The sequence below is a fragment of the Kribbella sp. NBC_01505 genome (assembly GCF_045040285.1).
Lineage (GTDB): Bacteria > Actinomycetota > Actinomycetes > Propionibacteriales > Kribbellaceae > Kribbella.
This window is the reverse complement of record NZ_CP109425.1, coordinates 6,365,457-6,476,192: the sequence shown is the minus strand read 5'-3', so window position 1 is coordinate 6,476,192 and position 110,736 is coordinate 6,365,457. Positions and strand designations below refer to the sequence as shown.

General features: G+C 64.5%; 139 protein-coding genes, 6 tRNA genes and 1 pseudogene (2 of these 146 running past the window's edge). 72 read left to right on the top strand and 74 right to left on the bottom strand.

Features of this window, described 5'->3' with window-relative positions; genetic code table 11:
* From OG474_RS30780 to ettA, 3 genes are all read right to left on the bottom strand, one after another.
* Window positions 1-3,252: the 5' portion of a DUF6603 domain-containing protein gene (locus OG474_RS30780; protein ID WP_405057099.1), read on the bottom strand. 1,443 nt of this gene lie to the left of the window's left edge; 3,252 of the gene's 4,695 nt are visible here — the first part of the coding sequence; it begins with the start codon at window positions 3,250-3,252; its stop codon lies beyond the left edge, outside the window.
* Window positions 3,245-5,851, bottom strand: coding sequence for a hypothetical protein (locus tag OG474_RS30775; protein WP_405057098.1), 2,607 nt, complete (start codon window positions 5,849-5,851; stop codon window positions 3,245-3,247). The genes OG474_RS30780 and OG474_RS30775 overlap by 8 nt, the downstream gene beginning before the upstream one ends.
* A 245-nt stretch (window positions 5,852-6,096) precedes the next feature.
* Window positions 6,097-7,779 carry an energy-dependent translational throttle protein EttA gene (ettA, locus tag OG474_RS30770; RefSeq protein WP_405057097.1) on the bottom strand — a complete coding sequence of 561 codons (1,683 nt, stop codon included), beginning with the start codon at window positions 7,777-7,779 and terminating at the stop codon, window positions 6,097-6,099.
* A gap of 133 nt (window positions 7,780-7,912) precedes the next feature.
* Here ettA and OG474_RS30765 point away from each other — a divergent pair, with 133 nt between their 5' ends.
* The 3 genes from OG474_RS30765 to OG474_RS30755 all read left to right on the top strand — a co-directional run bounded on the left by OG474_RS30765 (window position 7,913) and on the right by OG474_RS30755 (window position 9,901).
* Window positions 7,913-8,491 carry a single-stranded DNA-binding protein gene (locus OG474_RS30765; protein ID WP_405057096.1) on the top strand — a complete coding sequence of 193 codons (579 nt, stop codon included), beginning with the start codon at window positions 7,913-7,915 and terminating at the stop codon, window positions 8,489-8,491.
* A gap of 48 nt (window positions 8,492-8,539) precedes the next feature.
* On the top strand, window positions 8,540-9,157 hold the full coding sequence (locus OG474_RS30760) for an SRPBCC family protein (RefSeq protein ID WP_405057095.1): 618 nt from the start codon (window positions 8,540-8,542) through the stop codon (window positions 9,155-9,157).
* A gap of 126 nt (window positions 9,158-9,283) precedes the next feature.
* Entirely contained in the window at window positions 9,284-9,901 is a 618-nt protein-coding gene (locus OG474_RS30755) for an SRPBCC family protein (protein ID WP_405057094.1), read from the top strand.
* 20 nt (window positions 9,902-9,921) lie between these two features.
* On the opposite strand, the gene OG474_RS30750 is transcribed toward OG474_RS30755, so the two are convergent.
* From OG474_RS30750 to OG474_RS30740, 3 genes are all read right to left on the bottom strand, one after another.
* On the bottom strand, window positions 9,922-11,601 hold the full coding sequence (locus OG474_RS30750) for an ABC transporter (RefSeq protein ID WP_405057093.1): 1,680 nt from the start codon (window positions 11,599-11,601) through the stop codon (window positions 9,922-9,924).
* Complete coding sequence (locus OG474_RS30745) at window positions 11,598-15,023, bottom strand: AAA family ATPase (RefSeq protein WP_405057092.1); 3,426 nt, start codon at window positions 15,021-15,023, stop codon at window positions 11,598-11,600. The genes OG474_RS30750 and OG474_RS30745 overlap by 4 nt, the downstream gene beginning before the upstream one ends.
* A gap of 90 nt (window positions 15,024-15,113) precedes the next feature.
* The gene (locus tag OG474_RS30740; protein ID WP_405057091.1) at window positions 15,114-16,676 is read right to left on the bottom strand and encodes a PrsW family glutamic-type intramembrane protease; all 1,563 of its coding nucleotides are present in this window, start codon (window positions 16,674-16,676) and stop codon (window positions 15,114-15,116) included.
* 146 nt (window positions 16,677-16,822) lie between these two features.
* Between OG474_RS30740 and OG474_RS30735 the strand changes: the two genes are divergently transcribed.
* A tRNA-Arg gene (locus tag OG474_RS30735) sits at window positions 16,823-16,896 on the top strand.
* A gap of 150 nt (window positions 16,897-17,046) precedes the next feature.
* Here OG474_RS30735 and OG474_RS30730 read toward each other — a convergent pair.
* The 10 genes from OG474_RS30730 to OG474_RS30685 form a co-directional block, all read right to left on the bottom strand.
* Window positions 17,047-18,270: a tyrosine-type recombinase/integrase gene (locus OG474_RS30730; RefSeq protein WP_405057090.1), complete on the bottom strand. Its 1,224-nt coding sequence runs from the start codon at window positions 18,268-18,270 to the stop codon at window positions 17,047-17,049.
* A 276-nt stretch (window positions 18,271-18,546) separates the two neighbouring features.
* Window positions 18,547-18,720 carry a hypothetical protein gene (locus OG474_RS30725; protein ID WP_405057089.1) on the bottom strand — a complete coding sequence of 58 codons (174 nt, stop codon included), beginning with the start codon at window positions 18,718-18,720 and terminating at the stop codon, window positions 18,547-18,549.
* The gene (locus OG474_RS30720) at window positions 18,717-19,067 is read right to left on the bottom strand and encodes an HNH endonuclease (RefSeq protein ID WP_405057088.1); all 351 of its coding nucleotides are present in this window, start codon (window positions 19,065-19,067) and stop codon (window positions 18,717-18,719) included. Before OG474_RS30720 ends, OG474_RS30725 begins: the two co-directional genes overlap by 4 nt.
* The gene (locus tag OG474_RS30715) at window positions 19,064-19,486 is read right to left on the bottom strand and encodes a hypothetical protein (RefSeq protein ID WP_405057087.1); all 423 of its coding nucleotides are present in this window, start codon (window positions 19,484-19,486) and stop codon (window positions 19,064-19,066) included. The genes OG474_RS30720 and OG474_RS30715 overlap by 4 nt, the downstream gene beginning before the upstream one ends.
* 4 nt (window positions 19,487-19,490) lie before the next feature.
* The gene (locus OG474_RS30710; protein ID WP_405057086.1) at window positions 19,491-20,078 is read right to left on the bottom strand and encodes a hypothetical protein; all 588 of its coding nucleotides are present in this window, start codon (window positions 20,076-20,078) and stop codon (window positions 19,491-19,493) included.
* Complete coding sequence (locus OG474_RS30705; RefSeq protein ID WP_405057085.1) at window positions 20,075-20,362, bottom strand: hypothetical protein; 288 nt, start codon at window positions 20,360-20,362, stop codon at window positions 20,075-20,077. The genes OG474_RS30710 and OG474_RS30705 overlap by 4 nt, the downstream gene beginning before the upstream one ends.
* Window positions 20,359-20,571 carry a hypothetical protein gene (locus OG474_RS30700; protein ID WP_405057084.1) on the bottom strand — a complete coding sequence of 71 codons (213 nt, stop codon included), beginning with the start codon at window positions 20,569-20,571 and terminating at the stop codon, window positions 20,359-20,361. The genes OG474_RS30705 and OG474_RS30700 overlap by 4 nt, the downstream gene beginning before the upstream one ends.
* Window positions 20,568-21,062 carry a hypothetical protein gene (locus tag OG474_RS30695; protein WP_405057083.1) on the bottom strand — a complete coding sequence of 165 codons (495 nt, stop codon included), beginning with the start codon at window positions 21,060-21,062 and terminating at the stop codon, window positions 20,568-20,570. Before OG474_RS30695 ends, OG474_RS30700 begins: the two co-directional genes overlap by 4 nt.
* Window positions 21,062-21,544: a dATP/dGTP diphosphohydrolase domain-containing protein gene (locus OG474_RS30690; protein ID WP_405057082.1), complete on the bottom strand. Its 483-nt coding sequence runs from the start codon at window positions 21,542-21,544 to the stop codon at window positions 21,062-21,064. The genes OG474_RS30695 and OG474_RS30690 overlap by 1 nt, the downstream gene beginning before the upstream one ends.
* On the bottom strand, window positions 21,541-21,774 hold the full coding sequence (locus tag OG474_RS30685) for a hypothetical protein (protein WP_405057081.1): 234 nt from the start codon (window positions 21,772-21,774) through the stop codon (window positions 21,541-21,543). The genes OG474_RS30690 and OG474_RS30685 overlap by 4 nt, the downstream gene beginning before the upstream one ends.
* A gap of 75 nt (window positions 21,775-21,849) precedes the next feature.
* Between OG474_RS30685 and OG474_RS30680 the strand changes: the two genes are divergently transcribed.
* Window positions 21,850-22,140 (top strand): hypothetical protein, encoded by a 291-nt coding sequence (locus OG474_RS30680; RefSeq protein ID WP_405057080.1) that lies wholly within the window; start codon window positions 21,850-21,852, stop codon window positions 22,138-22,140.
* A gap of 52 nt (window positions 22,141-22,192) precedes the next feature.
* On the opposite strand, the gene OG474_RS30675 is transcribed toward OG474_RS30680, so the two are convergent.
* From OG474_RS30675 to OG474_RS30595, 17 genes are all read right to left on the bottom strand, one after another.
* Window positions 22,193-22,390 carry a hypothetical protein gene (locus OG474_RS30675; RefSeq protein WP_405057079.1) on the bottom strand — a complete coding sequence of 66 codons (198 nt, stop codon included), beginning with the start codon at window positions 22,388-22,390 and terminating at the stop codon, window positions 22,193-22,195.
* Window positions 22,391-22,425: 35 nt separating this feature from the next.
* Window positions 22,426-22,938, bottom strand: a complete 513-nt coding sequence (locus OG474_RS30670) for a hypothetical protein (protein ID WP_405057078.1) — start codon at window positions 22,936-22,938, stop codon at window positions 22,426-22,428.
* A gap of 19 nt (window positions 22,939-22,957) precedes the next feature.
* Window positions 22,958-23,266, bottom strand: a complete 309-nt coding sequence (locus OG474_RS30665) for a helix-turn-helix domain-containing protein (RefSeq protein ID WP_405057077.1) — start codon at window positions 23,264-23,266, stop codon at window positions 22,958-22,960.
* Window positions 23,248-23,670 carry a hypothetical protein gene (locus OG474_RS30660; RefSeq protein ID WP_405057076.1) on the bottom strand — a complete coding sequence of 141 codons (423 nt, stop codon included), beginning with the start codon at window positions 23,668-23,670 and terminating at the stop codon, window positions 23,248-23,250. Before OG474_RS30660 ends, OG474_RS30665 begins: the two co-directional genes overlap by 19 nt.
* Window positions 23,671-23,673: 3 nt before the next feature.
* Window positions 23,674-23,985 (bottom strand): hypothetical protein, encoded by a 312-nt coding sequence (locus tag OG474_RS30655; RefSeq protein WP_405057075.1) that lies wholly within the window; start codon window positions 23,983-23,985, stop codon window positions 23,674-23,676.
* Window positions 23,982-24,617 (bottom strand): hypothetical protein, encoded by a 636-nt coding sequence (locus OG474_RS30650; protein WP_405057074.1) that lies wholly within the window; start codon window positions 24,615-24,617, stop codon window positions 23,982-23,984. Before OG474_RS30650 ends, OG474_RS30655 begins: the two co-directional genes overlap by 4 nt.
* Window position 24,618: 1 nt before the next feature.
* Window positions 24,619-25,086, bottom strand: a complete 468-nt coding sequence (locus OG474_RS30645) for a hypothetical protein (protein ID WP_405057073.1) — start codon at window positions 25,084-25,086, stop codon at window positions 24,619-24,621.
* Window positions 25,087-25,260: 174 nt separating this feature from the next.
* Complete coding sequence (locus OG474_RS30640) at window positions 25,261-25,563, bottom strand: hypothetical protein (protein ID WP_405057072.1); 303 nt, start codon at window positions 25,561-25,563, stop codon at window positions 25,261-25,263.
* Window positions 25,564-25,641: 78 nt separating this feature from the next.
* On the bottom strand, window positions 25,642-25,794 hold the full coding sequence (locus tag OG474_RS30635) for a hypothetical protein (protein ID WP_405057071.1): 153 nt from the start codon (window positions 25,792-25,794) through the stop codon (window positions 25,642-25,644).
* Window positions 25,791-26,171, bottom strand: a complete 381-nt coding sequence (locus tag OG474_RS30630) for a hypothetical protein (protein WP_405057070.1) — start codon at window positions 26,169-26,171, stop codon at window positions 25,791-25,793. Before OG474_RS30630 ends, OG474_RS30635 begins: the two co-directional genes overlap by 4 nt.
* Window positions 26,168-26,536: a hypothetical protein gene (locus OG474_RS30625; RefSeq protein WP_405057069.1), complete on the bottom strand. Its 369-nt coding sequence runs from the start codon at window positions 26,534-26,536 to the stop codon at window positions 26,168-26,170. Before OG474_RS30625 ends, OG474_RS30630 begins: the two co-directional genes overlap by 4 nt.
* Before the next feature lie 81 nt (window positions 26,537-26,617).
* Window positions 26,618-26,815, bottom strand: coding sequence for a hypothetical protein (locus OG474_RS30620; protein WP_405057068.1), 198 nt, complete (start codon window positions 26,813-26,815; stop codon window positions 26,618-26,620).
* Window positions 26,816-26,849: 34 nt separating this feature from the next.
* Window positions 26,850-27,083, bottom strand: coding sequence for a hypothetical protein (locus OG474_RS30615; protein WP_405057067.1), 234 nt, complete (start codon window positions 27,081-27,083; stop codon window positions 26,850-26,852).
* 103 nt (window positions 27,084-27,186) lie between these two features.
* Window positions 27,187-27,780 (bottom strand): hypothetical protein, encoded by a 594-nt coding sequence (locus OG474_RS30610; RefSeq protein WP_405057066.1) that lies wholly within the window; start codon window positions 27,778-27,780, stop codon window positions 27,187-27,189.
* A gap of 96 nt (window positions 27,781-27,876) precedes the next feature.
* On the bottom strand, window positions 27,877-28,206 hold the full coding sequence (locus tag OG474_RS30605; protein ID WP_405057065.1) for a hypothetical protein: 330 nt from the start codon (window positions 28,204-28,206) through the stop codon (window positions 27,877-27,879).
* Complete coding sequence (locus OG474_RS30600; protein ID WP_405057064.1) at window positions 28,206-28,604, bottom strand: hypothetical protein; 399 nt, start codon at window positions 28,602-28,604, stop codon at window positions 28,206-28,208. Before OG474_RS30600 ends, OG474_RS30605 begins: the two co-directional genes overlap by 1 nt.
* A gap of 550 nt (window positions 28,605-29,154) precedes the next feature.
* Window positions 29,155-29,331: a hypothetical protein gene (locus tag OG474_RS30595; RefSeq protein WP_405057063.1), complete on the bottom strand. Its 177-nt coding sequence runs from the start codon at window positions 29,329-29,331 to the stop codon at window positions 29,155-29,157.
* Window positions 29,332-30,982: 1,651 nt separating this feature from the next.
* On the opposite strand from OG474_RS30595, the gene OG474_RS30590 reads away from it, so the two are divergent.
* Window positions 30,983-31,360 (top strand): HNH endonuclease, encoded by a 378-nt coding sequence (locus OG474_RS30590; RefSeq protein ID WP_405057062.1) that lies wholly within the window; start codon window positions 30,983-30,985, stop codon window positions 31,358-31,360.
* A 39-nt stretch (window positions 31,361-31,399) separates the two neighbouring features.
* Here the strand turns inward: OG474_RS30590 and OG474_RS30585 are convergent, their stop codons facing one another.
* Together OG474_RS30585 and OG474_RS30580 are read right to left on the bottom strand one after the other, a co-directional pair.
* Complete coding sequence (locus tag OG474_RS30585) at window positions 31,400-32,263, bottom strand: hypothetical protein (protein WP_405057061.1); 864 nt, start codon at window positions 32,261-32,263, stop codon at window positions 31,400-31,402.
* Window positions 32,264-32,481: 218 nt separating this feature from the next.
* Complete coding sequence (locus OG474_RS30580) at window positions 32,482-32,730, bottom strand: hypothetical protein (RefSeq protein ID WP_405057060.1); 249 nt, start codon at window positions 32,728-32,730, stop codon at window positions 32,482-32,484.
* Window positions 32,731-33,233: 503 nt separating this feature from the next.
* Here OG474_RS30580 and OG474_RS30575 point away from each other — a divergent pair.
* The 35 genes and pseudogenes from OG474_RS30575 (at window position 33,234) to OG474_RS30405 (ending at window position 61,322) form a co-directional block, all read left to right on the top strand.
* Window positions 33,234-33,674: a hypothetical protein gene (locus OG474_RS30575; RefSeq protein ID WP_405057059.1), complete on the top strand. Its 441-nt coding sequence runs from the start codon at window positions 33,234-33,236 to the stop codon at window positions 33,672-33,674.
* 66 nt (window positions 33,675-33,740) lie between these two features.
* Complete coding sequence (locus OG474_RS30570) at window positions 33,741-35,381, top strand: hypothetical protein (RefSeq protein WP_405057058.1); 1,641 nt, start codon at window positions 33,741-33,743, stop codon at window positions 35,379-35,381.
* A 12-nt stretch (window positions 35,382-35,393) separates the two neighbouring features.
* Window positions 35,394-36,860 carry a phage portal protein gene (locus tag OG474_RS30565; protein ID WP_405057057.1) on the top strand — a complete coding sequence of 489 codons (1,467 nt, stop codon included), beginning with the start codon at window positions 35,394-35,396 and terminating at the stop codon, window positions 36,858-36,860.
* Window positions 36,857-37,879, top strand: coding sequence for a hypothetical protein (locus OG474_RS30560; protein ID WP_405057056.1), 1,023 nt, complete (start codon window positions 36,857-36,859; stop codon window positions 37,877-37,879). Before OG474_RS30565 ends, OG474_RS30560 begins: the two co-directional genes overlap by 4 nt.
* Before the next feature lie 2 nt (window positions 37,880-37,881).
* Window positions 37,882-38,421 carry a hypothetical protein gene (locus OG474_RS30555; protein ID WP_405057055.1) on the top strand — a complete coding sequence of 180 codons (540 nt, stop codon included), beginning with the start codon at window positions 37,882-37,884 and terminating at the stop codon, window positions 38,419-38,421.
* 82 nt (window positions 38,422-38,503) lie between these two features.
* A complete protein-coding gene (locus tag OG474_RS30550) occupies window positions 38,504-39,682 on the top strand; it encodes a hypothetical protein (RefSeq protein WP_405057054.1) in 1,179 nt (392 codons plus the stop codon).
* Between the two features lie 62 nt (window positions 39,683-39,744).
* Window positions 39,745-40,236 carry a hypothetical protein gene (locus OG474_RS30545; protein ID WP_405057053.1) on the top strand — a complete coding sequence of 164 codons (492 nt, stop codon included), beginning with the start codon at window positions 39,745-39,747 and terminating at the stop codon, window positions 40,234-40,236.
* A complete protein-coding gene (locus OG474_RS30540; protein ID WP_405057052.1) occupies window positions 40,233-40,580 on the top strand; it encodes a hypothetical protein in 348 nt (115 codons plus the stop codon). The genes OG474_RS30545 and OG474_RS30540 overlap by 4 nt, the downstream gene beginning before the upstream one ends.
* A complete protein-coding gene (locus tag OG474_RS30535) occupies window positions 40,573-40,914 on the top strand; it encodes a DUF5403 family protein (RefSeq protein ID WP_405057051.1) in 342 nt (113 codons plus the stop codon). Before OG474_RS30540 ends, OG474_RS30535 begins: the two co-directional genes overlap by 8 nt.
* The gene (locus OG474_RS30530) at window positions 40,911-41,402 is read left to right on the top strand and encodes a hypothetical protein (protein ID WP_405057050.1); all 492 of its coding nucleotides are present in this window, start codon (window positions 40,911-40,913) and stop codon (window positions 41,400-41,402) included. Before OG474_RS30535 ends, OG474_RS30530 begins: the two co-directional genes overlap by 4 nt.
* Window positions 41,403-41,482: 80 nt before the next feature.
* Window positions 41,483-42,220 (top strand): hypothetical protein, encoded by a 738-nt coding sequence (locus tag OG474_RS30525; protein WP_405057049.1) that lies wholly within the window; start codon window positions 41,483-41,485, stop codon window positions 42,218-42,220.
* Window positions 42,221-42,358: 138 nt separating this feature from the next.
* Window positions 42,359-42,700, top strand: coding sequence for a phage tail assembly protein (locus OG474_RS30520; protein WP_405057048.1), 342 nt, complete (start codon window positions 42,359-42,361; stop codon window positions 42,698-42,700).
* Between the two features lie 98 nt (window positions 42,701-42,798).
* Window positions 42,799-43,062: a hypothetical protein gene (locus OG474_RS30515; RefSeq protein WP_405057047.1), complete on the top strand. Its 264-nt coding sequence runs from the start codon at window positions 42,799-42,801 to the stop codon at window positions 43,060-43,062.
* Between the two features lie 14 nt (window positions 43,063-43,076).
* A complete protein-coding gene (locus OG474_RS30510; RefSeq protein ID WP_405057046.1) occupies window positions 43,077-47,072 on the top strand; it encodes a hypothetical protein in 3,996 nt (1,331 codons plus the stop codon).
* Window positions 47,073-48,581, top strand: a complete 1,509-nt coding sequence (locus OG474_RS30505) for a carbohydrate binding domain-containing protein (RefSeq protein WP_405057045.1) — start codon at window positions 47,073-47,075, stop codon at window positions 48,579-48,581.
* Window positions 48,566-50,254 carry a siphovirus ReqiPepy6 Gp37-like family protein gene (locus OG474_RS30500; protein WP_405057044.1) on the top strand — a complete coding sequence of 563 codons (1,689 nt, stop codon included), beginning with the start codon at window positions 48,566-48,568 and terminating at the stop codon, window positions 50,252-50,254. Before OG474_RS30505 ends, OG474_RS30500 begins: the two co-directional genes overlap by 16 nt.
* A gap of 18 nt (window positions 50,255-50,272) precedes the next feature.
* The gene (locus OG474_RS30495) at window positions 50,273-51,313 is read left to right on the top strand and encodes a hypothetical protein (RefSeq protein ID WP_405057043.1); all 1,041 of its coding nucleotides are present in this window, start codon (window positions 50,273-50,275) and stop codon (window positions 51,311-51,313) included.
* Window positions 51,310-51,633, top strand: a complete 324-nt coding sequence (locus OG474_RS30490; RefSeq protein ID WP_405057042.1) for a hypothetical protein — start codon at window positions 51,310-51,312, stop codon at window positions 51,631-51,633. The genes OG474_RS30495 and OG474_RS30490 overlap by 4 nt, the downstream gene beginning before the upstream one ends.
* 85 nt (window positions 51,634-51,718) lie before the next feature.
* Window positions 51,719-52,558, top strand: coding sequence for a hypothetical protein (locus OG474_RS30485; protein WP_405057041.1), 840 nt, complete (start codon window positions 51,719-51,721; stop codon window positions 52,556-52,558).
* 47 nt (window positions 52,559-52,605) lie between these two features.
* Window positions 52,606-52,851 (top strand): hypothetical protein, encoded by a 246-nt coding sequence (locus OG474_RS30480; protein ID WP_405057040.1) that lies wholly within the window; start codon window positions 52,606-52,608, stop codon window positions 52,849-52,851.
* 262 nt (window positions 52,852-53,113) lie between these two features.
* Window positions 53,114-53,533, top strand: a complete 420-nt coding sequence (locus tag OG474_RS30475) for a hypothetical protein (protein ID WP_405057039.1) — start codon at window positions 53,114-53,116, stop codon at window positions 53,531-53,533.
* A 332-nt stretch (window positions 53,534-53,865) separates the two neighbouring features.
* The gene (locus OG474_RS30470) at window positions 53,866-54,123 is read left to right on the top strand and encodes a hypothetical protein (RefSeq protein WP_405057038.1); all 258 of its coding nucleotides are present in this window, start codon (window positions 53,866-53,868) and stop codon (window positions 54,121-54,123) included.
* 15 nt (window positions 54,124-54,138) lie between these two features.
* Window positions 54,139-55,227 carry a hypothetical protein gene (locus OG474_RS30465; protein WP_405057037.1) on the top strand — a complete coding sequence of 363 codons (1,089 nt, stop codon included), beginning with the start codon at window positions 54,139-54,141 and terminating at the stop codon, window positions 55,225-55,227.
* A gap of 67 nt (window positions 55,228-55,294) precedes the next feature.
* Window positions 55,295-55,810: a hypothetical protein gene (locus OG474_RS30460; protein ID WP_405057036.1), complete on the top strand. Its 516-nt coding sequence runs from the start codon at window positions 55,295-55,297 to the stop codon at window positions 55,808-55,810.
* Window positions 55,811-55,861: 51 nt separating this feature from the next.
* Window positions 55,862-56,206, top strand: a complete 345-nt coding sequence (locus tag OG474_RS30455) for a hypothetical protein (RefSeq protein ID WP_405057035.1) — start codon at window positions 55,862-55,864, stop codon at window positions 56,204-56,206.
* Window positions 56,207-56,406: 200 nt separating this feature from the next.
* Complete coding sequence (locus OG474_RS30450; RefSeq protein WP_405057034.1) at window positions 56,407-56,727, top strand: hypothetical protein; 321 nt, start codon at window positions 56,407-56,409, stop codon at window positions 56,725-56,727.
* Between the two features lie 13 nt (window positions 56,728-56,740).
* Entirely contained in the window at window positions 56,741-57,559 is an 819-nt protein-coding gene (locus OG474_RS30445) for an AAA family ATPase (protein WP_405057033.1), read from the top strand.
* Between the two features lie 36 nt (window positions 57,560-57,595).
* Window positions 57,596-58,156, top strand: a complete 561-nt coding sequence (locus OG474_RS30440) for a hypothetical protein (RefSeq protein ID WP_405057032.1) — start codon at window positions 57,596-57,598, stop codon at window positions 58,154-58,156.
* Window positions 58,144-58,338: a hypothetical protein gene (locus OG474_RS30435; RefSeq protein WP_405057031.1), complete on the top strand. Its 195-nt coding sequence runs from the start codon at window positions 58,144-58,146 to the stop codon at window positions 58,336-58,338. The genes OG474_RS30440 and OG474_RS30435 overlap by 13 nt, the downstream gene beginning before the upstream one ends.
* Window positions 58,335-58,535 (top strand): annotated as a pseudogene (locus OG474_RS30430) (CHC2 zinc finger domain-containing protein); the annotation flags it as partial. The gene OG474_RS30435 and the pseudogene OG474_RS30430, both read left to right, overlap by 4 nt.
* A 43-nt stretch (window positions 58,536-58,578) precedes the next feature.
* Window positions 58,579-59,250: a toprim domain-containing protein gene (locus OG474_RS30425; RefSeq protein WP_405064689.1), complete on the top strand. Its 672-nt coding sequence runs from the start codon at window positions 58,579-58,581 to the stop codon at window positions 59,248-59,250.
* The gene (locus tag OG474_RS30420) at window positions 59,247-59,462 is read left to right on the top strand and encodes a hypothetical protein (RefSeq protein WP_405057030.1); all 216 of its coding nucleotides are present in this window, start codon (window positions 59,247-59,249) and stop codon (window positions 59,460-59,462) included. The genes OG474_RS30425 and OG474_RS30420 overlap by 4 nt, the downstream gene beginning before the upstream one ends.
* 2 nt (window positions 59,463-59,464) lie before the next feature.
* On the top strand, window positions 59,465-60,649 hold the full coding sequence (locus OG474_RS30415) for a hypothetical protein (RefSeq protein WP_405057029.1): 1,185 nt from the start codon (window positions 59,465-59,467) through the stop codon (window positions 60,647-60,649).
* A complete protein-coding gene (locus tag OG474_RS30410; protein ID WP_405057028.1) occupies window positions 60,646-60,957 on the top strand; it encodes a hypothetical protein in 312 nt (103 codons plus the stop codon). Before OG474_RS30415 ends, OG474_RS30410 begins: the two co-directional genes overlap by 4 nt.
* Window positions 60,957-61,322, top strand: a complete 366-nt coding sequence (locus OG474_RS30405) for a hypothetical protein (protein ID WP_405057027.1) — start codon at window positions 60,957-60,959, stop codon at window positions 61,320-61,322. Before OG474_RS30410 ends, OG474_RS30405 begins: the two co-directional genes overlap by 1 nt.
* A 62-nt stretch (window positions 61,323-61,384) precedes the next feature.
* On the opposite strand, the gene OG474_RS30400 is transcribed toward OG474_RS30405, so the two are convergent.
* Genes OG474_RS30400 through OG474_RS30375 form a run of 6 tightly spaced genes read right to left on the bottom strand, consistent with a single transcriptional unit; the run spans window position 61,385 to window position 66,233 of the window.
* Window positions 61,385-62,236 (bottom strand): HNH endonuclease, encoded by an 852-nt coding sequence (locus OG474_RS30400; RefSeq protein ID WP_405057026.1) that lies wholly within the window; start codon window positions 62,234-62,236, stop codon window positions 61,385-61,387.
* A gap of 47 nt (window positions 62,237-62,283) precedes the next feature.
* The gene (locus OG474_RS30395; protein WP_405057025.1) at window positions 62,284-62,895 is read right to left on the bottom strand and encodes an AAA family ATPase; all 612 of its coding nucleotides are present in this window, start codon (window positions 62,893-62,895) and stop codon (window positions 62,284-62,286) included.
* Entirely contained in the window at window positions 62,892-63,494 is a 603-nt protein-coding gene (locus OG474_RS30390; RefSeq protein WP_405057024.1) for an exonuclease domain-containing protein, read from the bottom strand. Before OG474_RS30390 ends, OG474_RS30395 begins: the two co-directional genes overlap by 4 nt.
* Window positions 63,491-64,642, bottom strand: a complete 1,152-nt coding sequence (locus OG474_RS30385; protein WP_405057023.1) for a hypothetical protein — start codon at window positions 64,640-64,642, stop codon at window positions 63,491-63,493. The genes OG474_RS30390 and OG474_RS30385 overlap by 4 nt, the downstream gene beginning before the upstream one ends.
* A gap of 29 nt (window positions 64,643-64,671) precedes the next feature.
* Complete coding sequence (locus OG474_RS30380) at window positions 64,672-65,172, bottom strand: nucleoside-diphosphate kinase (protein WP_405064631.1); 501 nt, start codon at window positions 65,170-65,172, stop codon at window positions 64,672-64,674.
* A 38-nt stretch (window positions 65,173-65,210) separates the two neighbouring features.
* On the bottom strand, window positions 65,211-66,233 hold the full coding sequence (locus tag OG474_RS30375; protein ID WP_405057022.1) for a thymidylate synthase: 1,023 nt from the start codon (window positions 66,231-66,233) through the stop codon (window positions 65,211-65,213).
* Window positions 66,234-67,663: 1,430 nt separating this feature from the next.
* Here OG474_RS30375 and OG474_RS30370 point away from each other — a divergent pair.
* On the top strand, window positions 67,664-69,400 hold the full coding sequence (locus OG474_RS30370; protein WP_405057021.1) for a prolyl oligopeptidase family serine peptidase: 1,737 nt from the start codon (window positions 67,664-67,666) through the stop codon (window positions 69,398-69,400).
* On the opposite strand, the gene OG474_RS30365 is transcribed toward OG474_RS30370, so the two are convergent.
* On the bottom strand, window positions 69,373-70,614 hold the full coding sequence (locus tag OG474_RS30365; RefSeq protein WP_405057020.1) for a helix-turn-helix domain-containing protein: 1,242 nt from the start codon (window positions 70,612-70,614) through the stop codon (window positions 69,373-69,375). The genes OG474_RS30370 and OG474_RS30365 overlap by 28 nt on opposite strands.
* 374 nt (window positions 70,615-70,988) lie before the next feature.
* On the opposite strand from OG474_RS30365, the gene OG474_RS30360 reads away from it, so the two are divergent.
* Entirely contained in the window at window positions 70,989-71,738 is a 750-nt protein-coding gene (locus tag OG474_RS30360; protein WP_405057019.1) for an ETEC_3214 domain-containing protein, read from the top strand.
* A 293-nt stretch (window positions 71,739-72,031) separates the two neighbouring features.
* Here the strand turns inward: OG474_RS30360 and OG474_RS30355 are convergent, their stop codons facing one another.
* Window positions 72,032-72,556: an HNH endonuclease signature motif containing protein gene (locus OG474_RS30355; RefSeq protein ID WP_405057018.1), complete on the bottom strand. Its 525-nt coding sequence runs from the start codon at window positions 72,554-72,556 to the stop codon at window positions 72,032-72,034.
* 346 nt (window positions 72,557-72,902) lie between these two features.
* Here OG474_RS30355 and OG474_RS30350 point away from each other — a divergent pair.
* The 9 genes from OG474_RS30350 to OG474_RS30310 all read left to right on the top strand — a co-directional run bounded on the left by OG474_RS30350 (window position 72,903) and on the right by OG474_RS30310 (window position 79,364).
* A tRNA-Arg gene (locus tag OG474_RS30350) sits at window positions 72,903-72,976 on the top strand.
* A gap of 389 nt (window positions 72,977-73,365) precedes the next feature.
* A complete protein-coding gene (locus OG474_RS30345) occupies window positions 73,366-74,163 on the top strand; it encodes a GntR family transcriptional regulator (RefSeq protein ID WP_405057017.1) in 798 nt (265 codons plus the stop codon).
* Window positions 74,160-74,633: an HIT family protein gene (locus tag OG474_RS30340; RefSeq protein ID WP_405057016.1), complete on the top strand. Its 474-nt coding sequence runs from the start codon at window positions 74,160-74,162 to the stop codon at window positions 74,631-74,633. The genes OG474_RS30345 and OG474_RS30340 overlap by 4 nt, the downstream gene beginning before the upstream one ends.
* Before the next feature lie 373 nt (window positions 74,634-75,006).
* Window positions 75,007-75,207, top strand: a complete 201-nt coding sequence (locus OG474_RS30335; protein WP_405057015.1) for a hypothetical protein — start codon at window positions 75,007-75,009, stop codon at window positions 75,205-75,207.
* Between the two features lie 295 nt (window positions 75,208-75,502).
* Entirely contained in the window at window positions 75,503-75,820 is a 318-nt protein-coding gene (tgmA, locus tag OG474_RS30330; protein ID WP_405057014.1) for a putative ATP-grasp-modified RiPP, read from the top strand.
* Window positions 75,820-76,785, top strand: coding sequence for an ATP-grasp ribosomal peptide maturase (gene tgmB / locus OG474_RS30325; RefSeq protein ID WP_405057013.1), 966 nt, complete (start codon window positions 75,820-75,822; stop codon window positions 76,783-76,785). Before tgmA ends, tgmB begins: the two co-directional genes overlap by 1 nt.
* Window positions 76,782-77,993, top strand: a complete 1,212-nt coding sequence (gene tgmC / locus OG474_RS30320; protein WP_405057012.1) for an ATP-grasp peptide maturase system methyltransferase — start codon at window positions 76,782-76,784, stop codon at window positions 77,991-77,993. The genes tgmB and tgmC overlap by 4 nt, the downstream gene beginning before the upstream one ends.
* A gap of 321 nt (window positions 77,994-78,314) precedes the next feature.
* Window positions 78,315-78,986: a hypothetical protein gene (locus tag OG474_RS30315; RefSeq protein ID WP_405057011.1), complete on the top strand. Its 672-nt coding sequence runs from the start codon at window positions 78,315-78,317 to the stop codon at window positions 78,984-78,986.
* Between the two features lie 171 nt (window positions 78,987-79,157).
* Window positions 79,158-79,364 (top strand): hypothetical protein, encoded by a 207-nt coding sequence (locus OG474_RS30310; protein ID WP_405057010.1) that lies wholly within the window; start codon window positions 79,158-79,160, stop codon window positions 79,362-79,364.
* Window positions 79,365-79,369: 5 nt separating this feature from the next.
* Here OG474_RS30310 and OG474_RS30305 read toward each other — a convergent pair whose 3' ends face one another.
* The 3 genes from OG474_RS30305 to OG474_RS30295 all read right to left on the bottom strand — a co-directional run bounded on the left by OG474_RS30305 (window position 79,370) and on the right by OG474_RS30295 (window position 82,303).
* On the bottom strand, window positions 79,370-80,086 hold the full coding sequence (locus OG474_RS30305; RefSeq protein ID WP_405057009.1) for a DUF6338 family protein: 717 nt from the start codon (window positions 80,084-80,086) through the stop codon (window positions 79,370-79,372).
* A 313-nt stretch (window positions 80,087-80,399) separates the two neighbouring features.
* Window positions 80,400-80,825, bottom strand: coding sequence for a hypothetical protein (locus OG474_RS30300; protein ID WP_405057008.1), 426 nt, complete (start codon window positions 80,823-80,825; stop codon window positions 80,400-80,402).
* Between the two features lie 50 nt (window positions 80,826-80,875).
* Window positions 80,876-82,303 carry a hypothetical protein gene (locus tag OG474_RS30295; protein WP_405057007.1) on the bottom strand — a complete coding sequence of 476 codons (1,428 nt, stop codon included), beginning with the start codon at window positions 82,301-82,303 and terminating at the stop codon, window positions 80,876-80,878.
* A 1,207-nt stretch (window positions 82,304-83,510) separates the two neighbouring features.
* Between OG474_RS30295 and OG474_RS30290 the strand changes: the two genes are divergently transcribed.
* On the top strand, window positions 83,511-84,119 hold the full coding sequence (locus tag OG474_RS30290; protein ID WP_405057006.1) for a hypothetical protein: 609 nt from the start codon (window positions 83,511-83,513) through the stop codon (window positions 84,117-84,119).
* Window positions 84,120-84,144: 25 nt separating this feature from the next.
* On the opposite strand, the gene OG474_RS30285 is transcribed toward OG474_RS30290, so the two are convergent.
* The 28 genes from OG474_RS30285 to OG474_RS30150 all read right to left on the bottom strand — a co-directional run bounded on the left by OG474_RS30285 (window position 84,145) and on the right by OG474_RS30150 (window position 97,593).
* A complete protein-coding gene (locus OG474_RS30285; RefSeq protein ID WP_405057005.1) occupies window positions 84,145-85,350 on the bottom strand; it encodes a tyrosine-type recombinase/integrase in 1,206 nt (401 codons plus the stop codon).
* A gap of 56 nt (window positions 85,351-85,406) precedes the next feature.
* Window positions 85,407-85,631: a DNA-binding protein gene (locus OG474_RS30280; protein WP_405057004.1), complete on the bottom strand. Its 225-nt coding sequence runs from the start codon at window positions 85,629-85,631 to the stop codon at window positions 85,407-85,409.
* On the bottom strand, window positions 85,628-85,906 hold the full coding sequence (locus OG474_RS30275) for a hypothetical protein (protein ID WP_405057003.1): 279 nt from the start codon (window positions 85,904-85,906) through the stop codon (window positions 85,628-85,630). Before OG474_RS30275 ends, OG474_RS30280 begins: the two co-directional genes overlap by 4 nt.
* A 5-nt stretch (window positions 85,907-85,911) precedes the next feature.
* On the bottom strand, window positions 85,912-87,072 hold the full coding sequence (locus OG474_RS30270; protein ID WP_405057002.1) for an RtcB family protein: 1,161 nt from the start codon (window positions 87,070-87,072) through the stop codon (window positions 85,912-85,914).
* A complete protein-coding gene (locus OG474_RS30265) occupies window positions 87,062-87,502 on the bottom strand; it encodes a ribonuclease H (RefSeq protein ID WP_405057001.1) in 441 nt (146 codons plus the stop codon). The genes OG474_RS30270 and OG474_RS30265 overlap by 11 nt, the downstream gene beginning before the upstream one ends.
* Entirely contained in the window at window positions 87,484-87,801 is a 318-nt protein-coding gene (locus tag OG474_RS30260; RefSeq protein ID WP_405057000.1) for a hypothetical protein, read from the bottom strand. The genes OG474_RS30265 and OG474_RS30260 overlap by 19 nt, the downstream gene beginning before the upstream one ends.
* Before the next feature lie 2 nt (window positions 87,802-87,803).
* On the bottom strand, window positions 87,804-88,217 hold the full coding sequence (locus OG474_RS30255) for a hypothetical protein (RefSeq protein ID WP_405056999.1): 414 nt from the start codon (window positions 88,215-88,217) through the stop codon (window positions 87,804-87,806).
* Window positions 88,214-88,705 (bottom strand): hypothetical protein, encoded by a 492-nt coding sequence (locus OG474_RS30250; protein WP_405056998.1) that lies wholly within the window; start codon window positions 88,703-88,705, stop codon window positions 88,214-88,216. The genes OG474_RS30255 and OG474_RS30250 overlap by 4 nt, the downstream gene beginning before the upstream one ends.
* Entirely contained in the window at window positions 88,705-89,082 is a 378-nt protein-coding gene (locus OG474_RS30245) for a hypothetical protein (protein WP_405056997.1), read from the bottom strand. The genes OG474_RS30250 and OG474_RS30245 overlap by 1 nt, the downstream gene beginning before the upstream one ends.
* Window positions 89,083-89,266: 184 nt before the next feature.
* Window positions 89,267-89,503, bottom strand: a complete 237-nt coding sequence (locus OG474_RS30240; protein WP_405056996.1) for a hypothetical protein — start codon at window positions 89,501-89,503, stop codon at window positions 89,267-89,269.
* A gap of 3 nt (window positions 89,504-89,506) precedes the next feature.
* Entirely contained in the window at window positions 89,507-89,713 is a 207-nt protein-coding gene (locus tag OG474_RS30235) for a hypothetical protein (RefSeq protein WP_405056995.1), read from the bottom strand.
* A 1-nt stretch (window position 89,714) separates the two neighbouring features.
* Window positions 89,715-90,005, bottom strand: a complete 291-nt coding sequence (locus OG474_RS30230; protein ID WP_405056994.1) for a hypothetical protein — start codon at window positions 90,003-90,005, stop codon at window positions 89,715-89,717.
* Between the two features lie 146 nt (window positions 90,006-90,151).
* Window positions 90,152-90,412, bottom strand: coding sequence for a hypothetical protein (locus OG474_RS30225; protein ID WP_405056993.1), 261 nt, complete (start codon window positions 90,410-90,412; stop codon window positions 90,152-90,154).
* Window positions 90,409-90,783, bottom strand: coding sequence for a hypothetical protein (locus OG474_RS30220; RefSeq protein ID WP_405056992.1), 375 nt, complete (start codon window positions 90,781-90,783; stop codon window positions 90,409-90,411). Before OG474_RS30220 ends, OG474_RS30225 begins: the two co-directional genes overlap by 4 nt.
* Before the next feature lie 85 nt (window positions 90,784-90,868).
* Window positions 90,869-91,153: a hypothetical protein gene (locus OG474_RS30215; RefSeq protein WP_405056991.1), complete on the bottom strand. Its 285-nt coding sequence runs from the start codon at window positions 91,151-91,153 to the stop codon at window positions 90,869-90,871.
* Between the two features lie 221 nt (window positions 91,154-91,374).
* Entirely contained in the window at window positions 91,375-91,677 is a 303-nt protein-coding gene (locus OG474_RS30210) for a helix-turn-helix domain-containing protein (RefSeq protein ID WP_405056990.1), read from the bottom strand.
* 54 nt (window positions 91,678-91,731) lie between these two features.
* Window positions 91,732-92,364 (bottom strand): hypothetical protein, encoded by a 633-nt coding sequence (locus tag OG474_RS30205; protein WP_405056989.1) that lies wholly within the window; start codon window positions 92,362-92,364, stop codon window positions 91,732-91,734.
* 191 nt (window positions 92,365-92,555) lie between these two features.
* Window positions 92,556-92,891, bottom strand: coding sequence for a hypothetical protein (locus OG474_RS30200; RefSeq protein WP_405056988.1), 336 nt, complete (start codon window positions 92,889-92,891; stop codon window positions 92,556-92,558).
* A gap of 87 nt (window positions 92,892-92,978) precedes the next feature.
* Complete coding sequence (locus tag OG474_RS30195) at window positions 92,979-93,137, bottom strand: hypothetical protein (protein WP_405056987.1); 159 nt, start codon at window positions 93,135-93,137, stop codon at window positions 92,979-92,981.
* Window positions 93,137-93,511, bottom strand: a complete 375-nt coding sequence (locus OG474_RS30190) for a hypothetical protein (protein ID WP_405056986.1) — start codon at window positions 93,509-93,511, stop codon at window positions 93,137-93,139. The genes OG474_RS30195 and OG474_RS30190 overlap by 1 nt, the downstream gene beginning before the upstream one ends.
* On the bottom strand, window positions 93,508-93,741 hold the full coding sequence (locus tag OG474_RS30185; protein ID WP_405056985.1) for a hypothetical protein: 234 nt from the start codon (window positions 93,739-93,741) through the stop codon (window positions 93,508-93,510). The genes OG474_RS30190 and OG474_RS30185 overlap by 4 nt, the downstream gene beginning before the upstream one ends.
* Window positions 93,735-94,088 carry a hypothetical protein gene (locus OG474_RS30180; protein ID WP_405056984.1) on the bottom strand — a complete coding sequence of 118 codons (354 nt, stop codon included), beginning with the start codon at window positions 94,086-94,088 and terminating at the stop codon, window positions 93,735-93,737. Before OG474_RS30180 ends, OG474_RS30185 begins: the two co-directional genes overlap by 7 nt.
* Window positions 94,085-94,366: a hypothetical protein gene (locus tag OG474_RS30175; protein ID WP_405056983.1), complete on the bottom strand. Its 282-nt coding sequence runs from the start codon at window positions 94,364-94,366 to the stop codon at window positions 94,085-94,087. Before OG474_RS30175 ends, OG474_RS30180 begins: the two co-directional genes overlap by 4 nt.
* Before the next feature lie 87 nt (window positions 94,367-94,453).
* Complete coding sequence (locus OG474_RS30170; protein WP_405056982.1) at window positions 94,454-94,609, bottom strand: hypothetical protein; 156 nt, start codon at window positions 94,607-94,609, stop codon at window positions 94,454-94,456.
* Window positions 94,599-94,832 carry a hypothetical protein gene (locus tag OG474_RS30165; RefSeq protein WP_405056981.1) on the bottom strand — a complete coding sequence of 78 codons (234 nt, stop codon included), beginning with the start codon at window positions 94,830-94,832 and terminating at the stop codon, window positions 94,599-94,601. The genes OG474_RS30170 and OG474_RS30165 overlap by 11 nt, the downstream gene beginning before the upstream one ends.
* Window positions 94,833-94,939: 107 nt before the next feature.
* A complete protein-coding gene (locus tag OG474_RS30160; RefSeq protein WP_405056980.1) occupies window positions 94,940-95,497 on the bottom strand; it encodes an antirestriction protein ArdA in 558 nt (185 codons plus the stop codon).
* An 85-nt stretch (window positions 95,498-95,582) separates the two neighbouring features.
* Window positions 95,583-96,341 (bottom strand): hypothetical protein, encoded by a 759-nt coding sequence (locus tag OG474_RS30155; RefSeq protein WP_405056979.1) that lies wholly within the window; start codon window positions 96,339-96,341, stop codon window positions 95,583-95,585.
* 847 nt (window positions 96,342-97,188) lie between these two features.
* Entirely contained in the window at window positions 97,189-97,593 is a 405-nt protein-coding gene (locus OG474_RS30150; protein WP_405056978.1) for a hypothetical protein, read from the bottom strand.
* A gap of 1,491 nt (window positions 97,594-99,084) precedes the next feature.
* Between OG474_RS30150 and OG474_RS30145 the strand changes: the two genes are divergently transcribed.
* The 19 genes from OG474_RS30145 to OG474_RS30055 all read left to right on the top strand — a co-directional run.
* Window positions 99,085-99,408, top strand: coding sequence for a hypothetical protein (locus OG474_RS30145; protein WP_405056977.1), 324 nt, complete (start codon window positions 99,085-99,087; stop codon window positions 99,406-99,408).
* A gap of 102 nt (window positions 99,409-99,510) precedes the next feature.
* A tRNA-Asp gene (locus OG474_RS30140) sits at window positions 99,511-99,584 on the top strand.
* 2 nt (window positions 99,585-99,586) lie between these two features.
* Window positions 99,587-99,663, top strand: a tRNA-His gene (locus OG474_RS30135).
* A tRNA-Asn gene (locus tag OG474_RS30130) sits at window positions 99,664-99,736 on the top strand.
* Window positions 99,737-99,829: 93 nt separating this feature from the next.
* A tRNA-Lys gene (locus tag OG474_RS30125) sits at window positions 99,830-99,904 on the top strand.
* A 35-nt stretch (window positions 99,905-99,939) separates the two neighbouring features.
* Window positions 99,940-100,371, top strand: coding sequence for a hypothetical protein (locus tag OG474_RS30120; RefSeq protein ID WP_405056976.1), 432 nt, complete (start codon window positions 99,940-99,942; stop codon window positions 100,369-100,371).
* Window positions 100,372-100,380: 9 nt separating this feature from the next.
* Window positions 100,381-101,676: a polysaccharide deacetylase family protein gene (locus OG474_RS30115; protein ID WP_405056975.1), complete on the top strand. Its 1,296-nt coding sequence runs from the start codon at window positions 100,381-100,383 to the stop codon at window positions 101,674-101,676.
* A 24-nt stretch (window positions 101,677-101,700) separates the two neighbouring features.
* On the top strand, window positions 101,701-103,362 hold the full coding sequence (locus tag OG474_RS30110) for a hypothetical protein (RefSeq protein ID WP_405056974.1): 1,662 nt from the start codon (window positions 101,701-101,703) through the stop codon (window positions 103,360-103,362).
* 12 nt (window positions 103,363-103,374) lie between these two features.
* Entirely contained in the window at window positions 103,375-104,886 is a 1,512-nt protein-coding gene (locus OG474_RS30105) for a phage portal protein (RefSeq protein WP_405056973.1), read from the top strand.
* A complete protein-coding gene (locus OG474_RS30100) occupies window positions 104,883-105,977 on the top strand; it encodes a hypothetical protein (RefSeq protein ID WP_405056972.1) in 1,095 nt (364 codons plus the stop codon). Before OG474_RS30105 ends, OG474_RS30100 begins: the two co-directional genes overlap by 4 nt.
* A 2-nt stretch (window positions 105,978-105,979) precedes the next feature.
* The gene (locus OG474_RS30095; RefSeq protein ID WP_405056971.1) at window positions 105,980-106,525 is read left to right on the top strand and encodes a hypothetical protein; all 546 of its coding nucleotides are present in this window, start codon (window positions 105,980-105,982) and stop codon (window positions 106,523-106,525) included.
* A gap of 71 nt (window positions 106,526-106,596) precedes the next feature.
* Window positions 106,597-107,757, top strand: a complete 1,161-nt coding sequence (locus OG474_RS30090) for a hypothetical protein (protein ID WP_405056970.1) — start codon at window positions 106,597-106,599, stop codon at window positions 107,755-107,757.
* Between the two features lie 61 nt (window positions 107,758-107,818).
* Window positions 107,819-108,313, top strand: a complete 495-nt coding sequence (locus OG474_RS30085; RefSeq protein WP_405056969.1) for a hypothetical protein — start codon at window positions 107,819-107,821, stop codon at window positions 108,311-108,313.
* Window positions 108,310-108,648 carry a hypothetical protein gene (locus OG474_RS30080; RefSeq protein WP_405056968.1) on the top strand — a complete coding sequence of 113 codons (339 nt, stop codon included), beginning with the start codon at window positions 108,310-108,312 and terminating at the stop codon, window positions 108,646-108,648. The genes OG474_RS30085 and OG474_RS30080 overlap by 4 nt, the downstream gene beginning before the upstream one ends.
* Window positions 108,648-109,046: a DUF5403 family protein gene (locus OG474_RS30075; RefSeq protein WP_405056967.1), complete on the top strand. Its 399-nt coding sequence runs from the start codon at window positions 108,648-108,650 to the stop codon at window positions 109,044-109,046. The genes OG474_RS30080 and OG474_RS30075 overlap by 1 nt, the downstream gene beginning before the upstream one ends.
* A complete protein-coding gene (locus OG474_RS30070; RefSeq protein WP_405056966.1) occupies window positions 109,030-109,530 on the top strand; it encodes a hypothetical protein in 501 nt (166 codons plus the stop codon). Before OG474_RS30075 ends, OG474_RS30070 begins: the two co-directional genes overlap by 17 nt.
* Window positions 109,531-109,604: 74 nt before the next feature.
* Window positions 109,605-110,156 (top strand): hypothetical protein, encoded by a 552-nt coding sequence (locus OG474_RS30065; protein WP_405056965.1) that lies wholly within the window; start codon window positions 109,605-109,607, stop codon window positions 110,154-110,156.
* 109 nt (window positions 110,157-110,265) lie between these two features.
* Window positions 110,266-110,613 (top strand): phage tail assembly protein, encoded by a 348-nt coding sequence (locus tag OG474_RS30060; protein WP_405056964.1) that lies wholly within the window; start codon window positions 110,266-110,268, stop codon window positions 110,611-110,613.
* A 50-nt stretch (window positions 110,614-110,663) separates the two neighbouring features.
* Window positions 110,664-110,736: the 5' portion of a hypothetical protein gene (locus OG474_RS30055; protein WP_405056963.1), read on the top strand. The gene runs 248 nt beyond the window's last position; only the first 73 of its 321 coding nucleotides appear in the window; its start codon is at window positions 110,664-110,666; the stop codon falls past the right edge of the window.

Genomic DNA, 110,736 nt, shown 5'->3' with positions numbered 1-110,736 from the left:
GATCCCCGGGGACGCGGCGGCCGCCGTCATTCGGCGGAGCCCGGGCGCGGTCTCGAGCGGCGTGTTGTCGGTGATGATCAACTCGTAGCGGGCACTCCGCCGGGCCACGACCTTGGCCGTCGTCATCGCACCTTCGGCGGCGGCCAGCTCGAGACCCGCGTTCTGGTCCTCGTACGCCGGACGCGACAGCTTGGCCGCATCATCCATCGTCTGGAACTGAGCCATCGCGAACTTGTCGCCGGTGATCGACAACCGCTGGAAGCCACTACCGAGGGCAGGCTGAGCACTGAATCGCTTGCCGTCGTTGGGTTTCTGCGCCCCGAGCCGGTCCACGCCGATGTCGAGCGGAATCGCCCGCTGCCGCACGAACAGCGTGCCGAGCGGATGCAGCACCAGCGTGTCGGTCGCTGCCAGCGCTCGCAGGGTCACCAGCGGATTCGTACCGCCGGTGGGCAGGCGCGTCTCCCACCCCTCGACCTTGGAGAACTCCGCCTTCAGGATCGGCAGCACCGCGACCGGTGGCAGGGTGGTGTCGTTGTCCTCACCCCAGCTGAAGTCGAAGTCCGCCGAGATCTCGAAGAACAGCAGCGAGATCGACCCGCGCCCGTGCGCCCGCCACGGCGCCGGACCTTCCAGCGCGAAGTCCAGATCGATCCCGAACAGCCCGACCCCGAACGCCTTCAGCGAGACCGACGCGGAGATCGCGATCATGAACGCGAACGGCGAGAACCGGAACAGTGCGTCGAACGACAGATGCCCGGAGATCCCGAAGTCGCTGAACCCCAACTGCAACTCGGCCCGCGCCCCGAACTGCACGGTGTTGCTGGTGATCGCGAAGTACCCCTCGACCCGGATCCGGTACCCCGGCTTGTTGATGATGTCGACCGCCAGCCGCGGAATCGCCGGGAACGGCAGCGGCGGCGGCTTGAACGACGGATGGAACCCACCCACCGACAGCACCAGCTCGGCGTCGTCCCCCCACCCGATCAGCAGCCCCATGCCACCTTCGATGGTCATGGTCAGGATCCGCGAGTCGAACAGCACGGCGTAGAACCACAGCCGGTCCTTGTCGAACTCGATCGCGCCGATGAAGTTGACCTGGATCACGACCAGCGCGAGTTCCTTGGTCGGCAGGATGCACCGCAGCACCCCGACGATCGCGATGTTCCCCGGAATCTCGATGATCACCCCGAGCGACACACTGATCAGCGTCGGCGTCCCCCACCCGATCTTCGCCATCGGCCCGATCAGGAACTTCCCGTCCTCAGCCGGGAAGAACGTCCTCAAGTCACTGATGATCCGCGGCGCGTTGGCGACCACGTCCTGCGGGAACATCACCGACTCGATAGCCCCCGACTGCACCCCCTTGGCCAGCGCATCCAGATCCATCCGCCGGTTGAGCCCGATCAGCCCACCCACCGCCAGCAACGTGAACCCGAACCCCAACTGCAACCCACCCGGGAACTCCGCCGTAATGACAATCAGCAACGAGAACCCGTCGGACCCATCCGGCATCCGGGTACTGATCAGCCCAATCGCCTTGAGCTCCAGGAACCCCGCAAACTTCAACTCCAACGCCCCGGCGTACTCCCCCTTCTCGGAGTCGAACGACAGGTACCCCCCACCGCTCACCACCCCGATATCGATCGAGAGCCCAACCCCCTTCGGCGGCTTGAACCCGATCGACAGGTCCAGCGGCCCAAGATTCCCGTCATTGCCGGACCTGAACTCGAACGTCGCCGACATCCCGATCTGCTCGATCACCGCCTTGAACGGCCCCAGATCAGCCTTGATCGTCGTCCCCAGACCGATCGGCAACTTCCCGTCCGAAGGCGACGCCGAGATCGTCAGCCCATCGATCTCCACCGGCCCCAGCTTCAGATGCGCCGGAACCTGAATCTCCAGATTCGAAGTCCCCTTGAAGTAGAACCCCTGCACACTGGAGAACCCGACGGTGAGATCGGTCTTGAAGTCGAACCCGGCGCTGGGGAGCAGCTTGCCGATGAAGCCGTCCGCCCCGGACGGCTCGAACACGAACTCCAGCCCCTGCAGCTCGAACTCGGCGTAGACGTCGGCGTCGCCGTTCCCCGACAGCCGGAGGCCGCCACCGCCGCCCACCTTGCGATACTGCAACCGGGTGCCGCCCGGCGATCCAATGATCACCTTTGGCTCACCATCGGGATCAGAGCGCTCCAGGGCAACCTCGACGGAGCCCTTGGCGTGGACCGGTGTGTCGGACGACTCGAACCCCGTGACGATCTCGATCGGCTGGCCTGGCCGGACCTGGAGAGCCACGCCGCCTTGCAGATCGAGGCTGCTCTTGATCGTCAGCAGCAGCCCAGGCCCGAGCGGGAGCTTGGAGACCAGGTCGCCTTCGAGAGACGGCAACAGGGCCAGGCCCGGTGCGAGAGCGTCGCGACCGGGTAGGGGCATCAGCCGCAACTCGGCGGCCGTCCGGCCCGTCGCCGTGATCTGTCCGAGCAGCAGCGCACGCACCGCCCGGACCGGGAAGGTGTCAGGCGACTGCGGATCGCCCTGAACAGCTGCGACTGTCGACCTCGGCACCTCGTCGATGAAGACGGCCATCCCCAGCGACGAGAGGAGGTTGTCGACCTCGGAGGCCATCGCGGGATAGTCGAAGTCGGCCGTCCCCCACCCAAAGGCGTTCCGCAAGACTTGTGCGGGGTCCGAGAGCGTCCGAGGCAGGTCAGCCGGATCGAGGGACATGTGCATGTACGGCGGGCGATGGCCCTCCGCGGGAACATACCGGGTCTTGATCACGCCCAGCGTCGACAACCCGAACCCGATGGCCGGATGGAAGCGCAGCAAGTAGGTGACGACGAGGAACTCGATGAGCTGCCCGGGAAACTTGGCGGCGAATCCGTCCACCCGCAGCGACTCCGGGATGGCCGAGTCAGGCGCAGACGAAACGGCCCGGATGCTCTCGATGACGCCGGTCAGTGAGCTGAGCGCTCTGGCCACGTCAGCGGCCGAGGCAGCCGGCGTGTCGCCTGGCTCGGAGCTGCCGCCGGGAACGAACCCGCCGGCACCGATGAGGTTCACGAGGCTGTCGTACAGGCCGTCCACCCGGCTGCCTAGGTCGCGGAGCGCTCCCGGCAGCTCGGTCGTGGTCCATCCGAGCTCCTGCACGAACGTCGAAAAGTCAGCAGGCGATCGAAGCGCGTCGCGCAGCGGCAACAGCGCTCGCCCGATCTCTGCGACGAGCTTCTCGACCGTCCCCGGCTCAGCCATCGGTCGGCCGCTTCGGGTAGAACTTCGAGCTCAGGATGTCGTGATATGCGGGATCGACGCGGTTGACGATCAGCCACTTGCAGACATAGCAGAACTGACCGTGCTCATCCGGCCCTCCTGAGGTTCGCATCTTGCAGGTGCCGGCCGGCCGGTAGTACCCGCCTGGGTAGTGACTGGCACCCTCATAGATCCCGAGCAGCGTGGCGGGAGTCGTCGGAAAGGTGAAGCCCGGAATATCCTCCGGTTCGTCGATGCCGATCTGTGGAACAGTATTTTCCGCGACAAAGTTCAACGGCCGGTGAGTTCCGGCGGTTCCCGGTGCGTTGATGTGCTCCGTCACCGCTCTCTCCACGATGGTCAGCGGCCGGCGCTGGCCATCGAGCAGCGGAACGAACAGCACTGAGCCGGCCGGAAATGTCGGATAAGGCGTCGGCCCCGGGCCAGTCAAGACGAAACTGCCTGCGCCCGAGTCGATCTCACCGATCGACAGTCCGGTGCGGCGCACCTCGTCAGCGTTCTCCAACGGCAGCTGCTGAAAACTTCTGTTGCTGATCGGACCAACCGGCCGCATGCGCAGCATCCTCAGCTCAGGCTTCTTGTCATGCTCTTTGGCCCATTTCCACAGATGAATATCGGTCGGACCGACAGTCACTCTGATCCCGGCTCCGTCAGGTACGGACGGAGCCGTGAGCGTGGCCGAGATCTGGATGCGAGGGAGGCCGAACCACTTGGCCTTGGCCACATCTATCTTCTGGCCGTCCGGTGGATCCGTGCGGATGATCCCGCGGACGGTCACGTTGTCATAGCCGAGATCCGCCGTTCCCTCGGCGCCCGGACCCAGCCCACCGGTGTCTTCGTACTCGTCCCCCAGGTTGAAACTATGTCCGAGCTCGTGGGCGACGGTGTCGGCGATATGCGCCGAATTCACCTGGATCGACGTGGCGTCGCGACGCATCTCCTCAGGGTCGGCCGGACCGCCGTACTGGAAGGTCAACGTCTTGTGCCCGTCCAGGGTCGACGCCACCATCGAACTGTTCTCGATGTTCTGGCCACCGATCATGTCGTCGAACGAGATGATGACGACCAGACCACGGCTGCGCTTGAAGTTGGCGTTGTCGGGAATCCACTCCTGGCCGATCTGGTTCGGCGGACTGGCAGCGTCCTGCAACGCACCGACGTACCGCAGAACTGCGCTCTGGGAATTCGTCTCCGCGGAGCTCGCATGGAGCTCCGGCGGATGCCGCCGAGGATCCAGTGAGATCGTTTCGGTCGGTTGCATGGAGTAGAACTCGTACAGGCGGCCGATGAATCGTCGCAGCGCCGGGCTGCCGGCAACCTCGACCCCCGGAGAAACCACCGGATCCTCGACTGACTCCTTGCCTGAGATCCGGTCCGCCAACCGGCCACCGAGATGCATCCCGAACGCGGTGTCACGAGCGTTCAGAATGCCTCGTGACTGGTGCGCCCGCCAAGCAGCGACCAAGGGGCTGGTGACTCCGAGCAGGTTGAATGCCGGTAGGTCCCGCTTGCTCCAGTCGATCGCGAGAACATCGGCCGGGCGCGTCTCACCCCGCATCGGCAGGCCGACCAGCGCGATCAGTTCTTTCAGGGTGTACAGCACGGACGCCGCATTCTCCGGGACTCTCGTGGCCAAGGGGATCGGAACACCCGGGCCCGGACCGGCAGCTGTGTCGGTGACCCGATAGCCAGTAGTGATCGCGGACTGTTGCGACGCAGCAAACGAAGAAAAGATGCTGATGCTCTTCTTCAGCATCCCGTAAGGCTCATGCCGCGGCTTGTAGGAAAGGTCCCAGGCGACGCGGTTCACGATCGTGGTGAAGAGCTCTCGATGACTGACCGTCTCGAGAAACCCCTCCGGCAGGAAAAGAAGGTTGTGCTGGGTCGCTGCCCGCCCCGCGCCCCCGGGGGAACGAACCGAGACCAGGTTGCTCCGAACCTTGCCGTAGTCGACAACCCGCACATCGAGACTTCGCGTTGTGCCGAGCAGAGTCCCGGTGATCGGCACCGCCGGCGGATGCGGATTCTCCTTGGTCGGAGCCGGTGTCTCCAGCAGGCCCATCAGGCGACCGGTCGGGGTGATCGAGACCTTGTCCGGCTGAGTGGACTTCAGCTCCACGTACCCATGGCCGGTAATGTCCCCGACCAGATCTGTCCCCGTCGGCTCATCAGTGAACCTGGCGTAGATCGAGGGCTGAGCATGCCCGACCTGAGTGTCCAGCGCAGTCGTGATGGAGTCGTTTCCGAACCACCATCCCAGCAGCTCCTTGTGCACCTGCAGGCGACCGACCTGGTACTGGCCCTGATATCTCACCTGAAAGAGATAGACACCCCGAGTCGTCGCGGTGACCAGCCCGGTCTGATTGTCCACCGATGGAAGCTCGTCGAATCGCTCACCGACAGCGTTGTGTGGCGCGAAGAATTCGAAGGAGTACCCTCCCTTGATCGCCGGAACGAGCTTGTACTGGCCGGGCTTGGCTGAGTCGTTGATGCGCAGCATCACCTGCATCGTCAGCGGCTTGGCGCCGGTCAGCGCCACGTGCACGTCACAGTGCGGGAACAGTACGAGGTCGGGAACCACGGGCTCTCCAGTCTGCGCAAGTCACTGGTCCAGGTTCGCCACCTCACCACCGGAGTGAATCGATGGCGGCCCCCGTCGAGACAAGCCTGAAGGCAGGCGTAACACAGCGGCAACAGCCACGCGCGGAGTGTGCACCATGAGGCATCTGCGGTTGGCCGCACGCGCAGCGGACCAAGCCGACGGCCCAAAGAAAAGACCCGCAACCGGCACTGTGCCGATGCGGGCCTTTCGAGGCGACCTGAAGATCAGTCGCGCGTCAGCTTGCGGTGGGTTACTCGGTGCGGGCGGGCGGCTTCGGGGCCGAGGCGTTCGACCTTGTTGGCTTCGTACGACGCGAAGTTGCCTTCGAACCAGAACCACTTGGCCGGGTCCTCGTCGGTGCCTTCCCAGGCCATGATGTGGGTCGCGACGCGGTCGAGGAACCACCGGTCGTGGGAGACGACCACGGCGCAGCCGGGGAACTCGAGCAGGGCGTCCTCGAGGGACTGCAGGGTCTCGACGTCCAGGTCGTTGGTCGGCTCGTCGAGCAGCAGCAGGTTGCCGCCCATCTTCAGCGTCAGCGCCAGGTTCAGCCGGTTGCGCTCACCACCGGACAGGACGCCGGTGGGCTTCTGCTGGTCGGGGCCCTTGAACCCGAACGAGGCGACGTACGCCCGGCTCGGCATCTCGAAGTTCGCGACCTTGATGTAGTCGAGCTCGTCGGAGACCTGCTGCCAGACCGTCTTCTTCGGGTCCAGGCCACCGCGGGACTGGTCGACGTACGAGATCTTGACCGTCTCGCCGAGCTTCAGGGTGCCGGCGTCCGGCTGCTCCTCGCCGACGATCATCCGGAACAGGGTCGACTTGCCGACGCCGTTCGGGCCGACGATGCCGACGATGCCGGCCCGCGGGAGGCTGAAGCTCAGGCCGTCGATCAGCGTGCGGTCGCCGAACCCCTTCTCCAGCTTGGAGACCTCGAGCACCGTGCTGCCCAGCCGCGGTCCGGCCGGGATGTTGATCTCGTCGATGTCCAGCTTCTTGGAGCGCTCGGCCTCGGCCGCGAGCTCCTCGTAGCGGGCCAGCCGGGACTTGCTCTTGGTCTGCCGGGCCTTCGCGTTCGACCGGACCCACTCGAGCTCGCGCTCCAGGATCTTCGCCCGCTTCGCGTCCTTGGCGCCTTCGACGACGAGCCGCTGCTGCTTGGTCTCCAGGTACTTCGAGTAGTTGCCCTCGTACCCGTAGGTCTTGCCGCGGTCCATCTCCAGGATCCACTCGGCGACGTTGTCCAGGAAGTACCGGTCGTGGGTGATCGCCAGGACGGCGCCCGGATACTTCTGCAGGTGCTGCTCCAGCCACAGCACGGACTCCGCGTCCAGGTGGTTGGTGGGCTCGTCGAGGAGCAGCAGGTCGGGCTGCTGCAGCAGCAGCTTGCACAGCGCGACCCGGCGGCGCTCACCACCGGACAGGTTGTCGACCAGTACGTCGGGCGGCGGGCATCGCAGTGCGTCCATCGCCTGCTCGAGCTGGGCGTCGACGTCCCAGGCGTTGCGGTGGTCGAGCTCGGTCTGCAGGTCACCCATCTCGGTGAGCAGCGTGTCGTAGTCGGCGTCCGGGTCGGCCAGCTCGGCGGAGATCTCGTTGAAGCGGTCGAGCTTCTGCTTGGTGTCGCCGACCCCCTCCTCGACGTTCTCCAGCACGGTCTTGCCCTCACTCAGCGGCGGCTCCTGGAGCAGGATCCCCACCGTTGCGTCCTCGGCCAGCCGCGCCTCGCCGTTCGAGGCGTGGTCGATCCCCGCCATGATCTTGAACAACGAGGACTTGCCGGTGCCGTTCGGCCCGACGACACCGATCTTCGCCCCGGTCAGGAAGTTCAGCGTGACGTCGTCGAGAACGACCTTGTCGCCGAACGCCTTCCGGACGTTGCGAAGGGTATAGATGAATTCCGCCATACCCCAGAGCCTATGCGCTCGGTACCGCCCGAGCCCAACCGGTTGTCCACAGGCTCGAGATCGGCGCCGGTTCCGGGCCCGGTCGCGTGCATCTTCTCCGATGACAACGCGATCGAAAGGACGGTGGTCGGAAATGAATGCGGGCGAGACCTATCTGACAGTGCAGGGCTGGGTCGGCAGCAAGCCGCAGTTCAAGGAGGTCGGCGGGCGGACACCCCAGGTGACCTTCCGGGTCGGCTCGACCCCTCGGGGGTTCAGCACCGACCGGGGCTGGCGGGACCGGCCGACGACCTGGTTCAACGTCGAGTGCTGGCGCGTGCTGGCGCAGAACACCTTCGAGTCGCTCCAGGTCGGCCAGCCGGTGATCGTCACCGGGCGACTGCGGACCCAGGAGTGGACCACCGAGGCCGGCGAGCAACGCTCGAAGGTCGTCCTCGACGCGATCTCGGTCGGCCACGACCTCTCCAAAGGCACGACGAGCTTCACGAAGTCGGCGCCACGGAGCGAGGCCGCCTGGCCCGAGCCGCTCCGCCAGGACAACGAAGCCGCCACCGCGTCGACCAGCGATGACCTCGTCGGCTCTCACACCGCGGCCGCCTCCGGCACGGCCGCCATCTCGGAGCCCGGCCTGGCCGCGCCCTATCCACCCGACGAGTTCACCACTGGTCCTCTCCCACTCACCCCGACGACCCAAGAGGCTGAGGCTGCATGATTACCTCAGCCTTGACTTATATAACTCTATCCTGGCATTCTGGTCGGCATGATCGACATTCTCGAGCACATCAACGCCGTTCAGCGGGAAGCCGGCCGGTCCGGGGAGGACGTGACGGTGCTGATGCGCCGCAGCTACCGCGCCGAGCCGGAGGAGGTCTGGGACGCACTCACCGATCCCCAGCGACTGGGCCGCTGGATGTGGCCGACCACCGGCGACTTCCGCATCGGTGGCACATTCGCCTTGCGGGACATGGCCGGCGGCGACATCCTCGAGTGCGAGCCACCGAAGCGACTCAAGGTGACGTACGGCGGATCGAACAGCCTGGTGGAAATCCGGCTGCAGCCCGGAACGAAAGGCGTCACGGAACTGGAGCTGGAGCACGTGGTGACCGACTCTCCCGACCCAGCCCTGAGTGGCGCACTCAATGTCGGCCCGGGCTGGGACGGCGCTCTGCTCGCCCTGGCGTTGTACGTCGAGGGTCGGCTACCGGCCGACAACGACCCGATCGCATTCCAGGACTCGGCCGAGATGCTGAAGTTCAACGAGCAGTCCGTGCGGTCATGGCTCGAGGTCGTCCGCTCCACCGGCAGGATGGCCGAGGCCGACCTGCTGGCAGCTGCCAAGGTCTCGATGGCCCAGTACGCACCCGGCGTCGAGCTCTGAGTTTCGCGCGATCCCGTTCGGGTTCCTGGTCAGCTGGAGTCGAGGTGCCGGATGACCCAAGAGGCTGAGGCGACCTGATTATCTCACCTTTGACTTATATAAGCATGCAGCGGCATCCTGGTCGGCATGATTGACATTCTCGAGCACATCAACGCCGTTCAGCGGGAGGTCAGCCGCACCGGGGAGGACGCGACGGTGCTGATGCGTCGCGCCTACCGGGCCGAGCCGGAGGAGGTCTGGGACGCGCTCACCGATCCCGAGCGGCTGAGCCGCTGGATGTGGCCGATGACCGGCGATTTCCGGGTCGGCGGCAGCTTCCAGCTGCAGGACATGGCTGGTGGCGACATTCTCGAGTGCGAGCCACCGAAGCGATTCAAGGTGACGTACGGCGGGGCGAACAGCCTGCTGGAGATTCGCCTGCAGACCGGCTCGCCGGGGACGACCGACCTCGAGCTGGAGCATGTGGTGACCGACGTTCCCGGCCCTGGCCTCGGTGGCGCGCTGTATGTCGGGCCCGGGTGGGACGGTGGCCTGCTCGCCCTCGCCCTGTACGCCGAGGGTCAGCTGCCGGCCGACGCCAACCCGGTCGAGTTCCAGGAATCGCCCGAGATGCTGAGGTTCAACGAGCAGTCCGTGCGGGCCTGGCTGGAGGTCGTCCGGAGCTCCGGCACGACGACCGAGGAGGATCTGCTGGAGGCCGCGAAGGTCTCGATGGAGCAGTTCGCGCCAGGCGTCGAGCTGTAACGCCTGGCGCCTCCCGGAGGTCAGCCGCGGGCGATCGCCAGGGCGTCGCGGCAGGTGCTGTAGGCCGCGAGCTCGGCCCGGGCCGGCGCCACCACGTGGCTGTCGGCAACCTTCTCGAGCTCGCCGCGCAGCGCCTGCTCGGCCGCCCGGGCCCATCGCGCGGCGCCGCTGACGGCGGCCAGCCGGCAGAGCACCGCCAGCCCGAGTCCGAGAGCCGCACCACCGATCAGCATGATCCAGGCGTAGGCAATACCGCCCGCGCCCGGCAGCGGCACCTCACCGGCATCAGCGATCCGTGCCACCAGCGCGGCGAGCAGCCACGCCGCGCCACCGAGCGCCACCAGGAACAGCAGCCATTGAACGAACTTGACAGCACCCCACCAACCGGGGTTGGTCGTGTTGCCGAGGTCGGTCCGGGCGACGGCCTGGTCGAGCTCGTCGCCCAGGGACTCCTCACGGCGCCGGATCGCGGTCCGGACCGAGTCCGCCCACGGCCGCGACAGGCCGGCCGCGGCCCGGTCGGTGATGGTGCGTACGGCGCTGTCCATCCGGGCCCGCTGGACCGGTGTTGCCGCAGGCAACGAAGTGCGGGCACTCGCGACCTCACTCGTCGCCGACTTACGCAACGCCTTGCCCTGCTGGCGGGAGACCTGGTCGAGCTGCAGTCCACGGAGCGGGTCGGGCCGGAGCCGGCCGATCCACTTCGTCAACGGCCAGCCGGTCGCGGCCTGTGCGCGCTGCAGGTAGGAGCGCCGGACTGCGTCGACCACTACCGACAGACCACTCGCGTCGGAGAGCGCGTCGACCAGTTCGGTGACCTCGGCGTCGGCGATCTGCGGGGTCTTGGCGGTGCCGCACTGGCTCGCCATCCGGTCCGAGACCCGATCCACGTCAGCGGCGATCCGCTCGCGGGCCGAGCGCTTGTTGCTGACCCGCTTGACCAGCAGGCCGCGCACCTCGTCCAACCCGTCACCGCTGACCGCCGAGGTCGCGACGACCGTCGGCGCCTTGAGCCCGTCGGTCTTGAGCAGCCGCTCGAGGTCGTTCAGGCAGCTCTTCCGCTGATCCGGCGTGAGCTTGTCGACGTGGTTCAGCGCGAAGACCATCACCCCGGAGTGCGAGGCGTAGGGCTTGATGTAGCGGTCGTGCAGAGCAGCATCGGCGTACTTCTGCGGGTCGACGACCCAGACGAGCATGTCGACCAGCTCGACCAGACGGTCGACGATCAGCCGGTGCTCGACCTCGATCGAGTCGTGGTCCGGCAGGTCGAGCAGGATCAGACCGTCGAGGTCCTCCGACTGCGCGTCCTCCAGCGAGCTGCGGTGCTGCACCTGGTGCCGGCGCGGGATGCCCAGCCAGTTCAGTACCTCACCGGCCGGCTCCTCACCCCAGACACAGGCCAGCGGCATCGAGCTGGTCGGACGGCGGGTCCCGATCGCGGCCAGGTCCAGGCCGGTCATCGCGTTGAACAGCGACGACTTCCCGGAGCCTGTGGCCCCGGCCAGCGCGACGATGGTCAGCTCGCCCGACATCCGCAGCCGCTGTCCGGCCCGGTCGACGATCTGCGTGGCCTCGGTCAGCACCACCGGATCGAGCCGGCCCTGACCGGCGGTCGCGGCCTTCTCGAGAGCGTCGATCTTGGTCAGGACGTCGGTCGCCGCCCGCACGGGGCCTGTGACCGTCTCCGTCGTTTCCGTCACGTGCAGTCCTCCACCGCGCGCGCGGCCTCGGTCAGTTGCCTGGCAGCCTCAGGATCGACCGGATGCTGGTCGAGGACAGCCAGATACCGGGCGAATTCGGCATCCATCAAGGCATGAACCTTACCGTCAAGATCCGCGCGCGACTTCGTCATCAGCGTTTGGACCGCCGAGTCGCCGAAGACCGCGGTCAGCAGCTTCTGCCCGACGACCGCGCTACCGACTCCGATACTGGCCTCGGCGCCGGTCGGAATCCCCGCGTTCTCCGCGAAAAGGACCACCATGACCGACAACGACAGCCCGTTCACCCCGGCGTCCAGGATGCGCGCCGCCAGCCGCTTCTCGGTGCCGACCTTGCGCACCAGCTCGAGCACGCCGGCCTGCCATTCGCGAACGGCCCGCTCGGCCTTCGCGGCGAAGTCCGGAGACATCGCGCCCAGCGCGAGCTCCGCGTCGGTCGCGGTCTCCGCGGTCGCGTCGTCCGCATCAGGCGCAGCCTTTGCCGCCGCGAGGAGTTGCCGTCCGGAGGGCGACGCCTGCCAGATCTTCTCCGCGCGCTCGGCGGCGGCCTCGGCCTGCTCGATCAGCAGCGACGACAGCCCGGACTCGATCGCGTCGTTCAGGTCGCGGGTCGGAGCCGGCGTGGTGCCGATCGACTTCTTGACCTTCTCGCGCAGTTTGTTCGAGTTGCCCTGCAGACCCTTCAGCAGCTCGCCCGTCCCGACGAACTCCTGCCACCGCGCGAGCACCTCGCCCCGCAGCAGCGACGCGTCCTGGGTCGACGTCGCGATGTCCTTGACCGCCTGGTCGTATGCCGCCTCGACACTCGACCGCAGCTCGATCGCGGTGTCACCCTGCGCGCGCACCGCCGCGGCGAACGGCGGCGTCGTCTTCACCATCGAGGTGACCGCACCGTGAAGCGTCCGCCGCACAACTGCAGCCCGGGCCTCCGCGTCGGCGGCCAGGTCGACCAGCCAGTCCTTGATCGAGGCAACGGACTCGCCCGGCAGCATTCCGTTGCCGTCGACAACCGTCTCCCTGATCGAGAACAGCGGCGAGTCACCGAGCCCACGCTCGAGCAGCATCTGCGCCAGGTGCCCGGTGATGTCGTCGATCGTCTCCGCCGGCGCGCGGTCGAGCACCACGGCCACCGCCGTACTGCGATCCGACGCGCTCTGCAGGAACTCCCACGGAACCGCATCCGAGTAGCGCGCCGCCGTCGTGACGAACAACCACAGATCGGCGGCCGCCAGCAGCTGTGTGGCCAGATCACGGTTCGCCTCGACGACCGAGTCGATGTCCGGTGCGTCCAGGACAGCGAGTCCACGGGGCACAGTGTCGGAGGCGACCAGTCGCAGCTGCCCCGGATCCTCCATGCCGCCCGGGCTCTCCGCAGTGGTCCGCGCCATCCCTGGCAGCACGCGGTCGCCGATGAACCAGTCCGCGTCGGCCGGGTGATGAATCAGCACCGGCGACCGCGTCGTCGGCCGCAGCACACCCGGCTCACTCACGACCTTGCCGATCACCGAGTTCACCAACGTCGACTTGCCGGCCCCGGTGGATCCACCGACCACCGCCAGGATCGGCGCCTCCAACTGCACCAACCGCGGCAGGATGTAGTCGTCCAACTGGTCCAGCATCGCCTTCTGCTGCTGCCGAGCCTCGTCGGCTCCCACAACATCCAAAGGCAGGCGGCTTCCCGCCAACGCACCGCGCAACTTCATCAGCGCCGTGATCAAAGCCATCGCAGCCTGCTCAGCCGCCAACCGCTCAGCCAACTCGTCCGCAGTCAGCTCAACCTCAACCGGCTCCTCAGCCGCAGGCTCCGCATCCCCAGCGTCAGCCGCCATCGGCTCCTCGGCAACGTCCTCCACCGAGTCCTCGTCAACAGCCGCCGCTACCGACTTCTCGGCATCCACGACCTCCGGCTTGCCGGCCTTCGACTCAGCAGTCTCAGCACCGACGCCTTCCGCGTCGGCCTCCGAAGCCTCATCGCCACTCGCAGCCTCAGCGGTGGCAGCCTCCGCGACCTCGTCGCCAGTGGCGGCCTGTTCCTCGGCAACCTCAGTCTCCGGCGCTTGTGCCGACGGCGACTCCGCGTCGTCCTCGACCGGCTCGGACTCAGGCGCTGCCTCTTCCGCGGCTACGCCGTCGGCAGACTCCTCAGCGTCAGACCCAGCAACTTCAGCAGCCGGCGTCTCATCGGCAGCCTGCTGGTCGGCAGTCTCCTCGGTAACCACGGCATCGGCCGCGTCCGCGTCTTCGTCACCCGAGTCACCGGCAGCGTCCGGCACGTCCTCGTCACCCGAGTCACCGGCAGCATCCCCCGCGGCTTCACCGGTGGGGGCGTCCTCGGCGCCCTCAGACTCAGGCTCCTCGGCCGACGCGGCCTGCTCAGGCTCTACGACGACTGCGTCGTCCTCGGCCTGCTCGGCGAGTTCCTCGGCGTCGTCTGCCGCCTCCTGGTCGGAGTCAGACTCCGCCGGGTCCACACCTGCGGATTCGACGGCCGCCAGCTCCTCGGCGTACGCGCTCGCCTCGTCGAACTCGCCCGTCGACCCATCAGCCTGCTTGGGGAGTCCCACGATGATGTTGCCGTACTCGAGCGGGAACCCGTCCGGCGACTCGTCCGGCTCGTACACGACACCAACGGTCGGCCGCGGCCGCTCATCAACCTCTACGACAGCTTCGTCGTCAGCATCGGCCTCTACCGCCGCGGCAGCCTCGTCTTCGCCCTTGGCGTCGCTGGTCTCGCCAGCGACCTCCACGGCAACCGGCTCAGCGGCAGGTTCTTCTTCGGTCGCGCTCGATCCGCCATCCGCAGCGTCGGCTCCCGTCGCCGCGTCCACCGAATCGCCATCAGCAGACTCAGCAGCGCCGTCGGAGCTCGCCTCGGCGTCGGCCGAGTCGGTGTCAGCAGATGTCTCAGCGCCCTCGGACTCGGCGCCACCCTCGGCAGCTGCCTCCGCGCCGGCGTCAGCTGTCGCGTCCGCCGACTTCACTGATTCACCGCTCGCAGATTCAGCATCATCCGCGGACGCATCGCTCGCAGGCTCAGCACCGTCCGTGGACGCATCGCCCGCAGACTCGGCGGCCGTCGTCGACTCGTCGCCGGACGGTTCGGCGACCTTCGTCGCCTCGTCCTTCGTGGCCTCGGCCGTCTTCGCCGACTCGTCCTTGGCGGTGTCACCGCTCACAGGCTCGTCGGCAGGCTTCGCCTCCGCAGGCGCCGTCGGCGGGGCTGCGGGCGTCGGGGTGGCGGCTTCGGGGGTGGCGTTCTTGCGCCGGCGACGGCGCCAGAAGCCCTTGCCCTTGGCACCGGCCTCGGACTGCGCGATCAAGTTGGCCAGCTCCTGGGCAGGCTGGTCCCGGCCCGGAACCTGTGGCTCCGGACCTTCACCAGCTGCTGACTTGATGTCAGCCACGGCGTCCGCCCACGAGCACAGAGTGCCCGGTCGGACAGCACAGAAGCAAAGTCATCGTCATCCCCGTTTGGCGGCGTGGACGGGTGGCAGTCACTGCGATGGTGGATACGGACCGTATCCTCCCGGCGATCCTTGCGGACCAGGGGGTCCCGATGGGTAACCGGGCTGGGCCGCTGGGTAACCGGGTTGCCCCGAGGGATACCCCGGCTGAGGCGCTCCGTAACCACCGCTTCCCGGCCCACCCGGACCGGGCGCGCCCGGTCCTCCGGGGCCCTGCCACTCGCCCTGACCACCGGACCCGGGCTGAGGCGCTCCGTAGCCGCCGTCCTGGGGCCGTGGCGGACCGTAACCACCCGGCCCACCCGGACCTCCCTGCCCGGGCGCTCCCGGTCCGCCCGGAGGCATTGCCTGCGGGAAGGCCGGCATCGGCGGGAAGGGCACGCTGGCTCGCCGGGCACGCAGCTCGTCGAGCAGCCGCTTCTCGTCCTGGAGAGCCTCCGGCCCGATCACCTGCCGGACGATCTTGTCCCGCAGATAGGCCAGGTCGGTCGCGTTCGCCTGGAACGCCTTCGCGGCAGCTTCGGCCTGACCGCCGTACCGGCGTGCGTTCTGCCGGAGCGCCTTGCGGCCGCGCATGGTCGCGATCAGTGGCACTTCCGGGGCGACCAGCCAGCCGAACCGCACGTAGTCGTAGAGCCGCGAGGCGATCATCTTGCCTTCGCGCGACCGCAGCACCAGAGCGAACGCGACCATGCCGACGAAGATCGGCACCATCAGCAGGAAGTAGGCGACCAGGAAGCCGGTGCCCTCGGCCCAGCTCGCGGAGGCGTTCCACGCCGCGTGCGCGAGCACAGCGGTCAGGTAGCCGACCACCGGGGCCAGGTAGCGCACCGCCGTACTGCGATGCCGGACGGCGATGCCGATCCCGATCGCTGTGAACGAGGTGAAGAGTGGATGCGCGAACGGCGACATCACGCCGCGCAGGATGAAGAGGACAAGGACGCCGCGCAGACCGGCGTCGCTGCCGGCCTCGTGCGACAGCTCACTGAAGATGCGGCCGTAGTAAAGGATGTTCTCGGTGAAGGCGAAGCCGACACCGACCATCCCGGCGTACACCAGGCCGTCGATGATCCCGTCGAACTCCTTGCGGCGCACCAGCGCCAGCAGCAGGATCACGGACCCCTTGGCGAACTCCTCCACCGGAGGCGCGACGAAGATTGCCGACCGGTCGCCGCCCGCCCCGGTCTCGGCCAGCTGCTTCGCGACCTCGGTGTTGATGAAGATCGCGACCAGCGTCGCGATGAAGGCACCCCAGCAGAGCGCGAACAGGATGTACTTCGTCGGCTCCGGTTCGTAACGGTCCAGCCAGAGATACAGCCCGATCACCGGGATGACCGGCACCATCGCGAACGCCATCCCCCAGGTGAACCCGCCCGCTCCGGTCGAATCCGCCACGATGGCGAAGATCGCCAGCCCCGCGATCGCCATCAGCACCGCGAGCACGATGCCGATCAGCACTTTGCGGTTGCGGCGCTGCCCGGGGACCGGATGGTTCCCGAGCACATTCGGCTGCGGGTACTGTCCGCCGGGCGGGTACGCCGACGCCGCCGCGGGCTGCGGCGACCCGGCCGGGCCTGGTGAGGGGTAACTCATGCCCGCAGCCTAGTTGGATCACCGACCCGACGGCAGAACCGCCCACGCGGCGTTACCGTGATGGAACGACAAGCCTGTACTTCGGCGCCACACCCGGTAACCCGGCAGCGCGATCACCCGCCCATCTGACAGACTCTTCCTGGCATGCGCCAGTAGCTCAGCTGGATAGAGCGTCGGACTTCTAATCCGTTGGTCGCAGGTTCGAGTCCTGCCTGGCGCGCAAATATCTCTCTGACCTGCACGTTTGTCAGCCAGAGGTTCCGTCGGACGGCAGAGTTACCGGTGATGTTACCGGTGATGGCCTTCTAAACAGCCCCGCCTGAAGTCGGGCGATGGATGGTTATTCACTCAGCCACGAGGCAGCGACTTACTAGAGCAGTTCGGCGGCGCCTGGGTCAGCCCTCGCCATGAGGTCCCGCTCGAAGTAGTTGTCCATCGTCATTGACGGGTCTACGTGTCCGAGCTGATCGGCGATCTTCGCCGGATCCCACTTTGCATTCTTCAGTCGGGTTGCGACCGTGCGGCGCCAGGTGTGCGGCACGGCCCACAGCATCTTCGCGCCGTCGAGTACCTTCCGGACGGCCTTGTTGCAGTTCGACTGGTCCCAGGGCTTATACGGGTCGCTGATCTGGTGTGGAGAGGGGAACACCCGTCCCTCGGTGCCGTTCCTAGCGCCGCGCCTCCGCAGTCGCAGGAGCAGCCACATAGGCATCTTGACCGCGCGCACCGAGCCACCGGTCTTGGTGCCGTATACGTAGGTCCAGCCGGTCAGGAGGTCGACCTCGTCCCAGAAGAGCTCCCTGGCCTCGGAAATGCGGGCGCCGGTGCCCTTCATGTAGGCGTTCAGGTCGGCCGTGGACTGCCACTTCCGGACCGTGCGGGGATCGCGCTCCTCGTCCAGCGCCAGCTTGTCGGCGTAGGCCATCACGGCGTCGGCCTCCTCGACGGTAAACGCCCGTTTGAGATCGTGCTGCTTCCGGCGCTGGGTCCTCTTCGGCTTCTTGCTCTCGATTGGCCGCACCATCTTGATGGCGTTCGTGTCGAAGAGTCCGTTCTCAACGGCCATCCAGAGGATGCCGGCAACGACCGCGCGGGTCGTCTTTGCCGATCCAGTGCCGTGCCGGTCAGCCACGTCTTGGAGGAACAGGCGCAGACGCTGTGGGTTGTTGACCTGTTTGAGGCTGAGCCCGCGGACTGTGGACTTCTCGCCTTTCACGTGGTTGTTGAACGCGCGCTCGTAGTCGTCGATGCTGCTGTCCGCCAGCTTGTTGGGCCCAGGACGCTTGATCTGCTCCAGCCACAGCTCACCGGCTTCTACGAACGGCATCGAGGGCGTCATGCCTTCCATGCCGACGTTCAGGCTCGACTCTTCTTTGAGCGCTTCCTCAACCCGCTCGACAGCCATTGCCCTGGTCTTGCCGAACTTTGAGATCTCACCGGGGACACCGTTGAACCCGCGAAAGTGGACCCGGGCGCGCCACCTCGTGGCGGAGCGTTGCTGGGCTGCCCTCACCCACCGTCCATTTGCGTCGCGTTTCTGGGGCACGGCTTCGATCTCGCCGTGCTCGCCGAGTCCGAATGCTTCGTTTGGCATCCCACCTCCTCTCTGTTTGGTGTGGTTCTCGTCCGCCCTCAGGCGGCTTTCTTCAGGCGCACTAGGGCGCGTTCCTCGTAGGCCTCGACGTCGCTCAAGCGGTACGAAATGCCGCCGCCGAGCCGTAAAAAAGCCGGTCCTTTGCCCTCCGAGCGGAGGTTGGCCAAGTGGCCCACTGAGACTTGCCAGCGGGCGGCTAGATCCTTGGGTCGCAAATGGACGGTCGAGGAAGGCGTCTCGTGGCCGCAGTGTTTGCAGCGCACTCGGGTCCTTCTGTTAGTCGGTCTCGATCTCGGTCAGTGATCCGCACGACAGGCACTCGCAGTCGATGGGTCCGTCTTTGAACCAGGCCGTCAGCAGGTGGACGGTCTCGGTGTCGCAGGTTTCGCAGTCGCGGTAGTCCTCGCGCTCGAAGCGGGGTTCTGGCGGCTGGTAGTACGCCAAGCTCACGCGACAGCCTTGAGGGCACGCTGAAGTGCTCCGAGCTGCCCGCCGGTCGAGAAGTTGCAGGTCGCGCAGGCCGGCCGGATGTTGTTGCGCCGGTAGGTGCCGCCTTTGACGCCCGGGATGATGCGGTCGACGGTCAAGGTGTCGACGGTGAGGGCTTTGCCGCACCGGAAGCACCGGCAGGCCGGTTTGCCCTGCCCGACTGGGACGCAGAAGTACATGACCTCGTCGTCGATCTTGAATGCCTGGACGTCGACGTCTGCCCGGTAGGTGTCGACGAGCCATTGCCGCCGTACGGCGCGCTGCTGGGAGGAGCCTCGGTCGTTGGAGTTCGACGTACTTCGGCTCACGCGGCGACCACCTCGGGCGCTGGCTTCGTCACCCACGGCAGGCGCAGGGTCGTGAAGCCTCGGTCCAGCGATGCGCTGAGGTAGCCCTCTTCGACGATCCCGGCCTGCGTGAGAGCCGCCAAGATATTTTGGACCTGGTCCCAGGGCAGCTCGATGTCGATGTAGAGGTGCGAGTGTCCTGGAGTGGTCGACGGGACGAGGGTGGCGGGCACGTCGAGGTCCAGCATCAGCGTGTGACGCTCGGTGCCGGTGATCTGGCTGAGTACGACCTCGGCGTCACTGAACATCAGCTCGGTGGTGCCGCGCGGTTCGATGGAATTGGTGTAGGTGCCGTCCTCGAGTTTTTCGATGGGCTGGATGCGACCGACCGGGTGGGAGAACGTGCTCGGGATCGGGGCGGGCAACTGTGCCCGGGTCAACTGTTCAGGCTGCAACAACGGCAGCGCTCCTCTCGTCTCGTCGGATGCGGTCGGCGAACTCGTACATGCTCAAGACCCGCCGCCGGGTGCAGTCCGGGTCTTGGTTGTGGGCGCTGTCGAGCAGGTAGGTGTCAACACCAGCCGCAGTGAGTTCGTCGTAGTTCTTGGGCCGGTCGTCGACGAATGCCTCCAGGCCGAGGCGCTGCGCGACCGGGGCCTTGTTCTTGGCGAAGGTCAGCGAGTGGTGCGGGATCTGCCACTCACGCAGCCAGCGTTCGGTCAGGTAGCGGACCAGGCGGCTGTGCTGCCAGCCGCAGCCGCGCGCGGTCACCAGGTGGATCTCGTGGCCCGCGTCGTGCAGTTCGACGACCGCGGCGTGACCGGCGAAGGTCGGCAGGGCGTCGTACAGCTCACCGGTCACCGTGGCCGCGTCGATGACGGCCGTCCACTCCTCGACGGTGCAGCCGTAGCTGTCCCACGGGTACCAGGTCGTCAGCGGTCGACCGTTCGTGATGCCGGCCTCTTGACTGATCTGGTGCGATGTCTCCAGCCACGGGTACAGCGGCTCGTCGATGTCTACGCCGATCTTCAAGCGGCCACCTGGCCTTGCGCTGCCAAGAACTGGTCCCAGGTCAACGAAGACCCGGTAGCGCGCTCGTTGTACTCGCGGCGAGACTGCGAGGTGGTGTGGAACAGGTCGCCGATCTCGCACTCATAGGTGCGGGACTCCATCGTCACGACGCCGCGACGGCTCGCGCGTCCATCCATCTGCCGGCGCCGCTTCGCACGGGCCCGGCCCAACGCCTTGTCGGCGTCCAACTCGTCGGCGAAGCCTCGCTTGCCGCACGCGCACATCCGGAATGCAACGGTCTTCACTTCTTCTTCAGCTCCTCGATCAGTTGGTCGGTCTGGCGGGTCGCGAGGATCCGCTTGCCGTTGATGCGTGCGTACGACAGGACGTCCTCGGTTCTCCAGCCCAGGACTCCCTTGTCCCCGTCACGAGCCAGGAAGCTGTGGCCTTGGGTCTGCCTGACCGTCCAGCCGTGCTCTTCGGCTGCCTTGATGACCTGCGCTCGCAGGCTCATGCGGTGCCCTCCTCCGTCTTCCAGATGGGCCCCCACGGTGGTGGCTCGGTGTGGGGGTTGTCGGTGAACCACTGGACCCGCCGGGCCAGCTCGGCTTCCTTGCCTCCCGCAAGGGCCAGCTCGGCGGCTTCACGGGCCTTCTTGCGCTGCGTGTAGTAGGCGGCCGGCGTGCCGTGAAAGATCGGCAGCGTCCAGGTGCGGAAGATCTCGCGCGTCTGCGTGGAGTAGACGAGCTGCAACGCTGCCGTGTCGGCCTGGTTCTGTGTCGCGTACCAGCCGAGCGCGACCATGTTCGATCGCGCCTCATCCGGGTCCAGGTGGCCGGCCGGATAGTGGAGCTGTCCGACCGCGGTGAACTTGGCCTTGCTGGTGATGATCTCTTCGGCCCGCTTCAGCGCGGCGGCTGCGGCTTGTTCGACGGTGTCGTAGTCGGCGTCGAGGATCTCGGCCATCTTGGCGACGTCGCGTTTCCCGAACGTCAGTGCCGCCACTAGTCGAGACCACCGAACCTCTGCGTCCTGACGACGTCAAAGACCGGTAGGCCTGCGTTGCGTCGCAGGACCGTTGAGGCACGGTTGTCGAAGTGCGGGTTGTGTTCGAGGTGGTGGAGCATGAACATGCAGTGCCAGATCACCGCCGACAGGTGAGTCACGCCGGGGCGGACGTTGCCGTTCTCGTCGTAGACCGGGTCCTCGTCGTCTTCGATCAGGCCTGCGTCGATGTAGGCCTGTGGGTCGTAGTCGTCCCCGTTCTTGAACGCGTAGAGGTGTCGTTCCAGCGCGCCCAGTGACAACGAGAAGTCGTAGCCGTTGCGCCAGTTGTCGACGCCGTTCACCTGCTCGTACTTCAGGGAGCCGACGCCGAAGCGGGCGGCAAGCTCGAACATCGGGCCTGCCGGTATTTGGTCGAAGCGGTGGATCTTGGCGCCCTTCTGGCCGCCCGACGTGTTCGTGACCCGGGTCTCCTTGATCACGCCACCGCCCCGTGGCCGGTACGCCTCCGCGCTCGTGCCGCCTGGCATCGGTCGTACTCGCGGATCGCCGCGGTGTTGGCTCGGTTCCACTCGTCGAACGCCGTACCGAGCGGTGTCGCCAGCATCTGTGCTGACATCCGCACCCGAGGCGGATCCATGAGGTCGGCCCAAGTCGCGGCGTTCAGATAGGTGATGGTGCCGGTGTGCAAACCCAAGTGGATCTCTCCCATGATTTGGTCGTGACTGATCGCGTCAGCACGGGGCCGTGTTGACGTGTATTCGAATGGATGTTCTATCCTCGGGACATGGGCACGAACCGCCGCTACCCGCTGGAGGAGCCGCCGGACAAGCTGCGCCGGCATGTCTGGGTGACGTGGTCGATGCGTACGCGCACGGGCGCTGTGCCGGGGCTGGTCATTGAGTGGCGGCGTACACAGACACGGGAGTGGCAGGCGCGCGTGGTGTTCGTACCGGACCCTGATTCTGGGGAGTCGATCGAGCTGTGGCTCACCCGCGAACTGCTGGAGTTCATCGATGCCGAGCGGCCTAGATCAGGGGCAGGCAAGGCAACCCGGTACCGCCAGAAGATGGCCTAGAACGCCCGCCGGAAGCGATGCGCCCTCGGGCTGGATGATCGAACGCCGCCTGTCAGTCGGGAATCTCGTAGACCTCGACGCCGAACTCCCGTCGTGCCCCGTTGTCAGCCACGGCGACAAGGATGAAGTGCGGGTCTCGGTCGAAGGGCCCGAGGGTGTCGTACCGCACTCCCAGCTCATCACCGAAGTACGAGAGGTTCGCGTATGCGGCCCGGTGCCGCAGGTCCTGCGCAACATCGTGAGGGCTCATGCCGTCCAGCTCTTTTGCGCCACTGCCTGGCACGCTCACGCGGCGGCTCCGATCATCTTCATGAAGTAGCTCGCAGCTTGTGTGATCTTGCCTTCGTGGCTGTGGGCGATGGCGCAGAGCAGTGCCTCGTCTAGCGTCTCGTGCCTGATCAGCGTGTAAACGTCTGTCAGCACCGGGTGGTAGTACGTCAGGCCATGGGTCAGTCCAATGGAACTGACGAAAGTCACGTCCGCGCGGAACTCGACGACCTTGTACGGGCCAACGGCGTGCACCTTGTCAATCGGTCCCCAGGCGAACACCAGACCAGCAGGGCAGCGCTGGTTGCGCAGTGCCTCCGCAGAGATCAGCGGAAGCGGTGCCCCGCTCGGGCTCGTCGGTAGATCGTTCTGCCTATATCCCTCAGGTACGGCGAGCCGTTCTGTGCCCCCATTGGCGCTGGCCTGGATGACCTTCACGAACTGGTCCTTGTCTCCGCGCCACTCCAGCATGTCGACCTCGTCGGTCGTTGCCCACCGGTAGCCCTTCGGCAGGCTGTCTAGAACTCCCACGTGTTCCCCCTTCGTTCGGTCAGCCACTCTCGCCGCACGCCTGGCAGGTGAACCCTGGCGGCGGCAGGTCGCTGCACTGTTCGCACTTCACTGGTCTCATCAGCTCCGAGATCGGGCATCCCAGTGCCTGCGATAGACACAGCGCCTCGATCAGCAGGACTCGGCGCTGGCCCTTCTCGATGCGGGCCACGGCGGCCTGGTCCAGGCTCACGCCCCGCAGCCGAAGCTGGTCCGCGAGGCCGAGCTGCGTCCATCTCTTCGTCTGGCGGTACTGCTTCACACGCCGGGCGAAGGTCATCTCGCTTTGCGTTAGCGCGACACCCGCCACGCCTCCGGCTCCTCGTCGTCGAACCGCACATAGCGGTTGTGGTCCCGCTGGAGCGCGTACGGGTCGTTGCCCGCGGACGGCGCAGCTCGCCGGAACAGGTCGTCGAGGAATGCTGATCGTGGCTCGCCGGCGACGTTCGTCCACAGTCCCAGGTGCGCGAGCATCTCCTCACGCGTTAGCGGTACCGGGCCTTGGGGCCCGACGGTCACCGGCCCGACGACGGATTCGAACATCGTTGCGCGGCTGATGAACTCGTCGATATTGCGCTCATCGAGTCCCCACCCGACTTGGGTGAACATCGTCAGGAAGATGACGGAGGTCGTGCGAGGAAGGACGAATCCCTCACCGTCGAGACAAACAGTCTTGTAGTCCTTGATGCCGGTCAGTCTGAAATCGAGGCCCACCCGTCAGCCGTCCTTCCGGTAGTGGCGGTCGAAGCGATTCACCGTCTTGCCCTTTAGCTCTACGCGGAGCCCGTCACCGGGACCGATGTAGCGCATGCCGTCGTGCCGAACCAGTGGTGGCCTAACCAGATCGAGGTCGTCTTCTGGCATGAGGCTCAGCTCCACTGGCCGTGGCTGGAACACGTCGTCGGGGTTTGGTTGTCCGAGGCTGACGGAGATGGTCAGGCCCTGGTACGTCACGTAGATCTGGTCGTCGGGGTCGTCGAGCACGAGGTGCATCGTCTGCGGCGCCTCGCCGTCGTTCGCGATCTTCATGTCGCGGCCTCCGCAGGTTCTCCAGACAGCTCGGCCAGCTCCTGGCGCGCTGCTTGCTCGACACTGTCGAGGCTGTAAAACCCCCAGCAGGACTCCACGTACTCCCACTCCTCGCGGTAGGTTTCGTCGTCCAGCTGGATAGGTGTTCCTGTGGCGTCGACCTTGATCCATCGGGTCTTCTTCTCGGCAACCCAGCCGTAGGTCTCGCCGCGCAGGTATGCCTCGTAGTCGCTCATGTCGGCCAGGACCGGCGGTTCGGATCCGCCTTGGTTCTGCTGATTGAGCCACTCGTCGGTCACGTCCACCCATGCACGCCAATCTGCCGTGTCGAAGGTGACGTACTGATGGTTCAGCCCGACGCCTGAGTTCCAGATAATCGAGCGCGTGCCGTGGTAGATCCGCAGATACCGCTCGAAGTAGTCCCGGTCGTCTCCCCAACGACGCAGTGCTTGCAGGATCGAGTCATCCACCTTGTAGGCGGTGATGGCGGTGACCTGCTCCGCCTCGTGCCGGCTGATCCCCCAGCGCCAGCGCAGGAGCGGGGAGGAGCCGTCGAAGTACGGCTCTGCCGCGCCCTCTTCGTGCTTGATCTGCACCCGGAAGTCTTGGGCTTCCACGATCAGGATGGGCACGTCATCCTCCCTGACGCGCGTGATCGGTGCTGTCGTTCTGCGTCGGTTCGTCGTGGGTGACGACGAGCGTGCGGATCAGTTCGATTGCCGAGATGCTCGGTTGTCCGTTCCGGCGTTCCAGGCCTGGGACGTCGAGTCCTGCGGGGAGAGTGAGCATCTGGTGCCCCTGCCGGGTGATCACCATCAGCAGCGCTGTTTGCAGAATCTCGGTGACATGGGCCAGTTCGCGCAGCTCCTGCATCACCGGGCCTCCGGCGGTGATGTGGCTGCCGATGGGCTGGCTGAGGCGTGCGCCTGCGATCGCGATGCGAGAACCGATGAGCTTGGTGTAGAAATCGATTCGCTCGGATGCCCGTAGCACCGACTGACCTTGGTCGAGCTGGTGTGCGAGCTGGACCAGACCGAACAGGTGCTCCAGCGCCTGGTCGAGTAGCGCGACCGTCGTAAGTCCGTTCGTTGCCCTTGTCATCAGTTGTGTCCCTTCATCTTGCGCGCATTGCGGCGGCGGATCGTCTCGGCTTTGGCTTCAGGGCTGGCCTTGCGGGTGGTGTGCTTCGGCATGGGCTGTGCTCCTTCCGTCAGCGGGGAGTGCTGGGTGCCCGCCGGGGACTCGAACCCCGGTGTCTGCCAGTCGGGCGGGGCGTTAGTTGCTGGATTGATCGGAGGCTGCGGCGATCGCGGAGACCATGTGCAGGCCGACCGTGACCAGCTCGCGCTTGGAGCCACGCAGCGCGGACATCACGAGACTCTGCTTGCCGTTGTCGTCGAGTGGCGCGGAGATCTCCACGATCCGGGCCCGGATCGCCCGGGCATCCTCGAAGCGCGAGACGTGGTAACTCACGTCGAATGTCTCGGCGCCTCCCACACGGGCGGCAGAGATCTCGGCATCGACCGCCGCGCGGCGCTTCTCGGGCTTCAGCTTGGCGATCCCGGTCAGCTTGTCCATCGGTTCTCCCATCGTCGATTTGGCTGTGCGTGCCTGTCAGGGACTCGAACCCTGATGCCTGCCAGTCAGGCTGGGGGGTCAGCGGTCGCAGTTGCGCGCGGCCCACGCGGCGTCGAGGAGGTTGCACGCCAGTCGCTCGGCTTGCTCCGGCGTCAGCCACTCGTCACCGGATAGGTGCACCAGGCCGGCGTGCTCCTCCGGGATGCGCGGTGCGCGAACGCTGATGCTCATTTCGGGTCCTCCGAGAGCTCGTAGCAGTGGCCGCGGAGGAGCTTCACCATTGCGTCCGCGATGTCTGCTAGCTCTTCGTTGATCTCGGCCGCTTCGCTGTCGGCTTCTGGATACTGGTTGACGTCCGTCCCGCAGTCCTGCGTCAGGGCGTCGAGGGCGTCTCGGCGCGGACTCAGGGAGTCGTACATCTCCAGAAGCCCAGCAATCCCACGGTTCTTGCTGAGTCCGTCGAGCGCAGCGCCGATCTTCTCCACCACCGAATACAGGTGTTCATCGAGGTCTTCAGGCGGATCGTCCTCGCAGCTACGCGCCCATTCCTTGTACTCCTGATAGCAGGCACCAGCCTGTGCCACTACGCCGAGCAGTCCGCCGCTCATGAGGGCAGGATCAGGTCAGTTGGGTACAGGCCCATCGCTTCGTCGTAGACCCAGGCCGTGCCCGGCATGTCCTCGGCCAGTTCGGGATCGCTAATCCTGAACTCGTCACCCGTGTTGTGGTTCAGGTCTTCGTGAGTGTCGTGCTCGATGTGGCCTGCACGGACGGCATCGGCCTGCGCGTGCCTGCCATGTTCGACGAACAGCTCAGCCAGTACTTCGGCTTCCGTGCAGGTCATCGCCGGACCGAGGTCGCACAGCGTGCCAGTCCGGAAGGTGCTGAGGAAAGCTTCCAGGGCATAGGCCCTGCTGATCTCCGAGCCAGTTCCGTTGTCACGCGCATGACTCGGCGTGATGGAGTACTCCACGAGTTTGACCTCCTGGTTTTGGGCGTGTTTGAGCGCCTGCCCACGGCTCGAACGTGAGTGCCTGCCGGTCAGGCTCCGGGCTTAGTCGGCTTCGAGGTAGTCGACCGCGAACATGGCGACTTCGAGTTCGAGTCCGTTGCTGAAGAGGTGGGGCCATCTCGCGGCGAGTGATTCGGCCAGGTACTTGGCGATCCCGTTGTGAGGGCAGTGGAAGTTGCACCCCTCGCCGTCTTCGGTGTCACACCACAGCGTCTGGCCGCCACCAGGGCGGTCCTTCATGCGGGTCTTGTGCGGCAGGCAACCACAGGGAAGCTCAGGATCCATCTGCCCAGTCCCGGTCAGCCCGAAGGAAGAACTCGCCGTTGAACCACCCGAAGCTGTGCCCCGGCGGCGCAACGTGTTCGTTAAGCCATGCCTCGGCCGCATCGGCCAGCCCATCGACCTCGCCGATCAGGTCGACGTGCTGGACACCAGGTGTGAAGGCCCCCTCAAATCGCCCATCGTTGTATGCGGCAACAACTGCCAGTGCATCGTTCTCGCGCGTCATTCCGCAGTCCCAGGCTCGGTGAATCAGGACCGTCGCCCCGTACCGCCCCCACGTCCCGTCGACCCAACACCCGACATCGCGCGGGCTGGCCTTGGCCATCACGTCAGGCATCGGCCGCCGCCCTCATCATTCGCTCGACCGTCTCGATCGGGAGGCTGTGAACATCCAGCTCGGCCTTCTTCCCTCCGTGAAGCACCCGGATCTTGGCCCAGTGGCCATCGAGAGGAGCCCAGATAGTGCCCGAGTGGTTGGAACCACCCAGCGAGCTCAGCAGGCGCTGAATCGCCGCTTCCTTGTTGGCTTCAGACTCGGCCGCCTTCGCCATCAGCTCGACCACCTCCACGAGCGACTTTCGATAGTCAGGCAGAAGCCGTCGAACGATCTCCTTCGCGATCGCCTCTACCGCGCGGTCACGAGCCACGCTGATCTTGTGTTCTTTCAGATCCCAGGCATTGTTGCCGTAGCCATCGGGATAGCAACCCGAGATCTCGATGCGCTGAAAGTTCGCGGAGTACTCGCGCATCTTCCGTCGAACGACGATCACCTGCTGATCAGGTCCGTTGATGTGGGTGCTTTCGTGGCCCTCCCACTTCTCGGAGGTGTCGACCGTCCACGTCTCGCCTGTCTGCTTCGAAAGCTCATCTGCCAGGAAGCCGGACAGCTGCCGGACGATAATCCGGACGTTCATATAAGCCATGCCCGCTCTCACTCTCATATGTGTGTGCCAGGAGCGCCCATCTCCGGACTCGAACCGGCAGCGGAACCATCAGGGCGAGAACGTCGCGCCATCGCATCAGGGCAAAAGGAACTCGTCGCAGATCGCGCACCGATCCGCACGGGACTCCGCGTCCTCTTCGCCATTCGGACCAGGCGCGACCGCATGCTCGGCGTAGATCACCTTCGGGAAATCGCCGCCATCGAACGAGCCCTCATCCGATCGATTCACGCCCTTGATCCGGGCGCACAGGTCGAGATGCATCTCGGCGGCACCAATCCGCGCCGCGCTGTGCCACACGTCCCCGGGGTTGCTCGTGATCTGGGCGACGATGTGATCTGGGCAGTAGATGTCAGCGTTATAGCTGTAGCCGACAATGTCGTGAGTCTTCGTCGCGAACTCGTACATCAGCCGCACCCGTGGATCATGTGGTCGTCGCCGACGTACCACGTCGTGCCACCGAACGAACGCGCAGCTTCAGCGAGCTTGTCTCCCAACTGCCCGAGCCCACGGTCCCAGAACCCGGCGCCGTGTCCGTTGCGTGTCAGCAGGAAGTCATGCCCAGCGCTTCCGATCTCGTAGCCCCGCCGCTTCACAGCCTCAGCGACAAGCGGGTAGTACGAGTCCAGAAACGCGCGACAGTCCACCTCCAGTTCTGCGAGCAGATCGGGGCTCAGGTCCGAACGGTCGAACCCCTGACTATCTAGCGGTTCTGGGCACTGTTCCGGACCGTCGGTCTCAGACCACAACGCGGTAACGATGTACTGCGAGATGAAGCGCTGCACCTGCCCCTCTCGAAACCCCATGCTGGCCTCCCATAGCTGTGGCTTGGCATCATCAGGAGGCAGGGAGCCACCCTGTCCTCGACCACGCACCTGCCCTGACGGATAGCTACGTGGTTTCGCCGTGCTGGGGTCAACCGCTACTGCGCCGCACACGCCCCCAGTCCGCTCGTATGCGGCTTGGCAACAAGGGACGCGGACTACGGAGCCCGTGACGCCTACGTCGCCTGGCATGACTCATCTCTCGACCCTTCTGTAGATGTGCTCCCAGACATCCCCAGTTGGCAGACCCGAGGCGCAACCCTCGGGCACTGACCGTGGCCAGCCGGAGGCTTGAACTCCGGTGCATCTCCTCTGGCCTGAAGGCATACGTCACCCGCCGGCCTGAAAAACGGCAGACCAATCCGGCGGCAGACAGCTCGATCGGTGGGTTTCAGCTATTCCGGCCAACCGCGGAGCTCGCACCAGTGCCAGTGCCGCTCTCGACGGCACAGCCACCGCGCTACCCAACGCCATCGGACGTACTGCACATGTGAGTCGGTGCGTAGGTCGTAGATCTCGTATCGCGGCACGATCAACCCATCAGATGGTGCGGGAACTTCGTTCGGCGGCTGGCGGGATTGGGCTTGACGTACCTAACCGTCACCGGGCGCGCTTCGGCGTCGCGGGCATCCGGCCATACGAGCTTCACCTTGCCGTGCGGCGGCGCCGTCGTACCGTGCGGGTGCTGGTCGTAACCGTAAGAAGGCATGACTGTTCCTCGCGCTTTCGCGTTGTCGGTAGGAGAGTTCGGCTGAGCAGCCGGAGTCGCACACACCTCACCCCCCGATCCGAACGTGAGGTGTGTGCGAGTACTGGAGGCTCAGACGTGCTTGAGCTGAATTCCAGTTGGGTGGATGTCGTACTGAAGGCGTGCAGGACCGTTCACGAAGCGCTTAGTCGTGCCCGGGATCATCGCGGTCTCGCCTTCCCTTAGCGTGATCAGCGTTCGCTTCCACTTGCCGTCATCGCCGGGAACGGGGTCGGCTAGTTGAAGTACTCGGTTGTAGTCGTACGTAGGCTGCATGGTTCCCCCAGGTGCGGCTCAAGTAGTCGTTGCAGTGCCCTCAGTCCGGGTCGACCGGTCTATCGCTCACGTCCGCCACACCTCCCGCCGAACGGGAATCGCGCGGCCTAGACGTTGCACCTAAGGGCTTGTTTCACGCCCTTGCCGGGTCTGATCCTTTCGGATCATTGCCCCCGGCAAGGGCAATCACTACTTGGCCCGGACAGGCTGAACACCGGTATGCCAGCGAGCACTAGCAGCCGTCCGAATCGTTCGCGAGGTGGCGCGGATTGCCGGTCCTGACCACCAACCGACTGCGCACCGGCTGTCCCGCTAAGAGCCGTTCAGCGCGTTCCCGGCCCCAGGCATACCCAGGGCAAGTACTGACGCGTGCTCTCGTTGGTTAGGTGGCGGGGTTCCGATCCCGCCCGGATCTGGAGGAGGCGCGCTCCAGGTACCGTCATGCATACGTCCGCAAGGGTGGCCGCCTATCGCCAAAGTCCCTCGGGCTAAGTTGTAGGTAGTGCAAGATCGCGATGCCCACAGTTGCGCATTCGAGTCAAAGAGACGCCCTGCTTGAGTCGCTGCCATTTGGCGGGAAGCAAGTTCTAACCGGAGAGCCATACACGGATGGATCCGGCCGCACTCGACAGCAGACACGGCAAGGCGCGGCACGATTGGCGCGGTGCGCATCTCGGTAGATCGCGAGTTCCGCTCACCGCGTCAGCCGCCCTTTTCGGCGGAGTGCTGCGGGGTGGAACGAGGACAACTCTGCCCCACAGTTGCGCATTAGTCAAGCTCGAAAATCTGCCGAATGTCACATTCTGTTACCTCTTGACGCAACTCAGAGGGTGGGGGTATCACCCGCGCGAGCACGCGTATAGGTACCGCCATGTCTTAGCAGCGGAGATCCCGCCACGGTTCCAAAGTCGCTCGAAACGGGTCGGAATCGACGCTCCAGCGACGAATCCGTTGGGGCAGCAAGGTGACTACCTGCGGATTCGCGCCTGTGAAGGCGTAGGCCGGCGCATCAAGCGAGGAGGCTCCAAACGGCCCGAAAGGGCCGGTTTCGCCAAGGTAGCTAGATCGCTAAGCGTGACGGTTCGGCCTCGATCGCCTGCCCGCTGGCAGGCCCGCCAGGGCCGTCTGAGGATGTGACTCAGACCACAGAGATCGAGCGATATAGCCCAGCCCGGTCATGTCGACTATTTAGATAGAGCGTAAAGATAGAGCCTGAAGCTTCAAGGGGCTTACGCCCCTCAAGTCCTTCGCCTTAAGGTCTTCGCTCTAAGAGCTAGCCCTGCGTCCATGAGCTGATCTCATCGCTTACTGATTCCTGATCAATGCCTGCATCTGCATGCAACGAGGAGTCGACACGTGGGCGGGGCCTTCACTCGTCGAGCGGGAGGTGATCGCCGTACCGGGATGGAACGGATCCAACCGTCGCGATCGCCTCCCCTCGAACTGGCCGGCGCTCCGCAAGCGCCGCCTCGAGTTCGACCAGTACGAGTGCCGATGGGAAGACGCCTACGGCGAACCCACCTGTACCGAGACCGCGGTCGACGTCGACCACAAGATCCCAGGCGACGACCACAACTTCGAGAACCTTCAATCGCTGTGCGAGTACCACCACGACAAGAAGTCCGCGGCCGAGGGCGCTCACGCCGCAGCTGCCAGGCGACGCACGATCGACCAGAGGTTCCGCAGGTCCGAGAATCATCCCGGCCTGCTGTAGAGCTGGATGGCGCAGACGCCCTCCACGCCGCAGTCGATGCTACGAGCTTTCCTGCTCGTCAAATCCTCCAGTGCTCATCCCGTCAATCAGCATCCTTCGCGTCTGCCTGGCCTCTGACTGAATCAGCGGCGAGGTCGGGTCTAGATTCCCCAGCTTCGTCTCTAGCTGTCGGATGAAGGATCGCCTGGCGTGGATGCTCATCGTAGATGGCCCCGAACGTCCGAAGAACTCGCTGTCAAGCTCACCAGTGAGCCTGTCAAGTTCAGCCTCGACCTCGGCGATCTGCTTCGCCTGTTCAAACACTACGGGTGGGATCCGGCCGCCGGCCTTCACCTCTGGACTGATCCGACGCGCGGCCTGCACCATCCGCTCAAATAAGAGCTCGCCAGCCGGAGACATGGCGTTGGCGAGGTGCATAGTCGGGGACGGGTCATTGGAGGGCTCCGGCTCACGCCGCAACCACCTGGCTAGACGCGCAGGCCGCTCTTCCAAAGTGACTGATGGCGTTGATCCAGTCCACTCGATGGCAATGCGGGGCTTGGTCATCGTGACATCGAAAGTATCCCGGCCGACGGCCATACCTTCCTCGAACGACCGCTTGATCACCTCTTCGATGTCTTCACGGACCCCTAGAAGGTCAGTCTCACTGTCTTGCGAATCATCATCTTCGCTGCCCGCCTCATCGGCTGCCCTGTTGAGGATCTCTTCGACTGCAGGGCCGACATCGATGTCCTTGCGCTTGGCGAACCGCGCGGTGAGGGCAGGAGACTCGACGCTCTCCAGGTCGCCCATACGATCCTTGATCTTGTGTCTGAGCACGAAGAAAACCCACGCAATGACGGCCGGCCACAGCAGGATCTTCAGAGTCTCGTTGATGTGCTGCCAGATCTCTGCCCCACTCATGCCGGAATTCTGCATCACCGACTGGGGTCTTCGAAGCTCCCACGCTGATCAGTCCGCAGCCCCGATGTTCGACTGCCACCAGGCGCAACGAAGGACATCCAGGGCCGAGGATAGCCCCGGCCTGCTGCAGACCAGGAAGGCGCGGCGCCACGGCGCCCCTTCCGCCCCCGGATCGAAGCTCGGCATTCTCTGTCCACTGAGCTCTCTGGGGCCTTCATTCATGCGGGCTCATCAGTCGGCGGCTGGACGTCTCCCAATGCCTTGGCCACATCCGGGGTCCGCTCCGCCTGAGTCTTGGTGAAACGTGCGCTAACGAAGGGCAATTGAAGGCTCTCCAGCCGGACCAACAGCTTCCCGATCGGCGCACGAAACATGGCGGCAAGGATAAGGCTGCCAGCGAAGACCAACACTACCACCAAAATTTTGTAAACGTCGTCGACGCTCTGCATCGCGGCCATTGAAAGCATGCAGTGAGTGTGCACACGACGGTCGAGTCTGTGAAGTCGCCACGCTGATATTTGACCCGGCGCGTCGCGCAATCTGACTGGCGCGTTCGGAAGCTACACATTGGTACCTCTTTTGCCGACGTAGAGCTTGCCCCTGCTTATCGGCGACGCGACGGTGATGGGTCGTCGACGGTACGGCGATCGCTCAGTGATCCCTTGTATGCCTGACGGATACCCTACGACTACCATCCATCGACACTAGCGCTAGCGCTAGTGCTTTCGCGTCCAGGCGGGTCTGCCACTTACATGCAACGAAGCGCTAGTGCTAGTGCTTGTGCAGCTCGCTAGCTAGCTCGCCCGCTCGCATGATTCAGCGAATCATTCTGAATGATCTCTATTTGACCTAATAGTTCTATTACCTGAGTTTCACTAATTGCACTGGTTACATGAAACCTGCGCAAGGCATGCATCCAATCAACGGCACGCGATCCGCAGGAACGTGCGCGCAGACCGGGAGGTGACCGATGCCTGGTCCAGTGCCGAACCGCTCCGACGATCTGGCGAGGCCCCGCTCACGCAAGGGCGGCGATCAGCAGGATCTGAAGCGCGGAACTCTCAAGCCAGTAACGGTTCCGCACGCCGACAAGAGCTGGGATCCGATCGCGAAGCGGATCTGGGATGGGTTGAAGTCGTCGGGTCAGGCGGAGTACTTCCAGAACAGTGATTGGGCGTTCGCGTTCTCGCTGATGGATGACCTGTCCTACTACAAGCGGTCCGGCAAGCGCAGCGGGCAGATGCTTCAGACCATCTACACCGCGCTGGAACGGCTCCTCGTGACCGAGGCCGACCGCCGACGCCTGCGCATCGAACTCCACGAACCCGAGCCGGAAACGCAGCCGGCCAGCGTGACCGCCATCGCCAGCTACAAGGCCGAACTCGGCCTGGACGAGGCGAGCAACCAGTGATGCCTTCTACCGGCGCGGCTCGGAATGGAGTCCTCGGCTAGCTCGATCCCGAGGAGGTGACTCGCCATGGCTGCGAAGAACCCCCTCACCACTGAGGAGATCGAAGCTCTCGACCACACCTTCTACGGCGTCACCTGGGCGAAGAACCCGGACGGCTCCTGGAAGCTCCCGGCGCGGACGCTGGGCTGGCAGATCGCCGGCTGGTGCGCGGAGTACCTGCGCAACGACAAGGGCGGACCCTGGAAGTTCACCCGCGAGCAGCTGCGGTTCGTGCTGTGGTGGTACGCCGTCGACGAGTACGGCGAGTTCATCTACCGCACCGGCGTCCTCCAGCGGATGAAGGGCTGGGGCAAGGACCCGCTCCTCGCGGTCTTGTGCCTGGTCGAGCTGGCTGGCCCGAGCCAGTTCTCCCACTTCGACGGCGACCAGCCCATCGGTGTCGCGCATCCCGCGGCCTGGGTGCAGATCGCGGCGGTGAACCAGCAGCAGACCCGCAACACGATGACGCTGCTTCCGGCGTTGATGTCGGACCGGTTCATCGAGACCTACGGCATCAAGCCCGGTGCGGAGTTGATTCGTGGCCTCGGCGGCAAGATCCGCTTGGAGGCCGTCACCAGCTCTTATCGGGCGCTGGAGGGTGGCCGGTCGACGTTCGTCGTGCTGAACGAGACCCACCACTGGGTCAAGGGCAACAACGGCGACCTCATGTACGAAACGATCGACGGCAACGCGACGAAGGTCGACGGCCGCTACCTCGCCATCACCAACGCCTTTCTTCCTGGCGAAGACAGCGTGGCGGAGAAGATGCGCGAGCAGTACGAGAAGGTCCGCGAGGGCCGCGCCGTCGACGTCGGCGTCCTGTATGACTCGGTCGAGGCGCACCCGAAGACACCGCTGACGCCGGAGGCGCTGCGCATCGTCATCCCGAAGATCCGCGGCGACGCTGTCTGGTTGCGGGTCGAGACGATCATCAAGTCGATCCTCAACACGACGATGTCCGCGGCCCGTTCGCGGCGCATGTGGCTCAACCAGATCGTCGCCGACAGCGACGCACTCTACGGTCCGGAACAGATCCGGGAGATCGAAGATCTGGACCTGGAGCTGTTGCCCGGTGATCAGATCGTGGCCGGTTTCGACGGCGGCAAGACTGATGACGACACCGCCCTGGTGGCGATTCGCATCAGCGACATGGCCGTGTTCAAGATCGGTCACTGGTACAAGCCTGACGGCCCAGAAGGTGAGCACTGGGAGGTCAACCGCGAAGCGGTCGACTCCGCCGTGCGCGACATGTTCCGGGTCTACGACGTGCAGGGCTTCTACTGCGATGTCGCGTTGTGGGAGTCCTACATCTCCGACTGGGCCGCCGACTACAGCGAACAGCTCAGCATCAAGGCCGAGGGCCGCAACGCGATCTCGTTCGACATGCGCTCCTCCCTCAAGCGAGTCACGTTGGCGCATGAGCGGCTGTTGCGCACGATCTGGGACGCGAAGCTGCGCTACGACGGCGACCTGCTGATGCGCCGGCACCTGCTCAACGCCCGGCGCCGCGTCAACAACTTCGGTGTCTCCTTCGGCAAGGAGTCCCGTGAATCCCCTCTGAAGGTCGACCTCTACGCGGCGCTGATGCTCGCGCACGAATGCCTCTACGACCTGCGCACCCGCGGCAAGAAGCAGAAGCAGCGCACCGGTCGCGGCTACTTCATGTAAGGACGGTGACACGTGCCTGATCTCAAGGCCAGAGCAGTTGAACTGCTCACCATCCTCCACAACGACCGGCCACTGCTGCGCCGCTTCGACGGCTACGTCGAGGGCATCCAGGACGACCCCTACATGCCCAAGAACGCCGACGACGAGTACAAGCTGCTCGCCGAACGCGCCAAGACCAACGTCATGCCGCTCCTGGTCGGGGCACCGGCGCAGGCGCTGTATGTGGACGACTTCCGGCCGGGTAACCGGTCACTGGTCACCGAGACCCGCAAGTCGTTCGAGATGGAGCACTGGCAGCGCTCCCGCATGGATGCCCGCCAGTCCGCGATCTACCGGGCGGCGTTCAAGTTCGGGCACAGCTTCACACTGACCGAGAAGTCCAAGAAGGGCATCCGCACCAAGTCCCTGTCAGCGCTGAACACCTCCGCGCTGTACGAGGATCCCGCGAACGACGAGACCCCGCTCTACGCGATCACGGTCACGCGCGAGCCCCGCAACGACGGCGACACCCTCACCCCCGGCAAGGCGCGCCTGTTCGACGGGCGCCGCGAGTACGCCGTGACCTTCAAGTCCCTGACCGACGCCGAGAGCATCCGCGTCAACACCAAGGGCACGCTGCACGGCGCCGACGAATGCCCCGTCACCCGGTTCGCCGCGCACATCGACACCGAAGGCCGCACCACCGGCCTGGTCGGACCGATGATCGCGGTCCAGAACCGCATCAACCAGACCGTCTTCGATCTCCTGGTCGCCCAGACCTACGCCTCGTTCAAGGTCCGGTGGGCCACCGGCATGGCGCCGCCTCTGCTGTTGCAGGGCGTCGACGAGCACGGCAACCCGACCCGCAACGTCGACGACATCGTCGACTGGGTCCCCGTCCGCGACGAGGCCGGCAACCCGATCCCGGCACCGATGAACCACAACGCGCGACGGTTCTTGTTCGCCGAGGACGCCGACGTGAAGTTCGGCTCCCTCGACGAGACCCCGCTGGGCGGGTTCATCGAGTCGATCGACATGAGTTTTCGCCACATGGCCGCCCTCTCGCAGACACCTCCGCACCACTTGCTGGGGCAGATCGCGAACCTGTCGGCCGAAGCGCTCCTGGCGGCGGAGACGGCGTTCTCCCGGATGGTCGAGGAGTTCCGCAAGGGCTTCGGCGAAGCCTGGGAACGGGTCTTCCGGCTGGCCGCGACAATGGCCGGCAACGACGAAGCCGCCGACGACTTCCAGGGCGAAGTGCTGTGGCGCGACATGGAACAGCGCTCGCTGGCACAGTCGGCCGACGCGCTCGGCAAGCTCGGCGAACAGCTCGGCGTCCCCAAGCGCGGCCTGTGGCCACGCGTCCCCGGCGTCACCCGCACCGAGCTCAACCAGTGGAACGACCTCGCCGAGGAAGAGAACGCCGACATCGCGCTCTCACAACGCCTCCGCGGGTCCACCACGAGCGGGGTCGACGATTCCCGGCCTGAGGCCGCGTGACGACACCGGCCCGTCAGCAGGAAGCCGACGCGATCGAGCTCGCCTACCACGCCGCGCTGATCCAACTCGGCCTCCAGGCGCTCGAAGACGCCGGAATCCTGTGGGCCGACGTCCCACCCACGGGCGTCGCTGCCGGGAGCAGCTGGCTGCGTACGTCGCTGCGCTACATCCAGCTGCGCCGCCAGCGCGCCCGAGCCCTCGCCATCGCGAAGTACCGGCTCGTCCGCGCGCTGCGCACCGGCTCCACCATCGCCGAACCGGGCGTCGACACGACCTCATCGACGACGTTGGGTCAGCTGGTCGACGACTTCGAACGGCTGGCCGGCGTCCCGGTCAAGACCGCCGTACCGGCCACAACATCGATACCGGTCGAGCCGGTCGCCATCTCGCCGTCAGATGCGGACCGACTCGAGCGGGATGCTCAGGACGAGGCCGCACTCGTGCTCGACGCGCTGGGTCCTCGCGGCCTCGCGAAGCGGCTCTCGCAGCTCGATCTCGAAGCGCCGGCCGAATCCGTCGACGCTCAGCGCGGCGACGCCCACCAGGCATCTGGGCGGCGTCAGGCTGCCGCGGTCGAGCGCCTAGTCCTCAACGGAGCCCGCTCCACCACCTGGGCGATGACCGAGAAGGATCCGCGGGCGGTCGGCTATGTCCGGTTCTCGACGACCGGTACGCCGTGCGGGTGGTGCGCGATGCTCATCAGCCGCAAAGCCCTCTACAAAACCAGCACCGGCGCCGCAGGGAAGACGAGGTTCGCGAAGACGGTCCGCTCCGGCGAGTACGCCGAAGGCGACCTCTACCACGACAACTGCAAGTGCGACGTCATGCCGGTCTTCTCCTACAGCCAGTTCAACAACTCCGAGCTGTTCGCGATCAACCGCGACTACGCCGCCCTGTGGCCAGACGTCACCAAGGGCTTGAAAGGCAAGGCCGCCGTCTCGGCCTGGCGCGCCTTCATCCGTGCACAGCACACCGGCGCCCCGGAGGCGCCCCCAACTACGAGCGTCCAGGAGGCGTGAGCGTGAGCGACACCACCGTCAGCACCGAAACCCCAGCCACCGAGCCCGAAGCCACGCCGCCGGCCGGCAGCCCGACCGCGACTGCGCCGGAGGGTGCCGAGGGCAAGCAGACCGAGGGCGAGACGCCGGATCCGCTGGCCGAGCTGCCGCCGTGGGCGCGCAAGGAGATCACCAAGCTCCGGGGCGAGTCCGCGAACTACCGGGTGAAGGCCAAGGAAGCCGAGCAGCGTCTCAGCGACGCCAAGACCCCTGAGGAGGTCGAGGCGGCCGTGGCCGAGTTCAAGACCGCGAACGCGGACCTGGAACGCCAGGTGCTGGTGATGAAGGCCGCGAACAAGCACAAGCTCCCCGACGAGCTCGCTGGCCTTCTCCAAGGCACCACCGCCGAGGAGCTGGACGCGCACGCGCAGAAGCTCGCCCGTTTCGCACCCGCCGACGACCCGGAGCCGGAGCACCTGTCCGGTGGCCTGACTCCCGGCGACCCCGACGCGGCCTTCGATCCGGTCGCGGCGTCTCGCCAGGCACGCAAGCGGCGCTACTAGCCGCACCCCCTTACCCCACTTCAGCCCCCGAATGGCCTTCGCCTTCGGGGGCTTTCTCATGCCCTAGGAGGGCCGCACCCCCATGCCATATACCGAGCACGACGTAGTCAAGGCGGAGAAGATCGCCGCCACCGCTGCGGTCTCCCTGGAAGAGCGCCTGGTCGTCCCGCAGGTCTTCTTCCGAGAAGACATCTCCCGCTTCAAGGGCGCCAAGGACGACACCGTCACCGTGACCGTCGACGGCGTACTGCCGTTCCGGTCCTACGGCTGGCGCAACGACCGGTCCCAGCCGGTCAAGTTCGACGACTACAAGGAACGCAAGGTCGCGGTCACCTTCGGCGGCGACACCTACAACGGTGTCCGGCTGACCGACGAGCAGAAGGACTTCGACCTCAACGGCTGGGCCAAGCTCGTCTCGAAGCAGACCGAGGCTGTGGGCCGGGGTCTGGAGTACAAGTCGACCAGCCACCTGACCAAGGCGCCGTACGAGCTCACGGTCGGCGTCGATGCCAGCAACCTGCGCAAGTCGCTGATCCGGGTCCGAGCGGTCATGAACCGGCTCCGCGTGCCTGATGGTGCGCGCACGATCCTGCTTGGAACCGACTTCGAAGCCGTTCTGCTCGAAGACGAGAAGCTGAACCTCGCCTCGAACGTCGGTGAGGCCGAGGCGGTCACGTCGCTGCGTGAGGCCACCATCGGCCGGCGCTACGGCTTCAACTTCGTCGTCGCCCAGGAGCTGCCGCCGGACATGGCCGTTGCGATGGTCGACTCGGCGTTCGTGTTCGTCACCGGCGCCGCCAGCGTCCCGAACTCGATTCCGTTCGGCGCGAACGCCAGCCACAACGGCGTCTCGCTGCGCTGGATGGTCGACTACGACATGGAGTACAAGGTCGACCGGTCCCTGGTCGACACCTACGACTCCTACCGCGAAGTCGTCGACACCCTGGTCGGGGTCGACGCGGAGAACCAGTCCTACATCTCCGACTACGAGCACTTCGTCCGCGCGTTCAAGCTGTCGCTCGGCGAGACCGCCGCCGAGGCCGCCTCCCTCGACGTCCTCCCGGACCCTGACGGTGACGACGAGAAGATGACCGAGCTCGGCAACATCACCGGCATCTGGGGACCGAGCAACGGCACCCCGTCGACCGACGCCGCGAACGTCCCGGCCACCACGGTCAAGGACACCGAGGGCAAGGCGATCAACCCGGTCTCGGACAACACCCCGACGAACCGGCGCGGCAAGGCCCGCAACGAGGCCTAACCCACACCAGGGGCGAGACCACCCACGGTCTCGCCCCTTCGTGGCTGTGAGAGGAGGCCCGCATGGAGATCGCAGTCGCGACAGTCGCGGAGTTACAGGCCCGGTTGCCGTTCACGATGGACCCCGACGAACAGCGCGAAGCCCAAGGCGCCCTCGAAACCTTGAGCGATGACGCCCGCTTCTACGGCAAACCCACTTGGACCACCCCGGCCGCCACCCCGCCCCAGGTCGTGCGGCTGGTGCTGAAGGCCGCGAACCGGCACATGAAGAACTACGAAGGCTTCACCACCTCCCGGGCTGGCGACGAGACCGTCACTTGGGACCAGCAAGGCGCCGAGGCCGGGTCCGCGCACTTCACCGAGCGCGAGAAGAAGCAGCTCGCCCAGCTCGCCGGCCGACCCGCCCTGATGTCGGTTCCGATCCAGGCCTGGGGCACCGTGCGGCGCCTGCACGGCTACAAGGCCCGCGGCATGGTGCCGGTCGAGCACGGCGCCGCGTTTCCGATGTTCTGCAACGACGACGGCCCATGGTGTGACTGCGGGAGCTGCCGGTGACCTACCAGCGCCGACGCGGCCAGACTCTTACCCTGTGGCGCACGGTCGCCGTGGTCGACAACCGCGGCAACACCGTTCGCGTCGCCGACGAAGCCAATCCTTGGGTCGTGACCGCGTGGACGATTCCGCAACGCTCCGCCCGCGCCGAAGTCCCCGGCCAGCAGAAGATCAACGTTCTGCGCATCGGGGTCAAAGCCGACCTCGCGGGCGTTGAGCTGTGGTCGCGCGTCATCTACCAGGGCAAGCCCTGGGACGTAGTCACCCCGCCCTCGTACCACCACGGATCGAGCCGTCACGTGCGGCACTGGTCGATCGACATCCGGGAGCGCCCCAACCATGGCTGACGTCTACCGCTTCGTCGCAGGGATACCGATTCAGGAGTACGTCGCCCTGACCGACGAGGTCCAAGAACCCCTCGCATCCCTTACCAGCGAGATCGCGGAACGGGCGCAATCGCTCCTGGTTGAGCACCGCCATGACGGCGACGCCCAGATCGAGACCGCCCACGGCGACATCGACCACTTCGTCATCTTGTCCGACGAGCGCGGTCAAGCCGCAGCCTTGTCGATCGAGTTCGGCCGCGAAGCCGGCGAGACCAAGGACGGCAGGAAGGTCACTCACATGGAGGGTCTGCACGTCCTCGGCCGTGCCGCCAAGCTGAAGTGGAAGAAGCGATGACCAGCGGCCTGCCCCCGGAAGTCCTCGCACTGATCGAGATGAGCCCCGTCGAAGATCTTCTCCTCGACCTGCTCCCGACAAGGCTGCCCGGGATCGAGGTCAAGTCCCTGATCGCCGACGCCCAGACCTTCCCGCTCGTGACCGCGCGCAGGTCGGGCAACTTCGGTGACTGGAACGGCGACCCACGTTTCCTGGACGCTGCACGGATCACGGTGCACACCTTCTGCTCCGACCCCAACGGCGACGAAGACGCTGCCCTGCTCGCCGAGGCCGTTCGCGTCGTCCTGCGCGACGCGGTCAACGTCGTCGTCCCGGGCCGGGGCCACATCACCAAGGTGAAGATGACGTCCGCACCGAGACGGGTCACCGACTGGGCGACCGCGACCGGCCCTGTTCAGTACGCCGATCTCCCGACCGGGACGTGGCGCTACGAAACGCTCTACGACATCGCGATCAAGAAATCGCTCACCCGGCCCTTCGCCACCTGACCTTCCCCACCCCACGCCCACGCCCAGCGCCTCTGCGGCCTGGGGGTGTTTGGCGTGCCCTACGAACGGAGTTGGCACACGTGCCTTTGATCGACCAGGCCACCCTCACTGTGGGGGCCGGCAACTACTACACCCACGCCGTCGGCACAGCGCTGCCGACCAACCTGCTCAATGCCGAGGCGTCCGGCTGGAACAACGTCGGCCACACCTCGCTCGAAGACATCCTCGCGGTCTCCTCCGAAGGCGGCGAGGCCACCGTTCTCGGGACGCTGCAGAACAAGTCGCTGCGGACGAAGTATTCGCCGCGGACCGACCTGCTCGCGTTCACGCTCCAGCAGTTCGACGCCGGAGGCCTGCGGCTCTATTACGGGTCGAACGCGCCGACGTTGCCCAACGGGCTGATCGGTGTCCCGACCGACCCGGTCCCGACTGACTGCGCGTTTCTGGCCGTGTTCGTTGACGGAAGCAACGTCTTCGCGTTCTACGCCCCCAAGGCGGAGGTGTACCGCAACGACGACCTCGCGCTGGCCGACACCGAGTCCCTGGCCGGTCTTCCGCTCGGTGTGAAGCCGCTCCAGCTCGGCACCAACAAGTGGGCCTACGCCGTCACCCCGCTCGGCGTCGTCGCCACCGGCGCAACCGCCGGCGTCCCCGGCACGTTCACCCCGACCGGCGCCTACGCCCCGGCGAACCTCGCCGGAATGACCGATGTCACCGCATCGCCGACCACCGCCTGGACCACGGGCCAATACGTGACGCTCTCGGACGCCTCCAAGGCGCACTGGGACAGCGACTCCTGGGAGCCCGGCCCCGCATAGGCGGCGCTCGCTTCACCCCCTGTTCTGCCTCTGCCTGAGCTGCGTGGCGGACCCGGCTCGGGCAGGGGCACTTCGTCGTGCCCTCACGCCTCTTCGGTCCGCCAACACCCACCCATCTACCTGGAGGTCCGCTACCCCATGTCTTCGTTCACCCTGGACGACATCCGCAAGTCCGCCGAAGCCAAGTACGGCTCGACCGACATTCAGCTCGGCGACGGTTCTACCTGCCGGCTGCTCAACCCGCTGCGGCTCCCGAAGGACAAGCGCACCGAGCTCATCGCGCTCCAGGAAGCCCAGTCCGAGGACGGCGCCGACACCGAGGAGCTGCTGGCCGCCTCACTGATCCTGGTCGCCGACAACGCCAAGATCGCTGGGAAGCTGATCAAGGAGATCGGCGGCGACCTAACCGTCCTGGCCGAGATCTTCGACCGCTACAACACCGGTGCCCAGGTGGGGGAAGCCTCGCCCTCGCAGGACTGATCGACGACTACGGCGAAGGCCTCTACCCCGATCTGCTCGATCACTACGGCGTCGACCTCGTCGACGTCATCGAGGGCCGGGGGCCTTCGCCGCGGCTCGTGAACATCCTCGCGAGGGGCCTTCCCGACACCTCCCTCACCGTCGCTCTCGCCTCCGGCGGCCGGGAGTTCTACGGCTGGGGCGCCGACCGGCACATGCAAGCCGATCTCTACGACGCCCTGAACCAGAACACCCGCGCGACCGGCCACTGGCAGAAGAAAGCGCCCGACATCGCGCCCTACCCGCGGCCCACGCCGAAGACCGCGCCGGCCGAACGGCCGAAGACAAAGACGGTCGCCGAGCTCTACCGCGGCTTCAACTGAAAGGGCGGTGACCGATGAGCGACGAAGCACAGATCGTCGGCCGGATCGCGGTCAAGGTCTGGCCCGACACCTCGGGCTTCCGCAAGAAGCTGAAGGCCGACCTCACCGCCATCGAACAGACTCTGGACCGGATCGAGATCAAGCTCGACCTCGACACCTCCGGTCTCGCCGCGAAGGCCAAGGCCGTCTCCGAGGCGGTCCAGGCGCAACTGGACACGATCAAGCTGCGGATCAACGAGAACTCGATCGACTCACTGAAGGCCGCGCTGAAGCGGATCGACCGCGAGATCGAGAAGCTGGACGAGATCGACTTCGAGGTCAGCCTCGACCGCGAATCGCTCGCCAAGGCACAGGCAGAGCTGACGAAGAAGCTCGCCGACGCGGCCAGGATCAAGGTCGAGCTCGACAACCGGGCCTTTCGTGCGATGCGTGACCGGATCGACGCCGAGCTGCGCTCAATCCAGTTCAACCCGACCGTGTTCGAGGACCCTCGGCGGTTCGCGAAGCTGCGCCGCGACATCGAGAAGACGCTGGCGAAGATCCACGAACTCGAGGCCAGCATCACGCCGGAGATGAGCGAGCGCGACAAGCACGCCGTCGAGTCCGACATCGCCGATCTGCGCGACAAGCTCGACGAGCTGAAGACCACCGAGATCAAGCCCGACCTCAACAGCGCCTGGGCGCGAATCGTCGTCGGTGAACTCGCCGTCCTCGCCCGCACACGCGAGGTCAGTCTCCTGCCCGTGGTCAGCAAGAACGCAGCAGCCAAGGCCGGCGCTACCCTCGCCGCCCTGGCCGGAGCCCGTGTGCTGAACGACCTGGTGCGCAACCTTGCGCGCAGCCTCGGGCAACTCGACCGCAACGTGCCGATCATCGGCACGATCGCCGAGGCCATCGCAGGCCTGGCCGCCTGGGCATTGTCCGCGGCCAGCAACCTGTTCAGCCTCTCGGCGTCGCTGGCTCAAATCGGCGGCCTCGCGTTCGCGCTGCCCGGAATCTTCGGCGGCGTCGCGATCGGGCTCGGCGCGACGATCGCCGTCCTGAAGGACTTCAACACCGTCCTCCCGCAGGTCAAGACCCAGCTCGCCGGGCTCCAGGATCGGATGTCGGCGAAGTTCTGGAAGGTCGCCGAGGCCCCGATCCGGCGACTCGTCGACCACCTGTTCCCCGAAGTCTCGGCCGGGCTCGAAGCCACAGCCGCCAACCTCGGAGTCTTCTTCGGCGGTCTCTCGACCGCCCTCACCAAGTCGTTCGACGGGCTGCTCGCAGCCATGTTCAAGGATCTGAACTCCTCGATCCTGATCGCCGCCGGAGCCACCTCTTCCCTGGCGTCGACGATCGCGACACTGGGCAAGGTCGGCGCCGGGTACCTGCCGAAGCTGGCGTCGTGGTTCACCGACATCGCCAAGCAGTTCAACGGCTGGATCACCAAGGCCGCCGCCGATGGGCGGCTCCAGGCCTGGATCGACAACGCGACCTTCGCGATCAAGGAACTCGGCCGCGCCAGTGCCGGCATCGGACGCATCCTGGCCGGTCTCGCGCAGGCCGCACAGAAGGCCGGCGGGTCGACGCTGACCACCCTGGCCGACTCGCTCGACCGGGCAGCCAAGGTCATCAACGGAGCCACCTTCCAAGACGCCCTCATGGGTACCTTGCGGGCCGCACAGTTCGCGATGACCAACCTGAGCAACGCCGTTGGTCCGGGACTGGAAAAGCTCTTCCTGTCCTTGGCGAAGACAGCCGAGACCGTCCTTCCACTGGTCGGCGAAGACATCGGCCAGCTCCTCGGTTCCATCGCCGCCGCACTGGCGCAACCCGCAGTACAGCAGGGCCTTCTCGACCTGTTCGACGGTCTCGGGAAAGCCATTCAAGGACTGCTGCCGGCTCTTCCCCAAGTCGGCCGGGCTCTCGCCTCGCTGGGCTCGATTGTAGGCACCCTGGCCTCCCGACTCGGGCCCGCTCTCGGCGCTGCGCTCGCCGGCCTGGCCGACATCGTGACGATTCTGGCGCCGAAGCTTCAGCCGATCCTCGACATCTTGGGGTTCGGCCTGACGAACGCGATCGAGATCCTGGCTCCGCAACTGGCCAAGATCGCCACGGCGCTCGCGAATCTGATCACGCCGGAACTGCTCGCGCAGCTGGGCGCCGTTGTGGGCAACACCCTGCTCGCGCTCCAGGACAACCTGCCCCTGGTCGCAGACAGCTTCGTCAAGCTGCTCCAGGCAGTGGCACCGGTGATCCCTCCGTTGATGGATTTCGCGATCCGGATCATCCCGAAACTGTCCGAGTCACTGGTCAAGCTGCTTCAGGGCTTGCTTCCCGTGATCGACGTTCTCGGGAAACTCATCGCGATCGCAGCCAAGGGCATCAAGCCCATCGCTGATCTGACCGTCGCGCTGACGGGCCCCGGTGCGCTTGAAGCCATCAGCGCGTTATTCAGCGCGGTCAGCAAGCTGGTCCGGTCCCTGCCCAGGCTGTGGGAGCTCCTGACGACCGAGGCCAGCGCCGGGTTCAAGGCACTGACGGCCGCGATCTCCAGTGCGTGGTCGAGCATCACCACGACGACCAGCTCAGCGGTCTCCACCATCGCTAGCCGAACCAAGGCCGGATTCGCGCAGGTCGTTTCAGTCATTGCCTCCCGGCTCAGCGATGCCCGCACGACGGCGGCCTCGGCCTGGTCGGCGATCGTGAGCAACACCGGCGCCACGCTGGGGCCGCTCGTGGCCGCCGTCCGGCGCGTCCTCGACCAGGCTCTCGCAGTCCTGAAGAGCCTTCCCGGTCGAGCCGTGGACGCCATGGGTCCTCTCGGTACCGTGCTGGCCGGGGCCGGCCGCAGCCTCATCGGCGGGTTGGTCTCCGGCATCCGGAAGTCGATCCCGAGCGTGCAGGGCGTTCTGGCTGGGCTGACCGCGTCACTTCCTGACTGGAAGGGTCCGCCCGAGAAGGACAAGAAGCTCCTTCAGCCTGCTGGCCGCCAGATCATCGACGGCTTCATCGTCGGCATCCGCGAGCAGATCCCCGTCCTGCGGGGCGCCCTGCAGTCGCTAACGAACGCGATCCCGTCGATGGTCAAGGTCAACATCGGCAAGGTCAACTCCGTCATCGCCTCGATGTCGCGAGTCCTGACCGCCCAGCAGAAAGCGCACCTGAATGCCCTGATCAATCAGGCGCAAACAGGGGTCGCGGCAGTCGAGAAGGCACAAGCCGCACTGGCCGGGAAGGTCAAGGCGGCACAGACCAACCTCGACAACCTGAAGAAGGCCGCCGCCGACTACGCATCGGAGATCTTCGACAAGATCGTTGCCCCGGGCGACATCGGCTCAGGTGACGACCACTCCTACGTAGCGATCGTCGCGAACCTGACCAAGGCCCGCGATGCCGCGATCCAGTTCGAGCACGTCCTCGACCAGCTCCGCAAAGCAGGGCTGAGCAAGGCCGCACTCGATCAGATCGCCCAGGCCGGGCCCGATGCCGGCCTGGCGGCGGGGAAGTCGATCCTTGCCGCGGGCAAGAAGGGCATCGGCGAGATCAACGCCCTCCAGGCGCAACTCGCCAAGGCAGCATCCGCAGCAGCCAAGGTCGCGGCCGATGCGCAGTACGCGAACGGGATCCGCATCGCCGAGGGCTTGCTCAAGGGCCTCCAGCGCATGCAGAAACCGCTCGATGCCCAAATGACCCGCCTGGCCGACGTGCTCGTGGCGGCGATCAAGAAGGCGCTGAAGATCAAGTCGCCGTCGCGGGTGTTCATGCGGCTCGGCGGTCACGTCGGGCAGGGCTTCGCGATCGGTATCACCAATGCCCGCGCAGCCGTCGACAAGGCGCTGTCGGCGATGGCCGATCACCGCGCGGTCGGCTCCCGGATCTCGGGCGCCGTGGACTCCGCGCTGGCCACCTCCACCCCGTCGGGGTCGGGGCGAACTCTCCACTACTACGCCGCCCCGGGCAGCTCGATCTCGTCCGAGGAAGACCTGTTCACGGCGGCCGAACGCTCAAGGATGGTGAACTGGTAATTGCCCAAGCTGGTACTGAAGTCCACCGTCACCGGGCAGCTGTTCGACCTCGACAGCGTCCTCATGCAAGGCGACGACGAGTACGAGCGCACCGTCCCCGCCGAAGCACGCGGCGTGCAGGCCCTGGCCGGAGTCACCGGCCTGGGCCTGCCCGACGTTGCCACCCAGTGGCTGGAAGGCGCCGGTGACGGTGCCGCCTACCGCGGCAGGCGCGTACTCCCACGCGACATCGACCTGCCGATCTACGTCGACGGAAGCGATCGCGAAGGGCTCAAGGCGATCCTGGCCAGGCTCGCTGCGGTTCTCGCAGGCGAATGCGAATTCCGCATCGTCGATGACGACGGCACCTACTGGTACACGAAAGTGCATCGCGTAGGCGGAGGCCGCTACGTCTACGGCGAAGACACCACCGGTGAACGAGACCTCATCACCGTGCTGACTTTGCGAGCCGGTGACCCTTTCTGGACCTCGAGTCGGATGAGCACTGCGGTCATCAAAGCCTCTGGCGCCGGCCGAGGACTCCTCAACGGGTCACTGACCGCCCTGAAGTTCAAGTCGTCGCAGGCCTTCGGCGATGTCATCTTCGAGAACCGAGGCGACGCCCCCGCCTACCCGCTGTGGGAGATCACCGGCCCGGGAGCGAACTTCAAAGCCGTCTCCCCACTTGGCGAGATCTTGCAGTGGAACGGCACACTGCTGGCCGGGCAGAAGCTGTTCATCGACACGCTCACCGGCAGGGTCTGGGACAGCACCGGCGCCAACCGGTTCACCAACCTCGGAACTGCTCCCCGGATGTGGACCGTGCCGCCCGGCATCTCGACCGCGAACGTGACCATCACCACCGCAGCGGCCGGTACCCCGACTCGTGTGGCGGGATCGGACCGGACGAACTACGTCACCAATCCCAGCTTCGAATCGAACACCGCGGGCTGGACCTTCGCCGATTTCCTCGGCAATGCGAAAACCGCATCCCGGGTCACGTCCGACAAGTACTTCGGCACCGTGAGTGCATCCGTCACCGTCGACGACCATGTGCAAGCCCGGTTCACCGTGGCCGGGCTGACGGTTGGGAAGAAGTACTACGCCCAAGCACGCATCAAGATCCCGGCCGCCACCGGCGTGAACTTCGCCGGCGATCCATCGGCCGACATCCGCGCCGGTACCGACGTCACGAACTCCGCCTACACCTCCGTGCGCGGACAGTGGGTCCAGCTGATCTGCGAGTTCACCGCAAGTACGACCAGCCAGCTGATCCAGGTCGTGTTCCACCCCGGTACGCAGAGCGTCGGCGGCACTACAACCGGCTGGACCTACGCCGGACTCATCGACGCCGTCGCCGTCTCCGAGACCGACGACTACTTCGACGGCAGCTTCACCGACTCGCTGACCAACGACTACGAGTGGACCGGCACCGCGCACGCGTCCACCTCGAAGATGTGGGACATCGTCCAGGCCGGCGAGACCACCATCCAGCCGACCTGGCGAGACCGGAAGTGGCTGGTGATCTAGTGCAGCTCGACGAGATCACCGTCACCGTCCGGGACAAGACGCTCGCGATCCAGGGCATGATCCGCCCCGAAGACCTCGACCTGGAAGCCTCGATCGAGCACAACAACGTCGGCTCGTGGCAGCTCAAGCTCGCCGCCGAACACCCCCTCGCTCCGATCCTGCGCACCCCCGGCTCAGGCATCGTCGTCCAAGGGCCGGCCGACGTGCTGTTCTCAGGCCCCACCACAACGCCGGAGACCGCAATCACGGTCGACGACCCGGGCGGCACCGTCACCATCACCGGCGTCACCGACACCGTGATCCTGGCCGACGCCCTTGCCTACGCTGACCCCACCTTGGACATCAGCGTCGAAGGGCAGACCAAGGCCAACGACTGGCGCACCGGCAAGAGCGAAACGCTCATGCACCAATACGTCAACGCCAACATCGGCCCAGCCGCCATCGCCTCACGCCGCAAGACCAGCCTGATCATGGGCACCGATCTCCAGCGCGGCACGACCGTCACCAAAGGGCCGAGGTTCCAGCCGCTCGGCGAACTCCTCGCCGAGCTCACCATCCAACCGGCGCTCCAGCTCGGGTTCCGCGTCGTGCAGCGCGGCACCAACCTCGTGTTCGAGACCTACCAGATCACCGACAAACGCGGCCTGATCCGGCTCGACGCCCGCAACAGGACACTCGCTGGGCAGCGTGTTGCCCTGTCCCCGCCTGGCTTGACGACCGCGATCGTTGCCGGGCAAGGCGTCGGCTCCCAGCGTCAACTCTTCGAAATCACCACTGCTGCGTCGACCGCGGCACGGGCCGAGTGGGGACGGCGCATCGAGCGGTTCATCGACCGGCGAGACACCAACGACCCCGCCGCCCTCCAGGCGGCCGGCATCGAAGTCCTCAACGCCGAAGGCTTCACCGCACTCGCCGTCCAGGCGATACCGGCCGAAGACTCGTTCATGACGTTCGGGACCGACTGGTCCCTCGGCGACAAGATCACCGTCGTCGTCGAAAACCAGGAGCTCTCCGCCGACGTGACCGGCTTCGTCCTCAGGGCCAACAGCGACGGGTTCAAGGTTGGCGTCGTCATCGGAGACCCCCAAGGCTTCTCCACCACAGCTGCCCTGAACCAGCGCGTCACCAACACCGAACAGCGGATCTCCGCAATCGAACGCCAGGTCGAGATCGCCGCCCCCGAGCCCTGGACTAAACGCGCCACGATCTGGCAGACCACCAGCAACACCGCCACGATCCCGCACAACGTGTGGACCAAGATCCGGTTCGTTGCCGACCGCGGACAGTCCAGGTACCTCGATCCCGCGTTCCCCGACATCGGACACGAATGGGAGACCACCGGCGGCAACGGCTGGTTCTACCTTCCCACCCCTGGCCGCTACCAGATCAACCTCAACGTGACCTTCGCGCCCAGCACCGCCGGTGTCCGCTACGCCCGGGCGGTCTCGATGCTTCGAGGAAACATCACGCACACCGGCATACCTGCGACCAACGGCTGGGGCGGTGTCTACCTCAGCGTTCTGCACGTCGTCAGTGCAGCCGACGCCGAGGCCGGCGAAGCGATCCGCTTCGAACTGGTCCAAACCTCCGGAGCCGCCCTCGGCTTCCCAGATGCCTCTGACCAGTACCAGAACATGTCGATCCAGTACCTCGGCCGGGGTCTCGACACCTGACCCCCAGGAGACTCCCTTTTGGCTACCAGCTCATTCCCCTTCGACAACCAGGACTCCACCGAAGACCAGTACTCCAAGCTTTTCCGCGAACTCCAGACCTCCGGCGTCGCCGACACCAAAGGCGGCGCAGCACTGCGCGTTGAACCCACCGGCGGTATGGGCCTCGCGGTCCAGGCCGGGTTCGCGATCGTGCGCGGTCACGGTTTCCAGTCCACCGCCACCGAGGCTCTGACGTTGCCTGCGGCAACCTCCAGCACCGTCACCCACCTCGTCATCCTGCGCCTCGACCCGACCGCCAACTCGATCACGCTCGTGCTCGTGTCCGGCGCCGCGAACGGCGGCGCACCAGCGTTGACGCAGACCGACTTCGGGATCTACGAGATCGCTCTAGCCGCGATCGAGGTCGGGCCCAACGCGGTCAACATCGACCCCGCCAAGATCACCGACCTGCGGCCGTTCCTCGGCCACCAGGTCACCGCCTGGACCGCCGACACCCGCCCCGCTGCACCGCGGATGGCGCGGCTCGGGTTCAACACCACCACCGGCGCCTGGGAGTACTACACCGGCGCGGCGTGGAAGTACCTCATCGAGCCCGACATCTACAACCGGCTCACCGCGCTGGAAACCCAGCCGTTCATGAACCGCCAAGACGCGCAGATCCTCGGCGCCGCCAGCTACAACGTGCAGGATCGCACGTCGACCGGGCTGAACTGGGTCACAGCCGAGACCTCGTCTGGCATCACCTACAGCCCGTCGACCGGACGGTTCGTCGTCTCGAAGCCGGGCCTGTACAAATACGCGATCCGCAACACCTTCACCGCCTCGGCCGCCGACGCCGGACGGCGCCACCTCAACCTGCTCAAGAACGGCGACGGCGCCGACTTCGACACCCGCCCCGCAGTCAAAGACAGCTTCACCACCCTGCGGCTGTCCGGAGAGATCCGGCTGACCCCGAGCGACTACCTGTCCACCGAGGTCTGGCACAACGCCGGCGGGCTACTCGCCATGATCTCGACCGACGGCTACCAGCACTTCTCACTACGCCGGGTCGGCCCATGACCGCACTCAACCCCGAACTCCTGGCCGCAATCGGTTCCGGAGTCGTCGGCGGTGGTGTCATCACCGGCCTCGTCAACGCGTGGGTCGCCCGCAAACGCGTCCCTGCCGAGACCGACAGCATCATCGTCACCGGTGCCGAGAAAGCCGTCGTCGCACTCCAAGCCGTACTCCAGGCCGAGACCGCCCGAGCCGACCGTGCTGAAGCCGAAGCCGACCGCGAACGGCAACGACGCGTCGCCCTCGAAGACAAGCTCGACCTCATCCAGGCCGCGCTCGACGAAGCCCGCAGCGAGCTGCACGCCCTCACCGCCACCGACTGACATCCCCAAGCCGAGAGCCCCCGAACGCACAACGCGCCCGGGGGCTCTGGTCTGCCTGCCCAAACCCTTGGAGGAACACACCCGAATGCCCGTCTCACAAAACGGCTGGAGCGCCAACGATCGCTCCGTCACCCAGTCCTACACAATCCCCGGCACCACCCGAGCAGTTCGCCTCCGCAAGGGCGACGCCGGCTTCCTGCTCTGCCACTTCGCGGCCTGGTTCGACAAGAACATCGAGTCGATCGACAACGACAAGGTCATGGACGACTGGGGCTACGCCGAACGTCCCATCCGCGGCAGCTCCAAGGTGCTCAGCAACCACGCCTCGGCCACGGCGCTCGATCTCAATGCCACGCGCCACCCACTCGGCAAGGTCGGCACGTTCCTGTCCGGGCAGTACATCAAGATCCGGCGGCAACTGAAGGTTTACAGGGACCCGGTCACCGGCAAGGTCGTCCTGCGCCACGGCATCGACTACCACGGCCGCAAGGACGAGATGCACGTCGAGATCGTCGGCACCGCCGCCCAAGTCGCTCGTGTCGCAGCCAAGCTGCGCGGCACCCCGACAACGCCGCGTCCGACAGGCGAACTGATCTCGCTCGGCGCGATCGCCTACGCAGCCAAGGGCGGCTACTTCCACCTCGGACAGAAGCCCGCCGAAGACGACGCCCGCTCGGTTCTGACCTGGCTTGGACGCGTGCGCGTCGCATCAGCTCGCGACATCCGCGTCTGGGAGCAACTACTCCGTGCCGCCAAGGCCAGCGACAAGGCCACCGACTGGAAGCGAGCCGGCGCCCAGTACGCGGGCATCATCCGCCGATTCCAGGTCACCCACGGCCTCACCGCGGACGGCGTCGTCGGGGCGAACACCAAGGCCAAGTTCAAGGCGCTACTGGTCCACGACAACTACCGAGTTGTCGCGTGACCGGCCGCCATCGCAAGACCAATCCCACCACCACTGGAGGAATCACCGTGTACCGAAAGCTCACCTCAGCCTCGACCAAGCGAGCGATTCGCACTGGCTTCGATGTTGCCCTCGGCATCCTTGCTGTTCTTGCCGTTATCGTGCCCTCGCTGCACGAGTTCGGCCTCAGCATCGACAACGAGGCCTACCTCGGTGGTCTCGTCCTGGCCGCGACCACGCTCATCTCCAAGATCCGAAACAAGCTGGAAGACCTCGGCTTTCTCACGGCCTTCCTGAAGGACAACGAGTCCTAGAGCAACCTGCCCCCGCCCTAGGCGGGGGCATCGGCTCATTTCTCCGCTGAAGTGGATGCCAGACGTCGGCTCGACCGCGCAAGCATCACACTCAATGTGAGCGTGTCGCGGCTGTCACACAGTTGCGCATAGTCCCACAACTTGACATTAGGCCCTCGCAGGCCCGACGCTTGTCGGCGGAGAGTTGCGATCGGGGGATTGTGATCCCAGCCTATGGATCGAGGTGGGAAAGCTCATGACTCGTGCGTCCAAGGTAGTAGATGTGGCGGAGGCGAAGCGTCTCCTCGCAGACGGAAAGACTTACCAGGAAATGGTCGACTTCTATCTTGAGAAGTACGGCATCGAGACATCCATCTCCATGTGGGCTGGCCGCCGTCGCGTCTGGGGCCTCGAAGATCGATCCGCACAGCGAGACGTAGACATCATTCCTTGGGACAACATTGAGCAGCGGTGGCACTGGAACAACAAGCTCCTGATGCTCAAGGTCGCCCAGCGTCTTGCGGCCGGCATGGAGGTTGCCGAGATCAGCCGCAGCCGCTATGAGGCATGGCTGCGCGAGCGCACCGCGAAGAACGAGGTCGTCTCTTACGAGCCCGACAATCCCGAGGACGAGGGCTTCTACTACCGCGAGCGTCGACCGGGCATCGACCTGGGACTCGTGCGGGTACCCGACACTGCATGAAGCTGCAAGTACTGCAGCTTCGTGCAGAAAAGTTGCATGAAGCTGCAACGCCTTATATGTAACGCCTCCAGGGCCAAGCCGTGGAGGCGTTGCTATGCACAACTACTTGCATGCGCATACTTGTCACATCAGCCACCCCGATCTAATGTGGACGCTTGAAACATAGCGATCACTATTTTTTGGCCCACCGCCCCGGGCCTCAGTGTCGGCGCAGGCGGCTAGCGTCAACCCGGCCGACACAGGGCGGGCCACCGCCCCTGCAGCAGACCTGGACGATCGTGCGTCGTGGCGCCTGGCCGCACGCACATATCTCATGGGGGGATAACAGTTAGATGGCTCGGGAGTTCTACGTACTCGGAGTGGCCAGATCATCGTGCGTTGTCTCGGCGCCCGAGATCACGATCCAGGCGAACTTCGACGACGAGGACCACTGGATGGAGGTCGCACACGACCACAAGCCCGGGACACTCGCCCAAGCCCTGAAACTCTTGCGCAGCCTAGGGCTGGCCGTCATCCCTGACGCCGAGTCCAGGTGGGACATAGGCAGCGATGTTACGAGGTGCTACTTGGTTGAGGATTCCCCATTTTGACAGTTAGGAGATTGCGTGAAGGTAGTTTTTGCTAAGCCAGCAAGTGCTTCTACTCCGTCAACGCGTCCTGCGGGCGGGGACAGCAAGGTCCCGCGCGATGGCCGGGATCGGCCCCGTATCCGCATTGCCTGCGACGCCCAAGGTTGCACCCGCGGACGGGTTGCGTCGGAGAAGCGACCGGGCGCCACAGTGAAGTGCAGGAAATGTGGCCAGAATGGCGCCGCACCGGGCGAGATCCTTCGCAGCTATACACGCGTGACCAGCTACATCGACGTTCTCGAGGACAAGTCCAGCATCCACGCCTGGGATATGCGGAACGTCTTGCTCGGCGTCGCACGCGACCCGGATCTACTCAACGGCGTCCTCAGCAAGAACCCCGAATTCAAGCAACACAAGGACTGGCTGAACAGGCGAGCACAATCCGCGAAGAAGGTTGCCGGAGCCAACGAAAAGTCAGACAAGGGCACCTACAAGCACAGCCTGTCCGAGCTGATCGATCGCGATGAGCAGCTTCCCGACGAGGTGACGTTCGGGGACATCCTGGACATGGACGGATACAAGCGAGGAACCAGATTCTTCAACGTCTCCGACATCGAAGGACTCGTCGTCGTCGACCAGCTCAAGGTCGCCGGCACCCCCGATCGCGCGTCAACCTGGGCCTGCTACCGCCATATCACCACCGACGAGCTCGGGATGTTCACCTGCGATCCCGGACGCAACTGGGCCTACGTTCCGCTGATCGCACCCGACGGATCCGTGATCCTTCCAACAGACAAGCTCATCACGGACCTGAAGACAGGCACGATCGAGTACGGCGGCCTCAAGATGGCCATGCAGCTGTCCATCTACGCTCGCGGAGAGTGGTACTCCCACACGCCCGCCAACCTCGGCGACTGCCGCACACCGATCGAGAACGTGCGCACCGACTGGGGCATCATCATGAACCTTCCAGCCGACACCGGCGAGCTGGAGCTCTACTGGGCAGATCTGTCACTCGGCTGGGAGGCCGTGCAGCTGGCAGGCCAGGTCAGAGACATGCGCAGTCGCGGGCGTTCAGCCCTGACACGGTTCGAGCTCCCGATGCCGGAGTCGCTTGTTGCGTGAATGCGCAACTGTGGTATTATGCGTAACTGTGGTTCCTACTGATTCCCGAGAGAGAGGCACCTACCGCGTGGCAGCAAGCGTAGACATGTTTGCTGGCGGCATCCGCCAGACCTTCATCAACGACAAGCTTGGATGGACAGTCGCCTTCCAAGGCTCCATCGACCGCACGACCGAGGACATCACCCGCTTCTTCGGACTCAACAGCGAAGGGCTCACTCCGTTCGAGATCCATCTGTCGGCGGCTGCTCAGGCAAACGCAGGTCAGCTTGTGGTTGAGGCGTTGGAGGCCGCGCCGGTCAGCGCTGGCGCCTCCGGTGAGACGCGGACGGCGCCAGCGCCAAGTGTGGCCACGACTGCCGGCGATCCATGGGCAGCCGCACAGGCCGATCCGCCGACGCCTGAGCCTGCGCCCACAGAGCCGCGATCACCCCAGGACGCGATGCTCGACACCATCGAAGCCACGGGAGATGTGCAGTCCCTTCAGCGGCTGTGGGCTGAAAATCGTCGATTCTTCGACGACAACGCCGAGGTGTTCGCCGTTTGGAAGGCCCGTGGCAAGCACCTTCAAGCCAGTGCCCAGTAGCCCTGCCTTCATCAGTTGACCACAACCGAATATCGAGAGGACGACTCACCAGTGAAGAACACTCTGAAGTCCATCCTGCCCACCACCAAGACCCCGACTGAGCCCACGCTCGGCGAGCGGTACGGCGCGGCACTCGCGCTGCATGGCGCGGCCACCTCGGTCTTCAAGGCGGCTCACGACGACCTGGTGCAGGCCGAGGCCGAGCTTTCTCGGATCGGGAGCGAGGCTCACGCTCAGATCGAGCAGGCAGAGGCCGACCACAAGGTCACCGTCGCGAGCTTGGAAGACAAGCTGCGGGCCAAGGTCAACGACCTGACCTTCATCGCTGACATGGCCTACGACGACGCCTACCGCGCCTACGAGCGCGCGGAAGTCATCCGCCCTCTCGTCGCCTGAACAAGCTCCCGCTGTACCCCGGTACGGCACCGCATCTACCGCACGACCGCTACACGTACGACTACAACTTAATAAGGAGCACGACCATCACCTGCACGAGTCCGTTCAACAAGCCCTCCAGCTCCGGCGGCTTCTTCAAGCCCGACCTGCACATCTCCGATCTCGCGCTCATCATCGAGCCGAAGTCGATCGCGCGGGACATGCGTAACGAGTACGAGGGTAAGGTCACTACCCGCGATGAGGTCACCGCGGATATCACGATCTTCCGGAACTCACAGAACGTCGAAACCAAGACCCCCCACGAAGTCGTCAAGGACGCCGTCATCACGCATACCGCGTTGGCGAACGAGGCCGAGCGCAACATCGGCCAGGTCCTGCTCTGCGTCGTCCGGAAGGTGAAGAACTACTACGCCTTCCAGGCCGTCACCGACCCAGCGGTGGAGGCCGCGGCCGGCGAGTACTTCGAGCGGCGCGACGGCGAGCTCGCCGAGGCCATGGCCAATGTGCCGGCCTTCGACTGAGCGGGGGCGCTGAGTGCTGACCGCGTCGAGGTCCCTCGCGCTCAACGCCGAAGCCGGACGCGAACTCCCTCGCGTAGATGCCTTCTCGGCCCTCTACGCGAAGGGGGTTCGCCCCCGGCACGGCGAAGTCATCATGATCTTGGGCCGCTCCGGCTCACAGAAGTCCGGCCTCGCCCTGTTCTGGGCGGCCGAAATGAACCTGCCCACCCTCTACTTCTCCGCAGACATGAGCGCCTTCACGGCCTCAGTTCGCCTAGCCTGCAAGGAAACCGGCGACGACACCGAAGTAGTCGAGCGCGCCATGGCCCAGGGCGGCCCTGCCCGGGACAAGTACATCGAGGCGCTGGACCGGCTGAACATCACCTTCTCATTCGGCTCGCCGATCACCTGGCGCCAGGTCGACGAGGAGCTGGAAGCCCAGCTGGAGCTCAAGAACGAGCACGCACGCGTGATCATCTTCGACAACCTCATGGATTTTGAGGGTGGCGAGACCGACTACAGCGAGCAGATGGCAACCATGCAGACCATCACCGAGCTCGCCCGCACGACAGGCTCCACGGTCTTCGTGCTGCATCACGCCACCGACAAGTCCCAAGAGGCCCGGACCGCGCCGTTCGACCCGCCCCCGCGGTCGGACGCCAAGAACGGCTTGGCCGAGAAGCCCGAGCTGACGCTCGGCGTCGGGCTGGACCCCAACACGCTTGAGTACAAGATCGCTTGCCTTAAGCAACGCATGGGGCCCGCCGATCCGTCCGGGCGCAACTTCGCGATTCTTCAGGCCGAGCCCAGCAAGACCCGCTTCCACAAGTACGCCGGACTCCGCTCCCCGTAGCGGCGACCAACCCCATAACTGAATAGAGGTGAGGCAGTGCGAGTCGCAGGCTTGGACCTGTCGCTCACGTCGACCGGAATTGCCGTCATCTGCGACGGCGCCCCGGAGTTCACCCACACGGTGAAGTCGACCGGCACCAAACACGACACCTTGGCCCAGCGCTACGAGCGCCTGGGCCGTCTCTCGTTCGAGATCGCCGATGTCGCAATCGGAACCGCGGACATCGACCTGGCCGTCATCGAGAGCCCGAGCTACGGCTCGAAGTTCGGCTCCCCACACGACCGCTCAGGTCTGTGGTGGGCCGTCGTGCGCGAGCTCATGGCCGAAGACATCCCAGTCGCCACGGTGTCACCGCAAGGCCGCGCCAAATACGGCAGCGGCAAAGGCAACGCCGGCAAAGCTGTCGTGTTCGCCGCAGCGGTCGAGACCTACACGCCGCTCGGATTCAACATCCCGAACCACGACGTCGCCGACGCGGTGATCCTCGCCGCCATGGGCAGCCGACACCTCGGTCACCCAGTCGCAGACATCGACTCCAGCCGTGCCGTCGACGAGAAGAAACTCGAGGCCATGGGAGGCGCAGCGTGGCCGACCTGACCCCGGTTCCGCCCGGCTACGACGCGTCGCTGATGGTCGTCGACGCGGCCATCTCGTTCCTGTGCGATGCCGAGCCCGGCGCCTGTACGGAGATCGACACGTTGGAGGAGTTCTTCCTCGGCCAGCCGCTCAGCCCGTTCGAGCTCGACCGCTCCCACCGCGCCGAGGGCGTCGCTCGATGAGGTTCGCCCGACCCGAGCCCGACCAACCACCTGACGCAGAACGGCCCGACCTGGCCGCGACCTTCGAGCACTTCGGCGTCGCCATGTCCGGCCGAGCGAGCCAGATGGTGCGCTGCCCGGTCCACGGCGACCGCAACGCGTCCTGCTCGGTCAACACCGACAAGCAGCTCTGGAACTGCCACTCCTGTGGCGCAGGCGGTTCCGCCTGGGACCTGATCATGAAAATGGAGGGCATCGACTTTGACGGAGCGCGAGCCTTTGCAGCCGCTCTCGGTCTCCCAACTGGAGACACTGGAAGAAGCCACAGCGACCTACCAACGGGCCGTTACGCCGACCGTCGCGCGGTATCTCCTCGACCGGGGAATCGGGCGCGAGGAGGCACTTACCAACCGTCTTGGCGTCGTCGCTGACCCCATCCCGGGCCACGGCAAGTACGAGGGCCGGCTCGCCATCCCCTACCTGGATCGCGCTGGCCAACCGCTCTCGATCCGGTTCCGGTGCATCCGCGAAGGCTGCGATCACAAGCCCTATCACGGCAAGTACGAGACCGTGAAAGGCGAACCGGCCCGCATGTACGGGATCGAGTCCATCTTCGATGCCCGCGACGAGATCCACGTGACCGAGGGCGAGCTCGATCGCAACATCCTCAAGAAGCTCGGGCTCCACGCCGTAGGGGTTCCTGGAGTGCAGTCCTGGCAACCACACTGGCGCCGGATGCTCGCCGGGTTCAACCGCGTCTGGGTCTGGGCCGACCCCGACGACGCAGGCGCCGAGCTCGTCAACACGCTCACCCGCCAGCTGCGCCAGGCCAAAGGCGTACGGCTCCAGGCCGACGTCACCGACACCTACCTCGCAGGCGGGCCAGAGGCAATCTTCGCCGCCCTCGGCCGGGAGCTGGAGGTCGCGGCATGACCCAGCCCGATCTCAGCCTGCCCGGTACGCCGGGACCGAAGCTCCAGCACGCCTGGGACAACCTCGCCGACCCAGCACGCCAGCCGTTCCACGAGCACCTGTTCGGCGGCACCAGCGCCGACTGGCTCTCCCGGTGGCTCCAGCTGGCCGGCACTCCGGTCTCGGCCTCATCCATCCGCACCTACCGCCGATCACTTCAGGAAGGAGTGTGAGCGTGCGCGACGAACTCCTTCAGCAACTCCTCGACAAGCCAGTAGGACCAGCCATCGCCAGCCGGGCAGTCGATCCCGAGCGCGACTTCACCAAGCAGATCGAGATCACCGGCGACGAAGCCAGCGTCACCGTCAAGGCAGCCCGCGGCGAAGCCGACGAAACCGCCGCCCGCCAGTACCTCATCGACAAGGGCGAGAACCCCGACGAATGGGAAGCCACCGGATTCCGGTCCGGCGAATGGACCATGGCCAACGGAGACACCGGAGAGTCGAACCGCTACAGCTTCCGCCGCATCTCCGCACCCGGACCTTTGCCCGTGCCGGTCGACGAACTCGTGGCCTTGGTCTCGGACTACCAGCCCGTCTTGAACCGCCCACAGGGCAGCTATGGCTTCCTGGTCCTGCTCGGTGACATGCAGTTCGGCAAGGTCGACGGTGACGGCCCGGCCGGCACCCTCCACCGAACCCTTGACTGCCTCAACAAGGCCGCCGACCGACTCATGGCGTACTCCGAGATGTTCGACATCGGACACGTCCACATCGCCTGGCTCGGCGACCACATCGAAGGCTTCGAGTCCCAAAGCGGAGCCAATGTCTGGCGGACCCAGCTCACCCTCAACGAGCAGATCCGGCTCACCCGCCGCGTCATGATGCACGCCCTCCGACTCTTCGCCCCCATGGGATCCCGGATCACCATGGCCTCCGCACCGGGCAACCACGGTGAAGCTGTCCGCATCAACGGCAAGGGCATCACCAGATACGACGACAGCCACGACACTGAATCACTCATCGCCGTCGCCGATGCCGCAGCCCTCAACTCCGCCGCCTTCGGGCACGTCGAGTTCTTCGTCCCAGACACCGACGAGCTCACTGTGCTCGTCGACGTGGCCGGCACCAAGATCGCCCACGCCCACGGCCACCAATGGCGACCCGGCAAGCACTTCGAGTGGTGGCGCGGCCAAGCGTTCAACAAGGCCAGCGCCATGCACGTCGCCGATCTCCTCGTGGCTGGCCACCTCCACCACGAGTACACCGACTCAGACGGAGCCCGCCAATTCATCCAGCCCCCAGCCCTGGAATCCGAGAGCACCTGGTGGCGCCATGCCAAGGGCACCACCGGAGCACCCGGACTGGTGGTCGCACTGACCAAGGACGGACTCACGGACCTCAAGGAAGTGATCCGTTGAGCGAGATGCATGTCGACTGGACAGTGCTCGACGTATCTCACGTCGAGCCGGTCATCTTCCAAGCCGCCCGATCGATCAGCAAGAACGTGCGCTACCAGAACGCCGTCGAAATCGAAGACCTCCAGCAAGAAGCCCGCATCCTCGTCGCCACCAAACCCGACCTCCAAGAGTGCGTCGACGAGGGACTGATGGGTCTGCTCCACAGTCGCCTCGTCCGCGACCTAGCCGACCTCTACAAAACAGAAGCCCGCAGGAAGGACAAGGCCGTCTCCTACGAACTGCTCCTCGATACCCGCGGAGCCGCCTAGTGAACTACGACCGCGCCCTGGTCGAACACCTACTCCCCACCCTCTGGGACCCCGACGCCGTCTTCGGCGTACCAGTCCCTTCCGCCCCGCCGGCCGACATGCCCAGGGGGTCCGTCAACAAGAAAGAAGGCAACACCCTCTGGGCACATCTCGCGGACATCCGCAGCGGATGGGCCGACACCCCGCTTACCGTCAACGAGCGACGAGCTCTAGTCCTCCGATTCGGCATGGACTGGACCGAGACCGAAATCGCCAAGAACCAGCACACCTCCCAGCCACGGATCTCCGTGCGCCTCTACACAGGCGTCGGCAAGATCGTTGCCCACCTCAACGGATGCGAGTTTACCGAGCAACTAGCCTCGTAAGCGCGATCGAGCCCCAGTCGTCAAAGCGACTGGGGCCTTTACTTCTTTGTGGCGACTTTCAGTCAGTCGGCTTGTTCCGCCAGGCCCGGGTCCGCCTCGGCCTCTACGGGAACTTCCATGATCGCTGGGTTGCTGCTCAGAACGAGTGCGAGATGCGCATCCGCCAGCTCGGCGGGAGGCAGGTGCCCCCCTTTCAAGATGCGGCGACGCCGAAGGCCAAATGCGAGGATGCCTCGACGTTCAAGCTCGCCCAAGGCCGTGCCTAGGGTCCTCTTGGCGTTGCGGACCTGCCCCAGGCTCTCCTCGATGTCTCGGGATATCTCACCGTAGTCCCTGGCGAGTTGCAGGAACTCGTCGGCGAGGTCCACCAGCTCTGGATCACCTGTGTCTTCGTCATCCAGGCCGGTCACCCAGTACCGTCCAGCTCCGGCCATGATGTCCCAGACCTGCGCTCCGGTCGTGATTCTCAGAAGAGGGTTCCCGCCAGGCAACTCGGGGTCGTCTGGGTGCGGGACGACCCGTATCTGACTATCGTCGACTAGTTTCTTCTTCGCCCAAGCCTCGTGTTGTGCTTTTAGCTGACGTAGCTTTTCGGCCGGCCATGCCTTGGGTTGAGCATCGACAATCGTGTGATCGTCTGGGCACAACAGAACCAGGTTGTCGTAGCAATCAACCAAGGCCTGATCGATCTGTCCACCACGCGGTCCGTCGGTGCTACGCGCCACAATGTGCGCCTCCTGACCAACAACCGCCTCCCTGTCGCCCTCGGTTGCATCGGCAACCAGCGGTTTGCGACAGATGGCGCACAGACCGTGCGACCTGCTCCACAAGATCTTCCGATCGCGGTCAGATATTCCCACGGCCGCGATGATACGCGCGAAAACCAGCAAGTCCACCGCGAATGTCGCCGCCAAGGAACGAACTGAGGCCCCAACCTGCGGCGAAGGCTGGGGCCTCAGTTTCAAACCTGCAGTTCGTTGTACGTTGCTGCGTTTTCGTAGGAGGCGACGCGGCTCTTGATGAGGGCGATCGCTTGGTCGCGGCTGTCGTCGGTGTTCGCGACGAGTTGGTGGGTGGAGCTGGTCTTGAAGAGCCAGTCGTGGATATGGCGATCTACGAGGTGTCTGTATCGGGGGTCGTAGTCGTGTGTGGCAATTACTGGCTCGGCGGGATCGAGTTCTGTGGCGAGCAGGAGCTCGTAGCGTGGCGATTGGCTGGCGACGAGCTGCTCGAGTCGCTCAGTCGTCGTTGGGTCGCTGGCTTCACCGCGGAACTCAAGGGCTGCGGTGTAGTAGGCGAGAGCGTCGATTGGCGCGCGGTCGGTGAGGACTACGTCGGAGTCAGTCGTGTGAGCCAGCTCATCTGCGATGCCTGCTGCGATGACCCACTCCGTCGAGATGACGGTGTGGCGTTGCATCTTCGGAAGACCGATAGCTGCGGCGCGTTTGCCGAGTCCGTGAACGCGAGCTACCCGGAGGCCAGCCGCGCGCAGCTCCATCTCCGCGCGCCGCATAAGGACGGTCTTTCCGGTGGAGTGCGTTCCGGTTATGGCGATGTGAACAGGAGTAATCAAAACAGGGTGTCCTCGGGTTCTGGTTTGGGTGCGCCCGGCATGCCTGGAGGGACCGCGGCGGCGATCAGCGCTTCCCAGGTCGGATAGCTGTCGGCGAGCGCCAGGAAGAGACTGCTGGTGGCGTAGGCGTCGAAGGTTGCTCGGTGACGCTGCGCTGGGGCTTGGGTGAGGTCGAGGCCGGCGTGGGCGATCAGCGCGTCGAGGTTGTACGACGGCAGGCCCGGCCAGGTCGCTTTGGCCAATCGGAGTGTGTCGATGACTCCAGCTGGCCGCCAGAACGGTAGGTGCTGGCCCAGGACACGATAGTCAACGTGAGCGTTGTGGGCACAGATCCACGACTCGCCCAGCAGTTTGGCCACGTCAGGAGCGACGACGTCCCAGGTGCGTTCGTCTGCGAGCACCGCGTTGGTAAGTCCGTGGATTCGGGCAGCGAACGGGGTCACCGGAACCGGTGGGCGGATGAGCCAGGCGCCGGCGGTGCTCGTGTCGGGTTGGCCTTGCCGGATCGGCAGGGCCGCAACCTCGACGAGGTCGGGCGGGTTGGCGCCGTTGCCTTCCACGTCGACGACAAGCAGTTCGGGCCAGGTGCTCGTGTTCACTGTTCCTCTTTCGCCTTGTCCCAGCCGATGTCGGCTCGTCCGTGGCGCCGGTGATGATGCGGTTTGGCCGCGTCGTGGACCTGGTAGCCATGGGTGTGTTGTAGCCAGTAGCGGGGTGGTTCGTTGAGCCCCTCGACGATGACGGCTCTGTCGGTGATGACGACATCGCTGGTCGCGCCAAGTTGGCGGGCTTGGGAGTTCACGGTATCGAGATCTGGCTTCTTCCAAGCGCTCGCGCAGACGGCGAGTTGTGACATCGGGCAGATGTCGCAGAGGTCACGAATGCCGTAGTGCCCGTTGTAATCCGGTTCGCCGTGCGCGTATGTGACGGCGCAGCTTGTTTTGCGGAAGAGCTCACCGTAGGGAGCCTCGATGTCATCGGTACGGCGGAACCGGGCGAGAATGCGCTGTTCCGATACTTCCGGCATGATCTTTCGCCGGGCGGTCTCGTCGTACGGCATGGGGATGCCGTGGCTCTCGTAGTACTCGGCGATCTCGTTGCGGAAGAAGAGACCTGTGAAGACAGTGGCGTGCGCGTGCTCGGACAGTTCGAGGGCGCGGTCGATATCGGCGTCGCTGTCGTTGAGCCCCGGAACGATGGGTCGCCAGTACAGGATGGTGCGGTATCGCTGGGCGTGCTCGTAGAGCGTGCGGAGACTGCGTGCGGCGATCTGAGAGTCGACTGGCTCGATTCGTGGGTCCTTGATCCCTGAGTGCGTGACGAGCACGGTCAACTTGATGTTGGTGAAGCTGTTGAGGATGTCGCAGTCCTCGGGTTCAACTCGCCAACGGGTGATGACAAGCACGTGGTTCTTGAGGCCGCGCTGGTCCAGTAGGCGAAGGACGTTAAAGGTATGTGGCTTTACGACCGGCAGCATCGGGTCAGTTGCTCGGTTGAAGATCTGGATCGGTGTGACGTCGGTTTGGAAGTACGGGTGGCTCGTCAAGAGATCCACGGCGGCCTCGTCGGACATCAGGGCTCGCGGGGTCTTCAGTTCGAAGTTGCTGAACAGGTGCCGTACGCAGTAGCCACAGTCCAGCGGGCATCCGATGATGTGATTCAGTGAGAGTCCGGACTTTCGGTACTCGATGGTGTCCGCGAGCTCCGGCTTCAGGGCGCTGATCTGCTCATTCGTGAGCAGCGGCAAGGATCGTCGGGCGATGGTTGGCGGTGTCATTAGTTACCTCCTACGTCGAGCAGGGACCAGGCGTTGGCTCCGTACCAGGTGCCGAAGTCACGGCATGCGGCCGTAGCGTCGTCGGAGGCATGGACCAGGTTGTCGATCAGTCGTGCTTGCGAAGTGGCTAGGCTGAGCGAGTCCGCACCGAGGTCGGCTCGGATGGTGCCGGGTGCGGCTTGGGTCGGGTCGAAGTGCCCGAGCAGTGACCGGACGAGGGCGGGCGTGTCAGCACCTTCGGGGCCGTGAGCAAGAGCGACAACAACCTCCTGTCCGACATAGTTGTCGCGCAGGCATCTGACGATGTCGCGATCGGGAAACCAGTCCTTGTTGACCAACATGTCCCAGTAGTGAATGAAGATCTGCCAGTCCTCAACGACGACCTGACGCTGCGCAAGGACCAGCACATGACGCTGGATTCGGTCCAGAACGTCATTGATTAGCCCTCGGCGAATGCAGTCTGGCTTGAGCAAGATGACGCTCCAACGAGTCCAGTCCACCCCACCGAGCACGAACTCACCCGGGCCTGGTGACTGCTTCACGATGAGACCTCGAACGGGGCGATCCGGCGTGGCCAGCGTCGCGCCATGAGCCAGCGAAGCCCGGGATCGAGCGCGTTCATGACGACGTCATCGACGGTGTCAGCCGGGCAATGGACGAGTTGTCGTTTGGCTTCGAACATCAGTAGGACCTGCTGCCAGTACGGGTCAAATCCCATCTCGGCGATCTCGCTTGGCTGATACTGCCGCGCGTTGGTGCGCAGCGCTGCCTCGTGCCTCAGCAGCTCAGAGATCAGCTCAGGGCTGGTGTCCTTCGGCATCGCCCGCACCTCGAACTGCGGCCGCTGCGCGCGGTCGCCGGCCTCCTGCAAGGTCCGCCGTGCACGGGCGAAGTCGCGATCACCTATATGCGCCGAGCCGATGTGGTGGGTATAGGTGCCAACCTCCAGCCCCAGCTGGATCGCGGCGAACTCCTGAATCATGGTGAATGAGAAGACATCGGCCAGAAGTCCACGGTCGACGTCGTTGGCGCGCATGTAGCAAACCATGTGCAGACGCCCTTCCCGCTCCAACAGGTGCAGCGCCACCACGCAAGAGATGTCAGGGTTCGCCTCGACTGCTAGTTCGTCACGGCCGAAGATCTGCAACACCCCGCGCTTCGAGTTGGGCTCATTGCGCAGCAGATCCAGAACCCGGTCGAACGGGCTCACAGTGTCGCCGTCGAGCGGTTTGAAGATCCGAGAACCGTACGCCGAGCCGACGATCGATATGCCGTCGCGCGAGTCGCCGCGCATGCGGGGTGCGTAGTACCCGATCATGTCGAGGTCGTTGCGGCCGGCCAGGTACCACAGTGCTTCGGCGTAGTGGAACACCGGATTGACCTGCCTGGCCGCCAAATACGCCAACCGATCTCGCGGATCGGCGATCTGGAAGCTCAGCCCAAGACACTCACGGCTTTCGTTGCCCCGCGGCGCATTGCGGAACTCGAAGTCGTTGGTGACGTGGTCAAGTACTGCTAGATAGGCCTGCTCGAAGGCAGGGAATGTTTCGGGGCTAAGCACAACGTTCTCCTTGGCGAGTGGGGGTTCCGAGATCAGTCCGGCATCCAGCCGACACCGCGACCCCGCCCGCCTGCCAATGCATCGGGCGAAGCCATGCCGACAGCACGTCAGCCGGCGGCTCGGGTGTTCGAGGTGAGACGGATGTGGCGTCGCGTACCAGCACGGTCGCAGCACCGCCCTGCGCTCCGGCCGTGCTCGCCACAGGGGGTGCCACACCCGTCTCACCGCTCTTGGGAAGTGGCCCGCGCTGCCCTCGCCCAGGCGCGCCCGAGGGCGACGAGGGCAGCGGAGCCGTCCGAGAACCGCGCATTTGGCTCTCGGGGTGGAACGGCGAACGAGGAGCGGCCCAATCGCTGCCCGCCCGCTCGCCGGCATTTGAGGGAGGTCCGATACGTCGCCCTGTGGCATTCGGGGACGTACCGGACCTCCGGGTGAGGGACCGGCTCTGCGGTGAGGTTTCGCAGCGTGTCGATCGCGCCGGTCCCTGGTCAAAATGCAACGGGACGGTCACCACTGTCGCCCCATCGACAGCAAGCTCGCGCACCACGGCCGCTGCGTCGCCAAGTGGAGCGAGGTGAAGCAGTGCAGGAACGGCGACGACGCACCCACCCTGCTCCATCGGGAGTGCAAGACGCAGTGCAGCAAGACCCCGCGAACCGGAGTCCACTGTGTCGGTGAAAATGCCGCCCAGCTCCAGGCCGTTCTGCCGCGAGTAGGCAACGAATCTCGCCATCACCTCGCCACGGTCCTTTGCGGTCATCATGAAGTGCTGCCGGTAGTAGCAATGAACTCGTTGCATGACGATCCCCCCGTTCAGGTTGATAGTTCAGCGATCAAGGGCGTCTGGGCACCGCGTGCACGGCCAGGCAGCACCGCATCCGCAGCACAGGCCGTCCCAGCTCGCCGCAGGCACCCGCTGCCCGGTGGATAGCGGGTATTCGAAATCTGACGGCACACGACCGGGTCGCATCTCGTCTAGGAACTGCACTTCGGTGGCGCCGTTGTGGCCGTGAACCGCCTTCACGCCGTCGATGCCCGTCTCGAAGGTTGTGGTGGTTGCGTTCTCTCCGGGCCACCGCAGAGCCACGGCACCATCGCTCCAGACGACTCCCTCAGCGACGTGCCCGGTGCCCGATACCCCCGACACATCCAGATGCCGATCCAGCACAAACACGCGAGGTCGAGAGTCCCAAGCTGCGAGTGCCATCAGATTTCTCACTCCTGTCGCATCCACTGATCTGCCGCTGGTCAAGTCCTTGGGCGGGTCGTCCGAGGTGACGTAGCGCTTTCTGCTGCTACCTCTTCGAGTTTGGTGAGCAGCCACGCAAGAGTCGAGATCCGCCATGTGGACAACTCGACTGTCCACATGGCGGGGCCACGAAGCTCCGGTCGTGGGTGTCGCGCTCAGGCGATTTCGATAGCATCGAGGTGTGTCGATTCCCGCGGCGTACGACGGCCTGATCTCTCACGCCGACTCTCTGTTCTGGATCCAGTCCAGCGACGCGGGCGACCAACTCGTTAGGTGGACTGCCAAAGACGGAGTTGCCCTCGCCGCTCCGGAGGGATTTGCGGTAGGTAGCGAGGCCCACGCCTACGGCGGTGGGTCGGTGGCGGCGTCCGTGAGCGGGGTATGGGCTGTCTCATCGGTTGACGGTCGAGTCCACCGGCTCAGCTCGGAGACCTCAGCTCCATTGACGGATGTCTCCGTCGGCCAAGTCGGTGACCTCGCTGTCGCCGGTAGATTCATCTTCGCCCTAAGCGAGGCATTCGACGGAGATCACCTGCTTGAGATCGATACATCGAGCGGTCAGACGAGGGTCCTTCGGAGTTCGCCAGGTTTCCTTTCGGCGCCCCGACGAGGGCCGGCTCATCTCGCTTGGCTGAGTTGGGATTCCGAACACATGCCCTGGGATAGCACCGAGCTCTGGGTGGCTCCGTACGACGATCGCTCAGACAGCCCGGTGGGGATAGCACGACGCGTAGCCGGCGGACCTTCAGAGTCGGTTGTCGAGCCGCAATGGGGCCCGGATGCGGATCTCTATTTCATGTCCGATCGGACCGGTTGGCTCAACTTGTATCGATGGGACGGAGAGCATACGCACGCGGTGGCACCGATGCCCGCTGACTGTGCCGCGGCGCCGTGGGAGCTGGGCTACCAGAGCTACGCATTTTTAGAGGACGGGTCCATTGTGATCCGGGCTCGTATCGATCTAGAGGACCGCCTGGTAGTCGTCGAACCCAACGGGAAGTCTCAGACTCTCGACCTGCCGTACACCTCCATCAAGCCATACCTATGTCCGGTAGATTCATCAGTTGCCCTCATCGCCGCCACGCCAACGACGGCGCCAGCAGTCATTCTCGTTCAGAGGGATGGATCGCACTCAGTCCTTGCCGGTCAGGAGCTTCCTCCGAAGGAGGCGAGCGCACCTGAACGGCATTCGGCCGCCGCAGTTGAGTTCCTTCTGCATCCTCCGGTCGACACCGGGCCAACCTGGCGGGCTCCTCTCATCGTCCGTGCCCACCCCGGACCTACGGATGAGATCTCTCTCCGGCGAGACCCCCAAATAGACTTCTTCACCCGACATGGTTTCGCCGTCGCCGACGTTGACTACCGGGGCAGCACCGGCCACGGCAGGCAGTTCCGGCGCAGCCTCTATGGCAGATGGGGTTCGTTCGACGTAGCCGACTGCGTGGAGGTGGCGCGACACCTCATCGCCAGTGGAGTCACCTTCGCAGGCGAGGTCTTCATCTGCGGAGCCAGTGCCGGCGGATACACAGCTCTACGCGCGGCGACCAGCAACGGGCCATTCCGAGCCGCTGCTGCCAGGTCACCAATCATCGATCCAAAGCGGTGGGAAACTACCGTGCCGCGCTTCCAGCGTGCACACGCATCCGAGCTGGCTGCAGGTGCGACTGCCGTCAGCTCGGCGGATGTTGGGTGCCCTGTCCTGTTGATCCACGGGCTTCACGATCCGATTACTGCGGCGCAAGACACGCTGGCCCTGGCCTCGGATCTGAAATCACGTGGAGCCGACCAAGAGCTACTGGCACTGGACACTTCGAGCCACACGCTCGCTGCACCCGAGTTGGCAGCAAAGGCTCTCGACGCTGAGCTGAGATTTTTCCGCAGGTTCCTGAATCAGTCAGAAAGCGCGAAGCGTACGTAGTCCCCGAACTCGATCACGTACTTGTGATCGGAATACCGGACGAGCTCCCGGCGCAGTTCGTCGATGCGGCCTCGGCTCCGCATGGAGGATGTCTGTGCTGCCAGATCGACAGCCTTACGGCCAACGACACATGCCTGCTCCGGATCCCCAGCCCTTGCCAACGACGACGCCATGAGGGCCGTATCAATTGCGAGCCGACGTACGTGGCCTGAGGCGATCTGGCTTAACGCTTCGCCGGCCTGCTCCTGAGCAAGCGTTTGGTGGCCTAAATCGTGGAAGCAGTGGGCCATCTCATCAGCTAGGTATGCCGGTGTGAAGTATCCGATCCATGCAGGATCGTTGCCAGGTGTGGCGGCCTCCAGCTGACTTTCGGCGCGCAACAGCGCCTTTGTGGCCGCCTTCTCATCACCTCTGCGCGCCTCGCCTCGGGCCAGGACAGCCTCGAATGCTGAGCTCACGGTGGGCGAGGCGACGTCAGCCGTTCCATGGATGCCTATGCGAGCCATCCGCAACGCCTGGTCGACATCACCTTCATGAAGCGCAAGGTGCGCGCTGCTCACAGACAAGAGATAGCCGCCGTAAAGATGGTCGCCCGCGGCCGTGGTGAGTTCCAGCGCTCTCAGGTAGCACTCCTTGGCGTAGCCATCCCGCCCGAGGTCGATTGCTTGGTAGCCAGCCAATTCCCAGAAACCCGCTGCGGTCGAGTACAACGTCTTCGCCGTCGCGTCATCGACAGGAACACGCGCCAGGAAATGCTCCAGGTCACCGGATGCATAGCCTGAGACCAGCTGATGGGTTCGGCCGGCGCCATGCTGATGATCGAGTTCTCTGAACCGAGTGAGCTGTTGGATGACCGCCGCGACCTCCTCATCATCGATCGCGTCGTCATCCTTGTCTCCAAGGATGCGAACCTCACCGGTGGATGTAGTCAGCCAGTCAATAGCTGCACGTTCAAGTGTGGTGTCAACTCGCCGCAAAGGCGGTTGAGTGACCCGACGCTGCGAGCGGAGGCTCATCTCGAATGCCTGAAGCAGACCTGCGGCGCCTAGCTCGCGGTCAAGGTCCTCAATGAGCTCAGGGGTCGGCCACCGGAGCGCCCTTTCGACCTTGCTGATCTGATCCTTGCTGACGAATACCAACGACCCAAGTTCAGCTTGAGACAAGCGACGTCGTTCACGCAGGTCACGTACCGCGGCTCCGAACGCATCCCGCACGGAGGCTTCCGGAGACAGGGGGCTAGGAGACTGCGCCATCACTGCCTCCCCGTTGCACGTTGCCAATGGGGCTGATCCTCAGGCCCCACCTACTTGAGCGGTCAACCTCCAGTTACCGCCGCCCGCTCCCCAAGAGTCTTACATTACGGCACGGAACCGACACTTTCAGCAACTCGATGCGTGTCATTCTCACTAAGAGTCACCGGGCTTGCCACGGCATGGTCTCCGCCCGAGCTCGACTTCGCAGCCGGTGCAGCTTCGCACCTACACTTCGCCGGATAGGGCGGCCTCATGGGGCCGGAACCCGCACGGACCGCCATCCGTCGAACCGCGGGTCGGTATTGCCGCACGACCCCGAATGGAGCAGGAGGGCTGTGGGCTTGCCGATCACTATCGACTGGACGCGAGTCAAGGATGTTCTTGAGGCGGTCGCTGCACTAATCGTGATCCTCGGCGTTCCGCCGATTGCCGCAAAGCAGGTCGCTCAGTTGTGGCGAACATGGTTTGCGCCTCGGCGGGCGCAAGCGCGTGTGCTCGACCGGCTTTGTTGCGGTGAGCCGATGGCTAGCGTGAACAGCTGGCTGGGCTCGCCTGTTCTCAGCAGGGGGTCAGTACATACCTACGAACTGCCGGGCGCCTGGGTACAGATCGTTGAGGCAGATGGCGTCGTTCTCAGCTTTGCAGTTACGATCCGGAAGAAGCGTCTGCACTACAACGCGGCCAAGCTCACCGTTGGAAATCTACGCGTTGAACTCGGGCGATCGACATTCGGAGCGATCAATAGCCGGGATGACGCCCCAGAAGTTGCGTACGCAGAGGGCAACCGAAGGGTCGGCTATGCGCAACGCTACTACTTTGGTAACCCAGGCCACTATCAGCATTATGTACTGGCCTTCAACACGGCCGGCGCGGGAGATCTGACGGCGACTGGCAGCGCGATGGCTGCCGAGCCTGAGGATTCCCGAAAGATGGCCATCCAGGCACATACGACAGTGAACACACTCATGGTCTATGGCCCGGCGACACGGGCCATTCCGCCGCTCGAAGGATTCATCGGTGTCGAGCCTGACGAGGTCCGTCTAAGGCTTGCCCCTGGATCGCGGGCGACAGCAAGCGGTCTCTGAGCCGAGTCCACAGGTTTCCTGGCTCAACTGATGCAACTCAGGGAAGAGCGGCAACCTGTGGATAACTTCGGCCGTGATCGACCGAAACCTGCCAAGCTTGTGGCGTGGGTAGGGGCGCGGCCAGCAGACCACCGCACCCGTCATGCGATCCAGAGTTCGACGAGTGACTCCGGGGTGCGCTGCTAGGCCACCCCTGCCCACTTAAGCTCAACCGTCCGTCCGGAGATCTCAGCAACCGCCGTCATCATCCATCGGGCCAGCCGGCGAACCTTCCTGGACACCAATTGCGCCGCTCAGCGAGCTGCCCGGCGCGGCCTGAGGTCAGGACCGGAAAACTTGATCTGCTGAGCTCGGGACTCTGCCCACGCCTTGGCGAACAAGTGGCCGGTCTTGGTCAGGTGATAGGCATCGTGAGTCGGATCATCGTCGTCGACTTGCTCGATATAGCCGTCGGCGAGCAAGAAGCGCAAGCATCCAGCCGACTGTTTCGGATGCTTGAAGTACGTGCCGAGGTTCTGCGCGAAGAGACTCAAGATCTTCACTTCCGTACCTGTGTACCGGTCGTTCTCCCACGCAAGTCGAGCCTTCAGCACTCGTAGATCCTGAGTGGTGATGATTCTCTTCGTGTGCTTCCGATGGCACGTCGGACAGAGCATGATCTGATTGCCGAACGAATCGTCGCCCGTCTCTGCGTGATCGATCAGATGTGCTGCGTCGAGCTCGGACTCGCGACACTGGGGCATGGGACACCGAAACCCGACCTCCAACTTGAGATCGCGCTCCACTGCGGTTGGGATCGGTTGGCGTCCAGCTGGCATTCCCCAAGGATATCTGGACAGTGGTGATCTAGCTCTGCTGCGGACGACGGCGTGACACGCGTCTTTCCTTGCGGGGGTCCTGGCGCGTGGGGGCCGGCTGGACTCGGGGCCAAAGCGATCGCGGGTTGTCTACCGACAACGACTAAAGTTGCCGTTCAGCGTTCGGAACGGCAACTCTCGGTCGACCGTCTGAATGATCATGCAGCTGACTGCATGGCCGGGAGTTACCGGTAGAGTTACCGGTGATGGGTCTTATTGACACTGATCCGACCTGACGACTGATGAAACTCTGCCAGGCCGGAACAGCACAAAAGCCCAGGTCAGATGATGGTTGATGATCTGTCAGGCGCCCGTAGCTCAGCTGGATAGAGCGTCGGACTTCTAATCCGTTGGTCGCAGGTTCGAGTCCTGCCTGGCGCACAAACCCCTCTCTGACCTGCAGAAAAGCAGATCAAAGCCGCGCCGCTTGGTCGACAGCCCCTCGCGGCCCGCTACGCAGTCCACCCCGCCACCGCTTAACGCTCGCTAGACCTGTTCGCTATCGCCGCGGGCCGCGTCCGGCGAGCGAGGTTCTACTTCTACTCTTCGGCGCCCTGCTCCCGTCGCCGGCCGACATGCCTCAACGCTCGGCGAGTAAGAAGGAAGGAAGGAAGGAAGGAAGATCAGAACGCTGCGGGCACAACTCGCGCGCATCGCCGTGGTGGACGGGGCCGCCACCGAGCTGGTGAATGCGCTCATGTTCTTCGGCTCGCAGGCAAGGTACCGTTCAGGGAACGTCGCTGGTAGTGCTAGGACCCTAGGGAGGCGCCATGACGAATCGGTCGGTGCTGGACCCGACCTCTGATCGCTCGCTGGCCGATCAGTTGGCTGACCTCTTGCGGACCGAAATTCGCTCGGGCTCCCGCTCTCAAGGTAGCCAGTTGCCCAGCGAACGTGAGTTCGAGAATGACTACGGAGTGAGTCGGACCGTCGTTCGAGATGCGCTTGATGCGCTGGTGCTCGAGGGCCTCGTTGTGAAGCGTAAGGGTTTCGGGACATTCGTTCGCCAGCAACCTCCGGTCCGGCGTGTCTCTTCCCGGAATCGTCATGACCTGCATCGGACAGCAGATAAGCCCGTGTTCGACGTGGAGGCGGCGCTGAGTGGGCGCGTCCCATCTCGACGAATATTGAGCGTGGGCAGAGAGCGGGCGCCGGCCGACGTCGCGCAGTGGCTGGAAATTGAGACTGGCGCGGTCGTCGTAGTGCGTCGTCGTCTACAACTGCTGGACGACAACCCGGCGGTGATCTCCACGAGTTACTACCCGCTCTGGCTCGCAGATGGAACGATGCTCGAGTCACCAGATGCATTGAAGCGTGGCCCGGACGCGGAGATCGAGGCACTAGGCCATCCTCCAGCCTGGGGCACAGAAGTCTTCCGCGCGCGGATGCCAGACCCGCAGGAGCGCCGCTTGCTCGCGCTGGATGCAGGAGTCCCGGTGGTCCGCATGCTGCACATCGATTACACCGAGACCAACCGCCCACTTCAGGTCGCGGATGACCTCTACACCGCTGATCAGCACGAGTTCGCCTTTATGTGGACAAGCGAGGAAGGATCAGCGCCGGCATGACGTTTCGGTGGCCCGAGAACTGGGATCGCCTCATATCAGGGAAAGATTGCGACTTCTGCAAGAACATGGGGCACGATCGCAACCAATGGGGAGCGAGGATCTTCCTCGGAAAGTACATTGACGCCTATCTGCAAAGCGCCGACGTACAGCCTGGATATACGCTGATAATCTGGAAACAGCGCCATATCGTTGAACCAATTGAGCTCGCCGACGAAGAGTCGGCTGGCTATTGGCTGGAAACCATGACGGTCGCACGGGCTCTGATGGCCTACTACCAACCCCTGAAGATGAATTACGAGACCCTGGGCAACACAAGCCCTCATCTCCACACACACTTACTCCCGCGGTATGTGGAAGATCCCCGACCCGGTCAGCCGTTTCCACTGCTCGCCCAAAAGGGCCGCGAACCACAGATCCCCGAGGAGCGCTTCCTGACCGAGGTCAAGGGGCTGCGGGCGATGCTGCCGTGACAAGCCGCCAGTAGCGACACACCATCCCGGCATGTGCCCGCTTTCCGAGCCATCGGAAAGCGGGCACGCCGCTTTCTGTCGATGACTCTTGACGCTCCGTGCTGGTAGTCCTAGGATTACCAGCATGGGTTCGCGGTGGCTTCGCGGCGAGAAGCAACTGGATGGAGATCCGATTGAACGGGGAGGCGGCGGCAACGCCGACGGGTGAAGGGGAGGCTGGGGTCGAATGGCGACGAGTGCGGGTGTGGTTCAACGAGTACGTCATCGCGGACTCGATAGTGGTGGCAGATCTCGCCGCCCGGTTAGAGGCGCTGCATCGTCAGCGGTTCAGTCGGTTGCACGTAACGAACGAGCCGGCGTCAAAGTCCGAGCGATGAGTGATCCGGAATGGTGGCGCGTGATGGTCATCCGTGAAGGCAAGATCATCGACTCCAGAATTGCCCGAGCACCACTCGCAGAGGCGTACGCCAGGGTCTTCGCGCTGCGCTTTCCCGCCGACCTGATTCGCGCCAAGCCAATCTCGGCGAGCGAAGCGGCATACCCGCCTGAGCTCCATACGACCCCCGCGAATTGACCTACCCCAAGAGCTGGCGGAACCAGTACTGATCCTCACCGTCGTGCGGAGTGCTCGCCGCGCGATGCCGGTTCTGCCCCATTCGTCCCTGTCCAAGCGAAGCAACTCCCTGTAGTCCCCCAACGCTTAGGCAGGGACCCAAGTGCCCGGCTGGCGCGGGCTGAGAGACGAGTCCGGTCTGCGCCAGCCGTTTCCACCCGAGGTTGGACGCGAGCCTCGGTGCGGCCCCGGGCTGCCCTGCGCTGGATGCCTTCGGCGCAGGGCAGCCAGCGGGTCTTCCAACTACCTAGGAGGCATGAAGATGTACAGGTATGCAGATCGATTCCCTGTCAGCCCGTCCGCTCGGGTCGGAACTAGCTCGCAGAGTCCTTGGGGGCTGCGGCGGCTGGAGCCTTACGGATCGATCGGGATTGTTGAGGAGAACCCGGCCGGCGTCGACCCGGCCACCCAGCAGGGCCTATACGAGCTGCCCAACGGCACGATCGTCGTGGCGCCAGGCAAGCACAGCAAGTCTCGTGTGGGTACCGAAAGAAGCACGAAGACCAGCAACAAGTCGGACGGATCTGGCCCACGGCCGGATACCGACCACAAACAAGACACCAGGATCGACTGATGGCGACCGACGCTCGCCCAGTCTTGGTCATGACCGAGGTTGACGACCCGACCGCAGACTTAGTGATCGAAGAGCTGAACGAACGCGACGTACCGGTAGTCCGCTTCGATTCCTTCGACTTCCCAACCAGTCTGGGCATCTCGGCTGACATCAACGGCTTGCGGGGATGGCGAGGCTGGCTGCGGACACCTTCTCGCCTTGCCGATCTGACGGCTGTGCGGTCCCTCTACTTTCGCCGTCCAAATGATTTCGACTTCTCACACCTGGAGCCTCAGGCTGCCCGCTTCGCTGCTGCGCAGGCCCGTTTCGGGCTAGGCGGACTCCTCGCAGATCTGCCTGGTTGCCTGTACGTCAATCATCCGAACGCGATCGCCGACGCCGAGTACAAACCCGTCCAGCTTTCGGCAGCTGCCGCATCCGGCCTCAGAGTGCCGCCAACGATCATTACCAACGATCCCGGAGAAGCCCTGGCCTTCGCACGAGGCGTTGGAAGGATCATCTACAAGCCTCTCTATATCGGCATGCACGATGTCGACGGCGAGCCCGCGAGCATCTGGGTCAAGGAGGTCTCGCCGACAGAACTGGACGAGTCGATCGCTGGAACCATGCACCTGTTCCAAGCCCGCTGCGACAAGGTCGCGGACCTGCGTGTCACTGTGATGGGCAACCACGTGTTCTGCGTCAAAATCCTTACTGAGACCCCCGACCTCCTGGACTGGCGATATGACTACGACCACCTGTCCTATTCGGTGGTCGAGCCACCGGCGGGGCTCGTCGACGGCATGCGCGCCTACATGAAGCGATTCGACCTGGTCTTCGGCTGCTTCGACTTCGCCGTCCCTCAGGAGGGCGGCCCGATCTTCTTGGAATGCAACCCGAACGGCCAGTGGGGCTGGCTGGAAGACGAGACCGGCCTACCAATGACTTCCGCCCTCGCCGACCTACTGGAACGAGGTACACGATGACCATTGAACCTGGCGAAAGCCCGACAACGGCCCTACGGCTGCGGCTAGCTGACGCGCTCGTGAAGTCCGGAGATCTGCGCACCCACCCCTGGCGCACCGCGGTCGAGGCCGTTCCCAGGGAGGTGTTCATCCCGGGCTTCTTCGAGAGGATCGATGACCCGCGCGAGACGATGTGGCGGCCAGTCACCCCAGAGCTGGTCGGCGCGCCTGATCGGATGGAACTGACCTACACCGACGAGACCTGGGTGACACAGCTCAATCACAGCATCACCGCATTCGACACAGACGTCCCAGTTGCTGGTGCTCCGACGTCGTCATCGACTCTGCCTGGTCTGGTAGTGCGGATGTTGGAGGAGCTCCAGGTCGAGCAGACCAGCCGGGTCCTCGAAATCGGGACCGGCACCGGCTACTCCACCGGTCTACTATCCGCGCGTCTCGGGGCACAGCAAGTAACGTCAGTTGAGGTTGACGCGGCTGTCGCCGCCCGCGCCAAGAAGGCACTCGCCAAGGCTGGATTCTCGCCTGACCTCGTCACGGGAGACGGACTTCTCGGCAACCCCACCGGTGCTTTGTACGACCGGGTCATTGCCACTTGCTCGGTTCGGCACATTCCATCGGCATGGGTCGCTCAGACGCGACCACGCGGACTGATCCTCACGACGATGCTGGGATGGCTCCACGCCTCGTCCGGACTCGTGCGACTCGAAGTCACCGGAGATGGCACCGCGGAGGGTGTCTTCCTCGGAGGCACCGACTCCTTCATGCCGGCCCGCCCACACACTGCTCCACCACTCGGAGACGACTTTCACGAATGGATCAACAAGATCCAAACAACCGAACGGGCGACTGCTGCGGGCTCCGAGATCCTGGACCCATGGGAGGGATGGACCTCTCTATTCATCGCGCAACTCGCCATCCCCGACGCCCAACTGGTCACCTATGGCCTGGACGATGGCCCAGTGTTCGATCACCTCGTTGACCTGAGCCAACGGTCAGTCGCCATCCTCGAGCAGGAATCAGATGAGCCAGCCACAGTACGCCAGTCGGGACCAGCCAACCTGTGGGACTCAGTCGAATCGGCTATCACCCAGTGGCGCGCAGCCGGTTCACCCTCACTCGACCAGTTCCGCATCACCGTGACGCCAGAGGCTCAGACGATCTGGTTCGGCGACCCACAGGGCCCGTTGTCCTGGACCCTGCCGCGTTAGTCGCTCCAAGACAGACCGGTCGAGCCACCATCCGCCAATCGCGCGGCCCGGCCCGGTCAATCGTGAGGAGAGCAGCCGGTGGGCTAGCCGGGTTCAAGCTGAAGTTCACGCAGATTCTGCGGAATGCTCGCTTCTGTCCAACCAGAGAATGGCGGTACCTGAGTGTTCTCCCTTGCCACTGACGGGGCGCCTGGCCGCCCGAACGAAGACTTCGTCATCGCAACGCCGAACCTAGCAATCGTTATCGACGGTGCCGGCGTACCAATGGGCGGTTGTCACCATGGAGTCGCCTGGTACGCCCAACAACTCGGCGCACTCACGATGGCCGCGCTCGTCAGCAGGCCAAAGCTGCCACTCCAGGAGGGTCTGTACGAGGGCCTCTCCGCGGTCGCAAATCTGCACTCCGACACATGCGATCTGACCGACCCAGGAACCCCGTGCGCAGCAGCGGGGATCCTGCGTGTTGGCGACGAGACCGTCGATGTCCTTTCTCTGTCAGATGTGACCGTGGTCGTCGAGACCACAGAGGGTCCGCAGGTCACCTGCGACCTCCGTATCGAAGACATCTCAGGCACAGAACCTGATGCAGTGGCCGGGCTGTTGTTCGATACGTCCGAGCACAAGGCCGCGATCGCGGCTCTGGTTGCGAACCAGACACGGACGCGCAATCGGGGTGACGGTTGGTGGGTAGCCGCCTCCGACCCCGAGGCCGCGCGGCATGCGATCGTCAACAGCTACCCGCGCGAGCAGACCAGGCGGCTTGCGGTGTTCTCCGATGGAGCCACGCGACCGGTCGACCAGATGGACTTGTTCTCCTGGCCGGAGTACTTGGACATGCTCACCGGCCTCGGCCCCCAGTCGCTCATAGACCAGGTTCGTCGAATTGAGATCGACGATCCAGACGGTGCTCGTCACCCGCGAACCAAGCGCCACGACGACGCGAGCCTCGCGACCTGGAGTGAGTCCCTCACTGAACGTCGATCACCGCAATAGGCCAATCGCCGACCCGGCACCTAACGGCCTCCCGCGCCAAGCGGCGTCCTTCCGCTGCATCACCAGACTCACCACACGGCGCAGCGTGTCGTCGCCGCAGGGAAGCAGCTCAAGGCTAGCGTCTTGTAGTTGGACCTGGGGATCGATTCCTAGTGAGAGAAGGAGGTCGTCATGAACGATCGAATTCAGCTCGTGCAGTCCGGCGACACAGGTGGCGAATTCGGCCAGCGGCCGAATCAGGTGCTACGTCCACGCGTAGCCACAGGCGAGGTTGGCGACTCGCGAGGTCAGAAGATCGGCAACGGACAGAAGCCGAACAAGTCGGTCGTACCCGTACAGCCCGCACGACCGAAGCTGCCGCCTCCGGCCAAGAAATAGGTTGGTCACGACGGCTGGGTGCCCGGCACCGCTGGCGCCTCGCCGTCGTCCGTCTCCTCGACCACCGTCACGAACATGGCGACAATTCGTCGCGCCGGCACAGCAACCATGGATGTCGGATAGGCAACCTGGTCGGATTCGCCTGCAGCACGGTATTCGATCGGAGCTACCAACACGATGTCGCGATCGCCGCTATCGCTAGCGTCGTTGTTGAACGAGAGCAGGTCCCCAGACACTGCGGACCCATCATCCAGCTGCAGTCCTACGTGCTTCGTCATGCCCGGATGATGATGCTCGAACATCAGCCACCACCCTGAGACAGCCGATGGATGCGGGTACGCGGTGTGCCCTCCGGCCTGGACGACCCTAGGAGTGATGCGTCCTAGTCCCCGACGGATCGACGGCCAAGTCGCCAGATAGGCAAGCGCTGTCGCGGCGAGCAATAGGCCCGCCGACCACCCTGCCAGCAGGCCTGGCGACGTGTCCAGGTAGCCCTCCGGGTCACGCATGAGGCGCCTCAAACTGACATGCCGTGTCCAGAGCAGTGCGGAAATCAGGACGACGGCAAGCTCGGCCGAGATACTTGCAGCGACGATCGCAACCGTCTCACGGAAGGGTGATGCACGTCTTTCGGTGCCAGCCCGCTCCTTCCCGACTAGATAGGCAAATCCTGGGAGAAGGAGCACAACAAACAGCAGCAGACCTGTGAAAGTTGTCGGCATTTCTGCCTCCCAGTTCTTGGCCCTGCGCCGGGCAGCAAATTCCCGTCTCGCCCCCTAAGGATTACAGGCGACGGGAGCGGTGACAGCTCGACTCGCGCGGGAGCACGTGCACCAGGGCTTCGGACCACACTGGCTGTAGCGGGCCGCATAGCTTTGCGTGAGGCAGTCGTCGTCACCTACACCCAGGAGGAGCCATCGTCCCAACGGTCGCACTCTCCGGGGCAACTCGTACGCCAGGAACTTTGCGCGCCGCATCCCGCGGTGAGCCGACCCGGACGATCTTGGCCAAATCCGGGCCGGCTCACGGTTTGCGTTAGATGTCCAGGCCGTCGTCGCGCAGCTCAAGACGTTCAGCTGGCTGGTCGACCGGCCATATCGAGATCGCGTACTCCTCGCCAGAGTCACTGAGCGCTAGGTCGTAGTTGGCGGTGCGCCCACGCGCCTGAACGAGGACTCGATGCAACCCAGGCACGGCCGGTTCGTACACCAGCTCTGGATTGCTATAGCCGGCCGTCGGCCTGAGGTACAGAGGCCCAGCGATTGTCGCGTCCTCCTCGACCTCAACCTCCCAGGTGGCCGCAGCTCTGGCCTCGCTTGAAGGTGCGTGGTCTAGGACGTTGACCGTGACATGCACCCGCCCGCTGGCGCACCCAGTGAACACAATGACACCTTCTGGCGTGCACTGGAGCAGCTTCGCCGGCCCGTCTGGATCTGACTCAGGCGGCTCTGAACCGTCCATCAGATGAAACTGATGGAAGTCGACTTCGACGGACCAGGGCTGTGCTGTCATTAGGGATGAGCTCCGATGCCGAGCTGAAAACGGTCGCCGTCGAGAATACGCTCACTACTGTAGGCAGCGGACAAGGTTCCACCGGCAGACCCGTTCTGACCAGCATTGATGAAGCACCTGCTCCATCCCGTGGGGCCGGTCCTCGCCGGGTCAGGCATCTGGCATCCGGGATAGCTCCGGGCTTGCGTGGCGCCACTGGTGAACGCACCTTCGTACGCACTCCGGAACGGGTACTCATCGCATTGCATATTGTTCGGCCTCGGAATGCTCCCCGGGCATGCCTTATTGCCGTTTTGGTTTCGCTTGGTATCGTCCATGAGGCGATGCAGATACGTTTCAGTGAGGTACGACCCAGGCAGCCCGGAGTTGAAAGCCCTCTCGATATGGCGGATGAACTCTGGCACTTTGAGATGATTCCAGCTGACATACCCCGGGTGATTGAAGAAAATGCAGGCCGCCTTGGCATTTTGTATCCAGTCGCAGCGAGTTCGGGTCGTATCGTTGTTGATGTAGACGCTGTACGGGTGATGACCATCCTGCCCCAGGCCCCACTGGCTACTGAAGAATGTGATCCCCGACTCCGTAGGGAAGTCTAGGATCTGACCGGATGCCGGCTTATCGAACGGATCGAGATCACTCTCCGAAGACCACGTATCGAAATTGTCTTGCCTGACACCGTAATTAGTCAAGCCACATCCGTTAAAGCAACCGAACCCTTCGCCATCGGCACGCTCGGGCAGACCAACTCCAGTCCAGTTCGTCACGACCCATTTTGCTTTACCGCGGATCAGGACAGCATCAGTCGCCACTACAGTTTGGACTAGGTTATGAACCGTTGCCGTGCCGATGAGGCGTCCGGTGGGGATCTCAATAACCTCGATGTAGTAGACCTTATGAGAACAGGCGGTGCGACGGCTAACGGTGAACCAGCCGAGCTCCGTTCCCTGTGTCGACGTACAGGTGACGGGCCATGCCGGCACCGGGAAGGTAGCGGACGGTGCGAAGCTCGAATCCGACCATTGCAACAAGTCCGGCTTCTTTGCAGCATCTCGCTTGAGCTCTGCTTGGAACTCTTTCTCTGTTGCGGGACGAATAGAGGCGCATCGGCCAGATTTGCCAGCCGATGGCTTGATTTTCGCCTGGCTCGCGACTTTCACACATGCTTCAGGCGTTGGCTCTGCCCGCGATCCGACGTCAGGCGCCTTGTATAACTTTTGCGGCGGCTCCGCCGGACCTACCGCCGCCAACTCCGAAGGCGTCAAACCGCCCGAAACGCCCGGCGTTGCTCCTGCTGGTGCCGCCAGTAAAGACAATGGCATCATAAAGACGGCTACGAGATGGATTTTTCTTAGCCTCACAAACCCCTCCGCAATAGGTGCATTGACCAGCAATGATCCCGCCACGGAGTATCTCCCGAAGTCGCGCATGCGTGCGCGGCTAACCGGTGGGCTGTTCGGTGTCTGCCGTTTCTTCGGGTGGCGGCGAATCTCGCGGCTGATCCATTAAGAACCCGCCTTCGACGCTACCAGTCGTCTCGATACTTACGTAACTAATATTCCTTGCAGCAAAGTGCAACCGGGCCGGTCGTTTGTCCTGCCGTCGGTCGGTTCGATCCAGGTGGAGCAGTCGAGGCGGCGACTCGATGGCTGCTCTCACACCGGTCATCGCCGAGGTTCTTGCATGCCGCAAAGGCACCTTCGCCGTTGTGTCCGGCCACCACGTGCGGCGGCGGTCGATCTGCTGGCGGCGGGTCATCATGGCGTCCCCGCACAGGCGGACCAGCTGTGCGCTGCTGTCGAGGCCGCCGTGAGTAAGAAGGCTTAGGCGCTCGATCTGCCATCGAACCCAGGGTGTCCGACGAGGTGGCCACGTGGGTTGACTATCGCTGGCTCGCTCAGGCCCGGCGTTGGTGCCTGTCGCTGTCCTCTCGCCGAAGGTTCGGAGCGCGGCGGTAGCGTTCTGCCCAGACAGTGCAAGGTACACCGGCAGGTAGACGATTGTGCGCGGCAGCTTCTCGTCGCCCTGAGGATTCCAACTGGCCCATTGCCTAACGTGGAGCCACGCAGCCCGGGCGGTAGGTTCAATGGATCGGGTCGCTCGCTGACGACCAGGGCATCAGCTCGGCTGCGACAGCCAGCCTGGAACCGTTGGAACAGATTTTGGAACGGACTGGCGAGTAACAGAGTTTTTAGAGTCGGAAACTAGCCGATCCTGTGTCCGCTGCTGAGGCTTGAACGGGCCTTGTCTATCGGGTGTGGCGGCCTTCTAATCCGTTGGTCGCAGGTTCGAGTCCTGCCTGGCGCGCAAACCCTCCTCTGACCTGCGCGTTTGCAATCTGCAGGCGCAGGTCAGAGGCAGATTGACCGATACTTTGACCGGAAGTTCGTTCCTTAGCTTCTGTGACTCATCCAGCCTGCCCACCCAGCGGGTAGTCCGGCAGGGCGGACTCGGCGCGTAACGCCGAGGCGCGGCCAGCGTTTCACCAGGTGCGCCGCTAAGATCCTGCGGCCGAGGAAAGCTCGCTGATCTGCCGGGTTTCCGGACCGTCGCGGGCGCCTGCAAAGAACCTCCTGCCGTTGAGACGACGGCGGAGATCGAAGGGAGTCTGCCGGGATGGGTTCTACGCTCGATGGGATGCGCGGTCTCATGGCTGGGGTGCTAGCCGAATCCGACAAGGATGAGTTGCGCTCCGAAACCAGGATCAAAACACTCCAGGCCGAGGGCTTCCGGATCATCGACGGGGGTCCGACAGGCGATCGTGACGACGCGGGCGAGCTGCTATGGAAGAACGTCGACTGGCATACCAGGGAGGTTCTATCCGAGGGCGTCGGCCTGGAGTCTTACGACGCCTCGCCGGAGGAGTCCTGGTACCACATCGATCACGTCGAGACCGGCGAGCAGTACAACGCAGCCGTCACGAAGCTGGAGGCGTCGTCTGGGCTACCTCCCTCCTTGGCTACCGCTATTACTGACTGGGCGCAGGGACATCTCGACGAGGCCGCCGAGCTAGTCGAAGCAATGCCGGAGACCGATGCGGTGGTCGGCCTTATCGCCTTGGGCGCGTCACATGGCTATGGGATCAGCTTTCGCCAGATGGCCGATCAGCGTTGGGAGGTCGGCTGGCTGCAACGCCATAGCGGTGGTTGGTTCGGCTTGACCGCCGACAGTCTCGCCGAGGCCGCAGCCGAGGTCGCTCGGAAAGACCTCCCCGAACTGGTACTTGAGCGCTCCGCCCGAGAGTAGCTGCGACCATCGACTCGCGGGACGGCTAGAGGATGTCTGCCGCCCGCGAGTCGCCCCGGGCCATTAGGTCTCGATCGAGGTAGTGATCGGCCGTCATCGACGGGTCTGCGTGGCCAAGCTGGTCCGCGATGTCGGACCATTTCCAGCCGGCATCTTCCAGCTTGCTCGCAACTGTCCGACGCCAAGTGTGGGGCACGGCCCACAGCATCTTCGCGCCGTCGAGCACGGTACGGACAGCTTTGCTGCAGTTCGACTGGTCCCAGGGCTTCCACGGGTCGCGGATCTGGTGGGGAGACGGGAAGACCAGCCCTTCGACGCCGATCCTGGCGGCTCGCTCTCGCATTCGTTCGAGGAGCCAGGACGGCATCTTGACGGCTCGTTTTGATCCCGGGGTCTTGGTTCCCAGGATCAGCACCCAGCCGGTGAGCACGTCCATGTCTTCCCACTCCACCGCGCGTGCCTCGCCGATCCGAGCGGCAGTGCCCCGCATGAAGGCGTGGAGGTCGGCGGTGGTGATCCACTTGCGGACCGTGCTGGGATGGGTAGCCTCGCGTGCCCGGCGCTCGGCGTCGACGATGACGGCGTCGCCCTCTTCGTCGGTGAACGCACGTTTGAGGTCGTGTTGCTCCTGGCGTTCGGTCTTCTTGGACTCTTTGGCCTCGACCGGCCTGACCATGCGGATGGCATTCGTGTCGAAGATGCCGTTCTCGACAGCCATCCACAGAATGCCGGCCACGACCTGGCGCGCCATCTTGGCTGCACCGGTGCCGCGCCGGTCTGCAACGTCTTGGAGGAACATCCGCAGGCGCTGTGGATCGTTGACCTGCTCAAGGGTCAGTCCGCGGATCGTCGACTTCTCGCCCTTGATGTGGTTCTTGAGTGCTCGCTCGTAGTCGTCGATGGTGCTGGCGGCCAGCTTGGACTCGGGCCGCTTGATCTGCTCCAGCCAGACATCACCGGCCTCGGCGATCGGCATCGAGCGCTTCAGGCCCTCTAGAGAGGCCCCGAGGCTGGGGACCTCCTTGAGCGCCGCCTCAAGCTTCTCGACAGCCTCGTTGCGGGTCTTTCCGTAGCGTGAGCGCTCGCCGGTGATGCCGTCGAATCCGCGGAAGTGCGCGCGAGCGCGCCACCGCCCGGCAGAGCGGTGGTGTACCGCTTTTCTCCAGGTGCCGTCTGTGTCCCGCTTCTGCGGGACAACCTCGATGTCGCCAATCTCGCCGATGTCTAGCATCGAGCCCTGCATCATCACCCCCCTTGTGCTGGCTCGTTCAGTTCTGGCTATTGCCCTTAGGCGGCTTTTCTATGGCGCACCAAAGCGGCCTCTTCGTAGTTCTCGACATCGCCCAGGCGGTAGGTAATGCCGCCTCCGAGCCGGAGATAGTTCGGTCCCTTGCCTGCCGAACGGAGGTTGGCCAAGTGCCCGACTGTGACCTGCCAGCGCGCTGCCAAATCCTTCGGCGTCAGATGCATCAACGCAGCGCGCTTGGCAGCGCCGCAGTCCGAGCAGGTCATAGGCCCGCCTCGATCCGGCTCTCCGGCCGCGTGCGAATGACGCGCTCTTGCACCGGGTCGAAGTGCCAGAGCTGGATCTCGTGAAGCTTCATCATCTCCCGCAGAGGGAGTTGAGTCCGAGCCAGTCTGACCAGGCCTTCTAGCTCGTCAACGTCCAGATGAACTGGCTCGCCGGCCTCGTCTTTCAGGCTCTTGACGATCTGGCAGTTCGGCTTCTGCGCCCGGAACGACCTGGTAAACCGTTCGAGCCGTTTGATGTCTTCTGCTGCGAACAATCGCCTCACCCCTTCACGCACAGCACCTGACGCAGCTCGGCCTCGATGGCGACGAGATCTGCTTGGTTGGCCATGACTTGTTCGATGTCCTTGTAGGCGCCAGGGATCTCGTCGACAACGCCCTGGTCCTTGCGGCACTCCACGCCGGCCGTCTGAGCCGCCAGGTCATCGACCGTGAACAGCTTCTTGGCTCTACTGCGCGACATGCGTCGGCCGGCACCGTGGCTGGCCGAGTGGAACGACTCGGGGTTGCCGAGGCCGCGCACGATGTATGACTTCGTGCCCATCGAGCCGGGGATGATCCCGTATTCGCCGTTGCGGGCCGAGATGGCTCCCTTGCGGGTGACCAGCACGTCCTCTCCGAAGTGATGCTCCTCGGAGACGTAGTTGTGGTGCGCGTTCACGGTGAAGCCGAACCGGGCCTGCGGGAAGAACGTCCGCATGACTTGGATGTACAGCGTGAGCATGATGCTGCGGTTCGCCATGGCGTACTGCTGCGCGAAGTGCAGGTCGCGCCGGTAGCTGGCCATCTCCGGGGTGTTTGCCAGGAACACTGCCAGGTCGCGGTCCGGGAGGTCGCCGTTGTGTGGGAGCTCCTTCGCGATCTTGATGTGCGCCTCCGCGATGACCTTGCCGATGTTGCGGCTGCCGGAGTGGAGCATGAGCCATACGTTGTCCTCGGTGTCCAGGCACAGCTCGATGAAGTGGTTGCCCGAGCCGAGCGTTCCGACCTGCTTCAGGGCGCGCGCCTCGTCCTTCCGGACGCTGGGGTGGAGCCGATCGAAGCCCGTGAGGAGTGGGTCGTGCTTTCCGAGCAGGGACTCGCTGTGCGAGTGGAAGCCGACCGGGATCTTCGCTTCGATGGCCGAGCGGATGAGGCTCAGGTCGTCGGGCAGGTCGGCGCTTGTGAGGCTGGTCTTCGTTGCAGCCATGCCGCAGCCGATGTCCACGCCCACGGCGGATGGCGAAACCGCGTCCTTCATCGCGATGACCGAGCCGACCGTGGCGCCCTTGCCGTAGTGAACGTCGGGCATGACGGCGACGTGCTTGTGGATGTAGGGCAGGTTGGCGATGTTGCGAAGTTGGTCCAAGGCCACCGACTCGACTCCGGTTACCTCGGTCCACATCTTGACGGGGTGCGCCCCGCCTCGCAGCTCACTGATCATGGCTTGCTGCCTCCTCTCGTGCTTGTACGGCCAGCCGGTCGGCCTGGTCGTTGAGTGGTTGCCCGGAGTGGCCCTTCACCCATCGGAATGTCACGTCTTCCCGATGAAGGACCAGCTCGACGAGCGGTTCCCAGATGTCCCGGTTCGCGACCGGCTTGCGGGCCGAGTTGACCCAGTTTCTGCGGTGCCAGCCTCGCCACCAGCCTTGGGCGAAGCAGTTGACGACGTACGACGAGTCGGAGACCACAACCAGCGGCCCGAAGTTGCTCTGGACCGCCTCGTAGGCCGCTTGGAGCTCCATGCGCTGGTTGGTGGTGCCGTAGGCCGATCCAGCATCGTGCCGGCCGCCGTCGACGACCCATGCCCAGCCGCCGGTGCCTCCCGAGCAGGCCCCGTCCGTCCAGACCTCGATCAGAACGGCATCGCCCATTTCGGGCAGTCTCGATGGTGGCTCAGGCCGATGCAGAAGCACAGGTAGTCATCGGACGATCCGAATCGGTCGGTGTGGATCTTCACGAGTTCGAAGGTCAGGAAGTCATAACCCTCCATGCCGTTGCCGGTGATCCAGGGAATGCCTTCGCCCGCGTTCTGGATGTCTTCGAGATACTCGTAGAGCTGGTCGCCCGTGATTGGCTCCGACTCATCGAGGCCAAAGGCGTCCCTGACCTCCCACTCCTCCACCTCGATATCCGTGGTCTTGCGCCACGCCTCATCCCAGGTGAGCGTCACCTTCAAAGCTGAACCGCCTCGGGCCGCTTCTTCCGGACCCACGGCAGCCGCAGGGTCGTGCACCTGCGCGCTTCGGACGCCCGCACATAACCCGGTTCAACTACACCGGCATCGGCTAGTGCTTCGAGCACCTGGAGTGCCATGGGCCAGTCCGTCTTGACGTCGATGTAGAGGTGGCTGTGCCCGGGGGTCGTCGACGGGATCAAGGTGGCGGGCACGTCGAGATCGATCATCAGCGTGTGCTTGTCAGTACCGACGATCTGGCTCATGACCACCTCGGCGTCGTCGTGCATCAGGTCGGTGGTCCCGCGATTCACCAGCTCGTTGCAGTACCCGCCGGGACCGTCCTCGACGACCTGGATCTTGCCGACTGGGTGGATGTATTCGCTCGGCACCTTCGTGTTGGTCGGGATCATGCTGGTGTCACCTCTGTCTTCCAGATCGGCCCCCATTTCGGGGGCTTGGTTTCGGGGTTGTCTTTGAACCACTGGACGCGTCGCTCCAGCTCTGCTTGCTTCCCGCCCCTGAGTGCGATCTCCGCGGCTGCGCGAGCCTTCTTGCGGTCGCTGTAGTAGGCGGCCGGCGTGCCGTTGAAGATCGGCAACGTCCACGTCCGAAATGTCTCGTGCGTCGCGGTCGAGTAGACGAGCGACATCGCGGCGTCGTCGGCCTGCTTTTCGGTGGCGTACCACCCGAGAGCAACCATGTTCGACCGCGCCTCCCCGGGAGTCAGGTGTCCGGTCGGGTGGTGCAGTTGACCTACTGCGGTGAACTTGGCTCGCGCTTGCACGATCTCCAGCGCGGTGCCGAGTGCGGCGCTGGCCGCGGCCTCGATGTCTTCGTGGTCCTGGTCGAGCGTCTCCACCATCTGCTTCACGTGGGCTTTGGTGAAGGTGATGGCCACTAGCTGACTCCCGCGAGCCCGTCGTCTTCGGCTGGCCCGGAGGGCGGCGTTGGGTCCGGGTTTGCTGCGCGGCTGAAGTAGTCGGCCATCCGGTCTCGGTCGATCAGCTTCATCGACCACGGGTCGTCGATGTCGCTTCCCTCCATGCCTGCGAGGTAGTCGTACATCCAGTTCCAGGTAAGTTCAGTGGCCAGCGTCAGTGCTTGAGCATCCTGCATCCCGTCGCCTTGGATGTTGACGGCGGCAACGAGGCCGCCGTCATCGGGAAAGAACGTGACCTGCGGTTCCTCGGGCACTCGGGCCGTCTGCTCGGTCAGGATCTGCTGAGCGAGTTCGGCCGGAACGGTATAGCTCAACTCGACGTACTTGTACTGCAAATGAGCTCTCCTCTCATCGCGGCGACCGGCAAGGTTTCCCTCCACTAAGCGTGCTTATGCAACACTGTCACACCGACCCCAGTCGCCATTCCGAAATCGTTAATGCCACACTATCACACCACAAGATCCCTGCACACTGCTGATGTTGTAAATGGTTTGTGTCCGCGCGTCGGCGAGCACGCGATCACGCCGCCACCTGCGCTTGGCCAGCCGGCGTGATGGCGATGACGTGCGCCACCGCGCCGTGGCTGGTCGTTCGTTGAGCTCCGGTCCGCGTCACAAGCCCTGCCTTACGCAGCTCGGTGAAGGTCGGCGCCCATGAGTTCACGTAAGCGTCTCGCCTGGTAACGAACTCGTCGACCGTCTGCGGGCCTTCGTCAGCCAACGCCTTGAGTACCGCGGTCGTCTTGTCGAGTCTCATCAGTCAGCCTCCTTGCGGGTCGCGATCTTTCGGGGTAGCGCTGTCCATGAACTCGATCAGTGACTGGGCGGCATCCGGATCGAGGCCGAGTTCGGCGTAACGCTCCAGCCGGGCGCGGTTCGCCCTGCGCTCCATGGTTGCGTCATAGCGAGCGTTCTCGATGTACGCCTGCTCCTCCGGATCGTCGGTGCCATAGGGATTCACGCCCACGTCAGGCCTCCTTCGTGTAGGTGCGGTCGAAGCGGACGAAGGGGAACTCCCCGTTGATGCGGATACGGAGTCCATCACCCGACTCAGTTCCTGTCGGGTAATCCAGGACCAGGTCGTCCTCCGTCATGATGTCCAGTTCGATGGGGTACGGCTGGAACACCCGCTCGGGTTCCACGTCCCCTAGGCTGATCGACAGCGTCATCCCGTTGTGCGTTACGTAGACCTGGTCCTCGGGGTTGTCGAGCACGATGTGCTGTGTGGCCTGGGCTTCGTCGTCGTTCTCGATTCTCACTGACTCCTCCTCTTCCTTAATGGCAGCCAGGCATTGGCTGCACGTGCAGGTGGGTTCGTTGCGGTTTCTCTCGTCCGACGCAAGGAGGACTTCCCAATGAATCCGGTAGTACCGCGCCCATCCAGGAGAGTGGGGGCTCAGGCGACTCACGGTGCGCTCCCGCCGTTGAAGGCCTGCCACGTTGCCTCGTGGTCGTCGACTTTCCTGAGCGCGCCGGCAAAATCGTCCGCGATGTCGAGGTACAGGGGCAGGAACTCGGTTGTCGCGTCGTCGCCCTCGTAGTCGTGCGCCCACACCATGAGTCCGCTCGGGGTGTGGATGACCTCGCCGATCTGGCGTCCCGCAGGGTCCTTCAGAATCCAGCGATCTGCGGCCTGGTAACGGTGGATGCTTCGAGTGTCGGTCACGGGCAGTTCCACTCAGGCTTGCCGGGATAGCGAACCGAAGTCGCTCCAGCGTTGGGAGTCCCGAAGTCGTCGAGCGGGCCTGCCGTCGCTGCAATCGACGGCAGGCCATCGTCCTCGGGAATGAACGCCAGACGGCCGGTGTAGTACTTCACTCCGTCGTCGTCGTAGACCTTGAAGACGTATCCGGCCCCTGCGATCAGCTCGGCCAGGAGCTCGACAGGTGCGTCGCTCGGCCCCATCACTCCGACCTCGCTAGCCATGCCGACCAGAGGTGTCTCTTCGTCGAGGTGATCGCGGTCGATGATCCACGCGTAGTCACTCGCAGGCGCACCGAAGAACTGCTCGGCCAGCGCCCTGTAGTACAGGCTCATACTGTTCCCCCTCGGCTGATTTTGGGCATGCGTCAGCGCCTGCCGAGGACTCGAACCTCGATGTCTGCCAGTCAGGCTGGGTGCTTCAGGAGTTGGTCGCCCACGAGCAGAGCGTCGCCAGGTTGACGGCAGCCAGCTCGGCCATGTGGTTCCGGTTCTCCGGCGCGGGCTCCAGGCGCTTGAAGATCAGGTGCAGCTCACGGTGCGGGGCATCACGTAGCTCCGGCGCCGGCCAGATTCCCGCGTTGTCGAACGACCGCCCCTCCACGGACGCGAAGATGCCTTTCTGGTCGGGCTCGTGCCAGTCGTAGCGCATCTCGATCTCTCGGGCGAAGGCTCTGAACTCAACTTGGTTTCGGATCCGCTTCACTGTTCCCCCCGTCTCAGTTCTTGTACATGAAGTCGGAGTGGCCGGACTTGCTCACGATGTAGCTCTCCGTCCTGCCGTTGTCGAACTCGACATGGACCCGGAATCGCTCAGCAGTCATCGCTTCGATGCGAGTGACCGTGCCACGAGTGTTCAGCACCGTCCCTCGTACGGAGTCGAAGTACATCCCCGATACCGAGTCACCAACTTTGAACATTCATCCCCTATCTCTTGGCCCCGCAGGTCTGGCAGGAGTAGCCAGCTGGAGGGAAGTCGTTACACACCTCGCATTCCACGGGCGTGAGCAGATCCTTGATGTCGGCACCGATCAGAAACGCGAGTTGGTGCGCGTCCTCCAGATGGATCCGGCGCTTACCCTTCTCGACTCGGGCGATGAGCGCCTGGTCCTCCGGCCGGCAAAACATCGAGGCGAGCTTCGAGGCGACGATCGCTTGCGACCAACCGCGCGCTTCCCGGCGCTGGCGGAACCTGATCGCGAACGTGCGCTCGATCACGGGCTCGACCATCACCCGCTCCCGCCAGCCACGGGGCCAAACCGGTCGAGGTCGGTCATGCTGCAGTCAGTCCTCCTCCGTCAGGGCCGCAAATGCCTCGCGTGCCTCGTCCTCGACGTGGCCCCAGCCGAAGAAGCCCCAGCAGGACTCGACTTCCTCCCAGTCCTCGCGCAGCGTCTCGTCCGTCAGGCGGATCGGAGTGCCCGTGCTGTCGACCTTGACCCATCGCGTCTTCTTCTCGACGATCCAGCCGTAGCACTCGCCATCCAGGTAGGCGACGTAGTCGTCCATGTCCGCAAGGTCGAGCGGCTTGGCGCGTCCCCGAGTCAGCTCTGCCAGCCACTCATCCGTCAGTTCAACTTCATCGCGCCAAGCCTGCGTGTCGAAGGTGACGTACCTGCCACCGCGATGGTCGCACCACACAATCGACCGGCTGCCATGGAAGACGCGGAGATACCGCTCGAAGACAGCCTCCTGCGTGGCCGGATCTCTGCGGCCGAGTCGCTCCAGGGCGGCGACAATCGAGGGGTCCACGACATGGGAGGTGATGCTGGTGAGCTGCACCGCGGCCCATCGGTCCTGCCGGTTCCATCCGTACCGCAGAATCGGCGTACCGCCGTCGTGGTACGGCTCTGCCGGGTCGGCGTCGTGCTCGATCCGAACTCGATACTCCTCGGTCTCCTCGATGACCGCCGTCATGTCACGCACTGACCTTCGTACGACGGATCTCCCGGCGACGCAGCGTCTCCCGCTTGGCCTCAGGCGTGCGCTTGCGGGTGTTGTGCTTAGCCATGATGGTCGTCTCCATTCGTTGCTGACGGCACCTCATGTGCGCGTCTCGTGCCCGTCAGGGACTCGAACCCTGATGTCTGCCGGTCGGGCGGTGGTCATCAGTCGTTACTTGCTTCCGAGTGCGGTGCGATGCTCACAACCATGTGTAGGCCGATCGTGAGCAGGCTCAGGTCTGCGGGCACCACACGCAGGTGGTCGCGGCCGGCGTCGCCACTGCTGGCTCTGCGGATCACGAGGTTGTCGCGACCGTTCGAGTCGAGTGCATCTGAGGTGTCCAGGACCTTCGCGTGGATCATGCGGGACGGCTCGAACCGTGACGGGTGATAGGTCACGTCGACCGTGTCAGCCATCACTCGGGCGGCGGCGATTTCACGGTCAGCCGCTGCGCGCCGCGTCGCAGGCTGGAGTGCGGCGATGCCAGTCAGTTTCACCATCAATGTCTCTCCATTCGCTGGGATTGGCCCGGTACGTGCGTGCCCGCCAGGGACTCGAACCCTGGTGCCTGCCTGTCGGGCTGAGAGCTACTTCCCGTACCTGGCGTGGAGCGCGGCCTCACGCAGGCTGTCGGCGAGTTCCTCTGCCTCGTCTGGCGTCATCCACGTCACGGGCTCGGATGCGGTCACTCGCACCCACCCGACGAACGTCTCCGGAATCATTGGCACGAAGAGGTAGACCGCCATCAGTGCACCGTGACCGAGTCGGCCCAGGCATACCCTGGCCCGTTCTCACCGCACAGGACCTCAACGACCTTGTCTGCCTCGGCTGCATCGCGATACAGCAGCGGGTTGTCGTGTCCGCCATCGGCGAGGTAGACGACGTGGAGCGTGTTCGCTTGGACCTTCTTCAGGTATTCAAGTGCCGACCGCAGGACGTCGTGGTGCGAGTCGGCCCACTCGGTCCGGGCGTCATCCATCCAAATCCACTCAAGGTTCTGGATCTCCCCGCCGCCGGCCTCTTCCCTCTCATAGATTTCCCCGATCTCGACGTTGAGGTCATCGTGTCCGTCGACCTCGCGCTGGATCGCGGCAATCAGGGCAGTCAGTTCGTCGCTCATGCGGGCTTCACCACGCCATCGAGCCACCAGCCCCACATGGGAATCCAGCAGTCGTCGTAATCTGCGGAGGGGTCGCAGTACTCCTCGGTCCCCACATCCGCGCCATCGCGACGAGCCCAGCGATGCGCGCCTTGCTCCATTGCCGCGCGGGTCTTGAAGTAGATGCAGATGTTTCGCGTCAGGTCTTCCTTGAAGCGAAGGATTCGGTAGGGGTATGCGTACATCAGCACCCCAGTGCCTGGCCGTCGGCTTTCACGAGCAGGTCCTCATTGCTCCAGTGGTCAAACTCGGAGCTGATCTCGCGGTACGACGACACCTTGATGTGCTCTCCTCCAGTCAGTCCGTACGGGGTGACGATCAGGGCATCCGTGCAGTCCGCGTCCGTCAGGTTGCAGGCGTGGTACTCGATCGCATCCGCCATCTCGCCAGCGACCTGTTCCTCCATCGGAGACACTGGATACCGCCCGCCCGCCTCTGCACGATCGCCGAACACGAACGCCGCGAACTTGAAGGTGCCTTCAACCTCGACAGCAATCACCGGTCGATCGCGAAACGTAAGCGTCTCGGTGGCATTCATGCGCTCACCTCATCCGCGAGCGTCATCCGGGAGGTGATGATGCAGCGACCCGAGGTCTCTTCCATCGCGTTGAGAATCTCGCGGTAGCGCGCGAGTGCCTCGTCCTCGGTCTGGATCGGGTCCTCGATCACCGACCAGTCCTCGGACTCGGGGTCGGCGCTCCATTCCCCGACTGCGTGCGCCTTCAGCGCCTCGTCCCGCTCCGCGGCTGAGTTGGCAGCGACATTCCATCCCACCTCGTAGTCCAGCAGGTCCACGGCCACGAATATGACTCTCATCGCTCTCTCACCTCTTGGTTTTGGGCGTGCTTGAGTACCTGCCCACGGCTCGAACGTGGGTGCCTGCCGGTCAGGCTGGGGTGGATCTCAGAAGTCGATGCCCCAGACGCGTCCGCACTTCGTGCAGACGTCGAGGTCGTACGTCACCTCCTGCTCGCACCGCGGACACCAGTCGTGGGGGCACTCGAAGTTGTGCGCGCAGCCGCACGGAAGGTCTGTAGGCCACGAAAGCTCAGCAGGCATGGACCCACTCCTCGTCCGTCCAGAGGAAAAACTCGCCTTCGTGCCAACCGAAGGTGTGACCTGTCGGAGCGAGGTATTCGTTCATCCACTCCTCGGCGATGTCGGCCAGGCCGTGAATCCAGTCGCTCGTGTCGACCATCGCTTCGGCGACGGGGTCCCAGGCCTCGTCCTCGCCTGCCTCGTACGCTTTGAGTGCGTCCTTGGAGCCGTCCTCGACCGTCATGCCTCGGCTGATTGCTCGGTGCACCAGCTCAGAGATTGCGTACTGACCACGTGCACCATCGATCCAGCACCCAGCCTCCTGCGGGCGGGCCTTCCTCACGGTGAGCATCAGCAAGCCCAGAAGATGTGAACCATGCCCGAGGAATCCTCGGCTGCATGGAAGGTCTGCATCAGATCGAGGGTCGCGGACTCCCAATCGATGTAGTTCGTCGGCCAGTCCGGTTCGGCGGGCAGTGCCCCGGTCTCCTCAGCCCACCACCGGGCAAAGTCCACTTCCGATCGCCACTCACCTTCGTAGGCTGCCTGGGCGGCATCGAGCTTCACCTCAACGAAGGCGTCGCCCGTCCACTCGGCGTAGATCATCACCGCCTCGACTGACAGGTTGCTCTCCTCGATCTCGTCGAGCTTCGCACCGATCTGGTTAGCCTCGTACGGCGACATTTCCCGATCGACCGGCATACCGTCCGTATCCATGACCCACAGTTCCTCGTGGGCGTCGCTGTAGTGCCACGGCGACACGGGAAACCAGTCACCGTGGAGCCGTGCGTTGAACGAGTCTTCTCCGGCCACTTCCTCTGGAGCATCGCCAGCGTCGAACCACTGGCCCGCAAGGTAGCCCTCGTTGTGGCAACCCAGACACCCCACCCAGACTCTTGCGTCTGCCATCGCTTCCCAACCTTCAGCTTGGACTCTTCGGAGTGCCCGCCCCGGACTCGAACCGGGGAGTGTTCCGCTCGGGCGAATGTCGTTGTCACACAGCGATCTGGAGCGGCAGTAGCTGGTCCAGCGGGCCGCGAACATATGACGCCGCCTGGTTCTCCCAGTCGGCATACGTCTCCTGTGCCAGGCGCCGGCCGATTGCCTCACCCGCTTCCGCGAAGCGCCACCAGGTTCCAGATACGGCGGACTCCAGTTCGTACCCGACGTTGCCCTCGGCCACCTGCTCCCAGAACAGTGCGTTCAGGCGCTCGTCGGTCACGACCTCGTCGTCGTACAGCTCCTGACGCGTCAGCTCGCGGTAGGTGTCCTCGACGAGCTGTCGCATCTCCCAGCGCCCCCACCCGTCCCAGTCTTCTTGCTCGGTTTCGGTCTCCAGTTCGGACCAGTCGTCCTCGTCGTAGACCGGGTACTCGCCCATCGACACAACGGCCTCGGCGAGCAGGATCGGGATAAGGCTGTCTAGCCTGAGGAACAGGGCCTCGGTCCCGTGACCTCCGTACGTGTCGATGACGTAGTCACCGAAGTCGCGGAGCAGGGAACGGTGGTTACTCCGGTGGTAGCCAGAGCCCGAGTAGTCGGAGAACGAAGCATCCCGAATCTCAAGGTATGTGGGTGTCTCGTAGCCGTAGTGCAGCGGACGAAAGTCGCCGTAGCTCGTTACGGTGCCCGGCTCTGGCATCTCTCCGAACGGGCAGGTCTGTAGTCCGCCGTGCGTTCGTGCCCATTCGATCAGCGCGGAGGCGGGGACCATGTCATCGTCGTCCGGCTCGAAGTTCCAGTCGTGGTTCATCGCGTGCCTCTCTCTCGGCTCGGCATCGTCAGCGGGCAGGAGCCACCCCATCCCGGACCACGCAACTCCTGATCGGAGATTGCGTGGTTTCGCCATGTGCTGGGTCACGAGCCGTGTCGCCGCACCCACCCCCAGACCGCTTGGATGCGGCCCAGCAACAATGGGCGCGGAGTCCGGCTGCCGTGACGCTTCCGGTTCCTCGCGTGCCGTGCACGTGTTCTTGCCATCTCTCGACCCTTCTGTCGGAAGTGGTCCCCTACTTCCCCAGTGGTGGCAGCTACGTGAGTGCTGCCAGTGCCTGCCGAGGGGTTGCACCTCGGGCCGCGCTGCTCAGGCTCGGTGCTCATCGCGTGACAGGAACCCACCACCGGCCGTCGCGGTAGTCCGCATCGCTCGACGGCGGTGGACAGGAGTCCTCGGTTGGACAGCTCGGCGGAAGCAGGATGACCGGCGGCCAGGTGTCAGTGCTCTCGACGGCATAGGCCGCGAGGAATCCGGCTGCCGGTACGCCGATCACCAGACATAGAAGGCCTACTAGGCGACGCATCCTGCTCAGTAGCCCATCAGGTGCCACGGGAACTTACGCTCCCCGGCAGACTTCGGCTTCCCGCGGTGGACTGTGACGGGGCCAGCCTCGACCTGTCGGTCGCGCTTCCACATCTTGAGCTTGCGTCGTCGGTCTCGGTAGATCTCAGTGCCGTACGGATGGCGATTCAGGTGTCCGCTCGGAACGGGCGGGGTCAACAGCACCTGGTTCATGGCAGAGCTCTCCCCTGGAGTGTGGTTGTGGTTGTTCGGCTGAGCAGCCGAGCCAGGGTCACGTACTAGACGTGCCCTCGACTGTTGCTCAGGCGCTGGGAATCTCGTGCACCTTCACCGGCGAGGCAGCAGCACAGCGGCGGCAGGAGTAGATGGCGCTGGCATCCTCGAACTCGACGATGACCTCAGGCCGCTCTATGCAGCATGACCAGAGCGGCTCGCCGGGAGCCTCGACGCTGGTCTCGATGTAGTTGTTGCGCACCCACTCGGCGCAATGGGCCACGCTCTCAAAGCCGTCGACCCAGGCGTAATAGACCGCCTCGGTATTGAGGTTGGGGTAAGCCGCTGCGATCGCTGCCTTGAAGAGAGCCTCTGACCGCTGATACGACTCGGTCCAGTAACCGGAGATGCTCTGGTCCTCGTGACCCGAAACCTCGTGGTGATGCTGCCGAACCCTCTCAGCGATCTCGACCAGATCTACCGTCAACTTCACACCCACCAACTCCTCACACACTATCACACTATGGGTAAAAATAAGTGCCTCCGGTCCGATTCGGTCGGTCTATCGCCAGCGGCAGGCTTGCGCCTGCCTCACCCGCTCAGCTCCCGTCGACATATTCGGGGAGGTGAGCCTAGGTGCAGCACCCGGAGGCTAGGGTCTTTCGTTTGGGGCCGGTTGTGGCGCGGACTTCCGTCCGCCGCCGTTACCCTCCGGCCCCGTTTCGCAGCTTCCCGTTTCCGGGACAGAGGACTTCCGCTCGCTACGCCCTCACCGAGCCACCATCGGACATCCAATGGCGCACTTCCGGTTAGGCCATGCGTACTAGCTGCGTGGTCCCTAGCTGGTTGCCTACTACCCGAGCCGCTATGCCTGTCTGTTCAGGGAGGCGAGGACCGCGCTGCCGGGAGTTGCAGGGGATGCCCCCTTCCCGTCACGCCGCGTCCCCGCTCACTGCGGGTTTCGCGCTATTCGATTGTCAGGGCCGATTCCTTACCGGCCTGCGGTCGATTCGACCGGCCCCGTGTCTCGCTTGCTTGATGCAAGACTGCCACACTATCACACCGTTTGCAACTTGCTCGGTCTTACCTGTTGAGCGAGCCGTAGGTGACGGGTAACTCCCTACGCTCTTCTGGGAGGTGGGTCCGTCCGGCTTGCCCAACGAGTGACACACTATCACACATTGCGTGTACTGGTGCTCCCGTGTGCTGCGATCCAGTCCGTACGGCGTGTGTGCCGCACATGTGAGCCGCGCTGCCTGCGGTGTTCCTGTGTGGAGTTGTCAGCCTGCCTGCGGTTGCGTCGCTCGCCCCGCTTGCCCGGTCCCTCCGGGCTGCCGTCCCTCGGCCCAACACCCAGAACATTAATGCCACACCATCACACTTTGCAAGTCGGTGCGGCGTGCGAGAGGCCACATGCCTAGGCGGTTGCCGAGCGGGAGGGGTGGGGGTATCACCCGCGCGAGCGAAAAGAAGGGCACCGCCTTGTCATAGCAGCCGGGATCTTGCCACGGTTCCAGGGTCGACTTCGCGGCGGAATCCCGACGTTGCGGGCAGCACTTCCAGGGGGCAGAATCGCTGTCTCCACTGGGAAAATAGTCGCACCGGCGGACTGGTGAAGGACCACTCTTATCCTCGGTCCGGTGCGGTCGTAACGGCACCTAATGGCGTTTTGAGACCGTCGTCGCAGGCTCAGTCGAGCTCCTATCGGCGCTGTCTCCCTGACACACCCAGCTCCTTCCTTCGGACTGCCGGCGCACCCGAGCCCGTGTGTGATAATGTCGCAGCCGTCACACTGAAGGACTTCGCCATAAGCCCTCGGTCATCCGGACTATAAGGATGTAAGGGTTTGAGGGAAGGGAGAGGTGAGGAGACAAGGCCTTCGATCTCAGGTCTTAAGCCTCACGCCCTAAGAGCTAGCCCCGCGTCTACGAGCTACGGCTCACCGATCATCGGAACGTAGGCGGGGCCACCACGTGTCCTGGGGGTGATCGCCGTGCCGGGATGGACCTCATCCAACCGCAGGGAAGATCTCCCCCAGGACTGGGAGAAACGTCGTCAAAGGCGCTTCAAGGCCGATGACTACCGATGCACGTGGACGAACGTGTACGACGAGCGATGCCTCGGGCCGGCCGAAGAGTGCGACCACGTCGGCGAGCGCACCGACCACCGGCACGAGAAGCTTCGATCGCTGTGCTCATACCACCACGGGATCAAGTCAGGCCAGGAAGGTTCAGCCGTGCGCTCCGCGATCTGGCGCAAGAACAACCAGAAGTTTCGGCGCACGGAGCAGCATCCCGGCGCCCTGTAAACCGGAGGGTCACGAGCGCGTTGTCCCCGCGTGCTCCCCTCCATGCCCCCGGATCGAGTTCGACGCTTCTCTCCCGTCGACACTCTCCGGGGGCTTCGTTTTGCCCATGCGGTCCGGTTGGAACGGACGCCCGGTTGTCAGCCGGAAGAACGCGGGTTCGAGTCCCGCCGTGGGTGCTGTGTCTGAAGCTGAAGTGAACGACGCGCCGGGTTGTGGTCCCGGAGTAAGTGGGTTCAAGTCCCACCAGACACCCCATGGCCAGTAGCTCATCAGGTAGAGCATCGGATTGTTAATCCGGAGGTGACAGGTTCGAGACCTGTCTGGCCAGCGGTGAGGAGCTGTGACCCTGGCGGCGAGCCGGTCGACAGCCGGTGCGGGTGGTGGGTTCGATTCCCCCAACTGTCGGCAGCTCCTCCCTCCAGCGCCCCTAGCTCAGTTGGTCTAGAGCATCCGACTCTTAATCGGAGGGTCCAGGGTTCGAATCCCTGGGGGCGCACTTCGATGCCCAACTATCTTGAGCGGGAGGTGACGATGCCCGGACCAACACCCAACCACAGTGACGATCTGGCCCGCGAGCGTTCCCGCAAGGGCGGCGACTCGATGCGTCCCATCTCCGCCGGCGAGCGCCGGAAGGTCGCGGTCCCGCGCGCCGACAAGGGCTGGCACCCGATCGCCAAGAGGATCTGGGAAGCCATGAAGGTTTCCGGCCAGGAGGACTACTACCAGCAGACCGATTGGGCCTACGCCTACTCGCTGTGTGACGACCTCACGTACTACAAGTCCGCCGAGCGACGGTCTCCCGAGATGCTCAAGGCCATCATGACCGCGATGGAGCGACTCCTCCTCACCGAGGGCGATCGCCGCCGCGCCCGAATCGAGCTTGCCGAGCCCGAGCCCGAGACGGAACCGGCGAGCGTTCACGCCATCGACGAGTACAAGCGCGAGCTCGGGGTCGCGCGGTAGGAGTTCAGCTTGGCCTCACCACCCAACGACCCGCTTGCCGTCTTCGAGGGCGACACCATCGACTGGCGCACTGACGAGCAGACAGCCATTGACGAAGTGATCGAGCTGATCCCGCGAAATGGGAAGGGCGCGGTCGCCTTCACCTGGGACGACGGCTGGAGCTCGCACCCACAGGTAGCCAAGTGGCACACCGACCGCGGCCAGCGAGCCACGTTCTACGTCACGACAGGCCTCCTCGGCGCGAACCTGCACATGACCGCCGCCGACGTGACCGCCATCTATGCGATGGGTCACGAGATCGGCGCTCACAACGTCGACCACACCTCGATGACCACGCTCACGCCTACCACTCGGATGACTCAGTGGGATACAGCGAAGTCGGTCCTTGAAGGGCTCACCGCTCCGGGTGCTGTCCGCTCGTACGCCTACCCGCAGGGCGCCAACGACCTCACGACGAACCAGGAGGCGTATCTGCGGTACGACCGGGTGGCAGACATCGGCCTGTCGCAGGGGTACGGCCGATCGCCGTTCCTGATCGAGGACGGATTCTCTGGCTTCAAGCACGGACGGTTCCCCTGGTCGCAGTCGACACACGCCCAGTTCATGGCGCTCCTGCGCGACCACGTCCTGCGCCGGCCGGTCACCCTGACGGCCTACGCGCACCAGATCGGCAACGCCGACACACCCACCGAGGCGCAGGTACTGGAAGCGCTCGACTTCTGCGGGGCCAACGGCATCCCCTGCCTGACGATCGGCGAGGTCACTCCCGGCCCACTGGTGGTGAACGGCGGCTTCGAGAACGGCCTTGACGGCTGGACTGTCACCAAGGTCGGCGCAGCTAACACGGGGGCCACGATCGTCGAGTCGGCCACCGATGTGCCATCCGCCGGCCTGAGCGGAACGATGTCGCTCAAGATCACCTCACCAAACACGACGACTAACGCCGACTCCGTGTCGGTCGCTCAGGTCGTCCCGGTCAAGGGGTTCACCAGCTACTCCCTGTCAGCCCGGGTCCGCCACGACGCGACCCCGACAGGCACCGGCAAGTTCTCAGTCCGGATTAACGAGTACGACGGCCAGGGCAACACGATCACCGGTCGATCGTTTCGCGGCAACGCCTCGACGACGAGCTGGGGACAGACCGTGATTACCCCGCCGGCCGATGCCACTTGGGCTGTTGCCTCAGGCAAGACCCACCCGGACACGCGGTTCATGCGGGTCGACCTCTACCTGCAAGAGCTCACTGGCGTCTTCTACGCCGACCACGTGCACCTGGGCGAGACCCCGGACGGATTGCTCGGCTAGCCCGGCTGGAGGGGGTGAATCGCGATGGCAGCGATGAACCCCCTCACCCCGGAAGAAATCCACCTACTGGAGCCGACCTACATCGGCCCAACGTGGATGACGAACGACGACGGATCGTGGCATCTGCCGACGCGGACCCTCGGGTGGCAAATCGCCGGCTGGTGCACGGAATACCTGCTCGGCGAAGACGGCAAGCCGTGGAAGTTCACCCGCGAGCAGCTCCGGTTCATCCTCTGGTGGTACGCCGTCGACGAAACCGGCCGCTTCATCTACCGCACCGGTGTGCTCCAACGCATGAAGGGCTGGGGCAAGGACCCCGTGCTCGCGGTCATGTGCCTGGTCGAGCTCGTCGGCCCAAGCCGCTTCTCCCACTGGGATGCCGATGGCAACCCAGTCGGCGAGGCCCTGCGCAAGACCTGGGTGCAGATCACCGCCGTTAACCAGTCGCAGACCACGAACACCATGGAGCTCCTCCCCGGTCTGATGTCCGACCGGTTCAAGCACAAGTACCGCATCAAGGAAGGCGCGGAGCTTATCCGCGCGATGGGCGGCAAGTGCCGCCTCGAAGCCGTCACGTCGTCGTACCGCGCGATCGAGGGCAAGCGAACCACCTTCACCTTGCTGAACGAAACCCACCACTGGGTAGCGGCCAACAAGGGCATCAAGATGTACGAAACGATCGACGGCAACGCGACCAAGAAGGATTCGCGCTACCTCGCGATCACCAACGCTTACCTCCCGGGCGAAGACAGCGTCGCAGAGATCATGCGTGAGGACTACGAGAAGATCCTCGAAGGCCGCATGGTCGACAACGGCGTTATGTACGACAGCGTTGAGGCGCACCCTCGCACTCCGCTGACGGTCGAGGCCTTGCACATCGTCATTCCGAAGATCCGCGGCGACGCCGTGTGGCTTCGGGTCGAAACGATTATCCAGTCGATCCAGACAGGATCGATGTCCGCTTCGCGATCGAGGCGGATGTGGCTGAACCAGATCGTCGCCGAGGAAGACGCGATCTACGGCCCGGAGCAGCTCGCCGCCATGGAGGACTCCGACCTGGAGCTTCTGCCCGGCGACGAGATCGTGGCGGGCTTCGACGGCGGCAAGTCCGACGATGACACCGCCCTGGTTGCGATCCGGATCTCGGACCGCGCGATTTTCAAGCTCGGCCACTGGTTCAAGCCCGATGGTGCCAACAGCAACGAAGACCCCGACGCTCCGCGTTGGGAGGTCAATCGTGAGCTCGTCGACAGCGAGGTCCACGAGATGTTCAGGCTCTACAGCGTCCAGGCGTTCTACGCCGATGTCGCGCTGTGGGAGTCCTACATCGGCGACTGGGCGGCTGACTACAGCGAAGGCCTTGCGCAGAAGTCGGACGGTCGCAACGCCATCGCCTGGGACATGCGTTCCTCGCTGAAGCGCGTGACTCTGGCCCACGAACGCCTGATGCGGTCGATCTTCGACGCAAAGCTCCAGTACGACGGCGATCTCGCTCTGAAGCGACACCTGCTCAACGCCCGCCGGCGGACCAACAACCACGGACTCAGCTTCGGCAAAGAGAGCCGCGAGTCCCCACGCAAGGTCGACCTTTACGCCGCGCTCCTCCTCGCTCACGAAGCTCTCTACGACCTTCGAACGCGTGGGAAGAAGGAGAAGAAGCGGTCTGGTCGCGGCTACTTCATGTAAGGACGGTGACCCGTGGCCAATGTCAAGGCAAGGGCGGTTGAGCTGCTCGCCATCCTGCACAACGACAGGCCAGCTCTGAGGCGGTATGACCGCTACGTCGAGGGCAAGCAAGACGACCCGTACATGCCGGCCAACGCCGACGACGAGTACAAGCTTCTCGCGGAGCGGGCCAAGACGAACGTCATGCCCCTACTGACCGGAGCGCCTGCACAGGCGCTGTACGTCGACGATTTCCGGCCCGGTAACCGTTCGCTCACGTCGACCAGCTCAGGGACGCGCTTCGAGATGAAGCACTGGCAGTGGTCCCGCATGGACGCGCGGCAGTCGGCCATCTACCGGGCGGCCTTCAAGTTCGGGCACAGCTTCACCCTGACCGAGAAGACCAAGAAGCGCCGAGCCCGCACCAAGAGCCTGTCGGCTCTGAGCACCGCGGCCCTGTACGAGGACCCGGCCAACGACGAGACCCCGTTGTATGCCATCACCATCACGTCCGAACCGAGGACGGTGAAGGACGAGCAGGTGCCCGGTAAGGCACGGCTGTTCGATGGCAAGTTCGAGTACCCGGTGACCTTCAAGTCGCTGACCGACGAGGACGGAATCACAGTCGGCACAGGCATTGCGCATGGTGCCTCCGAATGTCCCGTTACCCGTTTCGCTTGCCACGTCGACACTGAAGGCCGAACGACTGGCCTTGTCGAGCCGATGATCGCGGTGCAGAACCGCATCAACCAAACGGTGTTCGATCTCCTGGTTGCACAGACCTACGCAAGCTTCAAGGTCCGCTGGGTGACCGGCATGGCGCCGCCAATGCTGATGCAGGGCGTCGACGAGAACGGCAATCCGACCAGGGTCGAGGCCGACATCGTCGACTGGGTCCCGGTCCGGGATGCCAACGGCAACGAAGTGCCGGCGCCGATGAACCACAATGCGCGCCGATTCCTGTTTGCCGAGGACACCGACACCAAGTTCGGTTCGCTCGACGAGACGCCGCTTGACGGCTTCATTGCCTCCATCGACATGAGCTTCCGCCACATGGCGGCCTTGTCGCAGACACCGCCGCACCATCTCTTGGGCCAGATTGCCAACCTCTCGGCCGAGGCCCTACTTGCGGCAGAGACTGCCTTCTCGCGGATGGTTGAGGAGTTTCGCAAGGGCTTCGGTGAAGCCTGGGAACGAGTCTTTCGGCTGGCTGCCGAGATGGACGGTGACGCGGACGCCGCGGATGACTTCGAGGGCGAGACCCTCTGGCGCGACATGGAGCAGCGCTCGCTAGCGCAGGCTGCCGACGCTCTGGGCAAGCTGCGTGAGCAGCTCGGCATCCCCAAGCGCGGACTGTGGCCCCGCGTTCCGAACGTCACCCGGACCGAGCTCGACCAATGGGAAGACCTCGCCGACGAAGAAGACGCCGCCCTCGCCATGTCCCAGGCCGTCAGCCGCGCAACCACGAACGACACCACATCGTTCCGCAGTTCGACACCGGCACGAGTGCTCGGCGCACCGCCCACCGCCAAGGCCGCTGCATGACCCGAGCCGACTGGCAAGAAGAAGCCAATCGGGTCGACCAGGTCTTCCACGCCGCACTGACCCAGCTCGGCGTCGCGAGCCTGGAGGAGGCGCTCGCTCTCTGGCAGAGCATCCCGCCGGCCTCCATGGCTCGCGCTCGAACAACCTGGTTGACCCGGATCGTGCGAATCCTGATGGGACACCGATCCGAGGCACGCAGCCTGGGGCGGGCGTACTACCGCCTGGTGCGAGCACTGCGCACCGGCACCACGACCGCTGACCCCTACAAACCCGAGCCGCGCTACATCACTCTCGACATCCTCCGCGAGGAGTTCGAGGCCCTAGTTCCCACGCCAGGCGCGCAGGAACCCGGCCAAGAGCCACGCGAAGACAACACCCCCACCAGAGTCACCCCTCAGCCTTCCGATGCCTCACATGGCGACGAGGAGCCTGCCGCCGAAGGCAATGACTTTGACGAAGCCGACCGCATCTTGGTCGAGGAACTGGCCGAGATCGAGGCGGAAGCTGAGCGCCAGGAGCGCGAGGCCGAGCGCGAAGCACAGAAAGTCCTCGACAATCTCGGCCCGAACAACTTCAACAACAAGGCCGACCAGCTCGATGGCAGCTCGCCGCACGACGAGTTCGAGGCTGCCCTGAACGAGGCATACCGCCAAGCCGGCGCCCGTCAGGCCGCCGCGGTCGAACGCCTTGTCCAGAACGGCGCACGCGCTGAGATCTGGACGAACGTAGAGCACGACAAGCGCGCTCTCGGCTACGTCCGCTACTCGACCACCGGAACGCCTTGTGGTTGGTGCGCGATGCTGATCAGCCGCGGAGTCGTCTACAAATCCGCCCAATCAGCTGAGTACGACGACGGCGACAAGTACCACGACAACTGTCACTGCTCCGCTCTCCCGGTCTTTACAAAGCAGCAGTTCGAGAACGACCCGAAGTACGCCCTCAACCGCGAGTACTCCGGGCAATGGCCCGACGTGACACGAGGACTGAGTGGCAAGGCAGCCATCTCCGCTTGGCGGCGATTCATCCGGCTGCAACAACGCGCCCAGGCCCAGGCGGCCAAGGCATCCACCGCACACGTCCAGGAGGCGTAGCCATGAGCGAGACCACCGTAGAAACCCAGCCGGCGCCCGACATGCCCACCGCAGATGGGGCTCCAACCCCAACAACGCCGCCGCCCGCTGAAGATGCCCAGGGCAACGGTTCCACGAGTACCGGCGCTCAGCCGGACCCGATGGCCGAACTGCCTGAGTGGGCGAAGAAGGAAATCGCCAAGCTTCGGTCTGAGAACGCGAACTCCCGAGTGAAGGCGCGCGAGGCCGAGACCAAGCTCAGCGCAGCCAAGACTCCCGAGGAGTTCGAGGCAGCAGTAGCGGAAGTCAAGGCCACCAACGCCGAGCTGGAGCGCAGGGTTCTAGTGAGCGAGGCCGCTCGCAAGCACAAGCTTCCCGACGAACTCGCCGAGGTCCTCAAGGGCAGCACAGTCGAGGAACTGGAAGCACACGCGAAGACCCTCGCGAAGTTCGCTCCCGCAGAACAGAGCGAGCCCGAAAAGCTCAGTGGCGGTCTGAACCCGACCGACCAGGATGCGGCCTTCGATCCAGTCGCAGCCTCACGCGCGGCACGGAAGCGCCGCCGCTAACCATTCATCTTCCAAAGCCCCCGAGGCCCGCCTTCGGGGGCTTTGTCATGCCCTAGGAGGGCCACCAACACATGGCATATACCGAGCACGATGTAGTCAAGGCAGAGAAGATCGCCGCCACCGCAGCCGTGTCTCTCGAAGAGTCACTCGTCGTCCCGAACGTCTTCTACCGCGAAGATGTGGCGAACTTCAAGGGCGCCAAGGACGACACCGTCACGGTGACGGTCGAAGGCGTTCTGCCGTTCCGCTCCTACGGCTGGCGCGCCGACCGGTCGCAGCCGGTTGTGTGGGACGACTACAAGGAGCGCAAGGTCGCCGTGAAGTTCGGCGGCGACACCTACTCCGGTGTCCGGCTGACCGACGAGCAGAAGGACTTCGACCTTCCCGGCTGGAACAAGCTGGTCACCAAGCAGACCGAAGCGGTCGGGCGTGGCCTGGAGTCCAAGTCGACTGACTACGCCGTGAACAAGGCGCCGTACGAGATCGAGCTGAAGGTCGATTCGACCAACCTGCGCAAGTCGCTGATCCGGGTCCGCGCGGTCATGAACAGGCTGCGTGTCCCGGCCGGAGCCCGCACGATCCTGCTCGGCACCGATTTCGAAGCCGCAATGCTCGAAGACGAAAAGCTCAACCTCGCGTCCAACGTCGGTGAGGCCGAGGCCGTCAGCTCGCTGCGCGAGGCGACGATTGGGCGCCGGTACGGGTTCAACTTCGTCGTTGCTCAGGAACTGCCGCCGGGGATGGCGATCGCGATGGTCGATTCCGCGTTCGTGTTCGTCACCGGCGCCGCCTCGGTCCCGAACTCGATCCCGTTCGGCGCGAACGCCAGCCACAAGGGCGTATCGCTGCGTTGGATGGTCGACTACGACATGGACTACAAGGTCGACCGGTCTCTGGTCGACACCTACGACTCCTACCGCGTGGTCCTGGACACCCTGGTCGGGGTCGACGCCGAGAAGCAGTCCTACATCTCCGACTACGAGCACTTCGTGCGCGCGGTCAAGCTCAACCTGGACGGTAACGACGTGCTGCCGGACCCGGATGGCGACGACGAGAAGATGACCGAGCTTGGCAACATCACCGGCATCTGGGGCCCGAGCAACGGCACTCCGTCGACCGACGCCGCAAGCGTGCCGGCCACCACGGTCAAGGACGCTGACGGGGCCGCGATCAACCCGGTCTCCGACAACACTCCGACCAACCGGCGCGGCAAGGCCAAGAACGAGGCGTGATCCACGAGGGGCGGAGCTTCCAGGTTCCGTCCCTCTTCCGCTCTCCTGATTGGAGCTGAACATGGACACACCTCTGGCAACCGTCGTCGAGCTGGCCGACAAGCTGCCGTTCACGATGGGCGAGGACGAGAAGCGCGAAGCCAAGCTAGCGCTGGAGACACTTAGCGACGACGCCCGGTTCTACGGCAAGCCCAGGTGGACCAACCCCTTCGTCACCCCGCCCTCCGTGGTTCGGCTGGTCCTGAAGGCCGCGAACCGCCACATGAAGAACTATGAAGGCTTCACCCAATCCCGCGCCGGTGACGAGACAGTTGCCTGGGACGGGCAAGGCGAAGACGCCGGCTCGGCCCGGTTCAGTGCAGCTGAGAAGAAGCAGCTTCAGCAACTCGGCAACCGCGCGAAAATCTACTCGACGCCGGTCTCGGCCTGGGGCACGATTCGCCGCCATGACCGCCCAGACTGTCTGCCTGCTGGCTTCGTCCCCGCGGAGCACGGCAGCCCGTTCCCGATGTTCTGCGGCGACGGCCCATGGTGTGAGTGCGGTGGTTGCACTTGAGCTATCAGCGTCGGCGTGGCCAGACGGCAACGATCTGGCGCATCGTCAAGCAGACCGACAATCGGGGCAACGAAGTCAAAGTCGCCGACACCGCGAACCCGTGGATCGTGAAGGCCTGGGCTACTCCCCAGCGCAGCGCCAAGGCGGAAGTACCCGGCCAGCAGAAGATCAACGTCGTCCGAATCGGCGTCGATGCCGACCTGGCCGGCGTCGAGATCTATTCCAAGGTGATCTACGACGGCAAGGAATGGGACTGCGTCACGCCACCGGCCTACCACCACGGATCAAGCCGTCATGTGAGGCACTGGTCCATCGATATCCGGGAGCGACCCTGATGGCTGAGGTCTACCGCAACTACGGCGGACGCTCGATGGAGAAGGGCCTGGCGCGGCATCCCGGCGTTCAGGACTACATGGTCGAGGCAACCTTCGAGATCGGCGTACGTGCCGAGGATCTCCTGCTGGAGCACCGCCAAGAAGGACACGCGTCGATCGAGATCGAGAACGGCCGAGTTGACCACTACGTGATCCTGTCCGACGAGCGCGGCCAGAAGGCTGCCTTGTCGATCGAGTATGGCCGCGACGCGTACGACGTGACCTGGGAGGACAAGGACGGCGAGGAGCACACCTACACCGTGGGTGCCATGGCCGGTCTCTACATCCTGCACCAAGCGGCACACCTTCGCGGCGGTCGAAAAGGCAAGGTGAAGCTTCCCGATGTCAAGCTCAAGTAGCCTGCCAGCCGAGGTTCTGGCGCTCGTAGAGCTCAGCCCGGTTGAAGACCTGCTGCTCGACCTTCTGCCAGCCAAGCTCCCTGGAATCCAGGTGAAGTCGAAGATCGCCGACGATCAGACTTGGCCGCTCGTCATGGCGCGCCGCTCGCCCGACTTCGGTGACTGGGCAGGCGATCCTCGCTTCCTCGACGCAGCCCGAATCCTCGTTCATACCTTCTGCGAAGGCATCAACGGCGACGAAGACGCAGCCCTGCTGGCAGAGGCCGTTCGCGTCGTCCTCCGCGACTCCGTGAACGTCGTCGTCCCCAATCGCGGACACCTGGTCAACGTGACCATGACCTCCGCGCCACGGCGAGTCACCGACTGGGCAACTGCCACCGGCCCCGTGCAGTACGCCGACCTCCCAACGGGCGTCTGGCGGTACGAGGCGATCTTCGACATCGTCATCCGGAAGCCACGAAGCAAGCCCTTCCAGACCCCCTGATTCCACCCCAAAGCAAGGCCCTCAGCGAACCCGCTGGGGGCCTTTCGCTTTGCCTAGCAAATGGAGATGCCCACGTGGCTCTGAACGACAACGCCACCCTGGTAATCGGGGCCGGCAACTACTTCACGGCGCCGACCGGCACCGCGCTTCCAACCGACCTCCGCGCGCCCGCAGCGGCGTGGGAGAACGTCGGCCACACCTCGATCGAAGACATCCTCGCTATCGCCTCCGAGGGCGGTGAGGCAACGGTCCTGGCGACCCTGCAGAACAAGACGCTGCGGACAAAGTACTCGGCGCGTTCCGAGACGCTGGCTTTCACCATCCAGCAGTTCGACTCCGCCTCGCTGAAGCTGTTCTACGGCTCGAACATGGTCCAGAACCCGAACGGCACGCTGGGTATCCCGACCGACCCAACGCCGACCGTCGCTGCCTTCCTCGCAATCTTCATCGACGGAACCAACGTCTTCGCGTTCTACGCACCGAAGGCCGAGATCTACCGCGCCGACGACCTGTCGATCTCCGACACCGAATCGCTCGCCGGCCTGCCACTGGGCGTCAAGCCGCTCCAGCACAACACCAACACCTGGACCTACGCAGTCACGCCGCTCGGCGTCGTCACGCCCTGATCCCGGTCCCTGAACCACCCTCCCCGCGCCGCCACTGCGGACCCGGCGCGGAGAGGGGCTCTACCTCGGTCCGATCACTCATCCCACCACCACGGAGGTCCGCAAACCAATGGCCGAGAACACCTTCACCCTCGACGACATCCGAGCCGCTGCGGAGAAGAAGTACGGCGCAACGAACATCCCCCTGGGCAACGGTCGCGTCTGCAAGCTACTGAACCCGCTGCGCCTGTCGAAAGAGAACCGTGCCGCGCTGATGGCCAAGCAGGACGAGCTGGAGAGTGAGGACGCCGACCAGGAAGCCATCCTGTCGGATTCCCTGAAGCTCGTCGCCGAGAACGCGAACGACGCAAAGGCGCTCCTGAAGGAGCTCGGCGGTGACCTCGCAATGCTCGCCATCGTCTTCGAGAAGTACAACGAGAGCACCCAACTGGGGGAAGCCTCCTCCTCGCAAGACTGATTGACGACTACGGCGCGGGCCTGTATCCCGATCTGCTCGATCACTACGGCGTGAATCTCGTCGACGTGATCGAGGGTCGAGGCCCGTCGCCGGCACAGGTCAACGTCTTGGCGAGGGGACTGC

Bases quoted from the DNA above. Each gene is read 5' to 3' on its own strand.
- ettA (WP_405057097.1), bottom strand. From the start codon at position 7,779: ATGGCGGAATTCATCTATACCCTTCGCAACGTCCGGAAGGCGTTCGGC.
- OG474_RS30765 (WP_405057096.1), top strand. From the start codon at position 7,913: ATGAATGCGGGCGAGACCTATCTGACAGTGCAGGGCTGGGTCGGCAGC.
- OG474_RS30760 (WP_405057095.1), top strand. From the start codon at position 8,540: ATGATCGACATTCTCGAGCACATCAACGCCGTTCAGCGGGAAGCCGGC.
- OG474_RS30755 (WP_405057094.1), top strand. From the start codon at position 9,284: ATGATTGACATTCTCGAGCACATCAACGCCGTTCAGCGGGAGGTCAGC.
- OG474_RS30740 (WP_405057091.1), bottom strand. From the start codon at position 16,676: ATGAGTTACCCCTCACCAGGCCCGGCCGGGTCGCCGCAGCCCGCGGCG.
- OG474_RS30730 (WP_405057090.1), bottom strand. From the start codon at position 18,270: ATGCCAAACGAAGCATTCGGACTCGGCGAGCACGGCGAGATCGAAGCC.
- OG474_RS30700 (WP_405057084.1), bottom strand. From the start codon at position 20,571: ATGAGCCTGCGAGCGCAGGTCATCAAGGCAGCCGAAGAGCACGGCTGG.
- OG474_RS30685 (WP_405057081.1), bottom strand. From the start codon at position 21,774: ATGGGAGAGATCCACTTGGGTTTGCACACCGGCACCATCACCTATCTG.
- OG474_RS30680 (WP_405057080.1), top strand. From the start codon at position 21,850: ATGGGCACGAACCGCCGCTACCCGCTGGAGGAGCCGCCGGACAAGCTG.
- OG474_RS30675 (WP_405057079.1), bottom strand. From the start codon at position 22,390: ATGAGCCCTCACGATGTTGCGCAGGACCTGCGGCACCGGGCCGCATAC.
- OG474_RS30655 (WP_405057075.1), bottom strand. From the start codon at position 23,985: ATGAAGATCGCGAACGACGGCGAGGCGCCGCAGACGATGCACCTCGTG.
- OG474_RS30645 (WP_405057073.1), bottom strand. From the start codon at position 25,086: ATGACAAGGGCAACGAACGGACTTACGACGGTCGCGCTACTCGACCAG.
- OG474_RS30640 (WP_405057072.1), bottom strand. From the start codon at position 25,563: ATGGACAAGCTGACCGGGATCGCCAAGCTGAAGCCCGAGAAGCGCCGC.
- OG474_RS30635 (WP_405057071.1), bottom strand. From the start codon at position 25,794: ATGAGCATCAGCGTTCGCGCACCGCGCATCCCGGAGGAGCACGCCGGC.
- OG474_RS30630 (WP_405057070.1), bottom strand. From the start codon at position 26,171: ATGAGCGGCGGACTGCTCGGCGTAGTGGCACAGGCTGGTGCCTGCTAT.
- OG474_RS30620 (WP_405057068.1), bottom strand. From the start codon at position 26,815: ATGAAGGACCGCCCTGGTGGCGGCCAGACGCTGTGGTGTGACACCGAA.
- OG474_RS30615 (WP_405057067.1), bottom strand. From the start codon at position 27,083: ATGACGCGCGAGAACGATGCACTGGCAGTTGTTGCCGCATACAACGAT.
- OG474_RS30610 (WP_405057066.1), bottom strand. From the start codon at position 27,780: ATGGCTTATATGAACGTCCGGATTATCGTCCGGCAGCTGTCCGGCTTC.
- OG474_RS30605 (WP_405057065.1), bottom strand. From the start codon at position 28,206: ATGTACGAGTTCGCGACGAAGACTCACGACATTGTCGGCTACAGCTAT.
- OG474_RS30600 (WP_405057064.1), bottom strand. From the start codon at position 28,604: ATGGGGTTTCGAGAGGGGCAGGTGCAGCGCTTCATCTCGCAGTACATC.
- OG474_RS30595 (WP_405057063.1), bottom strand. From the start codon at position 29,331: ATGCCTTCTTACGGTTACGACCAGCACCCGCACGGTACGACGGCGCCG.
- OG474_RS30590 (WP_405057062.1), top strand. From the start codon at position 30,983: ATGCAACGAGGAGTCGACACGTGGGCGGGGCCTTCACTCGTCGAGCGG.
- OG474_RS30585 (WP_405057061.1), bottom strand. From the start codon at position 32,263: ATGAGTGGGGCAGAGATCTGGCAGCACATCAACGAGACTCTGAAGATC.
- OG474_RS30580 (WP_405057060.1), bottom strand. From the start codon at position 32,730: ATGCTTTCAATGGCCGCGATGCAGAGCGTCGACGACGTTTACAAAATT.
- OG474_RS30575 (WP_405057059.1), top strand. From the start codon at position 33,234: ATGCCTGGTCCAGTGCCGAACCGCTCCGACGATCTGGCGAGGCCCCGC.
- OG474_RS30570 (WP_405057058.1), top strand. From the start codon at position 33,741: ATGGCTGCGAAGAACCCCCTCACCACTGAGGAGATCGAAGCTCTCGAC.
- OG474_RS30550 (WP_405057054.1), top strand. From the start codon at position 38,504: ATGCCATATACCGAGCACGACGTAGTCAAGGCGGAGAAGATCGCCGCC.
- OG474_RS30545 (WP_405057053.1), top strand. From the start codon at position 39,745: ATGGAGATCGCAGTCGCGACAGTCGCGGAGTTACAGGCCCGGTTGCCG.
- OG474_RS30535 (WP_405057051.1), top strand. From the start codon at position 40,573: ATGGCTGACGTCTACCGCTTCGTCGCAGGGATACCGATTCAGGAGTAC.
- OG474_RS30530 (WP_405057050.1), top strand. From the start codon at position 40,911: ATGACCAGCGGCCTGCCCCCGGAAGTCCTCGCACTGATCGAGATGAGC.
- OG474_RS30520 (WP_405057048.1), top strand. From the start codon at position 42,359: ATGTCTTCGTTCACCCTGGACGACATCCGCAAGTCCGCCGAAGCCAAG.
- OG474_RS30510 (WP_405057046.1), top strand. From the start codon at position 43,077: ATGAGCGACGAAGCACAGATCGTCGGCCGGATCGCGGTCAAGGTCTGG.
- OG474_RS30490 (WP_405057042.1), top strand. From the start codon at position 51,310: ATGACCGCACTCAACCCCGAACTCCTGGCCGCAATCGGTTCCGGAGTC.
- OG474_RS30485 (WP_405057041.1), top strand. From the start codon at position 51,719: ATGCCCGTCTCACAAAACGGCTGGAGCGCCAACGATCGCTCCGTCACC.
- OG474_RS30470 (WP_405057038.1), top strand. From the start codon at position 53,866: ATGGCTCGGGAGTTCTACGTACTCGGAGTGGCCAGATCATCGTGCGTT.
- OG474_RS30450 (WP_405057034.1), top strand. From the start codon at position 56,407: ATGCGTAACGAGTACGAGGGTAAGGTCACTACCCGCGATGAGGTCACC.
- OG474_RS30420 (WP_405057030.1), top strand. From the start codon at position 59,247: ATGACCCAGCCCGATCTCAGCCTGCCCGGTACGCCGGGACCGAAGCTC.
- OG474_RS30355 (WP_405057018.1), bottom strand. From the start codon at position 72,556: ATGCCAGCTGGACGCCAACCGATCCCAACCGCAGTGGAGCGCGATCTC.
- OG474_RS30345 (WP_405057017.1), top strand. From the start codon at position 73,366: ATGACGAATCGGTCGGTGCTGGACCCGACCTCTGATCGCTCGCTGGCC.
- OG474_RS30340 (WP_405057016.1), top strand. From the start codon at position 74,160: ATGACGTTTCGGTGGCCCGAGAACTGGGATCGCCTCATATCAGGGAAA.
- OG474_RS30335 (WP_405057015.1), top strand. From the start codon at position 75,007: ATGAGTGATCCGGAATGGTGGCGCGTGATGGTCATCCGTGAAGGCAAG.
- tgmA (WP_405057014.1), top strand. From the start codon at position 75,503: ATGAAGATGTACAGGTATGCAGATCGATTCCCTGTCAGCCCGTCCGCT.
- tgmB (WP_405057013.1), top strand. From the start codon at position 75,820: ATGGCGACCGACGCTCGCCCAGTCTTGGTCATGACCGAGGTTGACGAC.
- tgmC (WP_405057012.1), top strand. From the start codon at position 76,782: ATGACCATTGAACCTGGCGAAAGCCCGACAACGGCCCTACGGCTGCGG.
- OG474_RS30315 (WP_405057011.1), top strand. From the start codon at position 78,315: ATGGCCGCGCTCGTCAGCAGGCCAAAGCTGCCACTCCAGGAGGGTCTG.
- OG474_RS30310 (WP_405057010.1), top strand. From the start codon at position 79,158: ATGAACGATCGAATTCAGCTCGTGCAGTCCGGCGACACAGGTGGCGAA.
- OG474_RS30305 (WP_405057009.1), bottom strand. From the start codon at position 80,086: ATGCCGACAACTTTCACAGGTCTGCTGCTGTTTGTTGTGCTCCTTCTC.
- OG474_RS30300 (WP_405057008.1), bottom strand. From the start codon at position 80,825: ATGGACGGTTCAGAGCCGCCTGAGTCAGATCCAGACGGGCCGGCGAAG.
- OG474_RS30295 (WP_405057007.1), bottom strand. From the start codon at position 82,303: ATGCGCGACTTCGGGAGATACTCCGTGGCGGGATCATTGCTGGTCAAT.
- OG474_RS30290 (WP_405057006.1), top strand. From the start codon at position 83,511: ATGCGCGGTCTCATGGCTGGGGTGCTAGCCGAATCCGACAAGGATGAG.
- OG474_RS30285 (WP_405057005.1), bottom strand. From the start codon at position 85,350: ATGCTAGACATCGGCGAGATTGGCGACATCGAGGTTGTCCCGCAGAAG.
- OG474_RS30280 (WP_405057004.1), bottom strand. From the start codon at position 85,631: ATGACCTGCTCGGACTGCGGCGCTGCCAAGCGCGCTGCGTTGATGCAT.
- OG474_RS30270 (WP_405057002.1), bottom strand. From the start codon at position 87,072: ATGATCAGTGAGCTGCGAGGCGGGGCGCACCCCGTCAAGATGTGGACC.
- OG474_RS30265 (WP_405057001.1), bottom strand. From the start codon at position 87,502: ATGGGCGATGCCGTTCTGATCGAGGTCTGGACGGACGGGGCCTGCTCG.
- OG474_RS30255 (WP_405056999.1), bottom strand. From the start codon at position 88,217: ATGATCCCGACCAACACGAAGGTGCCGAGCGAATACATCCACCCAGTC.
- OG474_RS30240 (WP_405056996.1), bottom strand. From the start codon at position 89,503: ATGAGACTCGACAAGACGACCGCGGTACTCAAGGCGTTGGCTGACGAA.
- OG474_RS30220 (WP_405056992.1), bottom strand. From the start codon at position 90,783: ATGAGCCTGTACTACAGGGCGCTGGCCGAGCAGTTCTTCGGTGCGCCT.
- OG474_RS30210 (WP_405056990.1), bottom strand. From the start codon at position 91,677: ATGGTCGAGCCCGTGATCGAGCGCACGTTCGCGATCAGGTTCCGCCAG.
- OG474_RS30205 (WP_405056989.1), bottom strand. From the start codon at position 92,364: ATGACGGCGGTCATCGAGGAGACCGAGGAGTATCGAGTTCGGATCGAG.
- OG474_RS30200 (WP_405056988.1), bottom strand. From the start codon at position 92,891: ATGGTGAAACTGACTGGCATCGCCGCACTCCAGCCTGCGACGCGGCGC.
- OG474_RS30195 (WP_405056987.1), bottom strand. From the start codon at position 93,137: ATGGCGGTCTACCTCTTCGTGCCAATGATTCCGGAGACGTTCGTCGGG.
- OG474_RS30190 (WP_405056986.1), bottom strand. From the start codon at position 93,511: ATGAGCGACGAACTGACTGCCCTGATTGCCGCGATCCAGCGCGAGGTC.
- OG474_RS30180 (WP_405056984.1), bottom strand. From the start codon at position 94,088: ATGAATGCCACCGAGACGCTTACGTTTCGCGATCGACCGGTGATTGCT.
- OG474_RS30175 (WP_405056983.1), bottom strand. From the start codon at position 94,366: ATGAGAGTCATATTCGTGGCCGTGGACCTGCTGGACTACGAGGTGGGA.
- OG474_RS30170 (WP_405056982.1), bottom strand. From the start codon at position 94,609: ATGCCTGCTGAGCTTTCGTGGCCTACAGACCTTCCGTGCGGCTGCGCG.
- OG474_RS30165 (WP_405056981.1), bottom strand. From the start codon at position 94,832: ATGACGGTCGAGGACGGCTCCAAGGACGCACTCAAAGCGTACGAGGCA.
- OG474_RS30160 (WP_405056980.1), bottom strand. From the start codon at position 95,497: ATGGCAGACGCAAGAGTCTGGGTGGGGTGTCTGGGTTGCCACAACGAG.
- OG474_RS30155 (WP_405056979.1), bottom strand. From the start codon at position 96,341: ATGAACCACGACTGGAACTTCGAGCCGGACGACGATGACATGGTCCCC.
- OG474_RS30120 (WP_405056976.1), top strand. From the start codon at position 99,940: ATGCCCGGACCAACACCCAACCACAGTGACGATCTGGCCCGCGAGCGT.
- OG474_RS30110 (WP_405056974.1), top strand. From the start codon at position 101,701: ATGGCAGCGATGAACCCCCTCACCCCGGAAGAAATCCACCTACTGGAG.
- OG474_RS30100 (WP_405056972.1), top strand. From the start codon at position 104,883: ATGACCCGAGCCGACTGGCAAGAAGAAGCCAATCGGGTCGACCAGGTC.
- OG474_RS30095 (WP_405056971.1), top strand. From the start codon at position 105,980: ATGAGCGAGACCACCGTAGAAACCCAGCCGGCGCCCGACATGCCCACC.
- OG474_RS30090 (WP_405056970.1), top strand. From the start codon at position 106,597: ATGGCATATACCGAGCACGATGTAGTCAAGGCAGAGAAGATCGCCGCC.
- OG474_RS30085 (WP_405056969.1), top strand. From the start codon at position 107,819: ATGGACACACCTCTGGCAACCGTCGTCGAGCTGGCCGACAAGCTGCCG.
- OG474_RS30075 (WP_405056967.1), top strand. From the start codon at position 108,648: ATGGCTGAGGTCTACCGCAACTACGGCGGACGCTCGATGGAGAAGGGC.
- OG474_RS30070 (WP_405056966.1), top strand. From the start codon at position 109,030: ATGTCAAGCTCAAGTAGCCTGCCAGCCGAGGTTCTGGCGCTCGTAGAG.
- OG474_RS30060 (WP_405056964.1), top strand. From the start codon at position 110,266: ATGGCCGAGAACACCTTCACCCTCGACGACATCCGAGCCGCTGCGGAG.